The organism is Streptococcus sp. 'group B' (genome assembly GCF_002073795.1).
Classification (GTDB): Bacteria; Bacillota; Bacilli; order Lactobacillales; family Streptococcaceae; genus Streptococcus; species Streptococcus agalactiae.
The window spans coordinates 1,738,255-1,853,597 of record NZ_CP020432.1 but is presented as its reverse complement, the minus strand read 5'-3'; the positions used below and the strand labels follow the sequence as shown (position 1 = coordinate 1,853,597).

Below are 115,343 nucleotides of genomic sequence, written 5' to 3'. Positions count from 1 at the left end.
TATTATTTGATGAGCCTTTGGCTAATCTAGATCCACAATCGGGACAAGATATCATGGCATTGGTTGACCGTATTCATCAAGAGCAAGATGCGACCACTATTATTATTGAACATCGATTGGAAGATGTTCTTTATGAGCGAGTAGATCGTGTAGTTCTTTTTAGTGATGGACAAATTATTTATAATGGGGAGCCGGATCAACTTTTAAAAACTAATTTTTTATCTGAATATGGTATTCGAGAACCACTGTATATTTCTGCTCTCAAAAATTTAGGATATGACTTTGAAAAACAAAATACAATGACGTCTATTGATGACTTTGATTTCAGTGAACTATTGATACCTAAAATGCGAGCATTAGATTTAGATAAACATACAGATAAATTATTATCAGTACAGCATTTGTCGGTGTCATATGATTTAGAGAATAATACTTTAGATGATGTTTCGTTTGATTTATATAAAGGTCAGCGGTTAGCTATCGTTGGGAAAAATGGTGCAGGTAAATCTACTTTAGCTAAAGCGTTATGTCAATTTATCCCTAATAATGCTACTCTAATTTATAATAATGAAGATGTCAGTCAAGACTCTATAAAAGAAAGAGCAGAACGAATTGGCTATGTTTTGCAAAATCCCAATCAGATGATAAGTCAAGCGATGGTTTTTGATGAAGTTGCTCTGGGTCTCCGTTTAAGAGGTTTTAGTGATAATGATATAGAAAGTCGTGTCTACGATATATTAAAGGTTTGTGGGCTCTACCAATTTAGGAATTGGCCTATATCGGCTCTATCATTCGGTCAGAAAAAACGTGTTACGATTGCTTCGATACTGATTTTAAATCCAGAAGTTATTATTTTGGATGAACCAACAGCTGGTCAAGATATGAAGCATTATACTGAAATGATGTCTTTCCTTGATAAACTAAGTTGTGATGGACATACCATTGTTATGATTACACATGATATGCAGCTTATGTTAGAGTATACAGATCGTGCAATTGTAATCGACAATGGTCTGATTGTTGCAGATGATCATCCTATTAACATCCTTTCAAATACAGAGCTTTTGAAAAAGACTCATTTAAAGAAAACGAGTTTATTTGCTTTAGCAGACAGATTAGGGATATCTCCACAGAAACTAACACAATGGTACATTGATAATCAAGGAGGTAAGAATGGCTAAACAATTAATTGGTTATCAAGAGGGTTATGGCTTTCTATACAGGCTATCAGGTGCCAGTAAGTTACTATTTTTTATTTTAGTTTCTGTTGCTTGCATGACCACTTATGATACAAGATTTTTAATTGTTGTTTCATTGGGATCGCTAGTCTTATTTAGATTAGCAAAAATCAAATGGCAACAGGTGTCCTTTGTTATGACTTTAGTTGTTGTATTCGCTGTTTTAAATATTATAATGGTCTATCTTTTTGCTCCCCATTATGGTGATAAGATTTATGGTAGTTCTTCTTTATTGTTAAAAGGAATTGGCCCATATGATGTGACTAGCCAAGAGTTGTTTTACCTCTTTAATCTGATTTTAAAATACTTTTGTACAGTGCCTTTAGCTCTTTTGTTTTTGATGACAACTAATCCTAGTCAGTTCGCATCAAGTTTAAATCAATTAGGTTTATCATATAAAATAGCTTATGCTGTTAGTTTGACCCTTAGATATATACCTGATGTTCAAGAAGAATTTTATACAATACGTCGAGCACAAGAGGCAAGAGGAATAGAATTATCAAAAAAATCGAACTTAGTAGCACGCATTAAGGGGAATTTGCAGATTGTCACACCATTAATTTTTAGCTCTCTAGAACGTATTGATACAGTAGCAACTGCTATGGAACTTCGACGATTTGGTAAAAATAAAAGACGTACTTGGTACTCTAAGCAATCTTTGGAAAAAAGTGACATTGTCTTAATCATACTTGCTCTAGCTAGTTTGTTTGTAAGCCTTTATTTAATTCACCTTAATCATGGACGTTTCTATAACCCATGGCAATAAAAAACTGACTTTAATAGTCAGTTTTTTATTTTCTTTAGTTAAAGTATCCTAAATAGTCATAGCGTTGGAAGGCATCTGAGTTAGCGATAGCCACTAGAATAATACCTTCTTCAAGTGGAGTATTGATTGGAACTTCGGTATCGACAGGTTTGTTTTTTGCTTTTCTGATACCTATGAGGTTAAGATCAAACTTGTGACGGATATTTAATTGTTCGACAGTTTTCCCTACCCATGATTTGGGAATTTTAAATTCAATGACAGAAATATCAGATTCAATCTGGAAGACATCTGTAATTTTATTTCTCATGAGGTTTGCAGCAACATTTTGCCCAGATTCTCGCTCCGGAGAGATAACCAAATCAGCACCAATTTCATAAAGTACTTCTTCGTATACAAGGTTTCGAGCTTTAGCAATAACTTGTGGGACGCCTAACTTTTTACAGTGCATTACGGCCAATACTGAGCTCTCTAAACTGTTTCCTGTAGCAATAATAACAGTATCACAGTCACTGATCCCGATGTGTTTTAGGAAAGCTAAATCAGTAATGTCTCCGATAGCTGCTTTTGTAACAACTTCGGCGACAGCTTGTACATTTTCAGGATTGCTGTCAATAGCAATAACATCTTGTTCAAAGTTACTTAGTTCTTGTGCGAGTGTTTGTCCAAATATTCCTAGACCAAGTACACCAATAATTTTTGTTTTCATAAAAGACCTTTTCTAACCTAGAATAATTTCTGTTTCAGCATAGTGAATTTCCTTCTCTTTTTTCTGAAGAATTGATAGCAGTACGGTAATTGGACCGACTCGACCAATAAACATGAGGAACATAATTACAATTCGACCGCCCAGAGTTAATTGATTGGTAGTGTTCATTGTTACACCCACGGTTGCTAAGGCACTAGATGCCTCAAAGAAAAGAGAAAAAGGATCTATATGGGGATTGAGTTCCAGAAGAAGGAGATAGCCGCTAATAAGTATGATAAAAAAGAAAGTTAAAATCGATAGTGTTTGTTTAATAATACTGGAAGGAATTGTTCGATAATGAAAAGTCACTTGGCTTTGGCCACTCAGTTCGGCTTTAAATAGTAAGAGTAAAATGGCGATAACAGTGACTTTAAATCCTCCTGCCGTTCCACCAGGAGCTCCTCCAATTAACATTTGGATAATATAAACAAGGTTGGTTGCGAAATCAGTTTGGGTATAATCAATAGTTGAAAATCCAGCGGTACGCATCGTAACTGTTTGGAAAAAGCTGACCATTAGTTGTTTAGGTAGAGATAAATTAGCAATTGTTCTAAAATTTCCAAACTCTAACAACCAAGAAAGCAAAGTTCCTGTTAGTAAAATAATGGTTGTTGTTTTTAAAACCAGTTTAGAATGGTTGCTGAGGCGTTTTGGAAATGTCTTGATTAATTTTGGTCCCTTGTGAGATGTTTGTATAGTAGCTTCAATTAAATCTTTCCATACGGCAAATCCAAGTCCTCCTGAAATAATCAAGAAACAAACGATAATGTTAACCAAAGGATTTAGTTTAAATTGAGCTAAGCTCGTTGCCCCTAGATTATCAAAACCGGCATTACAAAAGGCTGAGACAGCTAAGAATATACTATTAAAGATACCATGACTCAAACCAAATCGAGGAATAAAATCTATGGCTAAAATGCTGGCTGCTAAAACTTCTAAAGTTAAAGTTACTTTAAAAATCATATAGAGATATTTTTTTAAATCTGTCGAACTGTTATAAGTTATCGCTGACTGCAAAAGGGTCTGATCATTTAACGACATTTTACGTCTTAGGGTATAGTAAGACAACGACATTAGTGTTACTAAACCAAGTCCCCCTGTTTGCATGAGTAAAATAGCTACAATCTGCCCCCAACCGTTATAAACCTTACTGATAGGAAAAACAGATAAACCAGTTACACATACCATTGAAACAGTCGTGAAAAGGTGATCAATGTAATGTGTTTTAGGGGCGTTAGCATATTGAAAAATTGGAAGTGAAAGTAAAATACTTCCCAATAGGATAACAGCGATAAAACTAATGCTGAGTTTACGTGCGACAGACATTGTCTTGTAATCAAAGAAATGTTTCATACTAGCTCCCAACTTTACAAAGGCTTCTTGTTTGGAGTACCAGCTTTACGAGGGTATTTATTAGGCGTTTCTTTTTTCTTGCTAACGATTGTGATATTTCGGTCATCACCATTAGGTAACTTATAATTTTTATTTACAGTTACTTGTGAAAATAGTGTTTTCAAAGCTTTTTCTGCAGAAATTAATTCCTCTTCAGCAGCTGCAGCTTTCAGTGCAATCAAGCGACCATTAACTTTAAGAAAAGGTATTGTCAATTCTGCTAGAACCTGCATTCTAGCTACTGCACGAGCTGTTACGATATCAAATTTAGCTCGAAATACTTTATCTTGACCAAAGTCCTCAGCGCGCCCATGGAAGAAGTGAACTCCTGAAAGTTCAAGTTCATTAGCTAATATGTTTAGAAAATTAATGCGTTTATTCAGTGAATCAATAATAGTAATATCAATTTCAGGATAAAGGATTTTCATAGGAATACTAGGAAAACCTGCACCAGCACCAATATCTAAAATGCTAAGAGGACTATTGTCAATATAACCTTGTAAAATCGGCGCAATAGAATCATAGAAGTGCTTTAAGTAAACCTCTTCCTTATCTGTAATAGCTGTTAGGTTAATTTTCTCATTCCATTCAACAAGAAGTCTAAAATAAGTTTCAAATTGTTTTTTCTGTTTGTCAGTAAGTGTAATACCATGCTCTATCAGAACTTGATAAAATGCTTGGGGTGTCATAGTAAACCTCAATTTCTATATCGTATAATGACTCTATTTTATCACAAATACTAATAATGGGAATAACAGGACTTTCCTAATCTAAAGAAAATTGCTATAATGGAAAAAATGTAAAGGAGCTACTACTATGGGAACTATGATTTTAATAGCAATTATTGCTTTGTTTGTTATTTGGTTGATTGTTGCTTATAACAGTTTAGTTAGAAGTCGCATGCATACTAAAGAATCATGGAGTCAAATAGACGTTCAATTGAAACGTCGTAACGATTTAATTCCAAACCTAATCGAAACTGTTAAAGGCTATGCTGCGTACGAAGGGAAAACACTTGAGAAGATTGCAGAACTGCGTGCTCAAGTTGCTAAAGCTAACACACCTGCTGAAGCAATGACAGCAAGTAATGAGCTAACAAGACAGCTTTCAAGTATTTTAGCGGTTGCTGAAAATTACCCAGATTTAAAAGCCAACAATAGCTTTGTTAAACTTCAAGAAGAACTAACTAATACGGAAAATAAAATTTCTTATTCACGTCAGTTATATAACACAACAACATCCAATTATAATGTGAAATTAGAAACTTTCCCAAGTAATATTGTTGGAAAACTATTTGGGTTCAAACCAAGCCAATTCTTAGAAACTCCTGAAGAAGAAAAAGAAGTGCCAAAAGTTTCCTTTGACTTTTAATTGAGAAGGGAGAGAGGCTTTTGCTGTATCAACAAATTGCAAGTAATAAGAGAAAAACAGTTGTCTTGTTAATTGTCTTCTTCTGTCTTTTAGCAGCTATTGGAGCAGCTGTAGGTTATTTGGTATTAGGCAGCTACCAATTTGGGCTTGTTCTAGCTCTAATTATTGGGGTTATCTATGCAGTAAGTATGATTTTTCAATCAACTAATGTTGTTATGTCAATGAACAATGCGCGTGAAGTTACAGAAGATGAGGCGCCAAATTATTTTCATATTGTTGAAGATATGGCAATGATAGCTCAGATACCTATGCCACGCGTTTTCATTGTTGAAGATGACTCCCTAAATGCCTTTGCCACAGGCTCTAAGCCAGAAAATGCTGCTGTTGCAGCAACGACAGGCCTATTAGCTGTTATGAACCGCGAAGAGCTAGAGGGTGTTATTGGACATGAGGTTAGTCATATTCGTAATTATGATATCCGTATTTCAACCATTGCAGTAGCTTTAGCGAGTGCTGTAACTCTAATATCAAGCATTGGTAGCCGTATGTTATTTTACGGCGGAGGTCGTAGGCGTGATGATGACAGAGAAGATGGTGGAAACATCTTGGTTTTGATTTTCTCTATTTTATCACTAATCCTTGCACCATTAGCCGCTAGTTTAGTTCAATTAGCTATTTCAAGACAGCGCGAATACTTAGCAGACGCTAGTTCTGTTGAGTTAACAAGAAATCCACAAGGAATGATCTCTGCTTTAGAAAAACTTGATCGTTCTGAACCTATGGGGCATCCAGTAGATGATGCTAGTGCGGCTCTCTATATCAATGACCCAACGAAAAAAGAAGGGTTAAAGTCTTTATTTTATACGCATCCACCAATTGCAGATCGTATTGAGCGTTTGCGTCATATGTAGTCGTTAACAAAACGTAGGGTAGCTATGCCTTGCGTTTTGTTTTTTTAAGACAAAGCCTGTAAAACTTGATATAATATGACATATACTATAAAGGGAGATGGCACGTGTTACTTACAGAAATCAAAAAATCACCAGAGGGGCTTTATTTTGATAAAAAAATAGATATCAAAGAGTCGCTTATGGAGCGTCATTCAGAGATAATGGATATTTCTGATATTCAAGTTTCAGGTCATGTGGTGTATGAAGATGGTCTCTATCTACTTGACTATAATATGGCTTACGATATTACATTACCGTCTAGTCGTTCTATGAAACCAGTTGTTTTATCTGAAAAGCAAACTATTAATGAAGTTTTTATTGAAGCTGAAAATGTTAGCACTAAAAAAGAGCTCGTTGATCAGGAGTTGGTCTTAATATTAGAGGAAGATGATATTAATTTAGAAGAAAGCGTTATCGATAATATCTTGTTAAATATACCTCTTCGTGTTCTGGCAGCTGATGAGGTTGGGGTAGAAGCGGATTTATCAGGTAAAAATTGGTCGTTAATGACTGAAAAGCAGTATGAAGAAAAACAAGCTAAAGAAAAAGAAAAATCTAATCCTTTCGCAGCCTTAGAAGGTATGTTTGATAGTGATTAGATAAAAATTATTAATAACATCAGTTGATATTTTAATTTTTTTTTAGTAGAATTGAAAAGTGACAGAGGACACTACTCAATAATAAAAATTAAGTCTCGCTATCGAACAATTGTTTGGGATGGCGATTTATTTATTTAAAGAAACGTTAGTAAAATGTGGGCTATCTTGTTTTTTATCTAGATATTCTAAAAAATAATTGATAGTGTTAAGTAAAGAATAAGAAGGTTGGTGTAGATGGGTAAAAAGATCTTAATAATCGAAGATGAGAAAAATTTAGCTCGCTTCGTCTCGTTAGAACTACTACATGAAGGATATGATGTTGTTGTTGAAACAAACGGTCGTGAAGGATTGGACACAGCATTAGAAAAAGATTTTGATTTGATTCTACTGGATTTAATGCTTCCAGAGATGGATGGTTTCGAAATCACACGTCGCCTGCAGGCTGAAAAAACAACCTATATCATGATGATGACAGCACGTGATTCTGTTATGGATATTGTAGCTGGTCTTGATCGTGGAGCAGATGATTATATTGTTAAGCCGTTTGCAATCGAAGAATTATTAGCACGTGTTAGAGCGATTTTCCGACGCCAAGAAATTGAAACGAAGACAAAAGAAAAAGGTGATAGTGGTAGTTTCCGTGATTTGTCATTAAATACTCATAATCGTTCAGCGATGCGTGGTGATGAGGAAATTTCACTAACAAAACGTGAATTTGATTTGTTGAATGTCTTGATGACAAATATGAATCGTGTTATGACACGAGAAGAGTTGCTAGAACATGTTTGGAAATACGATGTGGCAGCAGAGACAAACGTTGTTGATGTTTATATCCGTTACCTAAGAGGTAAAATTGATATCCCAGGCCGTGAATCATATATTCAAACTGTTCGCGGAATGGGCTATGTGATTCGTGAAAAATAAAAAAGATCAGTTTATAGGGGTAAAACAACCTCTGTCAAAAAAATTATCGCAATTAGTTTTTATCTTATTTTTTAGCCTATTTACAGTATTTTCTGTTTTAGTTTATACTTCGGCAACAAGATACGTCCTTCACAGGGAAAAAATTAATGTCGGTAGGTCATTAGAAAAAACTAGAGTTCGTTTGTCGCAAGCGAACTCTAGTTTGACATCCGATGATATTTTAGAGATCCTGTACAACCAGGTTTTTGCGGATGACATCTATCCTCATAAGCGTCAAAATGGAATTGTTAGAACGGGCGAGTCAATCGATAGTATTCTTTATGTTAATCAAGAAATGACCCTATACGATGTCAACAGGAAACCAGTTTTTTCTACACTGAGAACGGGTATGCCAACTATTGGTAAATCCATGGGAAAAGTTATCATCTCTAAAGTTGCAGATATGGAAGGTTTTGTTGGTACAAAAGCAATCTACTCTCAAAAAACAGGACAGTTGCTTGGATACGTTCAAATTTTCTATAATTTAGGTCGTTATTATAGTATGAGGCAAAACATCATTGTTTTCTTGATTATGATGGAAGTTTTAGGGACTGTTTTAGCCTTGGTCGTTATTAATAGTGCTACTAAGCGTATTGTTCGTCCGGTTAAAAATTTACACGACTTAATGCATCAGATATCTGAAAATCCTAGTAATTTAGAAATTAGAAGTAAGGTCCGTTCAGAAGACGAAATTGGAGAATTGTCTAGGATTTTTGATGGGATGTTGGATCAGTTGGAAGACTATACTCGTCGACAATCACAATTCATTAGTGATGTTAGTCATGAATTAAGAACGCCTGTCGCTGTTGTAAAGGGTCATATTGGTTTATTACAACGTTGGGGGAAAGATGATCCAGAAATTCTTGAAGAAAGTTTAGCAGCGGCATACCATGAGGCAGATCGTATGTCCTTAATGATTAATGACATGTTAAATATGATTCGCGTCCAAGGAAGCTTGGAACTTCATCAAGATGAAGTGACAGATTTATCAAGCTCTATATCAGTTGTTATTGAAAATTTCCGTATTTTGAGAGAAGATTTTCAATTTATTTTTGAAAATAATATTTCAGATATCGTTTGGGGAAAGATATATAAGATACATTTTGAGCAAGCTCTCATGATCTTAATTGATAACGCTATCAAGTACTCTCCTAGTTATAAAGAAGTCAGTGTTGTTTTATCAGTAGACAATGATTTTGCGACAGTAGTTGTAAAAGATAAAGGAGAAGGTATCTCAGATGAAGATATTGAGTTTATCTTTGATCGTTTTTATCGAACTGATAAATCACGTAACAGAGAAAGTACACAAGCTGGTTTAGGTATCGGGCTTTCAGTGTTTAAACAAATTATGGATGCTTACCATTTAAAGGTGGATATTAAAAGTGAACTAAATCAAGGGACTGAATTCATTGTTCGCATTCCTATAAAAAAATTTGAAGAAACTAAAGAAATATAAGAAAAATCCTTATGCTTAATGATAAAAGGCATAAGGATTATTTTGTGTTTTGATATGATGAGGTGATAAGAGAGGCGCTTCTTTTGTTATTACTGAATTTGTGTTAAAATAAGATGATTAAATGATATGATAGAATAGGGGTGTTGACATGCGTTGTCCAAAATGTGGCTATAATAAATCTAGTGTGGTTGATAGCCGACAAGCTGAAGAAGGTACGACTATCAGACGCCGGAGAGAGTGCGAAAAATGTGGCAACCGCTTTACAACATTTGAACGTTTGGAAGAATTGCCTCTTTTAGTCATAAAGAAAGATGGTACTCGCGAGCAATTTTCTCGAGATAAAATTTTGAATGGTATTATTCAGAGTGCTCAAAAACGCCCTGTTTCGAGCGAAGATATTGAAAATTGTATCTTACGTATCGAACGTAAAATTAGGAGTGAGTATGAAGATGAGGTTTCTAGTATCACTATCGGAAATTTAGTGATGGATGAACTCGCCGAATTAGATGAGATTACTTATGTGCGCTTTGCTAGTGTTTATAAATCTTTTAAAGATGTAGATGAAATTGAAGAACTACTTCAACAAATTACAAAGCGCGTACGGAGTAAAAAGAGTGGTAGCGTGTGATGAGTCCAATAGATGAGTTTACATATATTAAGCAAAATAAGATTGTTTATGATAGTAATAGTTTAATACAATTGTATTTCCCAATTATGGGAAGTGATGCCATGGCACTCTATGATTATTTTGTTCATTTTTTTGATGACGGAATACGACGTCATAAATTTTCAGAGGTTCTCAATCATCTGCAATACGGGATGCCAAGATTTCAAGATGCATTGGTAATGTTAACAGCTTTGGATTTGTTGACTGTTTACCAAGCCACAGGTACTTACCTTGTTAAGTTGAATCAAGCTATGTCAAATGAGTTATTTTTATCTAATCCCATCTATCGTCGTTTGTTAGAAAAACGTATAGGAGAGGTAGCAGTGGCAGAATTAGATATGAAAATACCTAAAAATGCTAGAGATATCTCTAAAAAATTTACAGATGTTTTCTCGGATTTAGGACAACCAAAACAAGAGGTAAACCGGAGTAAAAATGTTTTTGACTTGGAAAGTTTCAAACGTTTGATGATGCGAGATGGCTTACGTTTTAACAATGAAAAAGATGATGTCTTAGGTATTTATAGTGTATCAGAACTTTATCATTTAAATTGGTATGATACCTATCAATTAGCAAAACAAACAGCTATCAATGGAATGATTGCGCCTCAGCGAATGAAACTTCAACAAAATGAGGGGCAGCATATTAAAGATAATCAGAGTTTTACAAATAATGAAAAGGTCATACTAAGGGAATCTAAAAATGATAGTGCTCTAGTGTTCCTTGAAAAAATCAAGAGAAGCCGTAAGGCAGTGACAACAAGTGGTGAGAAGACTTTACTTGAGGATTTGGCAAAAATGAATTTCCTAGACGAAGTCATTAATGTTATGGTTTTATATACCTTGAATAAGACAAAATCTGCTAACTTAAATAAGGCCTATATCATGAAAGTTGCTAATGATTTTGCCTTTCAGAATGTTATGACGGCCGAAGATGCTGTGCTTAAAATTCGTGATTTTTCAGATCAAAAAGTAAGGACTAAAACAGAAACGAAGAAGAAACAATCGAATGTTCCTGAATGGAGTAATCCTGATTATAAAGATGAGGTTAGCCCAGAAAAAGAAATTGAATTAGAACAGTTTAAAACAGATGCCCTCAAGCGTTTAGAACGATTAGGAAAGGATGGTGAATCATGAAATCAGTGGGACAAGCATTAGAAAATCAAGGGAGAGTGCCTCGTAATACAAATGATGAGCTTATTCAAATGATTTTAGCAGATGCTCAGGTAGCGGAGTTCATTAAAACCCACCAACTTTCTCAGCGTGAAATAAATATCAGCATGTCTAAATTTAATCAATTTTTGATTGAGCGTCAGAAATTTAAAAATAAGGATAGTCAATATATTGCTAAAGGCTATGAGCCTATTTTGGTTATGAATGAAGGTTATGCAGATGTTTCTTATTTAGAAACACGAGAGTTAATTGAAGCACAAAAAAAACAAGCTATCAGTGATCGTATTAATTTAGTTAATCTACCCAAGTCCTATCGGAATATCAGAATGACTGACTTTGATATTAATAACGAGAGTCGAATGAAAGCTATGTCACAACTGCTTGATTTTGTAGAGACTTATCCTTCATATAATCACAAGGGGCTTTATTTATATGGAGATATGGGGGTTGGGAAATCCTATTTAATGGCAGCAATGGCGAGGGAATTATCAGAGAGAAAGGGTGTGTCAACGACTCTTCTTCATTTCCCTAGTTTTGCTATTGATGTCAAAAATGCTATTTCAAGCGGAACTGTAAAAGATGAAATTGATGCTGTGAAAAGTGTTCCGATTTTGATTTTAGATGATATTGGGGCTGAACAGGCAACGTCCTGGGTTCGTGACGAGATTTTACAAGTTATATTACAACATCGTATGCTAGAAGAGTTGCCCACTTTCTTTACGTCAAATTATAGTTTTAACGATTTGGAAAGAAAATGGGCTAATATAAAAGGAAGCGACGAAACTTGGCAAGCAAAACGAGTTATGGAGCGCGTACGGTATTTAGCGATAGAATTCCACTTAGAAGGACCGAATCGCCGTTAATAAAATAGAATGGAATTGGGAGTATTCCCAATAGTGAGAGGAGAATTATGGTATTACCTACAGTTGCTATTGTTGGTCGTCCGAATGTTGGAAAATCAACATTATTTAACAGAATTGCAGGAGAACGTATTTCCATTGTTGAGGACGTTGAAGGAGTCACTCGTGATCGTATCTATACAACGGGTGAGTGGCTAAATCGTAAGTTTTCATTAATTGATACTGGTGGGATTGATGATGTTGATGCACCGTTTATGGAGCAAATTAAGCACCAAGCAGACATTGCTATGACAGAGGCTGATGTTATTGTGTTTGTTGTGTCGGGTAAAGAAGGTGTGACTGATGCAGATGAGTATGTCTCACGTATTCTTTATAAGACCAATAAACCGGTTATTTTAGCTGTTAATAAGGTAGATAATCCTGAGATGCGCAATGATATTTACGATTTCTACTCTCTTGGTTTAGGGGATCCTTATCCCTTGTCATCAGTTCATGGTATTGGTACTGGTGATATATTGGATGCTATTGTGGAAAATCTTCCGGTAGAAGAGGAAAATGAAAATCCAGATATTATTCGTTTTAGTTTGATTGGACGTCCAAATGTTGGGAAATCTAGTTTAATTAATGCCATCCTTGGGGAAGACCGTGTTATTGCTAGCCCAGTTGCTGGTACTACGCGCGATGCTATTGATACTAATTTCGTTGATAGCCAGGGGCAAGAGTATACTATGATTGATACTGCTGGTATGCGTAAATCTGGTAAGGTATATGAAAACACAGAGAAATATTCTGTTATGCGTTCTATGCGCGCCATCGACCGCTCAGATGTTGTTCTTATGGTGATTAATGCAGAGGAAGGTATTCGTGAGTATGACAAGCGTATTGCAGGGTTTGCACATGAAACTGGTAAAGGTATTATTATTGTAGTTAATAAATGGGATACTATCGAAAAAGACAATCATACTGTCAGTCAGTGGGAAGCTGATATACGTGATAACTTCCAATTCTTGTCTTATGCGCCAATTATCTTTGTTTCTGCAGAGACAAAGCAACGTTTGCACAAGTTACCAGATATGATTAAACGTATTAGCGAAAGTCAAAACAAACGTATTCCGTCTGCTGTATTAAATGATGTGATTATGGATGCTATTGCTATTAATCCAACACCAACTGATAAAGGAAAACGACTTAAGATTTTCTACGCAACTCAAGTTGCTGTTAAACCACCAACTTTCGTTGTTTTTGTTAACGAAGAAGAATTGATGCACTTTTCATATCTTCGTTTCTTAGAAAATCAAATCCGTGAAGCATTTGTTTTTGAAGGAACACCAATTAATCTAATAGCACGTAAACGTAAATAACATCTTATTGTTGAAATTGAAATAGAAGGTTAGGACAGTTGTTTTAGCCTTTTTTATTTGTTACTGTATCAAAAAACAATCAATTTAGTATTTTTACAAGAAATTGGACTTGAATTTTGTTATAATTAAGGGATAAGATGAAGGTGGTAGCATAATGAGTAGAATGATTCCAGGACGTATTCGAAATCAAGGTATAGAACTCTACGAACAAGGTTTGGTGTCCTTGATTTCTCAAGAAGGTAATCTATTAAAAGCTAAAGTTGGGGATTGTCAGATTGAATATTCATTAGTAACAGAAGAAACAAAATGTTCTTGTGATTTTTTTGCAAGAAAAGGCTATTGTCAACATTTAGCTGCTCTGGAGCATTTCTTGAAAAACGATCCAGAAGGTAAAGCAATCTTATCTAAAGTTCAAGTTCAACAAGAAAGTCAACAAGAAACTAAGAAGAAAACCTCTTTTGGTAGTGTTTTTTTAGATAGTCTAATTATTAATGAAGATGATACTATAAAATATCAATTATCGGCTCAAGGAGAACAAAATCCTTATGCTAATGATATCTGGTGGACTTTAAAAATTAGACGACTGCCTGATGATAGAAGTTATGTTATTCGTGACATCAAAGCCTTTTTAAATACTGTTCGAAAAGAAGCTTATTATCAGATTGGAAAACAATACTTTGAAACTTTGTCTTTGATACAGTTTGATGAGACCAGTCAAGAATTGATAGAATTTTTATGGAGGCTCATTCCAAGTCATTCAAGCAAAATTGATCTAGAGTTTATTTTACCAAATCAAGGTCGTCACCTTAGTCTCACTCGTGGTTTTTTTGAAGAGGGTGTTACTTTGATGAATGCTTTAGAAAATTTTTCATTTGAAAGTGATTTTCATCAATTTAATCACCTCTACTTTAAGGAATTAGAAGGTGAGGATCATCTTTATCAATTTAAGGTTATTGTCCATAGGCAATCAATTGAATTAGAAATCAAAGAGAAAGACTTAAAACCACTATTTGCGAATTCTTATTTGTTTTATCGCGATACTTTCTACCATCTTAATTTGAAGCAAGAAAAGATGGTAACGGCTATTCGTAGTCTTCCCATTGAGGGAGATTTAGCAAAACATATCCATTTTGATTTAGATGATCAAGATAAGTTAGCAGCTCATTTACTGGATTTTAAGGAGATTGGACTAGTGGATGCTCCACGGAGCTTCTCTATTCATGATTTTAAGGTAAATTTTGAGTTCGATATTAATAGTCAAAATGAAATTTTATTGCAAATGGTATTTGATTATGGTAATGATTTAACTGTTCATAATCGTCAAGAACTAGAACAGTTAACATTTGCTAGTCACTTCAAACATGAAGAAAAAGTATTTAAACTCTTAGAAAAATATGGCTTTGCACCCCACTTTTCAACCAGCCATCCAGCATACAGTGCACAAGAATTATACGATTTTTATACCTATATGCTTCCACAATTTAAAAAAATGGGAACAGTGAGCTTATCCGCAAAATTGGAAAGTTATCGTCTCATAGAACGACCGCAAATTGATATTGAAGCTAAGGGAAGCCTGCTAGATATTTCTTTTGATTTCTCTGATTTACTGGAAAACGATGTTGATCAAGCTCTGGTAGCTTTGTTTGACAATAATCCTTATTTTGTGAATAAATCAGGGCAATTAGTTATTTTTGATGAAGAAACTAAGAAAGTAAGTGCAACTTTGCAAGGGTTGAGAGCTAGACGAGCAAAGAATGGGCATATTGAATTAGATAATATTGCAGCATTTCAATTATCAGAACTGTTTGCAAATCAAGATAATGTTAGCTTTTCACAACATTTTTACCAATTGATTGAAGATTTGAGACACCCAGAAAAGTTTAAAATACCTGGTCTATCTGTTTCAGCTTCCTTGCGCGATTATCAGCTTACAGGTGTCCGTTGGTTAAGTATGTTAGATCATTATGGCTTTGCAGGGATTTTAGCTGATGATATGGGGCTTGGAAAAACACTTCAAACGATTTCATTTTTAAGTACAAAACTAACTAGAGATTCTCGTGTGCTTATTTTATCACCATCAAGTTTAATTTATAATTGGCAAGATGAATTCCACAAATTTGCGCCAGACGTAGATGTAGCAGTTGCCTATGGTTCTAAGATTCGTAGAGATGAAATTATTGCTGAACGTCATCAAGTAATCATTACAAGTTATTCATCATTTAGGCAGGATTTTGAGACTTATTCTGAAGGAAATTATGATTATTTAATTTTGGATGAAGCACAGGTTATGAAAAATGCTCAAACTAAAATAGCCCATAGCTTGAGATCTTTTGAGGTCAAAAACTGTTTTGCATTATCGGGAACACCTATTGAGAATAAACTGTTAGAAATTTGGTCCATTTTCCAGATCATTTTACCTGGTTTATTACCTGGTAAGAAAGAGTTTTTGAAGTTGAACCCTAAACAAGTTGCTCGTTATATCAAACCATTTGTGATGAGACGTCGAAAAGAAGAAGTTCTCCCAGAATTACCGGATTTGATTGAAATGAACTATCCAAATGAAATGACAGACAGTCAAAAAGTTATCTATTTGGCGCAATTACGCCAAATTCAAGAAAGTATCCAACATTCTAGTGACGCTGACTTAAATCGTCGTAAAATTGAAATTTTATCTGGCATCACACGATTACGTCAAATTTGTGACACTCCACGTCTTTTTATGGATTATGATGGTGAAAGCGGTAAGTTAGAAAGCCTACGTCAACTTTTAACACAAATTAAGGAAAATGGACATCGTGCTCTGATTTTTTCTCAGTTCAGGGGTATGTTAGATATCGCAGAACGTGAGATGGTAGCTATGGGGCTTACAACTTATAAAATTACTGGTTCTACACCAGCAAATGAACGTCATGAAATGACCAGAGCATTTAATGCAGGATCAAAAGATGCTTTCTTGATTTCTTTAAAAGCTGGTGGCGTTGGTCTCAACCTTACAGGAGCTGATACCGTTGTTCTGATTGACTTGTGGTGGAATCCAGCTGTTGAAATGCAGGCGATTAGTCGCGCACATAGGTTGGGGCAAAAAGAGAATGTCGAGGTTTATCGCTTGATTACTAGAGGCACAATCGAAGAAAAAATTCTAGAAATGCAAGAAACTAAAAAACATTTGGTTACAACAGTTCTGGATGGAAATGAAACCCATGCTAGCATGAGCGTAGATGATATTCGAGAGATACTTGGAGTTTCTAAATAAATATGATGATGTGACTATAATATAAAAAAGAAAGTGGTCTCTCGCTTTCTTTTTTATATAAATGAATGAAAAATACCAATCTGATAAGCTTTACTTAGTTGAAAACTTTGAAAAAACAGAAAAATTAGTTTATAATAGGTCTGTTGTAGAAAGGAAGTGATAATGTGAATAGAGGCTCTAGACGATTTCCGTTGATAGCAGATGATGAACCAGTAATGTCTCCGCTTGTAAAGATGAATCTTTATGATAATGAAGATTTAATTAACAACATTCGAGGCTTTTATCAAGAAAAAACATATCAAAGCATGGTCAAAAGCAATTATGAACATGAAGAAATATCACATCCTAAGGTAATTGAAAATGATCCTGTACCACCGCAGAGTTTTGTAAAAAAAGCGACAGAGTTGAGCAAATCTCGACAAGAGGCAAAGAGGTCTGTTCGGGAGAAACGACAAGCTTACTATGCGAAACAGGAATTTAAGGCGCCATCAAAGGAAGCTTTTCAGCAACAATTGAAGGCAACAGTACCGAAAAAACAAACTCAGCGAAAGGTGACTGAACTAAGTCATCTTTCTGATCGTTTACAGCAGGAAAGCTATATATTAGCAGAAATTCCAATCATATTTCAAGAACCTGATAATACACCGAACCCAAAAACAAAGAAAAATAATTTTGATTTTTTGAAACGCAGTCAAGTTTACAATAAACAAGACAATCAGTTTCATAAAGAAAGAGCCAAGGCTCAAGAATTAAATCTGACACGTTTTAAAGACATTAATTAAGGAGAGACCATGTCAAAAACTTATCATTTTATTGGTATTAAAGGATCCGGAATGAGTGCCCTAGCACTGATGCTTCATCAAATGGGACATAACGTCCAAGGAAGTGACGTTGACAAATATTATTTTACCCAACGTGGTTTAGAGCAAGCAGGTGTAACTATATTACCTTTCTCACCGAATAATATCAGTGAGGATTTAGAGATTATTGCAGGAAATGCTTTTCGTCCAGATAACAATGAAGAGTTGGCTTATGTTATTGAAAAGGGCTATCATTTTAAACGATATCATGAATTTCTCGGAGATTTTATGCGTCAGTTCACTAGTCTAGGTGTAGCTGGGGCACATGGAAAAACCTCAACGACAGGTTTATTAGCTCATGTTTTAAAAAATATTACAGACACTTCTTTCCTAATTGGAGATGGTACAGGACGTGGTTCTGCTAATGCTAATTACTTTGTGTTTGAAGCTGATGAATACGAACGTCATTTTATGCCGTACCATCCAGAATACTCAATTATTACCAATATTGATTTTGACCATCCTGATTATTTTACAGGCCTAGAGGACGTATTCAATGCCTTTAATGACTATGCTAAGCAAGTTCAAAAAGGTTTATTCATTTATGGAGAAGATCCAAAACTTCATGAAATCACTTCTGAGGCACCAATATATTATTATGGTTTTGAAGATTCAAATGATTTTATAGCAAAAGACATCACTCGAACTGTTAATGGTTCTGACTTTAAGGTTTTCTATAACCAAGAAGAAATTGGTCAGTTTCATGTACCAGCATACGGTAAACATAATATCTTAAATGCAACTGCTGTTATTGCTAACCTTTACATAATGGGAATTGATATGGCATTAGTAGCTGAGCATTTGAAGACATTTTCAGGGGTAAAGCGTCGTTTTACTGAGAAGATTATTGACGATACTGTCATTATTGATGACTTTGCTCACCATCCTACTGAGATTATTGCGACATTAGATGCTGCTCGACAAAAATACCCGTCAAAAGAAATTGTAGCTATTTTCCAACCGCATACGTTCACTCGTACGATAGCTCTTTTAGACGAATTTGCCCATGCCTTGAGTCAAGCGGATAGCGTTTATCTCGCTCAAATATATGGTTCTGCTAGAGAAGTAGATAATGGTGAGGTGAAGGTAGAAGATTTAGCTGCTAAGATTGTCAAACACTCAGATTTAGTGACAGTCGAAAATGTCTCGCCTTTACTCAATCATGATAATGCTGTCTATGTCTTTATGGGTGCTGGAGACATTCAATTGTATGAGCGCTCTTTTGAAGAATTATTAGCTAACCTAACTAAAAATACACAATAAGTTGATGGTAAGGGCTGAGAGAAGTTTCTCAGTCCTCTATCTGACTTTATCAAGAGAATTTCATAAAGAAATTAAGGAGATGAGTATGATTATTAGAAATGGTTGCCTAGAGGATTTACAGCAAGTCATTAGTATTGAACAAATAAATTTTTCAGAAGCAGAGGCTGCGAGTAAAAAAGCAATGCAAGAACGTTTAACGATAATGACTGATACTTTTTTAGTTGCAGAGATTAATGGTCGTTTAGCAGGTTACATTGAAGGACCGGTTATTAAAGGTCGGTACTTAACGGACGATTTATTCCATAAAGTTTCTGAATTCCCTGTAAGGGTAGGTGGTTTCATAGGAATTACTAGTCTATCAATACATCCTGATTTTAAAGGTCAGGGGATTGGTACAGCATTATTAGCAGCGATGAAAGACCTGGTTGTTTCTCAAGAACGAGATGGTATAAGTTTAACTTGCCATGATGATTTAATTTCCTTCTATGAAATGAATGGATTTAAAGATGAGGGAGAATCTGACTCCCAACATGGTGGTTCGCTTTGGTATAATATGATTTGGAATAATCCAACACGATCAATTTGTTAAAAGTAGATAACATTGTCAAAGTTTTGTTGATTTTATAGACTATTTAAGATATAATTGCCTGTGATTATTATTAGGAGGAAATCTCTTTGACCGAATTTAATGACGATCAGCATTCTAACCATGATCAGAAAAGTTTTAAAGAACAAATTCTGGCAGAGTTAGAAGAAGCTAACCGTTTGAGAAAGTTGCGTGAAGAAGAACTCTATCAAAAAGAGCAAGAAGCCAAAGAAGCTGCTCGCAGAACAGCACAATTGATGGCAGATTATGAAGCGCAACGTTTGAAAGACGAACAAGAAGCTAGAGCAAAGGCGCTAGAGACTAAGCAACGCTTAGAAGAGCAAGAGAAGGCTCGGATTGAGGCGAAACTTCTGGCAGAAGCTGCTCGAGAAGAAGAAAGACGTCAGGCGGAACAAGCATTAGCTTCCCAAGAAGAACAAGTTATCAATCAAGGGATGGAACCTTCAAGAGAGCTTGATAGCGGCTCCAAATCTAGTGAATTTAGGACAACTGAAAATGTACCTGACATAGATTTAAAAGCAGATAAGACTGATGTTGCAACTGCTGTGCCTAATCAAGAAACGGAAGAAATCTTTCTTGTGAGAGCAACAGATATTCCTACAGAAGGTGAAAATGTAAAACTTGGTGAGACATCAGAGTTAGAGCCCGTAGCAAAGGAACCTATCCGAGTAGAGGATTTGTCAAAAGAAGAAGAGGGTATAGCTTTGTCAGCCAAGAACAAACATAACAAGCGTGAAAGACGTCAGAAAGCAGATAATGTGGCAAAACGAATTGCACGTATTCTGATATCAATTATCATACTTGTATTGCTCTTGACAGCATTTGTAGGTTATCGTTTTGTAGATAGTGCTATTAAACCTGTTGATTCCAATTCAAATAAATTTGTACAAGTTGAAATTCCGATAGGATCTGGGAATAAATTAATTGGTCAAATTTTAGAAAAAGCAGGAGTCATTAAGAGCGCCACAGTCTTTAATTACTATTCCAAGTTCAAAAACTATAGTAATTTTCAAAGTGGATACTACAATCTTAAAAAAAGTATGACTTTAGATCAGATTGCTGCTGAATTGGAAAAAGGCGGAACTGCAGAACCGACAAAACCAGCTTTAGGTAAGATATTAATTACCGAGGGTTACACTATTAAACAGATTGCTAAAGCTATTGAGTCTAATAAAATTGATACAAAGACTACAAGTACACCTTATAAAGCTGATGATTTCTTGAAACTTGTTCAAGATGAAACGTTTATTAAAAAAATGGTAGCTAAATATCCAAATTTACTAGGAAGTTTACCTGATAAATCAAAAGCTATTTATCAATTGGAAGGATATTTATTCCCAGCTACCTACAACTATTATAAAGATACAACCTTAGAAGGACTTGTTGAAGATATGATTTCAACAATGAATACTAAGATAGCACCTTACTATAACACTATTAAAGCGAAGAATATGTCTGTAAATGATGTTTTGACATTATCATCTCTTGTTGAAAAAGAGGGATCAACAGACGAAGATCGCCGTAAAATAGCAAGTGTCTTTTATAACCGATTATCAGCCGGTCAAGCTCTTCAAAGTAACATTGCAATTTTGTATGCTATGGGGAAATTAGGTGATAAAACAAGTTTAGCTGAAGATGCTCAAATTAATACTTCAATTAAATCACCATACAACATCTATACTAATACTGGTTTGATGCCTGGACCAGTTGATAGTCCAAGTATCTCAGCAATTGAAGCGACTATAAAACCTGCTTCAACAGATTACCTTTATTTTGTCGCTGATGTGAAGACCGGAAATGTATACTACGCTAAAGATTTTGAAACACACAAGGCTAACGTTGAAAAATATATCAATAGTCAAATTAACTAAGCTTATAAACATGGTGCGAGTCATCATGTTTATATCTTTGACTTGAAAAAATGAAAAGAAAAGAGAAATAAAATGGCAGAAAAAACTTACCCAATGACACAAGTGGAAAAAGATCAACTTGAAAAAGAACTTGAAGAGTTAAAATTAGTTCGTAGACCAGAAGTTGTAGAGCGTATCAAGATTGCTCGTTCTTATGGTGACTTATCAGAAAATAGCGAATATGATGCAGCAAAAGACGAACAAGCATTTGTTGAGGGTCAAATTCAAATTTTAGAAACAAAAATTCGTTATGCTGAAATTATTGATAGTGATGCAGTTGCTAAAGATGAGGTTGCAATTGGTAAAACTGTCCTTGTCCAAGAAGTTGGTACAAATGATAAAGATACTTACCATATCGTTGGTGCTGCTGGAGCTGACATTTTTTCAGGAAAAATTTCGAATGAAAGCCCAATTGCTCATGCTTTAATTGGTAAAAAAACAGGAGACTTAGCTACAATTGAATCACCTGCTGGTAGCTATCAAGTTGAAATCATTAGTGTTGAAAAAACAAATTAATAGTATAAATCATAGAATAATATCTAGAGTCTAGACGTTATTCTATTTTTTTTAAGTATTTTTTGTTATCTTATAATAAAAATACATTTTATGAGGTGTTTATATGGTTTTTAAAGATGCTACCGCTATGGTACAAGCGATAAAACAGCATAAGATTTCGTCGCAAGAATTAGTAGAGCAAGCAATCTACAAGATCGAGGAACAGAATGTAAGCGTTAATGCTGTTGTCAGCAAGCAATATAATGAGGCGCGTCAAGCAGCCAAATACGCAAATGAATCAAATGCTCCTTTTGCAGGAGTTCCTATTCTTCTGAAAGATTTGGGACAGAATCAAAAAGGACAACTCTCAACCTCAGGTTCACAATTATTTAAACACTATCATGCTAAACAAACGGACTATTTAGTGCAGTCCTTTGAAAAATTAGGGTTTATTATTTTAGGAAGAACAAATACCCCTGAATTTGGTTTTAAGAATATTAGTGATGGTCAACTTCACGGGAATGTTAATCTTCCATTTGACCATTCAAGAAATGCTGGAGGCTCTAGTGGTGGTGCAGCCGCAGCTGTTAGTTCAGGAATGGTTCCAATTGCAGGAGCTAGTGATGGAGGAGGGTCAATCAGAATTCCAGCAAGTTTTAATGGTTTGATTGGTTTAAAACCGAGTCGAGGACGTATACCAGTTGGACCTTCATCCTATAGAGGTTGGCAAGGGGCTTCTAGTCATTTTGCTTTAACAAAGTCAGTTAGAGATACAAAACGACTATTATATTATTTACAATCATATCAAGTAGAAAGCCCATTTCCCCTGAAAAAACTCAGCAAAGAGAGTCTTTTCGAGTTTAGCGTTAGTAAACCCCTAAAAATAGCAGTATTGATGGATTCTCCCTTAAAAACAAAGGTATCAAGTGAGGCTAAAGCAGCTATTAAAGAAGCCGCAGATTTTCTGTCTCAAAAAGGGAATCATTTAGAATTAGTAGAACAACCTTTAGATGGTATTCATTCTATGAAAACTTATTGTATGATGAATAGCGTTGAAACAGCAGCAATGTTTGATGACATCGAAAAGAGTTTAGGGCGTTCAATGGAATTTAGCGATATGGAATTAATGACCTGGGCTATGTATCAGAGTGGACAAAGGGTATTGGCTAAAGATTACAGTAAACTCTTAGATTCATGGGATCAATTTGCAGCTACCATGGCGAGGTTTCATGAAAATTATGATTTAATTTTAACAGCAGCAACTAATCAACCAGCTCCTTTTCATGGACAATTTGATTTAGACGAGACACTCCAGAAACAATTGAGGCATATGGGAGAATTCTCAGTAAGTGAACAACAGGATTTAATTTGGAAAATGTTTGAAGACTCAATGGCCTGGACACCTTTTACACATCAGCCAAACTTGACAGGGCAACCTTCTTTAGCCATACCAACTCATCTAACTAAAGAGGGGCTACCTTTAGGTGTACAATTGACAGCGGCTAAAGGGAGAGAAGATTTATTGCTTGCTGTTGCAGAGTTGTTTGAAAAAGAGAAGCAATTCAAAGGGCCTGTTTACCATTAATTTGAAAAGTAAACAATATTTTTGCGAAAACGGATACAATATGGTACTCTTAACAATGGTTGTATTATTATCGTAAATTTATGTATTAATTTTCATTAAATTTAATTTTCGATAGAGTACGCCAAACCATTTTAATATAATTTAATCTACAGGAGTACTTATGAAAAAGACAATTTTACTTGGTTTAGTCGGTTTATCTGCAATGACATTAGCAGCTTGCTCAAATGGTCAATCTAACAAAGAAACAACATGGGACAATATTAAAAAAGATGGTGTCCTTAAGGTTGCTACCCCTGCAACGCTTTATCCAACAAGTTATTATGATGACCATAAAAAATTGACTGGTTATGAGATTGATATGATGAAAGCGATTGCTAAAAAACTTAAGATAAAAGTTAAGTTTGTTGAAGTTGGAGTTGCTGAATCATTTACTTCTGTAGATAGTGGTAAGGTGGATGTTGCTGTCAATAACTTTGACACAACTCCCGAGCGTTTGAAAAAATACAATTTCTCTCAACCTTATAAATATTCTGTTGGAGGTATGATTGTACGTGCAGATGGTTCTTCAAAGATTACAGCAAAAGATTTATCTGACTGGAAAGGTAAAAAAGCTGGTGGTGGCGCTGGAACGCAATATATGAAAATTGCAAAACAGCAAGGTGCTGAACCTGTTATTTATGACAATGTAACTAATGACGTTTACCTTCGAGATGTATCAACTGGACGTACAGATTTCATTCCGAATGATTACTACACACAAGTCATTGCTGTAAAATATGTAACAAAACAATATCCAGATATCAAAGTAAAAATGGGTGATGTGAAGTATAATCCGACTGAGCAAGGTATTGTGATGAGTAAAAAAGATAAGAGCCTCAAAACAAAAATTGATGCAGCTATCAAGGATATGAAGAAAGACGGTTCTTTGAAAAAAATCTCTGAAAAATATTATGCTGGTCAAGATCTCACAAAAGAACCTGCTGGAACGGATAAAATTCCAGTAATTAAAGTTAAATAAAAAATTTCGAGAGGAGTAGATAAGTGATAAACTGGGATGCCATTTTTAATTTGGAACTAGCTGTTAAGGCTTTTCCAAGTGTTATTCAGGGGTTACCATATACCATTGGATTATCCTTGGTTGGCTTTATTTTAGGAGCTATCGTAGGATTCTTTGTAGCTCTAATGAAGATGTCTCATTTCCGCTTACTGAGGTATCTAGCTAATATTCATATTTCCTTAATGCGTGGGATTCCTTTAATGGTTCTACTCTTTCTTATCTACTTTGGTTTGCCTTTTATAGGGATACAGTTAGATGCTGTGACTGCTTCTATCGTAGGTTTTACCATGATGTCTAGTGCATATATATCAGAAATTATCAGAGCAGCTCTTTTAGCTGTTGATCATGGTCAGTGGGAAGCTGCTAGAGCTTTAGGGTTAAAAACACCGACGATTTATAGAGGCATTATTATTCCGCAAGCAACAAGAATTGCACTCCCTTCTTTAAGTAATGTTTTGCTAGATATGGTCAAGGGTTCCTCATTGACTGCGATGATTACGGTACCTGATATCTTTAATAATGCTAAAATAGTTGGGGGAACCTACTCCGACTATATGACCGCCTATATCTTAGTAGCCCTTATCTATTGGGTAATTTGTACGCTTTATGCAATTATTCAAGACTGGTGGGAAAAACGATTACTTTATTAATAAGGTAGTCTGTTAGCTAGATTACTTGCACTTTAAAAGCTAGATTTTTATCTGACTTTTAGGGTGCTTTTTATATGAAAAGTTAGGCAAAACTAAAAAGACTTAGCTATGTAGGACATAGAACTAAGTCTTTTTTACTTGAATTACATAATAATCTTTAACTGTTTAGGACAACACACCATTATTTAGTATGCTTGTTTTATCCCCGTCTTTTTTGTTTTCCGGCGTTACGATTTGTTTTTTTAGATGTAATAATTGCTTGATTAGATTCAGTGGCTTTAGTTGAATTTGTAACATCTTTTCGTGCGTTATTAGCTTTGTAGGCTTTAGGAGGATTTTTAGTATATTCTTCTTCTACTTTTCGGCGTAGTTTAGGCTTAAGTACATAAGTCGTAACTAGCTGCTGGATAATACTGAAAATACCACCAATAAACCAATAAAGCGCAACACTAGCAGGTAAACTAATAGACATGAATACCATCATTATTGGCATCAGATACATCATTGTTTTCATTTGCTGACGTTGTTCATCTGGAACACCTTGCATTGACAACCAAGATTGTACAAAATAAAGAATGGCGATAATGACAGTAAGTATCAGACTCTTTTGACCTAAGTTAAGTCCCAAGAAGGTTGCACTAGAGACTCCAGGAGTATAGCGTGCAGCAAAGAAAATAGCTGAGAAAAATGGCATCTGAATGAGTAATGGCAAGCAGCCAATACCGCCAAACATGCTAAGGCCATTCTCACGTTGAGCTGTCATTAATTCTGTCTGAGCTGCTAATTTTTCTTCTTGTGTTTTAGCATTGCGTAGTCGTTCATTAATAGGTTCAAATAAAGGCTTAAAGTACGCCATTTTTTCAGCTTGATAGCTAGCTTTCCAAGACTGATAAAGTCCAAGTGGTAAGATAACGACACGTACGATGACGGTTACAATAATGATAGCGACACCAAAACCAAGCCCTTGGTGTTGAGCGAAATAAGTAATGAGGTTGGCCATAGGCACTCCAAGAGTATTCCAGATAACTCCATAGGGTTTTCCAGCCTTATCAACGCTAACACATCCTGTCAATAATAATAACATAGACAAAGATAAGCTAGAGAATAAGATACGTTTCAATGTTTTTTTCAATGTTTTTAGTTCCTCTAATTTTTAATATACCTATCTATTTTACTTTTTTTTTAAGAATTAAACAATACTTCCGCAGAATGATTTTTAATTACTCATTTTAAAGTCATTAAAATCATCGAAGTTATCTAGTTTAATATCAACATAAGTTACTTTAGACCATTTTGAAGGTCCTTTTCGAATTTTCTGAATAAATTGTGTCATTTTATTTGAATCTGTGGATTGTGCTAAAATTTCAACAGTTCCATCATCGTTATTCCAAACGCGACCGTAAATATCACCTATTTCTAAAGCTAAGGAATAAGTTGCATAGCGAAATCCGACTCCTTGAACGCGCCCTGAGACAATTAAATGAACTTTTTTCATAACTTGACCTCTTTTCTGATATAATAGGTTTATGACTACTATTATAACTTCAAAATCAAATAATCTCATTAAAAAAACGAAAAAGTTGTTACAAAAAAAATATCGGAAATCTTCATATCTTATTGAAGGCTGGCATTTATTTGAGGAAGCTGAAAAATATGGTGCACAATTTTTAAATATTTTTGTGACAGAAACGGCAATAGATCGTTTGAGAAAACCCGAGAGAGCTATTGTTGTTACAGATGATGTTTTGAAAGAATTAACTGACTCACAGACTCCTCAAGGGATTGTAGCTGAGATTGCCTTTCAAGAGACAAGATGGACAGATATTAAAAAAGGACGTTTTCTTGTATTAGAAGATGTGCAGGATCCAGGAAACCTAGGAACAATGGTTCGAACTGCAGATGCAGCGAATTTTGATGCTGTTTTTTTATCTCAGAAATCTGCTGATTTGTATAACCAAAAAACACTTCGTTCTATGCAAGGCAGTCACTTTCATTTACCAGTATTTAGGGTAGAAATAGAGCAGTTTGTTAACTTTTGTAAAGCAGAAGGGATAACTATGATTGCGACAACTTTATCTGAACAATCGGTAAATTATAAGAATCTCCCTAAATATGATTATTTTGCTTTAATCATGGGAAATGAGGGACAGGGAATTTCCAAAACTATGACAGAAGAAGCAGATGTTTTAGCACATATTGAAATGCCTGGACAAGCAGAAAGTCTTAATGTAGCAGTAGCTGCGGGAGTAGTCATTTTCAGCTTAATTTAAGTTCATATGTTATAATATCCCCAGAGGGGTGATTATAATGAAAAAGTATCAAGACGATAAGGACTTCATGGATTTGGTCGGTCACCTTATTGACCATCCACGTTTCCAAAAACTCGAAGCTATTGTCCAACATCATCACTCAACTCGCTTAGAGCATTCTATAAATGTTAGTTATACAAGTTATAAAATTGCTAAGAAGTTTGGTTGGGATGCGAGTAGTACTGCTCGAGGTGGTTTACTACATGATTTCTTTTATTATGATTGGCGTGTAACGAAATTTAACAAGAGCCATGCCTGGGTTCATCCAAGGATAGCGGTTCGTAATGCGCGAAAATTAACTGATTTAAACGCTAGAGAAGAAGATATTATTTTGAAGCACATGTGGGGAGCGACTATTGCACCGCCACGTTATAAAGAAAGTTATATTGTGACTATGGTTGATAAGTATTGGGCAGTACGAGAGGCTTCTCGTCCACTCAAACGTATTTTTAAGAAACCTATCCGTTTTAGTCGCAAATTCTTAGGTAGTCATAATCATTAAAATTTAGAATAGGAAAATACATATGAATGATAACGTCATTTACACACAATCTGATTCAGGGCTGAATCAATTTTTTGCTAAGATTTACGGTCTTGTAGGGATAGGAGTAGGTTTGTCAGCTGCTGTTTCTGCGATTATGCTGTATATGTTTCCACAAAATATGATTGCCATCATGCAAAAAATGCCAGGGTTGTATTTTGGAGCAATCATCTTAGAATTGGTTTTAGTCTTTGTTGCTAGTGGAGCGGCGCGTCGAAACACACCAGCTGCATTACCATTATTTTTGATTTATTCAGCTTTGAATGGGTTTACTTTAAGTTTCATTATCGCAAGGTACACGCAAACTACAGTTCTTCAAGCTTTTATAACATCTGCGGCTGTTTTCTTTGCAATGGCTTTGATTGGAGCTAAGACTAAAAAAGATTTATCAGGTATGCGTAAAGCGTTAATGGCTGCTTTAATTGGGATTTTAATTGCAAGTCTTGTTAATTTATTTATCGGTAGTGGGGGTATGAGTTATATCATTAGTATCGTATGTGTCATCATCTTTTCTGGATTGATTGCTTACGATAACCAAATGATTAAATATGTCTACAATAGCCAAGGCGGCCAAGTCGCAGATGGTTGGGCAGTTTCGATGGCACTAAGCCTTTATCTTGATTTTATTAATCTATTCTTAAATATTCTTCGTCTTTTTGCACGAAATGATTGAGGCTAACTGGTTAGATATTCTAGCCAGTTTTTAATTGTGAAATAACACCAAAGAAGGAATTTGTTATATGAAGGCACAGGAGCGTCGAGAAAATATTTTAACGACTTTAAAAGGAACAAAAGAAGCTATATCGGCAAGCACATTAGCAAAGATTTTTAGTGTTAGTAGGCAGGTGATTGTTGGAGATATTGCCTTATTGCGTGCACAACAATGTGATATTATTTCTACCCCAAAAGGATACCTTATGTCCAGTGCTCTAAGTACTCATCAATTCACAGCTAGATTGGTTTGTCAGCATGGCATAGAACAGACAGAAGAAGAACTGGAAATTATTTTGCGGTATCAAGGAATCATTATGAATGTGGAGGTAGAGCACCCTATTTATGGGATGCTGACTGCTCCCTTAAACATTCAAAGCCAAAAAGACATTGATAATTTTACTGCTAAATTAAAAGTTTCCAATGCAGAATTGCTATCCTCTTTGACAGATGGTCTACATACACATATGATTTCTTGTCAAGATCAGTCAGTTTTTGACCAAATATGTGAGGCTCTAAAAAAAGCAGGAATTTTATACATAGACAAATAACCTTACAGGTGTCTTTACACCTGTAAGGTTATTTTGTATAATAGCTTCAAAGGAGATAAAAATGTCAAAAAAAACAACACAAATGGTTTCTTATACTTCTATTTTAGTAGCTTTTGCAATCATGATTCCTATAATCATGCCTGCTAAAATAATTATTGGGCCTGCTTCTTTCACCTTAGCAAGCCATGTACCTTTATTTTTAAGTATTTTTATATCTGTTCCAGTTGCAATATTGGTAGCTTTAGGGACAGGACTTGGATTTCTACTAGCTGGTTTTCCGATTGTAATCGTTCTTAGAGCTTTATCACATATCGGATTTGCATTAATTGCGGCTTTCTTGATTAAGTCAAAGCCCTCTTTATTGATGAGTAAATGGCAAACATTGTTATTTGCTGTAGCTATTAACATAATTCATGGTCTGCTCGAATTTATTACTGTTTATATAATCACAATGACTTCTAACAGTAGTTCAACTTATTTATGGTCACTATTTTCTTTGATAGGACTAGGCTCTTTGCTACATGGATTGGTAGATTTTTACATAGCTCTCTTCATTTGGAAATGGATGACACAAAAGTTGGGGAAAACACTTAGGATAAGATAAAGGACTCGACTATGTGCTTAACCATGCTCTAGTGAAAATTTAATAATGTATTGACGTGACAAGGACGATAGAGGCTTTGATTTTGTTTACATATATTTGTAAACTCTTTCTTTTTTTGCTATAATGAGTCATGTAAATAAATGAGGAGAATGAATAGATGTCAACAACTATTTGGATTTTATTAATTATCGTCGCTTTGTTTGGTGGTCTCGTGGGAGGCATTTTTATTGCTCGTAAACAAATTGAAAAAGAGATTGGAGAGCACCCTCGTTTAACACCGGATGCTATTCGTGAAATGATGAGTCAAATGGGACAAAAACCTAGTGAAGCTAAAGTTCAACAAACATACCGTAATATTGTAAAACACGCAAAAACAGCTATCAAAACTAAAAAATAAGAGTGTTTTAGCATTGAAGCGTTTAGTGATGAAATAGTGAGTGATAGTCCATCAGATTTCTAGACAAGATTTGGGCAAACTTGGTCAAGTGTAGATTTGACTGATTGGTTATTGTATAGAGAGGCTAGGACTGTTGTCCAGCCTCTTTTAGTCACTAATATTGGAGGAATAAAAATGGATAGTAGGCCTATTGGCTTTCTAGATTCTGGTGTAGGTGGTTTAACGGTTGTTAAGGAAATGTTCCGTCAACTTCCAGAAGAGGAAGTAATCTTCATTGGAGATCAGGCTAGAGCTCCGTATGGTCCTAGACCTGCTCAACAGATTAGAGAGTTTACCTGGCAGATGGTTAACTTCTTATTGACTAAAAATGTTAAGATGATTGTTATAGCTTGTAATACAGCAACTGCAGTTGCCTGGCAAGAAATTAAAGAAAAACTAGACATCCCTGTTTTAGGCGTTATTTTACCAGGAGCTAGCGCAGCTATCAAATCAACTAATTTAGGGAAAGTTGGTATTATAGGTACTCCCATGACTGTTAAATCAGATGCTTATCGTCAAAAAATTCAAGCTTTGTCTCCAAATACTGCTGTGGTATCCCTTGCTTGTCCGAAATTTGTTCCAATTGTGGAATCAAATCAGATGTCTTCTAGTTTAGCCAAAAAGGTGGTTTATGAAACGTTGTCCCCATTAGTTGGTAAATTAGATACTTTAATTTTAGGTTGCACGCATTATCCCCTATTACGTCCCATCATTCAAAATGTTATGGGGGCTGAGGTTAAATTAATTGATAGTGGCGCAGAAACCGTTCGTGATATTTCTGTTTTATTGAACTATTTTGAGATAAACCATAATTGGCAAAATAAACACGGTGGTCATCACTTTTACACAACCGCCAGCCCAAAAGGTTTTAAAGAAATTGCAGAACAATGGCTTAGTCAAGAAATAAATGTGGAGCGTATCGTATTATGACAAAAACAATTTTTGAAAGTAAAACTGAAGGCAATTGGTTTTTAGGTAGTTTCCAAGCTTTTAATTATTTTACTTGTTTTGGTAATGATGAATCTTACGAAGCTATCCAAGATGTTTTTCATCGTCTATTATCAACTTTGAAAGTTGAAGGTCTACAGCTTCACGTTGTGCAGATGACTTCGGATTTTCAATTATTAGCATTCCTCGTTGATATGATTAATCAAGAGTATTCAAGGCATATCAAAGTGACTCAACATAAAGGGGCCATCTTAGTTAGTGAAGATGATCAGTTGTTCTTAGTTCACTTACCTAAAGAGGGCACTTCTTTAGAAAAATTCTTTGATTTAAAGAATGATAATAATTTTGGGGATACCATATTAATTGCGACTCACAATGAAGGAAAAACGAAGGAATTTAGAGAATTATTTGGGAAATTAGGACTCAAAGTTGAAAATTTAAATGATTACCCAGATTTACCAGAAGTTGAAGAGACTGGTATGACCTTTGAAGAAAATGCTCGACTTAAAGCAGAGACTATTTCAAAATTAACTGGAAAAATGGTAATTTCAGATGATTCCGGATTAAAAGTAGATGCTTTAGGTGGTTTGCCAGGGGTATGGTCTGCTCGTTTTTCAGGTCCTGACGCGACAGATGCTCGTAATAATGCCAAATTATTGCATGAATTAGCCATGGTATTTGACAAAGAAAGACGTTCAGCACAGTTTCATACAACCTTAGTCGTGTCAGCTCCAAATAAAGAAAGTTTGGTAGTTGAAGCAGAGTGGCCAGGTTATATTGGTACGGAACCTAAGGGGGAAAATGGCTTTGGTTATGATCCGCTCTTTATTGTCGGAGAAGGTAGTAGGACAGCAGCTGAATTGAGCGCACAAGAAAAAAATAATCTATCACATCGTGGGCAAGCTGTCCGTAAATTGATGGAGGTATTTCCAAAATGGCAATTAGAAAATTAGTTGTAATGAGTGATTCTCACGGAGATCGTGACATTGTAAAAGATATAAAGAATCATTATTTGGGAAAAGTGGATGCTATTTTTCACAATGGGGATTCCGAACTTCCTAGCTCAGATCCTATATGGGAAGGCATTCATGTGGTCACAGGAAATTGTGATTATGATTCAGGTTATCCGGAAGTTTTGGTTACAAAAATAGATAATGCTGTTATTGTTCAAACCCATGGTCATCTCCATCAGATTAATTTTACCTGGGATAAATTGGATTTATTAGCTCAGCAAGAAGACGCGGATATTTGTTTATATGGTCATCTTCATCGTGCAGATGCTTGGAAAAATGGTAAAACTATTTTTATCAATCCAGGTAGTGTTTTGCAGCCAAGAGGACCAATAAATGAGAAGCTTTACGCTGTTGTAACTATAACAGATAGTAAGGTTTTGGTAGAGTATTATACTCGCCAACACCAACCCTATCCTAACTTGACAAAGGAATTTTCAAGATGATTGCTAAAGAATTTGAGTCGTTTTTGCTAAATCATTTGGACCACTATCTAATTCCAGCTGAAGACGTTGCTATTTTTGTGGATACACACAATGCAGACCACGTTATGTTACTATTAGCAAGTAATGGTTTTTCACGTGTACCAGTTATCACTAAAGAGAAAAAATATGTAGGTACTATTAGTATCTCAGACATTATGGGCTACCAATCTAAAGGTCAATTAACAGATTGGGAGATGGCACAGACTGATATTGTTGAGATGGTTAATACAAAAATCGAGCCGATTAATGAGGCAGCTACTCTGACAGCAATTATGCATAAGATTGTAGATTATCCATTTTTACCTGTTATCAGTGATCAAAATGATTTTAGAGGCATTATAACCCGTAAATCGATTTTAAAAGCTATTAATAGCCTCCTACATGATTTTACAGACGAATATACTATCACTCCTAAAAACAATGATAAATGATATTAATAATTTTATTGAGAGTAAGAAATTATCTCTCAATTCGCGTAAGTCCTATCACTATGATTTAAAGCAATTTTATAAAATAATTGGTGGACATGTAAATTCTGAAAAACTGGCATTGTATCAACAGTCTCTAAGTGAATTTAAGTTAACAGCTCGTAAGCGAAAGTTATCTGCAGTCAATCAATTTCTTTTCTTTTTATATAATAGAGGAACGCTGAAGGAATTTTACAGACTACAAGAGACTGAAAAAATCACTTTGGCTCAGACAAAGTCTCAAATAATGGATTTATCAAATTTCTATCAAGATACTGATTATCCGAGTGGTCGTTTGATTGCTTTGTTGATTTTATCTTTAGGTTTAACTCCGGCTGAAATTGCTAATTTGAAGAAGGCTGATTTTGATACAACTTTTAATATCTTAAGTATTGAAAAATCGCAGATGAAGCGTATTTTAAAACTTCCAGAAGACTTGCTTCCTTTTCTTTTGGAATCTTTAGAGGAAGATGGTGACTTAGTCTTTGAGCATAACGGTAAGCCTTATTCTAGACAATGGTTTTTTAATCAATTAACAGATTTCTTAAATGAGAAGAATGAGCAACAACTAACTGCACAACTTCTGCGAGAACAATTTATTCTAAAGCAAAAAGAAAATGGCAAAACGATGACGGAGCTCAGTCGCCTTCTAGGCTTAAAAACTCCTATCACTTTAGAGAGATATTATAGATAATGGATATTAAGTTAAAAGATTTCGAGGGGCCCCTAGACTTACTCTTGCACCTCGTATCTAAATATGAGGTTGATATATACGATGTACCGATTGTGGAAGTTATTGAGCAGTACCTTGCTTATATAGCAACATTACAGGCGATGCGTCTAGAAGTAGCTGGTGAGTATATGCTTATGGCAAGTCAGCTGATGTTGATAAAAAGCCGTAACTTATTACCTAAAGTAGTGGAGTCAAATCCTATTGAAGATGATCCAGAAATGGAATTGTTGAGCCAATTAGAGGAATATAGACGTTTTAAAGTGCTAAGTGAAGAGTTAGCTAATCAGCATCAGGAACGCGCCAAATATTTTTCAAAACCAAAACAAGAAGTTATCTTTGAAGATGCAATTCTTCTACACGATAAATCGGTGATGGATCTTTTTTTGACTTTTTCTCAAATGATGTCCCAAAAACAAAAAGAATTGTCAAATAGTCAAACGGTAATTGAGAAAGAAGACTACCGTATTGAAGATATGATGATCGTTATTGAAAGACATTTTAATCTTAAAAAGAAAACGACATTACAAGAAGTGTTTGCGGATTGCCAAACAAAATCTGAAATGATAACTTTATTTTTGGCAATGTTAGAGTTGATAAAATTACATCAAATCACAGTAGAACAAGACAGTAATTTTAGTCAAGTTATCTTAAGAAAGGAAGAGAAATGACTTATTTAGGCTCAATAGAAGCTCTTCTTTTTGTTGCAGGTGAAGATGGACTGAGTTTGCGTCAAATGGCAGAATTATTGTCTTTGACACCATCAGCATTAATACAGCAACTAGAAAAGTTGGCTAAACGATATGAAGAAGATGACGATTCTAGTCTATTATTGCTTGAGACAGCACAAACTTATAAATTGGTAACAAAGGATAGTTATATGACTTTGTTGAGAGATTATGCGAAGGCTCCGATTAATCAGAGTCTATCTCGGGCAAGTTTGGAAGTTCTATCTATTATTGCTTATAAACAACCTATTACTAGGATTGAAATTGATGATATTCGTGGCGTGAATTCCAGTGGAGCTATAACGAGACTGATAGCTTTTGGTTTAATTAAAGAGGCTGGAAAGAAAGAAGTGTTGGGACGTCCTAACCTTTATGAGACAACTAATTATTTCTTAGATTATATGGGAATTAATCAGTTAGATGACTTAATTGACGCCTCTTCAATTGAATTAGTTGACGAAGAAGTATCGTTATTTTCAATGGATTCAATTAATACAGAAGATAAGGAAAACAATGAGAATTAATAAATATATTGCGCATGCAGGGATTGCAAGTCGTAGAAAAGCTGAGGAATTAATCAAGCAAGGAATGGTCACGATTAATGGTCAAGTGGTTAATGAATTGGCGACCCAAGTAAAGGCTGGTGATCTGGTTGAAATTGAAGGAAGTCCAATTTACAACGAAGAGAAGGTATATTATCTCTTAAATAAACCACGTGGTGTTATTTCAAGTGTCTCAGATGATAAAGGACGTAAGACAGTTATTGACTTGTTGCCACAAGTCAAAGAACGGATATATCCTGTTGGTCGCTTGGATTGGGATACAACTGGACTTTTAATTTTGACTAATGATGGTGATTTTACTGATAAAATGATTCATCCTCGTAATGAAATTGATAAAGTTTATTTAGCACGTGTTAAAGGAATAGCTACTAAAGAAAACCTTCGACCATTAACGCGTGGCGTTGTTATCGATGGTAAGAAAACAAAACCTGCTCGCTATACTATCATAAAAGTGGATCATGAAAAAAATCGTTCAGTAGTTGAATTAACTATTCATGAAGGTCGTAATCATCAAGTTAAGAAAATGTTTGAACAAGTTGGGTTATTAGTGGACAAGCTATCTCGTACACAATTCGGTACCTTAGATTTAACGGGTCTCCGTCCTGGGGAAGCACGACGATTAAATAAAAAAGAAATTAGTCAGTTGCATAATGCGGCTATTAATAAATCTTAATGCTTAAATCTTTTTTGATTTTCTTAGTTCGCTTTTACCAAAAAAATATTTCTCCAGCTTTCCCAGCTAGCTGTCGTTATCGTCCAACTTGCTCTACGTATATGATAGAAGCTATTCAAAAACATGGTCTAAAAGGTGTGTTGATGGGGATTGCACGTATTTTGCGATGTCATCCCTTAGCCCACGGAGGAAATGATCCTGTCCCTGATCATTTTAGCTTAAGACGTAATAAAACGGATATATCAGATTGATATATCCGTTTTATTATTTGTAATTATAGTTTTGACCATGTTTTAGGAATAAACATCAATAAAACAGGGTATATTTCTAAACGTCCTGCTATCATAGCAAATGAAAGAAGGAGTTTTGAGAATGGACTAAAGAATGAGAAAGTTTCATTGCTACCTAAGAGTGGGCCTATGTTGTTAAAACATGAGGCTGCAGCACTGATAACAACCAAAAAATCATTAGTATCAAGCGTTAAAACAAGAACGAGTGCCATGAAGATAGCTAAATAGATAGTTAGATATTTTAAAACACCATGTTGTGTATTTTTATCTAGAACGCTTTTATTAATGTGTAGTGACATGACTCTATTAGGATAGAGTGTAGACAATACTTGGTTACGTGCAATCTTTGCTAGGATTAAGCTACGCATGACTTTAAAGCCCCCAGCTGTAGAGCCAGCAGAACCACCGATAAACATCAAGAATAGCAAAATAACCTGTGAAAACAAAGGCCAACGAGTGATATCAGTCACGCCAAAACCAGTTGTCGTAATAATAGCTGATACTTCAAAGAAAATATGTTCGAGGCCTTGTCGAAAATTATCATACATACCGATGACGTTTAGAGCAATCATGAAAGTTGCTATTGCCACGATGCGGAGATAGGTTTTTAGTTCCTCATCACCAAAGAATGCTTTAATTTTTCGGAGTAAAAGAAGATAGTAAAGATTAAAGTTAACCCCGAAGATAAGCATACCAATAGAAACTAAGTTAGTTATCAGAGGACTATTATAATGAGCAATGCTATCATTGTAAACTGCAAAACCACCTGTACCTGCAGTTCCCATCGCTATGATAATACTATCAAAGAAAGGCATACCTGCAAAATATAATATTACTGCAAATACTGCAAACATAAGAAGATATAACAAATACAAAATTTGTGCAGTTTTTTTAAGTTTCGAGACAACTTTACCAAATACAGGTCCAGGAACTTCAGCTCTCATAACCTCTAAATGGCTATTTTTAGAATTTTCCATGATGGCAAGGGCAAATACTAAAACCCCCATTCCACCGATAAGATGGGTAAAGCTACGCCAAAATAAGAGCGCGGGTGATAAGACACTGACGTCATCAAGAATAGTTGCTCCTGTTGTCGTAAAACCAGAAGATACTTCAAAGAAAGCATCGATAATATTAGGGATTTGCCCTGAAATAACAAATGGAAGGGCGCCAAAGAAGGACCAAAGTATCCAGCAGAGTGCAACAATTAACATGCCTTCTTTAGTGTAGATATGATAATTTTTAGGTTTAAAGAGAGAACCCAGTAATCCAAGGATGATTAAAATAATCATGGTAATGACTATACTCATCATGACACTTTGCGGTTCACGGTAAATAAGTCCAACAGTTAGAGGAATCGCTAGAAGAGCAGCTTCAATTAGCAAAAGTTTTGAGAGAAGGAAACGAATCATACTTTTATTCATATTCCTACCTCGCTAACATATCACTAGTTCTAGTAATATTTTTTAATAAGGTGATAACAACGATACGATCACCCACTGTTAAAACATCCTCACCAGTTGGGAAAATCGTTTTATTATTGCGAATAATCGCTGCAATTAAAATATTTTGCTTTAATTTTAAAGATGCAAGGCTACGATTTGCTAATTTGCTAGTTTCTTTTATTTCAAATTGTAAGGTTTCAATGCGATCGTTAGCAATATGATGCATAGCTTCTAGGTTGGAATCCTGAGCATTTACACGCCCGCGTACAAAGTGCATCACATGGTCTACGGCAATACGCTTGGGTGTGATAATGCTTGATAGTTGTTTATCGTCAATGATTTCTAGTAGGCTAGTTCGATTAACTTTGGTAATGTTTTTAGGGATACCGATACTTTCTAAGAACATTGAGGTAATGATATTTTCTTCATCAACACCAGTCAAAGTAGCAACTGCGTCAAAATTTGTAACGCTTTCTTCTAACAAAATATTTTTAGCAGTACCATCCCCATGAACGACAGGAACATTGGGAAATTCTTGACTAAAATATTCAGCTTGCTCTTGGTTGAGTTCAACTAGTTTGACGTGTGTATTGGTATTTTTAAGGATATTGAGTAGGTAGTAGGCGATGCGTCCTGCACCGATAACCATCAAGTTTTTGACAACTTTATTTTTAACGTAATTATGGAAAAGTATCATTTCAATACGATTTCCAGTTACAAAGATTTTATCTTTGACTTGGATAGTTGCATCGCCATCAGGAATAATCAATTTGCCATCGCGTTCAATTGCGCAAATAACAATATTACCAAATTTTTTACGAATTTGACTCATTGAAGTATGACAGAGTTTATTTCCTTCTAAAATTTTAAATTCCATTAACATCACACGCCCGTTGGCGAAGTGTTCAACTGAAGTTGCATTTGGAAATTCTATGGTATTAGCGATATATTGTGCTGCTAACAATTCAGGGTTGACAACTGAAGAAAAGCCAAGAAAGTTTTTATCTTTGAAGTAAGGATTAGAATACTCAGGATTACGCATGCGAACAACAGTCTCTTTTGCCCCCATTTTTTTGGCAAGAACTGCTGAAATCATATTAACTTCATCTCGATCAGTGATAGCGATAAAAATATCACAATTTTTGACTTCGGCTTGTTCTAAAATTTTATAGTTTGCTCCATTCCCAACAATTCCCATAATATCATGCTGTTTAGTGACACGTTTAAGGACGTTTTCTTTTTTCTCAATTAAAACAACATCGTGCTTTTCAGCAACAAGTGAGCGACAAAGTGCGGTTCCGACTTTACCTCCGCCGACAACAATTATTCTCATTTTTACCTCCAATAATAAACTCTATGATACCTTTTTTTTAGTAAAAATGCACGAGAATTATGGTTAAAAAACGTTTTCATCTTTCTGATAAGAGTAATATGATTCTCTTATCAGAATCTGGTGAAAAATAACACAGATAAACTTGTGACAAGCCCTAAATTAGGTTATAATTAACCTTTAAGCGTACAGTAGAAATGGAGATATTATGGAGAATCATAATTCTATTAAACAGACCTATGGATTAATGACTACAATTGCTATGATTGTAGGTGTAGTGATTGGTTCAGGCATTTATTTTAAAGTTGATGACATCCTTAAATTTACTGGTGGAGATGTCTTTTTAGGCATGGTAATTTTAGTACTAGGTTCTTTTTCGATTGTTTTTGGAAGTTTGTCAATTTCTGAGCTAGCTATTAGAACGAGTGAAAGTGGTGGTATTTTTTCTTACTACGAAAAATATGTTAGCCCAGCTTTAGCAGCAACTTTAGGCTTGTTTGCGTCTTTTTTGTATCTTCCAACTTTAACAGCAATCGTTTCATGGGTAGCTGCATTTTATACTTTAGGTGAATCATCAAGTTTGGAATCACAGATTATTTTAGCTGCTGTTTATATTTTAGCGCTTAGTCTCATGAATATCTTTGCTAAGCGTATTGCAGGGGGATTCCAATCTTTAACGACCTTTGTAAAAATGATTCCTTTAGTTCTAATTGCTTTAATTGGTGCTTTTTGGTCTGATAAAGCTCCACAACTTCCACAACATTTAACAGCTATTCAACCGTCAAATGTTGGATGGAGTTGGGTGTCAGGTCTGGTACCATTGTATTTTGCATATGATGGTTGGACAATTTTTGTTAATATTGCACCAGAAGTCAAGAATCCCAAGAAGAATTTACCACTTGCCTTTGTCATTGGTCCAGCGCTTATCTTATTATCATATTTGGCATTTTTCTATGGTTTGACACAAATTTTAGGTGCTAGCTTTATTATGACAACCGGTAATGATGCTATTAATTATGCAGCTAATATTATTTTCGGTCCTAGTGTTGGGCGTTTATTATCTTTCATTGTTATTCTATCTGTATTAGGTGTTGCCAATGGACTTTTACTTGGGACGATGCGTCTACCTCAAGCTTTTGCGGAACGCGGATGGATCAAAAGTGAGAGGATGGCTAACATAAATTTGAAGTATCAAATGTCATTGCCAGCTAGTTTGACGGTGACGGCTGTAGCTATTTTTTGGCTTTTTGTTCATTTTATGGTTACAAAATTTAACTTATTGCCGGGTAGTGATATTAGTGAAATTGCTGTGGTGTTTAATAATACCAGTTTAATCATTCTTTATGTTTTAGTACTCAGCCTTTATCTCAAAAAAGATATTAAAAATAAATTTACCGGCTTAGTTTCACCGATTCTAGCAATTTTAGGCGGTTTGATCCTCCTTATCGGGAGTTTGTTAAGTAATTTCTTTACGGTTTTAATTTTCCAATGTTTTTGCTTATTATTCTGTTTGATTTGTCATTATATCTATCAAAAAAATAACCCAAAAACTCATGAATAGGTTGACTTTGTAGACTGAAGTGCTATAATAGTGTCAACGATTTGTTAGTTTAAATCAAACCTGTTATGATTTAAGTTAACAAACCACCATAAACCACATTGTTTGCTGAGATTGACTCCGAGCAGTGTGGTTTTTTTGCGAGTCAGAATGAGTTCTAGAAAGTGATGATGAGATGAATATTGAAACACTAACGCAGAAAAATCATCGTTCCGATAGCGGACGAAATCATATTGTTTTATTTGAACCACAGATTCCAGCAAATACTGGTAATATTGCTAGAACTTGTGCGGCAACAAATGCTCCTTTGCACATCATACGACCGATGGGATTTCCTATTGATGATAAAAAAATGAAACGAGCGGGACTGGATTACTGGGATAAGCTAGATGTTAGTTTCTATGATGGTTTGGAAGAATTTATGTTGTCATGTCGAGGGAAAGTTCACCTAATTAGCAAATTTGCTGACAAGGTTTACTCAGATGAAAATTACAATGATGATCAAGACCATTATTTTATGTTTGGTCGTGAAGATAAAGGATTGCCAGAAACTTTTATGCGCGAGCATGCCGAAAAGGCCTTACGAATTCCCATGAACGATGAGCATGTGCGTAGCTTGAATGTTTCAAACACTGTTTGTATGATTGTTTATGAAGCCCTTAGGCAGCAAAGCTTTCCTAATTTAGAATTAAGCCATACTTATGAAAATGATAAATTAAAATAATAAAGAAAGTGATCGTTTAAAATGGTCACTTTTATCTTTAGAATGTTAATTAGTATATAGTATCAAAAACAAATGGTAAAATAGTCACCAAGGCGACAAGGGATATTTTTAGCTGTAGAATAGTCAGGAGTAATTATGATTACATATGATTTCACAAGTTTACCAGAACGTTTTTCAAGTAATGCCATAAAATGGAAGGCGGTTCAAAAAGATCAAGAAATCCTTCCCCTTTGGATTGCGGATATGGATTTTCCTATCTTTCCAGAAATGTCGGAGGCTATTGAAGATTTTTCACACCAAATGGTTTTTGGCTATGATAGTCCTAAAGACAGTTTATACCAAGCTATCTCTAATTGGGAAGTGCAAGAACATGGTTATCAATTTGATAAAAAATCATTATTATTAATTGATGGGGTTGTACCAGCGATTTCAGTTGCTATACAAGCCTTCACAAAGGAGGGAGATGCTGTTCTAATTAATACCCCAGTCTATCCGCCCTTTGCTAGAACTATAAAATACAATAATCGTCATTTAGTTTCAAATAGTTTACTTAATAATAATCAGTATTTTGAGATTGACTTTAAACAATTAGAAAAAGATATCATTGAAAATAATGTAAAGCTTTATATTTTTTGTAGTCCACACAATCCCGGTGGGCGTGTCTGGACAAAAGGAGAAATTCAAAAAATAGGAGATATCTGTAAACGATATAATGTTATCCTCGTTTCTGACGAAATACATCAAGATTTGGTATTATTTGATAATGTACACCATAGCTTTAATACTGTTGATTCTAGTTTTAAAGAATTGAGTGTTATTTTATCTAGTGCAACTAAAACGTTTAATATTGCAGGGACTAAAAATAGTTTTGCAATAATTGAAAATGAAAAGTTACGCTCGGATTTTAAGAAGAGGCAAATAGCTAACAATCAACAAGAAATTTCTTCATTGGGGTTATTAGCTACAGAAGTTGCCTTTACAAAAGGGAAACAATGGTTAAAGGCCCTAAAAATGGAGTTAGAAGGATCAATAGAATACCTTTATGAGCAATTAACGCAAAAAACTCATATCAAAGTGATGAAACCAGAGGGAACTTATCTTGTTTGGTTAGATTTTTCTGCTTATAATTTAACGCATTTAGAAATTCAAGAAAAACTTCGATATGATGCCAAATTAATATTAAATGATGGTTTAACTTTTGGAAAAGAAGGGAAAAAACATGCTAGAATCAATGTCGCAGCTCCTAGGTCTGTTATTGAGGAGGCAGTTTTGCGATTAGTGACAAACTTTAGAAAAAATGACTAGACTATAAAAAAAGTCGCATGGAAAGGGTTTTTATGTTATAATACTTTGAATGTAAACAAGCATTAGAATGTTTTTAATGCTCAAAATTAAATAGAAAGCGGTCATTATAATGGGAAAATTTCAAGTCATTTCACATCCACTTATTCAACATAAACTGTCAATCTTACGTCGCACTACAACATCTACTAAAGATTTTCGTGAGTTAGTTGATGAGATTGCGATGTTAATGGGCTATGAAGTGTCTCGTGATTTGCCTTTAGAAGATGTTGAAATCCAAACACCAGTAGCGACAACTGTACAAAAACAATTAGCTGGGAAAAAGTTAGCAATTGTTCCAATTTTACGTGCAGGTATTGGTATGGTTGATGGTTTCTTAAGCCTTGTGCCAGCTGCTAAAGTTGGTCATATCGGTATGTATCGTGATGAAGAGACTTTCCAACCAGTCGAATATTTAGTTAAGTTACCTGAAGATATTGATCAACGTCAGATTTTTGTAGTTGATCCAATGCTTGCTACAGGTGGGTCTGCTATTTTAGCAGTAGATTCTCTAAAAAAACGTGGCGCAGCTAGTATCAAATTCGTTTGTTTAGTAGCAGCTCCAGAAGGAGTGGCAGCACTTCAAGAAGCACATCCAGATGTAGATATTTATACCGCTGCTTTGGATGAAAAACTCAATGAACATGGCTACATTGTTCCTGGACTCGGAGATGCTGGGGATCGCTTATTTGGTACAAAATAAGATTTGAGATGAATAAGGCTTTTCTGAAGAACTCAGAAAGCCTTTTCTTAAAAAAGTTATTATTTGACCTTTGTTGACCAAATGATTATAATAGTGACAGTGATAAAAAGAAATGGAGAAAGATATGATTCCAGTAGTTATTGAACAAACAAGTCGTGGTGAACGTTCTTATGATATTTACTCACGTCTTTTAAAAGATCGTATTATTATGTTGACAGGCCAAGTTGAGGATAATATGGCCAATAGTATCATTGCACAGTTATTGTTTCTCGATGCACAAGATAATACAAAGGATATTTACCTTTATGTCAATACACCAGGTGGTTCAGTATCGGCTGGACTTGCTATTGTGGACACCATGAACTTCATTAAATCGGACGTACAGACGATTGTTATGGGGATGGCTGCTTCGATGGGAACCATTATTGCTTCAAGTGGTGCTAAAGGAAAACGTTTTATGTTACCGAATGCAGAATATATGATCCACCAACCAATGGGCGGAACAGGCGGAGGTACACAGCAATCTGATATGGCTATCGCTGCTGAGCATCTTTTAAAAACGCGTCATACTTTAGAAAAAATCTTAGCTGATAATTCTGGTCAATCTATTGAAAAAGTCCATGATGATGCAGAGCGTGATCGTTGGATGAGTGCTCAAGAAACACTTGATTATGGCTTTATTGATGCTATTATGGAAAATAATAATTTACAATAATAGATTTAAAAGAGTTGAGTTTACCAACTCTTTTTTTATTTGTTGGAATTATGTTATAATCTTAGTAATTACAGATATGACGCAGAAAGGAAAAAATTATTGAATAAACAAGAGCGTTTAGGAATGAGCGTTTATCTTTACTATAATCGTGACGCTCGTAAATTATATAAATACGGAGATGTTCATTATCATTCTCGTAGATTAAGATATCTAGTCATTTATGTTAATAAAGAGGATATTGTTAGCGTTAGTAAAGAGATAAAACATTTAAAATTTGTTAAGGATGTTCGGTTATCAGCAATTGATGATATTGATCAGGATTTTGTTGGAAACTTATATCGTTAAGATATTTACTAGTAGTTATTAGAAAGAAGGAGTTCAGATGTCCTTCTTTTTTATTTAGTTTCTATAATTTTCAAAAAAACAATTTAAAAACTATTGACAATATTCTGATAATTCTGTATTATTTTAGTTACCATTTTCAAAAAAGGAGAAAAATATGGAAAAGAGACTTAGTTTAGGAGCGCTTGTTTTAGCTAGTACAGTTCTTTTAGCAGCATGTGGAAATGTCGGAGGAGGAGCATCTTCGACAGGAACAAAAATAGGGAAAGATATTAAGGTAGGGTATAACTGGGAATTATCAGGAAACGTTTCTTCATATGGAAATTCAATGAAGAATGGAGCTGACTTAGCAGTAAAAGAAATTAATGCTGCTGGAGGGGTTGGCGGCAAGAAGTTAAAAGTCCTATCACAGGATAATAAATCAGAAAATGCAGAGGCAGCAACGGTTGCCACAAACTTGGTTACCAAAGGAGCTAATGTCATTATCGGACCAGCAACATCGGGTGCAGCTGCATCTTCAACTCCAAAAGTAAATGCAGCAGCAGTTCCAATGATTGCACCTGCTGCGACACAAGACAATTTAGTCTATGGTTCTGATGGAAAAACCTTAAATCAGTATTTCTTCCGAGCTACTTTTGTCGATAATTATCAAGGAAAGCTATTGTCTCAGTATGCTACAGACAACCTTAAAGCTAAAAAAGTTGTTCTATTTTATGATAATTCATCAGATTACTCAAAGGGGGTAGCAAAATCATTTAAGGAAAGTTATAGTGGAAAAATTGTTGATAGTATGACATTCTCCGCTGGTGATACTGATTTCCAAGCGTCATTGACTAAGTTGAAAGGGAAAGAATATGATGCTATTGTGATGCCAGGTTACTATACCGAGACAGGATTAATAGTTAAGCAAGCGCGTGATTTAGGTATCTCTAAACCGGTTCTTGGGCCTGATGGTTTTGATAGTCCGAAATTTGTGCAATCGGCAACACCTGTAGGAGCTTCAAACGTTTATTATTTGACAGGTTTCACTACACAAGGATCAACCAAAGCTAAAGCTTTCCATGATCATTACGTTAAGGCATATGGTGAAGAACCATCCATGTTCTCGGCTTTATCATACGACGCTGTGTATATGGCAGCTAAATCTGCTAAAGGAGCTAAAACTTCAATTGATATTAAAAAAGCTTTAGCTAAGCTGAAAGATTTTAAAGGTGTGACAGGGAAAATGTCTATTGATAAAAATCACAATGTTGTTAAATCAGCTTACGTTGTCAAATTAGAGGATGGAAAAACAAGTAGCGTTAACATTATTTCAGCAAAATAAGTATTCTCTAGAAAAATGGGAGTTTAATTTTCAGCTCCCCTTTTTTAAAAAGTAATTTTTCAGAATAATTCGACAATAATATATAATAGAAAGTATGGTTATAATATGCTTCAACAGCTCGTTAATGGACTTATCTTAGGATCCATATATGCTTTACTTGCCTTAGGATATACTATGGTATATGGCATTATTAAGCTGATTAATTTTGCTCATGGGGACATCTATATGATGGGCGCTTTCATGGGCTATTATTTGATTAATCATCTTCATCTTAATTTTTTCCTAGCTTTATTAATTGCAATGCTGGGGTCTGCTTTCCTAGGTGTTGTAATTGAATATTTAGCTTATCGTCCACTGAGAAAATCAACTAGAATTGCCGCGTTAATTACAGCTATTGGTGTTTCTTTTCTTTTGGAGTACGGGATGGTATACCTTGTTGGAGCGGATACTAGGGCATTTCCGCAAGCCATTCATACTGTTAAATATAATTTAGGACCGATAACTATAACCAATGTTCAGCTCATCATTTTAGGTATTGCGCTATTACTAATGCTTACTTTACAGTTCATCGTTCAAAAAACTAAAATGGGGAAAGCTATGAGAGCTTTATCAGTGGATAGCGATGCCGCACAATTGATGGGAATTAATGTTAACCGTACCATTAGTTTTACATTTGCGCTGGGGTCTGCTTTAGCTGGAGCAGGTGGAGTACTGATTGGGCTTTATTATAATTCTGTTCAACCTCTTATGGGGGTAACTCCAGGGTTGAAAGCATTTGTTGCAGCTGTCTTAGGTGGTATTGGTATCATTCCGGGAGCGGCTATCGGTGGTTTTGTTATTGGCATTTTAGAAACTTTAGCGACTGCACTTGGTGTGTCAGATTTTCGAGATGGTATCGTTTATGCTATTTTAATTCTCATTTTCTTGATCCGTCCAGCAGGAATTCTTGGAAAAAATATTAAGGAGAAGGTCTAGGCATGAAAGAAAATATGAAATCAATTTTATCTTGGTTAGCTATAGTAGTGTTAGGTTATCTCTTGATTAGCGTGCTAATATCTATGGGTATATTTAACCTCTATCATATTCAAATTATTGAAACAATTGGGATTAATGTTATTTTAGCAGTTGGTTTAAACCTAATTGTAGGTTGTTCGGGACAGTTTTCACTAGGACATGCAGGTTTCATGGCTATTGGCGCTTATGCAGTTGCTATTATCGGCGTTAAAATGCCAACTTATGTAGGTTTTTTGATAGCTATACTTGTTGGAACTCTTGTTGCAGGAGGTATTGCCTTAGGTGTAGGAATTCCTACTTTGAGACTAAAAGGTGATTATTTAGCTATAGCTACTTTAGGTGTTGCTGAGATTATCCGTATTTTGTTGGTTAATGGAGGTGATATTACGAATGGTGCTGCGGGTATCATGGGGATTCCGCCTTTTACAACCTGGTCTTTAGTTTATGGGGTGGCAGTTGTGAGCCTTATCCTTGCAATGAATTTTTTGCGTAGTCCCTTAGGGCGTAATACAATTGCTATACGAGAAGATGAAATTGCAGCAGAGTCTATGGGTGTGGATACAACAAAAGTGAAAGTAATTGTTTTTGTTTTTGGAGCTATTTTAGCTTCTATCGCTGGTAGTTTACAGGCTGGCTACGTTGGAACTGTTATGCCAAAAGACTTTTCATTTATGATGTCTGTCAATGTTTTAATTATTGTTGTTTTAGGTGGTTTAGGTTCAATGACAGGGACAGTTTTAGCAGCAATTTTATTAGGATTATTGAATATGTTACTACAAGACTACGCTTCTGTTCGAATGATTATCTATGCTTTAGCCCTGATTTTAATTATGATTTTTAGACCTAGCGGTTTATTAGGAACGAAAGAGTTAACTCTATCTCATCTATTTCGTAAGACGAGTAAGGGAGGCAATTAGATGGCACTTCTTGAAGTAAAAAATTTAAGTAAACATTTCGGTGGCCTAACTGCTGTAGGTGATGTTTCGATGAAATTACATAAAGGTGAATTAATTGGCTTAATCGGCCCCAACGGTGCGGGTAAGACAACGCTTTTTAATCTCTTAACAGGAGTATACCTTCCTAGTAAAGGGACAATATCACTTGATGGTAAGATATTAAATGGGAGGAAACCAGCTAAAATAGCTTCTTTAGGTTTAGGTAGAACTTTTCAAAATATCCGACTTTTTAAAAATATGACTGTTTTAGACAATGTACTAGTAGGACTCAGTAATCATCACTTATCACATCCTATTGCTAGTTTTTTACGATTACCCAAATACTATCATAGTGAAAAAGCCTTAAGGAAAAAGGCACTGGAGCTATTAGAGATTTTTGGTTTGAAAGCATATCAAGATGCTCTTGCTAAGAACCTCCCTTATGGAAAACAACGGCGTTTAGAAATTGTTCGTGCTTTAGCAACAGAACCAAAAATATTGTTTTTGGATGAGCCCGCGGCAGGAATGAATCCTCAAGAAACTGCAGAATTGACGCAGTTAATTAGTCAAATAAAGAGTGATTTTGATATTACTATTATGCTGATTGAACATGATATGAACTTGGTTATGCAAGTAACAGAGAGAATTTATGTATTGGAATATGGTCGTCTGATTGCTCACGGGACACCTGAAGAAATTAAAAATAATAAACGTGTTATAGAAGCATACTTGGGGGGGGAGCTATAATGACCATGTTGAAAGTAGAAAATCTATCTATTCACTATGGTGTTATTCAAGCGGTGAATGATGTCTCGTTTGAAGTTAACCAAGGTGAGGTTGTAACCTTAATTGGAGCCAATGGTGCAGGAAAGACATCAATTTTGAGGACAATTTCTGGTTTAGTAAGACCAAGTCAGGGTTCTATTTCTTTTATGGGGAAACCTATACATAAGTTAGCAGCTAGAAAAATTGTTGGCAATGGTTTAGCTCAGGTTCCAGAAGGGCGCCACGTTTTCTCAAGTTTGTCTGTTATGGAAAATTTAGAAATGGGAGCCTTTCTTCAAAAGGATCGTGAACAAAATCAAAAAATGTTAAAAAAAGTGTTTGATCGTTTTCCTCGCTTAGAAGAACGTAAAAACCAAGATGCAGCAACCTTATCAGGTGGTGAGCAGCAAATGCTCGCTATGGGGCGTGCATTGATGAGTCGTCCTAAATTATTACTTTTAGATGAACAGTCAATGGGCCTAGCTCCAATTTTTATTCAAGAAATTTTTAATATCATTGAAGACATCAAAAAACAAGGGACTACAGTTCTTTTAGTTGAACAAAATGCAAATAAAGCTCTGACGATTGCTGATAAAGCATATGTTCTAGAGACTGGGAAGGTTGTTTTATCAGGGACAGGTAAGGAATTACTAGTTTCAGATCAAGTTCGTAAAGCTTACTTAGGTGGATAATATTTAGAGGAGTCAGGTATGCCAGTGAAAGATTTTATGACAAAAAAATTAGTTTATGTCTCTCCAGATACTACAGTTGCAGAAGCTGCTGATTTATTGAGAGAACACCACTTAAGGCGTTTGCCAGTTGTTGAAAATGATCAGCTAGTGGGGTTAGTGACAGAAGGGACAATGGCAGAAGCACAACCTTCTAAAGCAACCAGTCTTTCTATATATGAGATGAACTATCTTCTTAATAAGACAAAAATTCGAGATATTATGATTAAAGATATTGTGACTGTTTCACAGTATGCTAGCCTTGAGGACGCTATTTATTTGATGATGTCTCGAAAGATCGGTGTTTTACCAGTAGTTGATAATGGACAACTTTATGGGATTGTCACGGATAGGGATGTTTTTAAAGCCTTCCTTGAAATTGCGGGGTATGGTCAAGAAGGTTATCGCTTGGTTATATTAGCTGATGAGGGGATAGGGGTACTATCAAAAGTCCTAAATCGTCTTTCTAGTGCAAATTTAAGTGTTAAACGTTTAGTCATTATTGAACGAAAAGCAGGTAAGAAAGCGGTCGAGATACAACTAGAAGGATACGCTGACAAGGATGTTTTAAAACAAGAACTAGTATTTGATGATGTTATTGTGGAAACTTTAGAAAAGACCATGAAAAAACCACTTTCTTAAAAATATCAGCTAAATTCTCAAAGTAAGTTCCACCTCTAGTAGAAATGGAATTTAGTCTGATAAAAACCAATAAAAACCAACGAAAATCCGTCTCAGACTAAGTTCCGTTGGTTTTTATAATACTTGATTTCATAGGTTTTCAGAGTTAAAAATCGCAAAAAAAGGGTACAAGAAAACATCCTCATCTGAAAGCGTTTCAGATTAAGTTCCGCTATGGTTGAAGTTAGTGTGAGACGTTTAGGTTGTATCAGTTAGTTGATTAGGTTAGATTTTGTCTTTTAATAGTTTGGGAGATTGGCAGACGTCTTCCGCAGTAATTTCCTCAATACCGAGTATACTTGCGATGTCTTTTCCGTAAGTAAAAGAGAATAGCTCATAAGCCGTTTTACCATTTAGAGCCTGTCTCTTAACGCTGTTGATATGAGATAGTGCCAGATTAATGTCCTCTTGAGTCAAGTTGTCGAAGGAAGTCCCCTTAGGTAGTATGTCTCTCACGAGGGTATGATTCTTCTCGATTCTTGCTTTCTGGTCAGACCGATTAGGGTCACAAAAGAAGAGTTGAGACTGTCCACAAACATCTATCTCAATATCATCCACTCTAGCGAATTTCCCACCATTATCCGTTAGGATAACAGGAAAGAGTTCGAAGAAGTCTCTCTTGTTATCATAGAGTGTCCTCTTAATGACCTGTATGTGTTTAGCAGTTTCGATAGCTGTCTTAGAATCCATCAGTTTGGCAAAGATGAAGTTACAGAAGGCGACATTGAAGGTGAGAAGGACCTTTCCACCAATCCGTCCAATAACCGTGTCCATTTCAAGCCAGGAGTTCAGCTCTGATTGGTTCATGTGTTCTATAAAATCCTCGTACCGTCGCCCTTCTTTAATCGCTTTTGGAATAGGAGGGAGTGTGCTCTTTCGCCTTTTTTTGAACTTCACAGCTCTGGGTAGGTCGATTGGTGTGATGGATAGGTAGCCTTTCTTGATGTGTCGATAAACGGTTGAAGAACTCACTTCTAGATCGTTGGTTTTGAGGATATGATAGATACGTTGGCCCTTCTTGACCCCATTAGAAAGCACTCTATCTATTTTCCAGAAGGTCTCTTTGTTCAAAGGGATTCCTTCTCTAGATTCAACTAAAAGTTTTTCATAGTTTCTTTGAGCTTGCTTAGCAAGATAGAAGGTCTTCTTGTAACCACAGTTGATCCTTCTCTTTGGACACCCATTACAAACATAGGGAGCTTTTCTTAGTAGCGGACAGTCTAGGCAGTCTTTGGTTGATTCTCTTAGTTGCTTATTTCGTTTGACTTCTTTTGCGATAGTAGTAGGGTGTTTCAGTAGATTAAGCCCGATGGCTTTAAAGGTTTCTCCTCTATCCAAACCAGATTGGATGTCATTACGGTCTGAGAGAGTTAGGTGTTTGTGTTTTGTCATGATGGATAAACTCATTTCTAACCCAAACGTCTCAGACTTAATTCCACCATAAAAATCCTTTTCACACTAACTTCCGGTTTTGGAGGGCAGACGGAACTTACTTTGAGAAATTACTCTTAAAAATATCAGACATGCACAATCAAGTTGTGGGTGTCTTTTTTTGATAAATTTTGATAGAATAGTAGTAATTATAAATAAAGGATGTACCATGAAAAAAGGACTAATGATTTCTTTTGAGGGCCCAGATGGTGCGGGTAAAACAACCGTTTTAGAAGCTGTTTTACCCTTGCTCAGAGAAAAATTATCACAAGATATTCTCACCACCAGAGAGCCTGGTGGCGTAACTATTTCAGAAGAAATTCGTCATATTATTTTAGATGTTAAACACACGCAAATGGATAAAAAAACAGAGCTATTGCTTTACATGGCTGCTCGACGCCAACATCTAGTGGAAAAGGTACTCCCAGCTCTAGAAGAAGGGAAAATAGTCCTAATGGATCGTTTTATTGATAGTTCTGTTGCCTATCAGGGATCAGGAAGAGGATTAGATAAGTCACATATAAAATGGCTTAATGACTATGCGACTGATAGTCATAAACCTGATTTAACTTTATATTTTGATGTTCCTTCTGAAGTAGGTTTAGAGCGTATTCAAAAAAGTGTTCAAAGGGAGGTAAATCGTCTAGATCTCGAGCAATTAGATATGCATCAACGCGTCCGTCAAGGTTACCTTGAATTGGCGGATTCGGAGCCAAACCGCATTGTGACGATTGATGCCTCCCAACAGCTAGATGAAGTAATAGCTGAGACATTCTCTATTATTTTAGATCGTATCAACCAATGAATCAGGAAGTACAAAGGTCATGGATTTAAAGCGAACACAACCCAAATTGCTAGAAAAGTTTAATACTATTTTACAGTCAGATAGGATGAGTCATGCCTATCTTTTTTCGGGAAATTTTGCAAGTCTAGATATGGCACTTTATTTAGCACAAAGTCAGTTCTGTGAAAAGCGCCAGAGTGGTTTACCATGTCAAGAGTGTAGAGCCTGTCGTTTAATCGCTAATGGGGAATTTTCAGATGTTAAAATCATAGAACCACAGGGGCAACTTATTAAGATAGAGACTATAAAAGAGCTGACTAAAGATTTTTCAAGATCAGGTTTCGAAGGGAAATCACAGGTCTTTATCATCAAATATTGCGAAAAAATGCATGTCAATGCAGCCAACAGTCTTTTGAAATTTATTGAAGAACCTCAAAGTTCATCTTATGTCATCTTATTGACTAATGATGAAAACAATGTTTTGCCAACAATTAAGAGTAGAACGCAAATTTTTCGTTTTCCAAAACAATTGGACATGTTGGTTCATCAAGCTGAACAAGCAGGATTGCTAAAATCACAAGCTAGCTTATTAGCTCAAGTAGCAGACGATCCTAAACATTTAGAAATATTGTTGACTAACAAAAAGTTATTAGATTACTTGAATTTAAGTCAACAGTTTGTGACGACTTTGGCAAAAGATAGGCAAACTGCTTATTTAGAAGTATCTCGCTTGACATCGCAAGTTGTAGATAAAAATGATCAGGCATTTGTTTTTCAATGGCTGACAATAATGCTGGCTAAAGAAGGCCAACTTTATGATTTAGAAAATACTTATAGAGCTCAGCAAATGTGGAAGAGTAATGTTAGTTTTCAAAATAGTTTAGAGTATATGGTGCTTTCTTAGAAAATAATACGCGCAGAGAGGAAGAGTGAATGGATAAAAAAGACTTGTTTGATGCCTTTGATGATTTTTCACAAAATTTATTAGTTGGGTTGTCTGAAATTGAGACTATGAAAAAACAAATCCAAAAATTATTGGAGGAGAATACTGTTCTACGCATTGAAAATGGTAAACTTCGTGAGCGTCTGAGCGTTATTGAAGCAGAAACAGAAACTGCAGTTAAAAATTCTAAACAAGGAAGAGAATTACTCGAAGGCATTTACAATGATGGCTTTCACATTTGTAATACTTTCTATGGTCAACGTCGTGAAAATGACGAAGAATGTGCTTTTTGTATTGAATTATTATATAGAGATTGATGGAAATGCAAGTTCAAAAAAGTTTTAAATCAAATATACATTACGGAACACTCTATCTAGTCCCAACTCCAATTGGTAATCTAGATGATATGACTTTTCGTGCCATTAGGATTTTAAGAGAAGTTGATTTTATTTGTGCAGAGGATACACGAAATACGGGACTTTTACTCAAGCACTTTGATATTACTACTAAACAAATTAGTTTTCACGAACACAATGCTTACGATAAAATCTCTGGGTTAATTGATTTGTTAAAAGAAGGGAAATCTTTAGCCCAAGTATCTGATGCAGGAATGCCCTCTATTTCTGACCCAGGACATGACCTTGTCAAGGCTGCTATTGAAGGGGATATCCCAGTTGTATCTATACCAGGAGCTAGCGCTGGTATTACTGCTCTCATCGCTTCAGGTTTAGCTCCACAACCTCATATTTTTTATGGCTTCTTACCACGTAAGAAAGGTCAACAAATAACTTTCTTTGAAACAAAGCAAGATTACCCTGAAACACAAATCTTTTATGAGTCACCGTTTCGAGTCTCTGATACGCTAAAACACATGAAAGAGATTTACGGAGATCGCCAAGTTGTTTTAGTACGCGAATTGACGAAACTCTATGAAGAGTATCAAAGAGGAACCATTAGTCAACTTTTAGAGCATATTGAAAAGGTCCCTCTCAAAGGTGAATGCTTAATTATTGTTGATGGTAAGAGAGATACCGAGCGAGTGAAAGACAGTAGCCAACAAGATCCACTAGTATTAGTAAAAGAATATATCGCTAATGGTGATAAAACTAATCAAGCGATAAAAAAAGTAGCAAAAGAATTTAATCTCAATAGACAAGAACTCTATGCTAGTTTCCATGATTTATAAGTAATAATATAAAAAGGTTGCCAAAGAAAAATTTGGCAACCTTTTATAATCTCCGATTTAGCTATTGGAATAAAGAAGTAAGATACTTCCAATTTCCTTAAAATTTTTAATTTCAGCTCTTTTGAATACCATTGCAAATTGGATTTTATTTCTGAGAGTAGGTTATAAAAGATGGTATGCTCTTATTCCGGTTCTTTCAGGTTTTACAAAACATGAGAGAACTTAGTAGTAAATATACTAAAGAAACTTATAGCCCTGTTTCGAATTTTTTATTGAGTTATTCTAGTACCATGGGCTTGTTTAACCCCAGTTTCTTGGCAAATATATTGATAGTTTTCAGCAGTCACACCGCCGCCAACCATAATTTCAATACGATTATTAGCATATTCAACTAATGCTTTGATATGTTTGATATTTTCTATAATTGGTTCGCCATTAGATGAACCATGTAGGAGAATCCTTGTAAAGCCTAAAGCAACTAATTGATCTATTGATTTTTTTTGGTCAGATTTCGGGATAACATCAAATGCCATATGAAAAACAAGTGGCAAACCTTGGGTAGCAGGTAGAAGTTGTTCAATGGCTTCAGTATCAATATGATTATTTGAAGTTAATATTCCCAAAACAAGAGCATCTGATTCTAACTCAACAGCACGTAGGATATCCTCTTCCATAATACGTAATTCTAAATCATTGTATACAAAATTTCCTCCACGGGGACGAATCATAACAGCGACACTAATACCTTTTTCATGTAAATATTGATTAGCTTCTTTGATAACACCGTAGCTAGGAGTAGTGCCTCCGACAGCAAGGTTATCACAAAGCTCGACACGTGAAATAATAGCTTTATCTAATCTGGTTAAGTCTGTTAAATTCTCTGCACAAAATTCCCTCAAAATCATAAATTACTCCTTTAAACTTGATTGTTCGCCTTTACCATTATATCACGAATAAAAAGCAAAATTAATCAAAAAAATCTTTACAATATTCAAAATACTGTGCTATAATCTTACACAATTATATGGAGGTGTTATATGATAATTTATAATTTTTCTGCAGGTCCTGCAGTCTTACCAAAACCAGTGCTTGTAAAAGCCCAATCTGAACTCCTTAATTATCAAGGGTCTAGTATGAGTGTTTTGGAGGTATCGCACCGCTCCAAAGAGTTTGATGATATTATCAAAGGTGCTGAGCGTTACTTAAGAGATTTGATGGGAATTCCGGATAATTATAAAGTAATCTTTTTACAAGGTGGTGCATCCTTACAGTTTAGTATGATTCCCTTGAATATTACCAGAGGGCGTAAAGCTTACTATCATGTTGCTGGTTCGTGGGGGAAAAAAGCTTATACAGAGGCTGTAAAACTATCAAAAACAATTCCTTTTGAACCAATTCTATTAGCTTCATCAGAAGAATCAGTTTATGATTATATTCCAGAGTTTGATGAAAAAGAGATTGATCCTAAAGCTGCCTATGTTCATGTGACAACAAATAATACCATTGAAGGAACATCGCTTTATGATATTCCTAAAACTAATGGAGTGCCTGTTATTGCGGATATGTCTTCTAATATATTAGCTGTAAAATATAAAGTAGAAGATTTTGCAATGATTTATGCAGGAGCTCAAAAAAATATTGGACCTGCTGGTGTAACGGTAGTTATTATCCGTGAAGATATGATTAATGAGGAACCAACTTTATCATCAATGTTGGATTATAAGGTTCAGTCAGATGCTGGTTCTCTTTATAATACGCCGCCTGCTTACAGTATTTACATTGCTAAATTAGTCTTTGAATGGGTGAAAAGTCTAGGTGGTGTTGATGCTATGGAAAAAGCTAACCGTGAAAAATCAGGACTTCTCTATGATTATATTGATTCCTCAGAATTTTATAGTAATCCTGTCAGAGATAAAAAGAGTCGTTCTCTATGTAACATTCCTTTCATAACTATTAATAAAGATTTAGATGAAAAATTTGTAAAGGAAGCGACAGAACGTGGATTTAAAAATATTAAAGGACATCGTTCGGTAGGTGGTATGAGAGCTAGCCTTTATAATGCCTTTCCTAAACAAGGTGTCATCGAATTAATTGATTTTATGAAAACATTTGAAGCAGAAAATACATAGTAAATGTTATCACGAAAGAAAATTAAACCGTTATTATAGTCTATAATATATAAAAGTGGGTAATATAATGCAAATCAGATTAGCTTTTCCAAATGAAATTGACCAAATTATGCTTCTTATTGAGGAAGCGCGTGCCGAAATTGCTAAAACAGGAAGTGATCAATGGCAAAAAGAAGATGGATACCCTAATCGTAACGATATTATTGATGATATCTTGAACGGTTATGCTTGGGTTGGTATTGAAGATGGGATGCTAGCGACTTATGCGGCTGTCATTGATGGTCATGAAGAGGTTTATGATGCTATTTATGAGGGAAAATGGCTCCATGATAACCATCGCTATCTTACATTTCATCGTATTGCGATCTCAAATCAATTTCGTGGTAGAGGACTAGCACAGACATTCCTTCAAGGGTTAATTGAAGGTCATAAAGGACCTGATTTTCGTTGCGATACTCATGAAAAAAATGTCACTATGCAGCATATTCTAAATAAATTAGGCTATCAATATTGTGGTAAAGTACCTCTAGATGGGGTACGATTGGCTTATCAGAAGATAAAAGAAAAGGGAGAAACGAGCATCTATCGTGAGATTGATGAAAGAAATCCCATGTAAGAAAAAAAGAAAGGGGTTATTTTGGTCAATGATGACTAAAGAGATAACCTTAGTGTCAAAACATTTAATAATATTAATCAAATTGGTTTACAAGAGTTAGGGAATCGTTTCCAGATTGATGGGGATATGTCAGAAAATCCTGATGCCTATATTATTCGTAGTCAAAATTTGCATAATCAGGATTTCCCAAGTAACTTCAAAGCTATTGCTAGGGCGGGTGCAGGAACAAATAATATTCCTATTGAAGAGGCAAGTGCACAGGGAATAGTCGTGTTTAATACCCCAGGTGCAAATGCTAATGCTGTAAAAGAAGCGGTCATTGCTGCCTTATTACTTTCAGCTCGTGATTATTTAGGAGCTAACCGATGGGTTAATACTCTAACTGGAACAGATATTCCCAAACAAATTGAAGCAGGAAAGAAAGCTTTTGCTGGTAATGAAATTGCAGGAAAAAAATTGGGAGTTATCGGCCTTGGTGCCATTGGAGCTAGAATTGCGAATGTGCTAGACGCTTAGGAATGACAGTTCTTGGTTATGATCCCTATATTTCAATTGAAACAGCTTGGAATATTTCAAGCCATGTTCAAAGGGTTAAAGAGATTAAGGATATTTTTGAAACTTGTGACTATATCACAATTCATGTTCCCTTAACAAATGAAACTAAGCATACTTTTGATGCGGAAGCTTTTTCAATCATGAAAAAAGGAACTACGATTATCAACTTTGCTCGTGCAGAATTAGTTAATAACCAAGAGCTATTTGAAGCGATAGAAACTGGTGTTGTCAAGCGCTATATTACTGATTTTGGAGACAAAGAATTATTAAACCAAAAAGGAATTACAGTCTTTCCTCATGTAGGCGGATCAACAGATGAGGCAGAGCTAAATTGTGCTATTATGGCAAGTCAAACCATTCGTTGTTTTATGGAGACAGGAGAAATCACTAATTCAGTTAATTTCCCCAATGTACATCAAATTCAAACCGCACCATTTCGTATTACTTTAATTAACAAGAATGTTCCTAACATTATGGCTAAAATTTCAACTGCTGTATCAGTGTTAGGTATAAATATTGATAACATTATTAACCGTTCAAAGGGTGACTACGCCTACACACTAATAGATTTAGATGAAACGGATAATAACAAGATTTCTACTTTAATTGAAGAATTTGAAGGTGATGAGAATATCGTCCGTGTACGTTTAATTGCAAAACAACAATAAAGAACTAAAAAGTCATGAATTGCTTTTCATGGCTTTTTAAGTTATGCTTATCATATGTTATATCAAGAATTCTATCAGTCCCCTCTTGGAGAAATTCGCCTTCTAGCAGACAATCTAGGTTTATCAGGGCTTTATTTTGTTGGGCAAAAATATGATATGCTAGCAGTCAACCAAGAGGAAATTGTTAATATGTCAAATTCCTATACTTTACTTGGTAAGAAGTGGTTAGATGCTTATTTTTCACAGCAAAATTTACCTAGTATTCCATTATCATTGAGAGGGACAGCATTTCAGACGAGAGTATGGCAGGAATTACAGAAAATCCCTTTTGGAGATACCAAAACTTATGGAGAATTAGCGAAAGAGCTAAATTGTCAATCTGCACAGGCTGTTGGAGGAGCAATAGGTAAAAATCCTATTTCTCTAATTATACCTTGTCACCGTGTTTTAGGAAGATATGGTCAATTAACTGGTTATGCTGGTGGCTTAGAAAGAAAATCTTGGTTATTAGAATACGAAAAGGAAAAATAATATGTATACGTTTTATGAATACCCCAAATGTACCACTTGTCGTTCAGCAAAAAAAGAGTTAACTGAACTCGGCTTGACTTTTGAAGCGATTGATATAAAAAGCAATCCTCCCAAAGCTTCGTTATTAAAAGAATTGTTAGAGAATTCGCCTTATGACCTTAAAAAGTTTTTCAATACTTCAGGAAATTCTTACAGAGAATTAGGCTTAAAAGATAAATTTGATGATTTAACTCTTGACCAAGCTTTGGACTTATTGGCATCGGATGGAATGCTTATTAAGCGTCCATTGCTAGTTAAAGATAATAAAATTCTTCAGATTGGCTACCGTACTAAGTATAAAGACCTCAACTTAGTATAAAAAGATGATTGAGTTATAACTCAATCATCTTTTTTTGGTTTATAGTTCAATCTCCAAAATAATTGGTGTATGATCTTGACGATCACCAGAATGAATCATTTCTGACTTGGTAATTTTATCTGCGACACGGTTACTTGTTAGCCAATAATCAATTCTCCACCCTGTATTGTTGATTTTGGATGTACGACTTCGTTGTGCCCACCAGCTATAAACATTTGGAACATCGCCATGAAGGTAACGAAAAGTATCTGTAAAACCTTTGGCTAGTAGATTTGTAAAGCCTTGGCGCTCTTCAGCTGTGAATCCAGCAGAACGACGATTACTGCTAGGATTAGCTAGGTCTATTTCCTTGTGGGCTACGTTATAGTCACCTGTTGCTAGAACAGGTTTTTGACTATCCAATGTTGCTAAATACTCAGCATATTTAATATCCCATATTTGACGGTCAGCTAAGCGCTTTAGGCCATCACCTGCATTTGGAGTATAGACCTGTGTGATATAGCAGTTTTCCAATTCGAGAGTAATAATGCGACCTTCATTATCCATTGTAGTAGGAGCATCGATTTCAGGGAAGCTAACAATAGGATTTAACCCTTTACGATATAAGAACATTGTACCAGCATAGCCCTTACGAGCAGGTTCGACTGATGATCGCCAAACCAAATCATATTCTGGGAAGTAAGTTTCAAGTACTTCCAAATGTTTTTTAGTAGGTCCTTTGGCAGACAGTTTAGTTTCTTGAATCGCAATGATGTCGGCATCTTCAGCAACTAAAGTATCAATAACTTGGCGTGACATTAAAGCACGTGTTGATTCACTTGTTAATGCCGCATTGAGGGAATCAATATTCCATGAAATGAGTTTCATAATAATATCCTTTTTTATTTAGTTTAATTCGCAATATATTATATCAAAATACCAGAGGCGTTGCTATTCTACAGCTTTAGTGAGGTTTTGGTAATTTACCTTTCTCATTTTTAAGAATTTTTTCTGCGACATATTGGATAACTTCAGGATTATCAGGCAAGTCAGAATGTGTAGCATTATTACCAGTTACTGTTAGTTGGGTATAGTGTTTAGCGGTTTCTTGGAAAATATATTTACCAGTCTCCACACTAGCAAATGGAACAATTTTATCACCATCATATGAATTAGTTCCTGCCAAATTGTATACCATGAGACTTGATGGAATATTTCCTTTATTACTGATTAAATCTTTAAGCATTTGAGTATGATTTGAGGTGTTACTTTCTTCAAAGTTAAAAGGTGTTCCCATTGTTAACAATGATTTCATATCAAATTCATCAGAGTCGTAATAATCTTCTAGGAAAATAGTCCATGATAAGCCACCATTTGAATGACCGATAGCGTTAAAACGTTTAAATTTATATTTCTTCTGAAGATCATTCATAGCAATCTGTAGCCATTTTGTTTGTTTTTTGATGTTACTATAACCATCTTCATTATTTTCAAATCCAATGACAATGTAGGGTTTGTGGTCATTGCCGCTAATTTGTCCATTGTAGATAATGCTATTGTCTTTTTTGACAGTTAACTTTAAAACGCTATGTTTTTCTCCCATTTGGTTGAGCTGTGCTAACATGCTGTTAAATCGTTCTTGAGTAGCACTGGATCCTGGAATTAAAATAGTAGGAGTCATTCGAGAGTTATAGAGTTTTATTTTGTGAGCTGTTACTTTATTGATATAGGACTTACCTAAGATAGTCATTCCTATAAGGATAATAATGAAAAGTACAGGAGGAAGCCATCTAAGTAATTTTTTCATATTGCTCCTCCTTAGCGAAAGCGATTTTGACAAACGGACGATAAATAAAGAAGCCAACAACTAGAATAATTGCAGTGACTGGAAGGTAACGCCAATCCCCATTTGAAGCAAGAAAGCCAAATAGTAGACTAGGTGTACCACTTGGGACAGTATAAACTGCAGGGTCGACAAATTTTAGGTAGAGCATAAGAGCTCCAAAAGCCTCTGCAAAGATAGTTGTTAATACCATCGGAATGAATAATATTGGTTGTAAAATGACAGGTAGACCTACTAAAAATGGTAAATTTTGATCAAAAATAAGAGGAGTTAAGGTCAGTAATGTCAATTTATAGTAATTCTTCGATTGTAGTTTTCTACTTTCATATAAAACTGCTAAAAATAAGGATAATAGGATTCCAATACCGCCAAACATAGCAAAGCTATTTTTAACAGTATAAAAGGTATACAGATAAGGGATTTTATCTGTATGTTGGCTCAAGGCAGCATTTAAATTTTCGCTAACTACTGAAAAATAGGAGTAAGGACGAAATAAAATATCTGGTACAAAAAGACCTGATAAGGTTAGAAAAATAGCTAAGATAGACCAAAGCATAATAGGAATTAATTGATGTGGCCCATCACCCAGCCATTGAGAAAAGTGATTTTGTATAAGGTATTCTAAATCAATATTAGGATAACTATATAAGATATGTGACAAAATAGAAGAGATTAATAGTAGTATAGCTAACATACTATACTGGAAAATATGATGTCGATTTTGAAGCAGTCGAGTTAAAAAGATAAAAAGATACGAAATCAAAGCCAGCATAAGCCAAATGGGTTGGCTAGGATAGTGATAATCTGTACCTGGAACAACTGAAGTTAGAAGCAACCAAACAGTGGCAAAGCCAAGTAAACTTGCAGAAAAACTTTCTTTAGTTTGGTTAGATAAGCCTCTCCATACTAAACTAGCCACAAAATAACTAGCCATAAAGTAGATTAGTAAATGAGATAAATCATAAAGAGTATTGGAAACCGTATATAACCACTCGTTTTTATAAATACTGGACTTTGTTGTTTGAGCTAAAAAAGAATCATCTGATATAACGAGTTTTTGAAGGATTTCAATCCAAGAAAAAATGAGAGCAAAAGGAAAGATATCTTTAAAACTTTTATAAATTAGATAACGGCAATGATGACATTTATAAATAGTGCTGTGCATAATCTGTACTGACCTCCTAATAGGTTGTATTTATTGTAACAAATGTTAAGAATGGTGCAAGTTTTTTGGTAGTAAAATTAAAAGTAACTAATTAAACTTCAAATTAAGGGTAAATGACTTATGAGATTTTCTTTATCCTTTCATAAAGTGAGATTGCTTCAATGCTGAGGCTATGATATACTAAAACTACATTTATCATTGCTTAATAATTTATTTAGAACTGTTAGGCTAGCTAGTGCTAATATTAATACTATTTTAAACCAATCTATTAGAAAAAAAGTGCTGAGCAAGATTGCCCAGTCTTATTTTTGTTTGCCATAAAGTTAGAGGAAAATATGTCTAAAAAGTCTCACCGTCAATATCAAATATATGAAGGGCTCAGGTGTGCGGTTGCACTCTGTTTTATTTCAGGTTATATCAATGCTTTTACTTATGTAACACAAGGAAAACGTTTTGCAGGTGTACAAACAGGGAATTTGTTATCTTTTGCTATTCATCTTAGTAATAAGCATTATAGTCAAGCGCTTGCTTTTTTGCTACCTATAATGGTTTTCATGTTAGGTCAATCGTTTACTTATTTCATGAATCGTTGGGCGAATAAACATCAACTGCACTGGTACCTATTATCTAGTTTTGCGTTGACACAGGTTGCTATAGTAACAATTATATTGACTCCTTTCTTACCATCGTCGTTTACTGTGGCAGGACTAGCCTTCTTTGCTTCAATACAAGTAGATACCTTTAAATCGCTCAGAGGAGCACCTTATGCTAATATGATGATGACTGGTAATATCAAGAATGCTGCTTATTTATTAACAAAGGGACTTTACGAAAAAAATTCTGATATTTTCTTAATTGCTAGAAATACGATTATTATTATTGGAGGATTTATCTTTGGTGTTGTTTGCTCGACTTATTTTTCAAGTAAACTGGGCGAATGGAGCTTATCATTAATATTAATTCCTCTTTTATATGTCAACTTGCTGTTAGGCCATGAATTTTATAACCTACAAGTAGAAAGGCACTCCTAATGTATGGCGTTTTATGTTGAAGAGCCATACTAAAGCTGATTGTTACAATAATGATTTGAAATATCATCTCTATATATTTTATAGGATAATTATGTATGGGTTTAGAATATACTTATTACCTAACCAAAGATAAAAGTGAGTAGATTTCTACTCACTTTTATGATCTTAATTTTCGAGCTAATAAAGTCGCAAACTGTAATTTTAAGCGATTACCGTTTTCATCCACCCTGTGCAATTCACCTAAATTTTCATTATATTTGATGATTTCCCAGTCATTGTAATAAGATTTCAATTGTCCTTCTTTGAAGGTAAAAGGGAATGGAAGCGGGCAAGGATTTTCAGCGGTATCCATAGCAGAAACGATAAGATTGTATCCTCCAATCTGAGTATGTGATTGCATTTGTAAAATAATATCAGAAATGCAGTCGGGATTTAAAAACATAAATACCACAGTTGATAAAATAAAATCATAGTGCCCTTCAATAGCAGCAGTATTAATATCATACCTTTTTATATTGTAAGGAAGCTCTTCTTCTAATGCCATATTTTCTAAAGCTACAAGGCTCTGTCCGTTTGAATCGACAGAAGTCACTTGATGTCCCAGCAGCGATAAATAAAGTGAGTTTCGCCCTTGACCACACCCAAGGTCTAATATATTACTCTTCTCAGATAAGAGAGGTGCACTGGCGATAACCTCAGAATGTGTGCGCGTGAGACCATATTTTTTATGGAAGTAATCTTCTTTTTGGCAGTAAAAAGTTAGATAGCAACTTAAGTCTGGACTATTCGGCGAAACTTTATGCCAGACTTGTGGATCAACAAAAGGAATATCACTACTAGCATCAAAAATATGCCGCGAGATTTCCTCTCCATCAGGAGATAACTGGTAAAATACTAAAGAACCACTTAGAATGGTTAGTTTTGCCCAGGTGCCTTCCTTAGTATTATGCTTTTCTAAAAATGCCTTTGGAATAGACTGTGCAGTCCAAACCGGCATAGTTTTGTAGGGGAGAAGTGTTTTTGTATTAACCATATATTAACTCTCTATTTTTAATACCTTTATTATAGCAAAAGTAGATATATTATTCAGAGATATATCCAGTTGAAAAAGATTTTATGTTATAATGTATCATGATAAAAAACACCTCTCATTAGGGTGGCTTATAGGAGAAATCATGACAGAAAAAAAATCATTTTACATTACTACCCCAATTTATTACCCATCAGGTAAATTGCACATCGGTTCTGCCTATACAACGATAGCATGTGATGTTTTGGCACGTTACAAACGCATGATGGGCTTTGATGTTCAGTATTTGACTGGTCTTGATGAGCATGGTCAGAAAATTCAACAAAAGGCTGAAGAAGCAGGCATTACACCACAGGAATATGTTGATGGCATGGCTGAAAGTGTCAAAACATTATGGGAACTTTTAGATATTTCCTATGACAAATTCATCCGTACAACAGATACTTACCATGAAGAAGCGGTTGCTAAAATTTTTGAACAATTGTTGGCACAAGGGGACATCTATCTTGATGAGTATACCGGATGGTATTCTGTTTCAGATGAAGAATTTTTTACTGAAAGCCAATTAGCAGAAGTTTATCGTGACGAAAACGGTAATATGATTGGTGGTGTTGCGCCATCTGGTCATGAAGTTGAAAAAGTTTCTGAAGAATCTTATTTCTTCCGCATGAGCAAATATGCAGATCGTTTAAAAGCGTACTACGCTGAGCATCCAGAATTTATTCAGCCAGATGGTCGTATGAATGAAATGCTTAAAAACTTTATAGAACCAGGTTTAGAAGATTTAGCAGTGTCTCGTACAACTTACACATGGGGAGTTCAGGTACCATCAAATCCAAAACATGTTATTTATGTCTGGATTGATGCTTTGATGAACTATATTTCTGCTCTTGGTTATGGTTGGTCTGACGATCTCAGTCAATATCATAAATTTTGGCCAGCAGACATTCATATGATTGGTAAAGATATTCTTCGTTTCCACTCTATTTATTGGCCTATCATGTTGATGGCGCTGGATTTGCCATTACCAAAACGTCTAGTTGCTCATGGTTGGTTTGTGATGCAAGATGGTAAAATGTCTAAATCAAAAGGGAATGTCGTTTATCCAGAAATGTTAGTAGAGCGTTTTGGTCTTGATCCACTCCGTTATTATCTCATGCGTTCATTGCCTGTTGGTTCAGACGGAACTTTTACGCCAGAAGATTATGTTGGACGTATTAACTATGAACTTGCTAATGATTTAGGAAACCTTCTCAACCGCACTATTGCTATGGTTAACAAGTATTTCGATGGAGAAGTACCAAGGTTTGCTGTTGCAACTGACTTTGATGCCGATTTAGCTTCTGTTGCGACAGATAGTATTGAAAACTATCATAAACAAATGGAAGCGGTGGATTTCCCACGTGCCCTTGAAGCTGTATGGAATCTTATTTCACGAACTAACAAATATATTGATGAAACAGCACCGTGGGTACTTGCAAAAGACGAAACAGATCGTGATAAGTTAGCAGCTGTAATGAGTCATTTAGTTGCTAGTCTACGTGTTGTTGCTCACCTCATTCAACCGTTCATGATGGAAACTTCCGATGCCATTATGGAACAACTTGGTTTAGGGGCAACATTCGATCTTGAAAAATTGACTTTTGCTGATCTACCAGAAGGTGTTCGAGTTGTTGCAAAAGGTTCACCAATTTTCCCAAGGTTGGATATGGAAGACGAAATTACTTATATCAAAGAACAAATGAATGCTGGAAAAGCACCAGTGGAAAAGGAGTGGGTTCCTGAAGAAGTTGAATTGACATCAAGCAAAGGTCAAATCAAGTTTGAGGATTTTGACGCTGTTGAAATCCGCGTTGCAGAAGTAATTGAAGTTGAGAAAGTGGAAGGTTCTGATAAACTTCTTCGTTTCCGTCTAGATGCTGGTGATGAGGGCCATCGTCAAATCTTATCAGGGATTGCAAAATTTTACCCAAATGAACAAGAGTTAGTAGGGAAAAAACTCCAAATTGTTGCTAACCTCAAACCACGTAAAATGATGAAAAAATATGTCAGTCAAGGCATGATTCTCTCAGCAGAACATGATGGTAAATTGACAGTGTTGACGGTCGATTCAGCAGTGGCAAATGGATCAATTATTGGTTAATCGAAAAGAGCATTATGCTCTTTTTTTGTTTTCAAGAAAAAAGTGACTGAATAGTTGGAAAATTATGAAAATGACCTAGAATTTATTTTTATTTTTGATATAATAAAAGACATCGATTCTAAGCATTTAGATAGAATTTGATAAGGAGAATTTATGGAAAGGGTGTAAATAGATTATTTACACTAATGGTTGCTTATGGTAAAAAAAGGCTTTTTAACGGGATTACTCTTATTTGGTATCTTCTTTGGTGCAGGGAACCTCATTTTTCCACCAGCATTAGGTGTAGCATCTGGACAAGATTTCTGGCCAGCGATTTTAGGATTTTGTTTGTCAGGAGTTGGATTAGCTATTATTACCCTCCTACTAGGCACACTAACTAATGGTGGTTATAAGACAGAGATGTCGGAAAAATTTAGTCCGTGGTTTTCTTTAACATTTTTAGTTATACTCTACCTAACTATTGGTCCACTTTTTGCTATTCCTAGAACAGCAACGGTTTCTTTTGAAATTGGGGTTGCTCCAATTGTAGGGCATAGTCCGATTGCTCTTTTGTGTTTTACAGCCTGTTTTTTTGCTGCAGCTTATTATCTCGCTATTAGACCAAATGGTATATTAGATAGTGTTGGAAAAATCTTAACGCCTGTTTTTGCCTTTTTAATTCTCTCTTTGGTTGTTGTTGGAGCTATTGCTTATGGAAACTTGGAGAGTGCTAAGGCGAGTGCTGACTATGCAGGAAAAGCGTTTGGAAGTGGTGTCTTAGCAGGCTATAATACACTTGATGCACTTGCAGCAGTTGCTTTTTGTCTAGTAGCAACAGAAACGCTTAAAAAGTTTGGTTTTAAAACTAAAAAAGAATATTTATCAACCATTTGGATTGTTGGAATTGTTACTAGTTTAGCATTTAGTATTTTATATATTGGCTTAGGTTTTTTAGGGAATAAGTTTCCTGTCCCAGCTGATATTTTAGCTGACCCAAATGTTAATAAAGGAGCTTATGTATTATCACAAGCATCTTATAAATTATTTGGAAATTTTGGTCGTTATTTCTTGAGTATTATGGTAACATTGACATGCTTTACAACAACAGTTGGGCTTATTGTGTCAGTATCTGAATTTTTTGATAAGAACTTTCGTTTTGGGAATTATAAATTATTTGCTACTGTTTTTACTTTGATTGGCTTTTTAATTGCTAATCTTGGTTTAAATGCTGTAATTACTTTTTCAGTTCCTGTGCTAACTTTATTGTATCCGATTGTTATTGTTATTGTCTTAATTATTTTGATTAATAAGTGGTTGCCGCTTTCAAAAAAGGGAATGTCTTTGACAATTGGTCTTGTCACTTTAGTGTCGTTTGTTGAGGTTCTAGCGGGACAATGGCAAGAAAAAACATTAACTCAGTTAGTTGGATTCCTCCCCTTTCATACTATTTCAATGGGGTGGCTAGTTCCAATGTTGATTGGTATAGTATTTTCTTTGGTGCTGTCAGATAAACAAAAAGGCCAAGCATTTGATTTAGAGAAATTTGAAGGATAGCACTATTTCAATTTTATAGATATGTCAAAAAGGTTAAAACTTAGTTTTAGCCTTTTTTATATCAGATTTTTTTAAATGATATATAGATTGCAGTAAGGTGTGATTAAACTAAGATATAAACACTTTTTAAAAATTATTTTATAACAGCTGTGGATTGAAAATATACATTTTTTTCTAGGTTTAAATGAGCGTAACAATCATATTTATAGTATAAAAATAAAGTTTAAAATGCCTTCGTATAAAAAATATACATTATATATTTTCCTGTTGACAAGGTGTATAATTTCTGATATATTTATTTTTGCTTAATTTATTGTTAATATTTATATATAAATTAATATTTAATTAAACAGAGGTGAGTGATGAACGAAGTTCTTAGACAGGAAAAAAATATTTAATATCACTTGAAGATTACTATCTTTTATCTAAGAAATTTTCCCAAGTAATGACGCTCGATTCGCATAGTTCAGACGACGGCTATACTATCCGTTCGCTATACTTTGATTCTTTAGAAGATGTTGATTGGCAAGAAAAGGAAGATGGTGTTGAGATACGAAGAAAGATTCGTTTGCGCAATTATGGTAGTCAAAGCAATTTTGCGAAATTAGAAATGAAACAAAAACAAGGTGCTAATCAAAAAAAGCGCTCTCTAAAATTAAGCAAGACAGATGCTCAAGCGCTGATTAATGGTAACAATAGTGTTTTATTAAATTATCCGGATACATTTGCTGCGGAGTGTTATTCAAGGATAACAACGCAACTTTATCAACCTAAAACGGTTATTGAGTACCAAAGAAAAGCTTTTGTTGCTAAGGAAAACAATATCCGAATCACCTTTGACCACCATATAATAGGTACAGAGGCTAGTTATGATATTTTCTCAGAGGATTTAAATCAAAATTATTTATTAGATCCTTATCTTGTTATTTTAGAAGTTAAATATAATGGATTTTTATTGTCTTATATTAAAGAACTCTTAGATTCGGTAGATAGAAGTGAACTTTCAGCGAGTAAGTATTGTTTAGGAAGAGCTGTTAGTAAACATTATCGTTTTTAGTGAAAAAGTATATACGTTAATTATTATTAAATGTGAGAGGATAACAAAAAATGAAAGACCTATTACGAAATAGTCTAGAGCAAAGTGGAAATTTAAGTTTTCAAGATATGATTTTACATATTCTTGTAGCAGCTTTATTGAGTGTAGTTATTTATGTTTCCTATGCTTATACGCATAGTGGAACTGCCTATAGTAAAAAGTTTAATGTTTCATTAATGACATTGACGGTCTTGACTGCAACAGTAATGACCGTTATTGGTAATAATGTAGCCTTGTCATTGGGTATGGTCGGTGCCTTGTCAGTTGTTCGTTTTAGGACAGCCATAAAAGATTCAAGAGATACAGTTTATATTTTTTGGACCATAGTTGTTGGTATCTGTTGTGGTGTCGGTGACTATGTGGTAGCTGCATTAGGAAGTAGCGTTATCTTTATCTTATTATGGGTTATGGGACGTGTTAAAAACGAGAATCGTATGTTATTGATTGTGAAGTGCGATAGAACACTAGAAGTTGATTTAGAAGGAATTTTCTTCCAATATTTTGACGGAAAAGCTGTTCAGCGTGTTAAAAATTCAACAACTAATACTATTGAAATGATTTTCGAAATCTCTAGAAAAGATTACGATAAGCAACTCCATGTAGATAATCAGTTAACTGAAAAAGTGTACCAATTGGGAAATATTGATTATTTCAACATTGTTAGCCAAAGCGACGAAATCAATGGGTAGACTTATGAGAGGGAAGGTTATTTACGGCACAACCCTTATAGGTCTTTTTCTATTCTTATTTTTCTATTTTTGGATTCCTAAGCATCACATCGAGAGAATACATCATCATCGTATAAAGCAGGTAGATGCGAAGAGTGATTTAACAGGATTTAAAACCCATTTGCCCATTATCAGCATTGATACAAAGCAACAAGTTATTCCTCTTGTTACAAAAGAAGGCGGAAAATATGTCAAAGCTAGGGATAATATTAATGTTGATATCGAATTACGGGATTCTCCAAGTAGATCACATCATTTATCAGAAAAGCCGAGAATTAGGACAAAAGGGTTAATATCATATAGAGGAAATTCCTCTCGTTACTTTGATAAGAAGTCATTGAAAGTTAAGTTTGTTACTAATAAGTTAAAGGAAAAGAAGCATCGATTAGCAGGAATGCCTAAAGAATCGGAGTGGGTATTGCATGGTCCCTTTCTAGACAGAACATTATTAAGAAATTATCTGAGTTATAATATTGCTGGTGAGATTATGTCCTATGCCCCAAACGTTCGCTACTGTGAGTTATTTGTCAATGGTGAGTATCAGGGAGTATATCTAGCAGTTGAGAATATCGAACAAGGTGAGCAACGAGTTCCCATTGAAAAAAGTGATAAAAAGTTGCATAAAACACCTTATATCGTTGCTTGGGATCGTGAACATAAGGCAAAGCAAAAGTTAGATAACTATGTACATTATACACACCAGTCTGGTATCTCAGCTCTTGATGTGAAATATCCAGGTAAACAAAGATTGACATCAAAACAATTAGAGTTTATTAATAAGGACATCAATCATATTGAAAAAGTCCTTTATTCTTATGATTTTTCACAATATCCTAAATATATTGATAGAGAATCATTTGCAAATTATTTTGTCATCAATGAATTTTTTAGAAATGTGGATGCGGGTAAATTTTCAACCTATCTATATAAAGATCTTCGTGATAGAGCAAAACTAGTAGTTTGGGATTTTAATAATGCTTTTGATAATCAAATTGAAGGACGTGTTGATGAGGCAGATTTTACCTTGACGGATGCACCGTGGTTCAATATGCTCATTAAGGACAAAGCATTTATAGACCTGGTTGTTCATCGCTATAAAGAATTACGAAAGGGAGTTCTAGCGACAGAATATTTATCTAATTACATAGACGAGACAAGGCATTTTTTAGATCCAGCTATTGATCGAAATTATAAAAAATGGGGCTATGTCTTTGATTTAAAGAATACTGATCCAAGGAATTATTTGATTCCTACTGAACGCAATGTGACAAGTTATCACAAATCAGTAGAACAATTAAAAGATTTTATCAAAAAGCGTGGCAGATGGATGGATAGAAATATTGAGACCTTGTATCAATATAGTGCACCATCGAAAAATACTAATACTTTACTGGAGTAGAACATTATGAAAAAATATCTAAGTATTGTAGCCCTTTTAACTATTTTGTTTAGCTCTATTTATTATTTGTATTACTTTGATGGTAGTTTGTATTTACCAAAGGGCTTATTAAAAGAAAATACAAGAACTAACTTTGTTGTTAAAGGTGATACTGTACTTCACAAGCCCACCAATAAACCTTTTGTTGTTAAAGGAGTAGACGTTGAGTCTTCCTTAGCGGGTTATCATCACAACGATTTTCCTATTACTCAAAAAACGTATCGTGAATGGTTCCATTTAATTTCCAACATGGGGGCAAATACTGTAAGAGTCAAGGTACCGATGAATGTTGCATTTTACGATGCCTTATATCACCACAACAAAGAATCAAAGAGGCCACTGTATTTGTTGCAAGGAATACGTATAGATTCTTATCGCAATAATGCTTCTATAACAGCTTTTAATGATAATTATAGGGGGTATTTAAAACGAGAAGCAAAAGGCGTTGTGGATATTCTCCATGGGCGTAAGCAAGTATGGAATACTGATTTTGGTAGCCGTCATTATCATTATGATCTTAGTCCTTGGGTACTTGGTTATGTCGTAGGGGATGATTGGAATAGTGGTACTGTCGCTTATACTAATCATCAAGAGAAAAAAACGCAATATAAAGGACGTTATTTTAAAACTTCTGTGGCAGCTAATCCATTTGAGGTCATGCTAGCTCAAGTAATGGATGAATTGACACATTATGAGACAGCTAAATATGGTTGGCAACATTTGATTAGTTTTTCAAACTCACCAACAACAGACCCTTTTCATTATCGAAAACCATTTGAGGCACAGGCTCCTAAATACGTACAACTAAATGTAGAAAATATTCAAGCTAATTCAAATGTTAAAGCAGGTATGTTTGCAGCATATAAAGCTATTGATTTCCATCCTCGATACAAGGATTATCTATTATTTGATAAAGAGAATATCAGTAAAGAAGATAGACAAAAGATTAAAGAACTTTCTTTGTCACAGGGATACGTTAAACTGCTAAATGCTTATCACAAAATCCCTGTTCTAGTCACGGGTTATGGCTATTCGACAGCGAGAGGTATTGCCCAAAAAGAAATTGATAAACGTCCTCTGCCGATTAATGAAAAAGAACAAGGTCAGCGTTTACTAGAAGATTATGAATCTTTTATATCATCCGGTAGTTTTGGAGCGACTATCAATGCATGGCAAGACGATTGGAATGCAAGGGCGTGGAATACATCTTTCGCCACAAATAAACATAGTCAATTCCTATGGGGGGATGCACAAGTATTTAATCAAGGTTATGGTTTATTAGGCTTTAAAAACGCAAAACATCATTATCAAGTTGATGGTAAAAGAGGCAAAGGAGAGTGGAAACATCCTCTGATGACTAGTGCAACAGGAGATGACTTATATGCTAGCAGTGATGAAAGCTATCTCTACCTTGCGATTAAAACAAAACCTGAAAAACTAAAAGAAAAACGATTATTACCAATAGATATTACACCAAAATCTGGTAGTAGAAAAATGAATGGTAGTAAGGTCACATTTTCTAAATCTAGTGACTTTGTATTGTCTATTGATCCAAATGGCAAGTCTGAATTATTTGTCCAAGAGCGCTATAATGCCTTAAAAGCGAACTATCTTCGACAGCTTAACGGTAAAGATTTTTATGCTTTCCCACCAAAGAAGAACAGTAGTAATTTTGAGCAGATAAATATGGTATTGAGAAATACAAAGATTGTTGAAGACATGGAAAAAGTAAAAGCAACAGAGAGGTTCTTACCAACTCATCCTACTGGTCTTCTCAAAACAGGAACAACTGATAGGCACCAAAAAACATTTGATTCACAAACAGATATTTCGTTTGGAAAGGACTTTATAGAGGTCAGAATTCCGTGGCAGTTGTTGAATTTTTCTGATCCATCATCTCAAAAAATTCACGATGATTACTTTAAACATTATGGTGTGAAGGAGTTAGAAATTGAGAGCATTGCTTTAGGATTAGGTGCTAATAGCAAAGAAAACACACTGATAAAGATGGCAGATTATCGTTTGAAAAATTGGGAGAGACCCGATACCAAAACCTTTTTAAAAGACTCCTATTATAGTATTAAGAAAGAATGGTCTAAAGAAAGAGAGAGAACATATGGTACATAATATTTTATATTTTTACATTTTGATTTGCTTAGCAATTATTGTTTTTAACATTCACTATATCTTAAGACAACGATTAGATAAGCTTAGTTGGCTTCGTATTCGGAAAAAGGATATAAATATCAAATAAAGGGGATTTTCTATGGCATTATTTTTTACCTTCCTAAAGGTATCTCAAGTCATTTTCTTAGTATTATTGATTGCCTATGCCAGCTTTTTAGTGATTTCATTAGTCATTGGAGGTGTTCATCTCTATGAAAAAAATGAGCGCAAAAAAAGTTTAACTAGAAATAAAGAAAAAATTCCAATTTCAATTATTGTACCAGCCTATAATGAATCAACAACCATTGTGAGTTCGATTGATTCGTTATTGCACCTTGATTATGAAGCGTATGAAATTATCGTTGTGGATGACGGTTCCAGTGACAATACTTCAGATGTTCTCAAGGAAGAGTTTGCATTAATGAAAATCTCGAATACGATTGATTCAATTATTGCTACTCAAACTTGTAAAGATGTCTTTCAGAGACAGGTTGGTAAGGTTAAACTGACACTCATTGTTAAAGAAAATGGTGGCAAAGGGGATGCCTTAAATATGGGGATCAATGCTGCTAATTACGATTATTTTCTATGTCTAGATGCAGATTCTATGTTGCAGGTAGATTCTTTGAGTCAAATTAGCAAATCCATACAGGTAGATCCGACGGTTATAGCAGTGGGAGGGCTTGTCCAAGTTGCCCAAGGTGTTAAGATTGAGCAGGGGAAAGTAGCATCTTATCGTTTGCCTTGGAGAATTATTCCTTGTGCACAAGCACTTGAGTATGATTCATCATTTTTAGGAGCTCGAATCTTTTTAGACTATTTAAGAGCTAATTTAATTATTTCGGGGGCTTTCGGTCTTTTTAAGAAAGACCTTGTTAAAGCGGTGGGAGGATATGACACCCAGACTCTAGGAGAAGATATGGAGTTGGTGATGAAATTACATTTCTTCTGTCGTAATAATAATATTCCTTATCGTATTTGTTATGAAACAGATGCTGTTTGTTGGAGTCAAGCACCAACGAATTTAGGGGATTTACGTAAACAGAGACGCCGATGGTATCTTGGCTTGTACTAATGTTTAAAAAAATATAAAAGTATTTTTGCCAATTATCGCTTTGGAGCTGTAGGATCAATTTCTTATATTTACTATATTTTATTTGAATTACTGACCCCTTTTATAGAATGTTTTGGTATTGTCATTATATTTTTGTCCTTATTATTTAATCAATTAAACATCCCATTCTTTATATCATTGGTGAGCCTTTATATCTTTTACTGTGTTTTAATTACATTAAGCTCTTTCTTACACCGTATTTATTCTCAGCAACTAGTAATAGGAATTTTAGATATTGTTAAAGTATTTTATATTGCTGTTTTTAGGTATCTTATCCTACATCCTGTATTAACTTTTGTTAAGGTTGCAAGTGTTATTGGCTATAAAAATAAAAAAATGGTTTGGGGGCATATTACGAGAGAGAAACAAATGAAGGATTTTGAAACAAGTGTTACTTAGAAGTTATAGCGATTCATATATATAAAATAATCACTAAAAGAGCGTAATTATCTACGCTCTTTTAGTGATTATCAATAATTGGCCTAATCTGAGGTTAATGTTTAAAACCATCTAAAATTTTAGAAATATAATGATAAATGAGAACCAGAACTGTTCAAAATAAAAATTAATATCACGAAAATGGTATAATTGGAGTAGTTATCAGGCAGTTAATAATAATTTTTGAAAGGATTTTAGTTATGGCTTGCATAATCAGGAGAGCAAGATTAGGAGATGAAGTCAATTTAGCTTATATTCAAACGGAGAGCTGGAAAGCTGCTTTGGGTAAGATACTACCTGAGGATATCATTCAAAAAACTACGGAAATAGAACCTGCCATAACAATGTATCAACAGCTACTACACAAGGAGGTTGGTAAGGGGTATATATTGGAAGTAGATAGCAATCCTCATTGTATGGCTTGGTGGGATAAAAGTAGAGAAGATGGTATGCTTGATTATGCAGAACTCATTTGTATACATAGTCTTAAAGAAGGTTGGGGAAAAGGTTATGGGTCTCAAATGATGAATCATGTACTATCAGAGATACAACAAGCAGGTTATAATAAAGTGATACTTTGGGTATTTACAGAAAATACACGCGCAAGGAAATTTTACGATAGGTTTGGTTTTTCTTTTAAGGGTAAATCAAAAACTTATTTTGAAAAGGAAGAAATGTGTTATGAGAAGATTTTGCACTAGCGAGATAAAGCATCCGATAATACAATAGTATAAACATCCTATTTTGAAAAACAATTTCCTTTAAGGGGAACAAATTTGTAAAAGAAAATTGTTATAGGTATAATGAAGATTATGAAGGTAAAATTTTTTGAGTGAAAAACAGTGTATCAATTTTAGGTTCTCTAGTCTACAAATAGTTATGCTAACTCTATGGAAGAATGGAGAAAATTACGAATGATTTTGAAAAAGTTATAGCTGTGCTAAATCGACTAAGTATTTCTTATGAATTAGTGGAAAATGGACCTGTTTTGTTGACGGAGCAAGCAGATAACTTTATTGTGGGAATTGAAGGAGTAAGAACAAAAATAATGTTCTTGACCAACAAGAAAAAGACGAAATATTATTTACTAATAATGGATGACCAGAAACTATTTTATCCTATGAAAACAATAGTAGCCTTTAGATGAACTAAAAGGCGAAGAAACTTTAAATTATGATTTTAAATAAGCAATAAACCTTGATATATCAATGGTTAAAGACAATAAAGGAGAACAATATGACATTTGAAGAAATTTTACCAGGTTTAAAAGCAAAGAAAAAATATGTACGTACAGGTTGGGGGGACGCTGAAAATTATGTTCAGTTATTTGATACCCTTGAAGTTAATGGGAAAGTACTACAGGCTACACCTTATTTTCTTATTAATGTTACTGGTGAAGGTGAAGGTTTTTCCATGTGGGCACCAACACCATGTGATGTTTTAGCAGAGGATTGGATCGAGGTCAATGACTAAAGTTGTTTTAGTGACGGGCTGTGCTAGTGGAATTGGTTATGCACAGGCTCAATATTTTTTGAAACAAGGGTATCAAGTATATGGTGTGGATAAGTCGGATAAACCGAACTTAAATGGTAATTTTAACTTTATAAAGTTGGATTTATCCTCTGATTTATCCCCACTATTCACAATGGTACCGACTGTTGATATTTTGTGTAATACTGCAGGTATTCTAGATGCCTACAAGCCACTTCTAGAAGTAAGTGATGAAGAACTGGAACACCTATTTGATATTAATTTTTTCGTGACTGTTAGGCTAACACGTCATTATCTTAGACGTATGGTGGAAAAGAAGTCAGGTATTATTATCAATATGTGCTCAATAGCAAGTTTTATAGCGGGTGGCGGTGGAGCTGCATATACTAGTTCTAAACATGCCCTTGCGGGATTCACACGTCAATTGGCTTTGGATTACGCAAAAGATTGTATTCAAATTTTTGGTATAGCGCCAGGTGCTGTACAAACTGCTATGACTGCTAGTGATTTTGAACCTGGTGGATTAGCAGAATGGGTAGCTAGTGAGACGCCAATTGGTCGTTGGACTAAACCAAGTGAAGTTGCTGAATTAACTGGATTTCTTGCTTCAGGAAAAGCGAGATCAATGCAAGGTGAAATTGTCAAAATTGATGGTGGCTGGAGTTTGAAATGAGAAAATAGATTGAATTTGGTTGTGGTAATACTTGGTTATTACGTACGGAATTTGAAGCATCTGATGGTACTGAGCGGGAAGTTAAAGGAATATCAGGTGATATTTTAATAAAATCTGTTTATTTACGTGTTTGGATTGGTCAAACTGTTTATATTTTAGATGTTAAAGAAGGATTTAAAAGACAAAGAAAAATGAGTAACGCAGTTAAGTTTGTTGTGGGAATTGCTTCGGAGGTAATATGAAGGCACAAGAATTATGGAATAAGTTTAAATCTTTGAATCCTTCAATCGGTGATGAGATAGACGCATGGCAATTTGGAGCAGAACCAGATCTTCTGGCAAAGTTAGTTGTAGATGGGACAAAAACTGCAACGGCCTCTGCCTATGATTTATATGAATTAGATGAGGAAGGGTTACCACAAGTTGGTTCATATGATATTATTTTGGATAGCAATGATGAAGCTATCTGTATTATTGAAATAACTAAAGTTGATATTGTCCCTTTTAAAGATGTCTCTGCAGACCATGCTTTTAAAGAAGGAGAAGGAGATAAAACTTTAGAATGGTGGAGAAAAGCTCACATTGATTTCTTTAAACCTTATTTTGAGGAGTTTGGTTTAATGTTTAGTGAGGACTCTAGGATAGTTTTAGAGGAATTCCAAGTGGTTTACCCAAAGGAGATTAACGAATGAAATTAGCGGTTTTGGGGACAGGTATGATTGTTAAGGAAGTTTTGCCTGTCTTGCAGAAAATTGAAGGTATTGATCTAGTTGCTATCTTATCAACAGTTAGAAGTTTGGAGACAGCTAAAGATCTAGCTAAGGAATATAACATGTCTCTAGCTACGAGTGAATATAAGGCTGTCTTGGACAATGAGGAGATTGACACAGTCTATATTGGACTGCCGAATCACTTGCATTTTGACTATGCTAAGGAGGCACTCTTGGCAGGAAAACATGTCATTTGTGAGAAGCCATTTACATTAGAAGCAAGTCAATTAGAAGAACTTGTATCTATTGCCAATACTAGGCAACTAATATTACTCGAAGCAATTACAAATCAATATTTACCTAATTTTGACCTTGTAAAAGAACATTTAAGCAACCTTGGAGATATTAAAATTGTAGAATGTAATTATTCCCAATATTCATCGCGTTATGATGCCTTTAAACGTGGGGAAATAGCACCAGCTTTCAATCCTGAAATGGGTGGAGGTGCGTTGAGAGACCTTAATATTTATAATTTACATTTAGTAATTGGACTTTTTGGAGAACCTATAACAGCACAGTATTTACCAAATATAGAGCGTGGTATTGATACTTCAGGAGTTCTAGTCCTAGACTATGGGCACTTTAAAACAGTCTGTATTGGAGCAAAAGATTGTAGTGCAGAAGTAAAATCTACTATTCAAGGTGATAAGGGGTCTATAGCGATTTTAGGGCCAACTAATACTATGCCTAAAATTTCATTAACTATGAATGGACAAGAAAGTCATGTTTATCAATTAAATGGTGATAGGCACCGCATGCACGATGAATTTGTTATTTTTGAAGGTATTATTAGCAATTTAGATTTTAAGCGTGCTGCTCAAGCTTTAGAACATAGTAGAACGGTGATGAAAGTTCTAGATATGGTAACGAAATAAGTAAATGACTCTTTTGAGTCATTTTTTACTTATTTTAAATACTGTATGTTATACTAATTAGTAATAAAACCGAAAGTGAGATAATAAAATGATTTCATCAATTGGACAGGTAATGCTCTACGTTAGCAATGTTGAAGCATCAGCAGATTTTTGGAAAAACAAGGTGGGTTTTGAGCGTGTTGAAAAATAGACACAAGGAGATTATGTAACCTATATAGTTGCACCGAAGTTGGATAGTGAAGTTAGCTTCGTCTTACATGACAAAGCAATTATAGCTCAAATGAGTCCTGAGCTAGATTTAGCAACTCCCTCTATTTTATTTGAAACTACTGATATTGACAGTACATATCAAGAATTAACAGCAAATGAGGTTATGACAAATCCTATTGTTGATATGGGGAGTATGAGAGTTTTTAATTTTTCCGATAATGACAATAATTACTTTGCAATCCGTGAAGTAAAATAAAAAGGAGAACTTATGGTTAAAGCACTAGAAACATACATCGTAACAAATGGAAATGGGCGACAAGCGGTTGATTTTTATAAAGATGTCTTTCAAGCGGATTTAGTGAATATGATGACATGGGAAGAGATGGACCCCAACTGTCTTGAAGACCGCAAGGATTTAATCATTAATGCTCAGCTTATTTTTGATGGCATTCGTCTTCAAATCTCGGATGAAAATCCAGATTTCGTGTATCAAGCTGGTAAAAATGTTACAGCCGCTATTATTGTGGGTAGCGTAGAGGAGGCGCGTGAAATTTATGAAAAATTAAAGAAGAGTGCACAAGAAGTTCAGTTAGAGTTACAAGAAACTTTCTGGAATCCTGCTTACGCAAACTTAGTAGACCAATTTGGTGTGATGTGGCAAATTTCAACAGAGTTAAACTAATCGTTTTTACCATCTGAGCATTGCAATGATAGATTTATAAAAATACTGATTGCAAACAGAGAAGAAAAAATTAACGGATTTCATGTATTGAATAGCTACCAAAAGGTAGCTATTTTATTCCTAATTGAAGTAAGCTATTTTAGCTAAAGTCTATTGTAATAGGGATTTAAAGGGGTATTAGTGATAAGTTGAAGGCATTATGATATAATAGGTTGAATTATATTCAGAGATAGAGGAATTAATATGTCAAATTATGCCATTATTTTAGCTGCGGGTAAGGGAACTCGCATGAAATCTGATTTACCAAAAGTTATGCATAAAGTATCTGGTATTACCATGCTTGAGCATGTTTTCCGTAGTGTGCAAGCTATTGAGCCAAGTAAAATTGTTACTGTTATTGGACATAAGGCGGAGCTTGTACGTGATGTTTTAGGTGACAAATCAGAGTTTGTAATGCAAACAGAACAGCTAGGAACTGGCCATGCTGTAATGATGGCGGAAGAAGAATTAGCGACATCAAAAGGACATACACTAGTTATTGCAGGTGATACACCCCTGATTACTGGAGAAAGTTTAAAAAACTTAATTGATTTTCATGTCAATCATAAAAACGTTGCAACAATCTTAACAGCCGATGCTGCAAATCCATTTGGATATGGTCGTATTATCCGTAATTCAGATGATGAAGTTACTAAAATTGTAGAACAAAAGGATGCTAATGACTTTGAGCAGCAGGTTAAAGAGATTAATACTGGAACTTATGTTTTTGATAATCAAAGTCTATTTGAAGCACTTAAAGACATTAATACAAATAACGCTCAAGGAGAGTATTATCTAACTGATGTTATTGGAATTTTCAAAGAAGCGGGTAAAAAGGTAGGTGCCTATAAACTTCGTGACTTTGACGAAAGTCTAGGAGTTAATGATCGTGTAGCACTTGCAACTGCTGAAAAAGTGATGCGTCACCGAATTGCACGTCAACATATGGTTAATGGGGTCACAGTGGTTAATCCTGATTCCGCTTATATTGATATTGATGTTGAGATTGGAGAAGAATCTGTAATTGAGCCTAATGTGACTTTAAAAGGACAGACGAAGATTGGTAAAGGTACTTTATTAACCAATGGTAGTTATTTAGTAGATGCTCAAGTCGGAAATGATGTTACCATCACTAATTCGATGGTTGAAGAATCCATTATTTCTGATGGAGTAACCGTAGGCCCTTATGCGCATATTAGACCAGGAACAAGTCTTGCAAAAGGTGTTCATATTGGTAATTTCGTTGAAGTAAAGGGTTCTCAAATAGGTGAGAATACGAAGGCAGGTCATTTAACTTATATCGGCAATGCAGAGGTAGGTTGTGATGTTAACTTTGGCGCAGGGACGATTACTGTCAATTATGATGGACAAAATAAATTTAAAACAGAAATCGGAAGTAATGTCTTTATCGGAAGTAATTCTACTCTGATTGCACCACTTGAAATTGGTGATAATGCTTTAACAGCAGCTGGATCTACCATCACAGATAATGTTCCAATTGATAGCATAGCTATTGGAAGAGGACGTCAAGTCAATAAAGAAGGATATGCCAATAAAAAACCACATCATCCTTCACAAAAGTAACACTTATTTGGGAGGTTCTTATGGATTTTGAAGAAAAAACAATTAATCGTCAAACTGTTTTTGATGGACAAATTATCAAAGTAGCTGTTGATGATGTAGAGTTGCCAAATGGATTGGGACAATCCAAACGTGAACTTGTTTTTCATGGAGGAGCTGTTGCTACTTTGGCGGTAACTCCTGAGCATAAAATTGTTTTAGTGAAACAGTATCGTAAGGCTATTGAAGGTATTTCTTACGAAATTCCAGCAGGGAAACTTGAGACGGGTGAGTCAGGTTCTAAGGAAGAAGCTGCCCTTCGGGAATTAGAAGAAGAGACTGGCTACACAGGGAATCTTGAAATTCTTTATAGTTTCTACACTGCTATTGGTTTTTGTAATGAGAAAATCGTCCTCTATCTAGCTACTGATTTACAAAAAGTTGAAAATCCTAGGCCACAAGATGATGATGAGGTCCTTGAGCTTCTAGAGTTAAGTTATGAGGATTGTATGCAAATGGTAGAAAAAGGCATGATTCAAGATGCGAAAACGATCATTGCTTTACAATATTACGGTTTAAAAATGGGAGGTCATTCTTAATGGGAAAACCATTGTTAACAGATGATATGATTGAACGTTCAAATCGAGGTGAAAAAGTTTCAGGTCAAACAATCTTAGATCAAGAAACTAAAATTATTTCTACAGAAGATGGCATGGAGCAACTAACTGACGAGAACGGTAAACATATCTACAAGAGTCGCCGGATTGAGAATGCAAAACGAAATGAATTTCAACGTAAGTTGAATTTAGTTTTATTCATTTTGCTTATTTTGTTGGCTCTCTTGTTTTATGCAATTTTTAAATTATAAGGAAATATCATGAAAATTGGAATTATTGCAGCCATGGAGGAAGAGTTAAAACTCCTTGTGGAAAATCTTGAGGATAAATCTCAAGAGACAGTATTATCAAATGTATATTACAGTGGACGTTATGGTGAACATGAGCTTGTTTTAGTACAGTCTGGTGTTGGGAAAGTCATGTCAGCGATGAGTGTTGCTATTTTAGTAGAAAGCTTTAAAGTTGATGCTATTATTAATACAGGATCAGCTGGTGCAGTAGCAACAGGATTGAATGTAGGAGACGTCGTTGTCGCAGATACATTAGTTTATCACGATGTAGATTTAACCGCCTTTGGTTATGACTATGGACAAATGTCAATGCAGCCACTTTATTTTCATTCGGATAAGACTTTTGTTTCCACTTTTGAAGCAGTTTTATCTAAAGAAGAAATGACTAGTAAAGTTGGTTTAATTGCAACTGGGGATAGTTTTATTGCTGGCCAGGAAAAGATTGATGTTATTAAGGGGCATTTTCCACAGGTTTTAGCTGTCGAGATGGAAGGTGCAGCAATTGCCCAAGCTGCTCAAGCTACAGGAAAGCCCTTTGTGGTGGTACGTGCTATGAGTGATACTGCAGCTCATGATGCCAATATCACATTTGATGAATTTATCATTGAAGCTGGTAAACGCTCTGCCCAAGTATTAATGGCATTTTTGAAAGCATTATAAAAAAGCCCGTGTATCTAATGAATACACGGACTTTTTTATTTATGTAGCAGATACATATATTTGACTTGCGATACGCTCAGGGATTGTTAGATTTTCATCGTTATAGGTGATGTGATAAGTTTTTGCATAAGGGTCAATTTGTGTCAATTCAATGGTATCGTTGATATGCAAACGGTGTTGTTCTAGGTATTTCAGTAGCTGAAAATCATCATGAACACGACTGATAACATATGTGCCAAGCTGACTAATTTGGTCCAATGTCATTTGGTTAATTTCTACTAAAAACTCTCCCTTTTTAGGAATAGTCCCACCGTGTGGACAAAATTGTGGAAAGTCTAACAACTTTTCTAATTGATCAACAAAAGTTGTTGATACAGTATGTTCTAAAACTTCCGCTTCTTCATGAATATCATCAGCAGTATAGTGCAAATGGTTAACTAAAAATACCTCTACTAGACGATGTTTACGGTAAAGGTCAGAAACAACTAATAAACCTTGTTTGGTAAGATAATATCCTAAATCTTTATCTTTAACAATCAGTTGTTCACTTATCATTTTTTTAATCATTTCTGACACGGCAGGAGCCGAGACTTGCATCATTTCAGCGATTTTCTTATTGGAAATTTTGTTGTTTTTTTCACCTAATTCATGAATGCATTTTAGGTAATCTTCTTTATTTGGAGTCATATTCAGTCTTTCTTATACTTCTTAAAATCTATTTTTCTAAGACCATTATATCAAAAAATACTGAAAAAGTATTTGACAAATACTTTATAATAGGTTATGCTAATATCAAAATTAAGTTAACTTAATTTAATACATAACTTATATTAATTTTAAAAGGAGCATTTTGATGAAAAAGTGGTTAGTTATTGTATCATGTTTTGTAGCATTTTTAGGCTTAGGTGCCTGTGCTAACAAGCAGGATCAAGCCAAAAACGAAAAATTAAAAGTAGTTGTAACCAACTCTATTTTGGCAGATATAACAAAAAATATAGCCGGTAACAAAATCGACTTACATAGTATTGTACCTGTTGGTAAAGATCCTCATGAATATGAGCCATTACCAGCAGACGTTGAAAAAACAACTCAAGCAGACCTTGTTTTTTACAACGGAATTAATCTTGAAACAGGCGGTAATGCTTGGTTTACAAAATTAATAAAGAACGCTAAGAAGAAAGAAAACAAAGATTACTTTGCGGTTAGCGATGGAGTTGATGTTATTTATCTAAATGGTCAAAGCGGAAAAGGTAAAGAAGACCCACATGCTTGGTTGAACCTTGAAAATGGTATTATTTACTCAAAAAATATTGCTAAGCAATTAATTGCTAAAGATCCAAAAAACAAAGCTACTTATGAGAAAAACAGAGATGCTTATGTAGCTAAATTAGAAAAATTGGATAAAGAAGCAAAATCTAAATTTAATGCCATTCCAGCTAATAAAAAATTAATTGTTACTAGTGAAGGTTGCTTTAAATATTTCTCAAAAGCTTATGGAGTTCCATCAGCATACATTTGGGAAATTAACACTGAAGAAGAAGGTACACCAGATCAAATTACTAGCTTAGTTAAGAAATTAAAACAAGTAAGACCTTCAGCTTTATTCGTTGAATCAAGTGTTGACAAGCGTCCTATGAAATCTGTTTCAAGAGAATCAGGTATCCCAATTTACGCAGAAATCTTCACAGACTCAATTGCTAAAAAAGGTCAAAAGGGTGACAGCTACTACGCTATGATGAAATGGAATCTTGATAAGATTGCAGAAGGTTTAGCAAAATAAGAGTGAGAATCGACATTGAAATCATAATGAAATCAATGATGTAGTATTCTCGCTTAAGGCTGAGTTGTAACAATGTCGAAATCCTAATCTAAAAACTGACTTAGCTTTAATAAATACAGAGAAGTGGAGTCTGGTTTTATAACCAGCTCCATTCTACTTTTGGAGGAAAAATGATTATTAGTAAACACTTAAGCGTAAGTTATGATAATAATTTAGTGCTAGAAGATATTAATTTACGCTTAGAAGGCTCCGGAATCATTGGTATTTTAGGGCCTAATGGGGCGGGGAAATCTACGCTTATGAAAGCTCTTCTTGGTTTGGTTGATTCTACTGGAGAATCAGGGATTGGGGGAGATTTGCTACCTTTAATGGGGAGAGTAGCATATGTTGAACAAAAAACTAATATTGATTACCAATTCCCTATAACTGTTGGAGAATGCGTTTCTTTAGGATTATATAAGGAACGAGGCCTCTTCAAGCGACTATCAAAAACTGACTGGGAAAAAGTATCCCGAGTGATTGATCAAGTTGGTTTGAGAGGGTTTGAAAATAGACCAATTAATGCCTTATCAGGTGGACAATTTCAACGTATGCTTATGGCAAGATGTCTCGTTCAAGAAGCGGATTACATTTTTTTAGATGAGCCGTTTGTAGGGATTGATTCCATTAGTGAACAAATCATAGTTAATTTACTAAAAAAATTAAGTAAGGCCGGAAAATTAATTTTAGTCGTCCATCACGATTTGAGTAAAGTTGATCATTATTTTGATCAAGTAATTATTTTGAACCGTCATCTAATTGCTTGTGGACCAATAGATCAGGCATTTACCCGTGAGAATTTAAGTGCTGCTTACGGTGATGCTATTTTGTTAGGACAAGGAGACTAGAATGTTTACGAAATTTTTTGAAGGCTTATTGACTTATCATTTTTTGCAAAATGCTTTTATAACTGCAATTGTGATTGGTATTGTAGCGGGTGCAGTAGGCTGTTTTATTATCTTGCGCTCAATGTCTTTGATGGGTGATGCTATTTCTCACGCTGTTCTACCAGGTGTTGCTATATCTTTTATTTTAGGGATTAACTTTTTTATAGGTGCTATTGTCTTTGGTTTGTTGTCTTCGATTATCATTACTTATATTAAAGAAAATAGTGTCATAAAAGGAGATACTGCTATTGGAATTACTTTTTCGTCCTTTTTAGCCTTAGGTATCATTTTAATTGGACTTGCTAATAGTACAACTGACCTCTTTCATATTCTTTTTGGGAATATTTTGGCAGTACAAGATAGTGATAAATATATGACTATTATTGTGGGATTAATTGTACTGACTCTGATTACTATCTTCTTTAAAGAATTATTATTGACTTCTTTTGATCCTGTTTTAGCAAAATCAATGGGAATGAGAGTTTCTTTTTATCATTATTTATTGATGATTTTGTTAACATTAGTTGCAGTAACAGCTATGCAGAGTGTGGGAACAATATTGATCGTAGCACTTTTAATTACACCAGCTGCAACAGCATATCTTTATGTTAAAAGTCTCAGAACAATGTTGTTTTTATCATCTGCATTAGGAGCAGTAGCATCTGTTCTGGGGTTATATATCGGTTATACATTTAATATTGCCGCAGGATCAAGTATTGTTTTAACATCTACTTTTATGTTTTTACTTGCTTTCCTATTTTCTCCTAAACAAAGTTTGTTTAAAAAGAAACAATAGTGTTGTTAAAAAATGAGACTAGAAAATGTTCTAGTCTCATTTTTGATAGAATTATTTAAATTTGTAGTCTTTAATAACTTTGATACTTGTAATAGTAATTTTTTCTTTTGGTTGATCTGATTTTGTAACTTCTACCGAAGCAATTTTATCCACAGTTTCCATGCCAGAGATTACTTGTCCAAAGACGGTATAACCACCATCTAAACTTGGATTTCCTCCCTCTGAATAGGCTTTAATAATCACCTTAGGAACTTTTTTATCTGACAGTTGTTTGGAATGATCTTGCTGGCTTTGATTGATAAAGAATTGGCTGCCATTAGTATCAGCTCCAGCATTTGCCATTGCTAAACTTCCCCTGATATTGTAGAGGTAAGGGGATATTTCATTAACAAAACCATTTCCAGAATCTTTCTTTTTATCTTTGCTATTCCATATAGATTTTCCACCGGTCCCGTCTCCATTAGGGTCACCAGATTGTATCATAAAATCTTTGATAACTCTGTGGAAACTTAACCCATTATAGTATCCTTCTTTTGCATGTGTTAGAAAATTTTCAACAGCTAAAGGAGCATATTTTGGAAATAACTTGATATTTATATCACCTTTAGAGGTTTTTATAAGCACTTGTGCCTCGTTTTTGGCAACAGCCTTGTCCAATTGAGGAAAAGCTTTTTTATCAGCTTTTAAGGCTTGCTTAGTTTTTTTGTTTAGTTGTTCAGTAGCTTCCTTTGAAGAGTTTTCAGCTAGTTTTTGGTCAACATAACGGTCTCCTTTTAGAGAACGCTCAATTGACTCGCAACCACTTAAAGTTAATATACTGACACAGGCTAAACCAAGATAAATAATTTTTTTCATACATACTCCTTGATTAAGTTATTAAGATGATTATATTTTATCATAAATTTTTAAATAATTTATAAAAGTAAATAGTAAACCTATTGGGGGACTTGTTGAAATTATGATAGAATAGTATAGCATGAGTTGATAGAGAAAGTGAGGAACAAGTATTTCACTTGAAATATGGTATTTATGGCAAATAAGAAAAAAACAAAAGGAAAGAAAACCAGAAGACCTACTAAGGCAGAAATAGAGCGTCAAAGAGCTATTCAAAGGATGATTACTGCTCTTGTTTTAACAATTATTCTCTTCTTTGGTATTATCAGATTAGGTATTTTTGGTATTACAGTCTATAACGTCATCCGTTTTATGGTAGGTAGCTTGGCTTACTTATTTATTGCGGCAACTTTAATCTACCTTTATTTCTTTAAATGGTTGCGAAAGAAAGATAGCTTAGTAGCAGGTTTTTTGATAGCTTCTTTAGGATTATTGATTGAGTGGCATGCTTACCTTTTCTCAATGCCTATTTTGAAAGATAAAGAAATTTTGCGTTCAACTGCTCGATTAATTGTGTCTGATTTAATGCAATTTAAAATCACTGTTTTTGCCGGTGGAGGTATGTTGGGTGCTTTGATTTACAAGCCAATTGCTTTTCTCTTTTCTAATATTGGTGCCTATATGATTGGTGTTCTCTTCATCATTTTGGGTCTCTTTTTAATGAGTTCTCTGGAAGTTTATGACATCGTCGAATTTATTAGAGCTTTTAAAAATAAAGTGGCAGAGAAGCACGAGCAAAATAAAAAGGAGCGTTTTGCTAAGCGAGAGATGAAAAAAGCAATCGCTGAACAAGAGCGCATAGAGCGTCAAAAAGCTGAAGAAGAAGCTTATTTAGCTTCGGTTAATGTAGACCCTGAAACGGGTGAGATTCTAGAGGATCAAGCTGAGGACAATTTGGATGATGCGCTACCACCTGAGGTAAGTGAAACATCAACTCCGGTATTTGAGCCAGAGATCCTTGCTTATGAGACATCGCCTCAAAATGATCCTTTACCAGTAGAGCCGACAATTTATTTAGAAGACTATGATTCGCCGATTCCTAATATGAGAGAAAATGATGAGGAAATGGTTTATGATTTAGATGATGATGTAGATGATAGTGATATAGAAAATGTCGACTTTACACCTAAAACGACACTGGTTTATAAATTACCAACGATAGATTTATTTGCACCAGATAAGCCTAAAAATCAATCCAAAGAAAAGGATTTAGTCCGAAAGAATATCAGAGTTTTAGAAGAAACATTTAGAAGTTTTGGTATCGATGTAAAAGTAGAACGTGCTGAAATTGGACCATCAGTTACTAAATATGAAATTAAACCAGCAGTTGGAGTTCGTGTGAATCGTATTTCAAATCTATCTGACGACCTAGCTCTTGCTCTTGCAGCAAAAGATGTGCGTATAGAAGCACCAATTCCTGGAAAATCATTAATAGGTATTGAAGTTCCTAACTCAGAAATTGCAACGGTTTCTTTCCGCGAACTTTGGGAACAATCTGATGCCAATCCTGAAAACCTTTTAGAAGTACCACTAGGAAAAGCTGTTAACGGCAATGCTCGCAGTTTTAACTTAGCTAGAATGCCGCATCTTTTGGTAGCTGGTTCAACTGGTTCAGGTAAATCTGTGGCAGTTAATGGAATTATTTCAAGTATTTTGATGAAGGCACGTCCAGATCAAGTTAAGTTTATGATGATTGATCCCAAAATGGTTGAATTATCTGTTTATAATGATATTCCACATTTATTAATCCCTGTTGTAACCAATCCGCGTAAAGCAAGTAAGGCACTCCAAAAAGTTGTTGATGAAATGGAAAATCGATACGAGTTATTTAGCAAAATTGGTGTGCGTAATATAGCAGGTTATAATACAAAGGTTGAAGAGTTTAATGCTTCCTCTGAGCAAAAACAAATACCTTTGCCTTTAATCGTTGTCATTGTAGATGAATTGGCTGACTTGATGATGGTTGCTAGTAAAGAAGTTGAAGATGCTATTATTCGTTTGGGGCAAAAAGCACGTGCTGCAGGTATCCATATGATTCTTGCAACTCAACGTCCATCCGTAGATGTTATTTCTGGTTTGATTAAAGCAAATGTTCCGTCGCGTATTGCATTTGCTGTTTCAAGTGGTACTGATAGCCGTACGATCCTTGATGAAAATGGTGCTGAAAAGCTCTTGGGACGGGGTGACATGCTCTTTAAGCCTATTGATGAGAATCATCCAGTACGACTACAAGGTTCCTTTATTTCAGATGATGATGTTGAAAGGATCGTTGGTTTTATCAAAGACCAAGCCGAGGCTGACTATGATGATGCCTTTGATCCTGGAGAAGTATCTGAAACAGATAACGGCTCTGGTGGTGGCGGCGGAGTACCTGAAAGTGATCCTCTTTTTGAAGAAGCCAAGGGACTCGTTTTAGAGACGCAAAAAGCAAGTGCCTCAATGATTCAACGCCGATTGTCTGTTGGTTTCAATAGAGCAACAAGACTAATGGAAGAATTAGAAGCAGCGGGGGTTATTGGTCCAGCAGAAGGAACCAAGCCACGAAAAGTTTTAATGACTCCAACTCCGAGTGAATAAGAAAAAACTAATCTGACAAGAAATTGTCGGATTAGTTTTTTATGTTATAATGAAGCAAATAGATGAAGAAGAAGGTTACGAATGCATATTGAGACTGTTATTGATTTCAAAGAATTAGGAAAAAGATATCGTTTTAAAAATCCTACAAAAGAATTAATAGCTGATACTTTAGAACAAGTCTTAGAAGTGATAAAAGAAGTTGATTATTATCAATCTCAAAATTATTATGTTGTTGGTTATTTATCTTATGAAGCATCTGCTGCTTTTGATTCACATTTTAAAGTTTCTCAACAGAAGTTGGCTGGAGAACATCTAGCTTATTTTACAGTACATAAAGATTGTGAGAACGAAGCTTTTCCTTTAAGTTATGAAAATGTTAGATTAGCAGATAATTGGACTGCTAATGTTTCTGAGCAAGAATATCAAGAGGCAATTGCTAATATTAAAGGACAAATTAGACAAGGAAATACTTATCAAGTAAATTATACACTAGAGCTTAGCCAACAATTATGCTCGGATCCCTTTAGTGTTTATGAACGCCTAATGGTAGAACAAGGAGCAGGATATAATGCTTATATTGCCTACGACGATAAAAGGATTTTATCTGTAAGCCCGGAATTGTTCTTTAAGAAGAAGGATGAAGTCTTAACAACTAGACCAATGAAGGGAACAAGCGCTAGAAAGCCTACTTATCAAGAAGATGTGGCGGAGCGAGATTGGTTGGCAAATGATCCTAAAAATCGTTCTGAAAATATGATGATTGTTGATTTATTAAGAAACGATATGGGCCGTATCTGTGATGTTGGAACAGTTAAGGTAAAAAAACTATGTCAAGTGGAGCAGTATGCAACTGTGTGGCAAATGACATCAACTATTGAAGGAGTTTTATCGCCAGAAGTGACACTTATGTCTATTTTTCAAGCTCTATATCCTTGTGGATCTATCACTGGAGCTCCTAAGATATCAACAATGGCTATTATTAATGAGTTGGAAAAACGGCCAAGAGGTATTTATTGTGGGACGATAGGACTTTGCATGCCAGACGGACAAGCTATTTTTAACGTTCCTATTCGCACAGTACAAATGAAAGGTCAACAAGCCTATTACGGCGTTGGTGGAGGTATTACGTGGGAGAGCCAGACAGATTCTGAATATGAAGAAACCCGTCAAAAATCAGCTGTTTTAACACGTGTCAATCCAAAATTTCAATTAATAACTACAGGAAGAGTGACTGAAAATAAACTTCTTTTCTCTCAACAACATGTCGAGAGATTAGTTGAATCAGCGTCTTATTTTGCTTATTCTTTTGATAAAAGTAAATTCGAAAGGGAACTGAAAAAATACCTTCATCAGCTAGATGAGAAGGATTACCGCTTGAAAATAATGCTTGATAAAACTGGTAAGGTAACGTTTGAGGTAAAACAACTAGTGAATTTATCAAAAAAGTTTTTAACGGCAGAGGTGGTCGTACAAGACTACCCTATTAAATTATCCCCGTTTACTTATTTTAAAACTTCTTATCGCCCACATATTATTGAAGGTCAGAATGAAAAGATATTTGTATCTCCTGAGGGGTTGCTATTGGAAACAAGTATTGGGAATATTGTTTTAGAAAAAAATGGAAGGTTTTTAACCCCAGATTTATCAGAAGGAGGGTTGAATGGGATTTATCGTCGTCATCTCCTTAAAAACCAAAAAGTAATTGAAGCACCACTAACTTTAAAAGATTTAGAATCAGCCGATGCTATATACGCCTGTAATGCTGTTAGAGGGCTTTATCCTCTAAACCTAAAGTAAAAAGAGTTGGAAATTTTGTACTGACCCCCAAAAGTTGGACAATTTATTTTAAGTGAAGGATTTAGTTCTGTATTGCACAGGACTAAGTCCTTTTAGTTTTGCTTTGATTCGCTTGTTGTTGTAGTAAAAAATGTAATCTGTGATAGCTTGCTCAAGGTCATCAAGTGATTTGTAAGACTTCTCCAAGCCATAGAACATCTCAGATTTTAGAATCCCAAAGAAAGATTCCATCATACCGTTGTCAGGACTGTTCCCCTTCCGTGACATAGAAGGACGAATGCCTTTGTCCTCCAGAAATTGATGGTAGGACTTGTGCTGGTACTGCCAGCCTTGGTCGCTGTGGAGAATGGTTTCGCTGTATGAAGCCGCAGGAAAAGCCCTCTCAAGCATGGTTTGAACCTGTTTCAAGTCAGGAGACCGAGACAGGGTAAAATCAATTATCTCACTGTTATAGCCATCAAGAACAGGCGATAGATAAAGTTTCCCTTCAGGTAAAGCAAACTCCGTCACATCGGTATAGCACTTCTCATAGGGCTTCGACCCCTCAAACTGGCGTTGAATCAGGTTATCAGCCTTCTTACCAACCTCACCTTTGTAAGAGGCATACTTGCGCTTACGACGAATACGAGCAGTCAAGCCCATACTTTTCATCAAGCCTTGCACCCTTTTGTGGTTGATGACAAAGCCACGATTTCGCAGTTCTAAATAAATCCGACGATAGCCATAGTTTCCTCTATGTTCATCATAAATGGATTGAATGTCAGATTTGATTGCTTTGTCTTTATTTGGTTTATTCAGTTTCTTTAGTTGATAATAGTAAGTTGCACGAGCTATCTTAGTTATCTCAAGTAAGAGGTCTAGTCGGAATCCTCCTGTGACCATTTCTCTAATTGTTTCTGCCGTTCGCTCTGTAAGGCTTCGTCCCTCAAGCGCAAATCCCTCAACTTTTTTAGAAAGGCATTCTCCGTTCTCAAGCGCTCATTTTCTTCCTGAAGTCGCTCGAGCTCTGTCATTTCTTCCCAAGTTTTCTTACGCTTACGTCCCATTTTACTCGGTCTCCCTCTTGTTTTCTCAACAATAGTATAACCATTTTTCTTAAATTGGGAAAGCCAATTTGTGAGTATAGAACAATTAGAGAGAGCATAATCAAGAGAAACAGAGAGTTGAGAACAACCATGAATCAAGACTTTATCTATCATTTCCTGCTTTAATTCAGGTGGATAATACTCATTTCTACCTTTTTCGACGATTTCTACACCATACCGATCCATGAGTTTTATCATGTATTTAAGATTCGAGATACGAACATCATATCGTTGACTAATCTGAGACCAGGACATCCCGATCTTTCTTAACTCGTATATTTCTAGTTTATCTTCATAACTTAATTTCATCAGAAAAGCACCCCAATCGTTAGATTTTTTGTCTAACTTTTGGGGTGCAGTTCAATTTATCCAACTCTTTTTATTGTACTTTGATAAAGATGATAACCAATAATCCTAGGTAAAAAAGGAAAGTTAGAATAAAGCCAGATCTCCAAAATAATTTTAAAAAACGTTTATAAGAAAAAAGAGTCTTTGTTCGTAGAAGCTTTATTGTAATTCCGATTGCCAGTAATGAAATGAGAATCAGATAGTAAGGTAAAAGATTTTGTTTTAACAGACTAGATGATATTAATGGAATTAAAAAAACAAAAATAGGAAAAGCAACATCTGGAAACATAATGTTAAATTTTTTAAGTTTAAATATTTTGACAAGAACCTGTGAAAATATAGGGATTAAAACAAGAAATAAAGAAGCAATAATTTTGTATATCATAGGTCTATTTTATACCGATTTTGGTAAGAAGTAAACTGATTTTCAATAGAATTAGCGAAACTACTTGGTTAAAAAAGCTTTATAAAGTAGGAGAGCAATTCCAGATAATTCAACATCTTTTTTATAAATCATAATGTACTCTGAAAATAACTTATTCTTATGAAAATGGTAGACATTGCACTCTTTATCCAAATAGCGATGAATGAGAGTTTGTGGAACAAATGTTGCTCCCATCCCTGACAAAGATAGGCTAGCTGCTGTAGGAACGGTACTAGTTGTAATCATCTGATTTAATGACATGTGATGAAGCTCATAGAATTGTGCAATTGTTTTGCCAATTCCGTACTCTAATGGTGTTAGGATAAGAGGTTCATTGTCTAGAACTGAAATAGGATATTCAAAAGGAATAATCTGTCCACGTTTTTCAGCGTTGTAGAGTTGGCTGGTGGTAGGTATCATTAAAAACAATTCGTCGCGGTAAATAGTGGTTGATGCAATTCCATCTTTATAAAGGATAGGAGCCATCCCAACAGCTAGGTCAATATCACCACTCGCTACCAATTGTTCAGAAATATTTTGATTGTTTTCGAGTAATTTGACAGAAATTTCTGGGTGCTCCAAGTTAAATTTGGGAAGTACATTTGCCAGAATAGAACTTGCTAAGCCAGAGTTAATCCCAAGTGTGATTTCTCCTTTTTTATCAGAACGGATGAGATATAGTTCTTTGGCCATTTGACGCTCAATCATATCAATTTCTTTTAGGTAGAATAGATATCTCTGTCCAGCATAAGTTAAAAAGGTTTGGTGTCCTTGGCTCTGGATGAGTTTTATTTCTAACTCATTTTCTAATTGCTTGATCACTTTGCTTAGGTAAGGTTGAGAAATAAAAAGGTGTGCAGCGGCTTTAGTGATGTTTGAGTATAGCTCGATACTCTCTAGATACATTAATTTTTGTTGATTTTTCAAGACTTTATAACCAGTTTGATATCCTTAGATTAATAATAAGTTATGATACGTTATGGCTATAAGTTTACTATCATTTTGAGCTAAAATCAATCTATTTAATTTAGTAGTATAACATGATATATTCATAACTATTTAGTTATAGAAATATCTAAAAAAATTTATTTGTAAAAAATTATTTTCAAAAGTAGACTATATAAGAGCAGATTGTTAGAATAATAGCCTTATTTTAACTGTTCATATTTTAAGGAGGAAAGCAAATGGCCAATGCATCTTTGCGACATCAATTATTTGAAAAACTTGACCAAAAATGTGATCAAATGGTTGCTATTCGTCGCTATTTACATGAAAATCCCGAATTATCATTTAAAGAGACAAAAACAGCAGCTTATATTTCAGATTTTTATAAAGGTAAGGACTGTCATGTTCAGACACAATTTGGTGGTATGAATGGCGTCGTAGTTGATATCTATGGTGATAAAGCGACAGATAAGCCCATCAAACACATTGCTTTGAGAGCCGACTTTGATGCTCTTCCAATTCAGGAAGAGACAGGGCTTTCTTTTGCTTCAAAAACAGCGGGCGTCATGCATGCTTGTGGACATGATGCCCATACAGCTTATTTATTGATTTTGGCTGAGAGCTTGATTGAATTAAAATCAGAATTTTCAGGTCATATCCGTATCTTACATCAACCGGCTGAAGAGGTGCCACCAGGCGGAGCAAAAGCAATGATTGAAGCAGGATGTTTAGATGGCATTGATGCTGTCCTTGGTATCCATGTTATGTCAACGATGGAAGAGGGAACGGTACAATATCACGCAGGTCCCATTCAAACAGGGCGTGCCACTTTTAAAGTTATTTTGCAAGGTAAGGGTGGACATGGTTCCATGCCACATCGTGCAAATGATACAATTGTTGCAGCTTCTAGTTTTGTTATGGCAGCGCAAACGATTGTCAGTCGTCGAGTTAATCCATTTGACACAGCAGTAGTTACTATCGGATCTTTTGATGGTAAAGGTTCTGCTAATGTGATCAAAGATAGTGTAACCTTAGAAGGTGATGTGCGCGTGATGTCTGAAGAGACACGAGGTGTTGTTGAGGAGGAATTTAAGCGTATTCTAGATGGAATAGCACAAACTTATGGTGTTAGTTATCAGTTAGACTATCAGAATGATTATCCTGTTTTAGTTAATAACAGTGAAGTGACACAGAAAGTTGCAAATAGTTTAAAATCTGTTGCTATAAAAGAAATTTTAGATGTCATTGATTGCGACCCTCAAACGCCGTCTGAAGATTTTGCCTATTATGCTCAAACAATCCCAGCTTGCTTCTTCTATGTTGGAGCACATGAAGAGGGGCAACCATATTACCCACATCATCATCCAAAATTCCAAATTGCAGAATCATCATTGATGGTATCTGCTAAATCAATGGCAACAGCAGCGCTTGCTATGCTTGTAGAAGGAGAATAGATAACATATGTTAACGACAAAGGAAAATTTCAAAGGAAATAACAAATTATTGGTGGGAATTGTACTCGCTGTACTATCATTTTGGTTATTTGCACAGTCTATTTTAAACATGGGACCAGATGTTCAGTCATCATTAGGTATTTCATCTGGTGCAATGGATATTGGTGTCTCAAGTACGGCATTGTTTTCAGGTTTATTTATTGTTGTAACTGGTGGTTTAGCAGATAAACTTGGTCGAGTTAAATTTACTTTTATTGGTCTTTGCTTAAATATTATTGGTTCTCTACTAATTGTTTTAGCTAATGGAGCAGTGCTATTTATTATGGGACGTATTTTTCAAGGATTGGCAGCAGCTTTTATTATGCCATCAACAATGGCCTTGGTTAAAACGTACTATGATGGTAAAGATAGACAACGTGCAGTTAGTTTCTGGTCAATCGGATCGTGGGGTGGCTCAGGTCTATGTTCTTATTTTGGTGGAGCGGTGGCAAGTACTCTAGGTTGGCGTTATGTCTTTATCTTTTCAATCATCGCATCAGTAGTTAGTTTTCTATTAATTTTAGGAACCCCAGAAAGTAAAAATGTTGGACAAAAAACTCACTTTGATTACCTTGGTTTAATTATTTTTATTATTTCAATGTTATCGTTAAATATTGGGATATCTATGGCTCAGGAACATGGATTGATGAACGTTATTCCATTGAGTCTTTTTACAGTGATGCTTATTGGATTTGTTCTGTTTTATTATGTTGAAACACGTAAATCTAATAGTTTTATTGACTTTCATCTGTTTGAAAATCGATTTTACTTAGGTGCGACAATATCAAATTTCTTACTGAATGCAGTTGCAGGAACTCTGATTGTTATTAATACTTACATGCAACAAGGTCGCCAGCTAACACCAAAGGTTGCAGGTGAAATGTCTTTAGGCTATTTGGTTTGTGTACTAATTGCTATCCGAGTTGGTGAGAAAATTTTACAACGTTTTGGTGCCCGTAAGCCAATGCTTTTGGGAGCTATGAGTACATTTGTTGGGATATTTTTAATGACTTTGGTCAATATTCAAGGACCTTTGTATCTTGTGTTAGTCTTTGTTGGTTATGCTTTATTTGGAACAGGCTTGGGGATCTATGCGACACCATCAACAGATACAGCTATTTCTAGTATTCCTAATGAAAAAGTAGGTTCTGCATCTGGAATTTACAAAATGGCAAGTTCACTAGGTGGTGCAATTGGTGTAGCAACTTCAATTGCGATTTATCATGCTTTTTCTGGTAATGCAGATTTTCACAAAGCAGCTTTGTGTGGATTAATTTTAAACCTAGTTTTTTGTAGTCTATCGATCTTATCAATTCTTTTTGTTATCCCTAAGAAAATTGAGGATAAATAAATAACAATACTTGAGATTCAAAATCTCAAGTATTGTTGTAATAATGTAAAAGGAATTGGGAAAGAAATTTAAAATATGCTAAATTCTCAAAGTAAGTTCCACCTCTAGTAGAAATGGAATTTAGTCTGATAAAAACCAATAAAAACCAACGAAAATCCGTCTCAGACTAAGTTCCGTTGGTTTTTATAATACTTGATTTCATAGGTTTTCAGAGTTAAAAATCGCAAAAAAAGGGTACAAGAAAACATCCTCATCTGAAAGCGTTTCAGATTAAGTTCCGCTATGGTTGAAGTTAGTGTGAGACGTTTAGGTTGTATCAGTTAGTTGATTAGGTTAGATTTTGTCTTTTAATAGTTTGGGAGATTGGCAGACGTCTTCCGCAGTAATTTCCTCAATACCGAGTATACTTGCGATGTCTTTTCCGTAAGTAAAAGAGAATAGCTCATAAGCCGTTTTACCATTTAGAGCCTGTCTCTTAACGCTGTTGATATGAGATAGTGCCAGATTAATGTCCTCTTGAGTCAAGTTGTCGAAGGAAGTCCCCTTAGGTAGTATGTCTCTCACGAGGGTATGATTCTTCTCGATTCTTGCTTTCTGGTCAGACCGATTAGGGTCACAAAAGAAGAGTTGAGACTGTCCACAAACATCTATCTCAATATCATCCACTCTAGCGAATTTCCCACCATTATCCGTTAGGATAACAGGAAAGAGTTCGAAGAAGTCTCTCTTGTTATCATAGAGTGTCCTCTTAATGACCTGTATGTGTTTAGCAGTTTCGATAGCTGTCTTAGAATCCATCAGTTTGGCAAAGATGAAGTTACAGAAGGCGACATTGAAGGTGAGAAGGACCTTTCCACCAATCCGTCCAATAACCGTGTCCATTTCAAGCCAGGAGTTCAGCTCTGATTGGTTCATGTGTTCTATAAAATCCTCGTACCGTCGCCCTTCTTTAATCGCTTTTGGAATAGGAGGGAGTGTGCTCTTTCGCCTTTTTTTGAACTTCACAGCTCTGGGTAGGTCGATTGGTGTGATGGATAGGTAGCCTTTCTTGATGTGTCGATAAACGGTTGAAGAACTCACTTCTAGATCGTTGGTTTTGAGGATATGATAGATACGTTGGCCCTTCTTGACCCCATTAGAAAGCACTCTATCTATTTTCCAGAAGGTCTCTTTGTTCAAAGGGATTCCTTCTCTAGATTCAACTAAAAGTTTTTCATAGTTTCTTTGAGCTTGCTTAGCAAGATAGAAGGTCTTCTTGTAACCACAGTTGATCCTTCTCTTTGGACACCCATTACAAACATAGGGAGCTTTTCTTAGTAGCGGACAGTCTAGGCAGTCTTTGGTTGATTCTCTTAGTTGCTTATTTCGTTTGACTTCTTTTGCGATAGTAGTAGGGTGTTTCAGTAGATTAAGCCCGATGGCTTTAAAGGTTTCTCCTCTATCCAAACCAGATTGGATGTCATTACGGTCTGAGAGAGTTAGGTGTTTGTGTTTTGTCATGATGGATAAACTCATTTCTAACCCAAACGTCTCAGACTTAATTCCACCATAAAAATCCTTTTCACACTAACTTCCGGTTTTGGAGGGCAGACGGAACTTACTTTGAGAAATTACTAAATTTAAAATATAATGAAATTAATGGCTTAAAACTATTGCTTTTATTTATGATTATAGTATAATGGTAAGGTATGTTATAAACATGCCTGTGGGAGGTAAAAATTTCTAATTACCGCCAAAACCACAACAGGAGGATTTTTAAAAATGGCTAAAAAAGTTGAAAAACTTGTAAAACTTCAAATTCCTGCTGGTAAAGCAACTCCAGCTCCACCAGTTGGACCAGCACTTGGTCAAGCAGGAATCAACATCATGGGATTCACTAAAGAGTTTAACGCTCGTACAGCTGATCAAGCTGGTATGATTATTCCAGTTGTTATCTCAGTATATGAAGACAAATCATTTGATTTCATCACTAAAACACCACCAGCTGCTGTTCTTTTGAAAAAAGCTGCAGGTGTTGAAAAAGGATCAGGTGAACCTAACAAAACTAAAGTTGCAACAATTACTCGTGCGCAAGTACAAGAAATTGCTGAAACTAAAATGCCAGATTTAAACGCTGCAAACCTTGAGTCTGCAATGCGTATGATCGAAGGTACTGCTCGTTCTATGGGATTCACTGTTACTGACTAATCAGAAACACCCACATAACCCGCAAGACTTCATCGTAGTTTGATGAGTGACGTGGGAGATTTTAAATCAAATCGATTGACCACATTACAAGGAGAATTTTAAAATGGCTAAAAAAAGTAAAAACTTACGTGCTGCTCTTGAGAAAATTGACAGCACTAAAGCATACAGCGTAGAAGAAGCTGTAGCTCTTGCAAAAGAAACTAACTTTGCTAAATTTGATGCAACTGTTGAAGTTTCTTATAACCTTAACATTGACGTTAAAAAAGCTGACCAACAAATCCGTGGTGCTATGGTTTTACCAGCAGGTACTGGTAAAACTTCACGTGTTCTTGTTTTTGCTCGTGGTGCTAAAGCTGAAGAAGCTAAAGCAGCAGGTGCAGACTTTGTCGGTGAAGATGACTTAGTTGCTAAAATCCAAGGTGGATGGCTTGACTTTGATGTTGTTATCGCAACACCAGATATGATGGCACTTGTTGGACGTCTTGGACGTGTCCTTGGACCTCGTAACTTGATGCCAAACCCTAAAACTGGTACAGTAACTATGGACGTTGCTAAAGCAGTTGAAGAGTCTAAAGGTGGTAAAATTACTTACCGTGCTGATAAAGCAGGTAACGTCCAAGCCCTTATTGGTAAAGTTTCATTTGATGATGCTAAATTAGTTGATAACTTCAAAGCATTTAATGATGTTATTGTTAAAGCTAAACCAGCTACTGCAAAAGGAACTTACATCACAAACCTTTCAATTACAACAACACAAGGTGTTGGTATCAAAGTTGATCCTAACTCACTTTAATCAATAAAAAACTAGGAATTCCTTCCTAGTTTTATTTATTCTATATACTTAACTAGTTAAGTATATATTTTAATAATCAAAGGATATTATATGTGTTTCTTTTGAAAAATAGCTTTTTATCTGTATTAACCTTCTTAAAGACTAATGAATGTGCGATGTGTTTTAAGTAACAGATGAGAATAAGGAAAAATGAAATTGGCGATATGGTATGTGACTATTATGATTATTCTTTAGCAATAATCTATTAAAATGAGTTCGCAGGGAATAAGTAAATTTTGTATCGTTGTAGATTTTTTATTTTAAGATTCTTGACAAGACATTACTAAAATGATTTAATTAAGTTTGCTTAAAAAAATAATTAACTAAACTTAAAAGAAAGTTGGTAAAAATGAGACGTAACATATTATTGAGCATTACTTGTTTATTGATGGTGACTCTGACTGCATGCCATTCACAGGATAGCAAAAGTCATAAACTAAACAGTGATAAACTCACGCTTGCTTGGGGAGAAGACTTTGGTGATGTTAATCCGCATCGCTATAACCCTGATCAGTTTGTTATCCAGGATATGGTTTATGAGGGGTTGGTACGATATGGTGACAATGGGAAAATTGAACCAGCTTTAGCGAAAAGCTGGAGCATTAGTCAAGATGGAAAAACCTACACTTTTAAATTGAGAAATGCTAAATATTCTGATGGCAGTAACTTTAATGCTGCGAATGTCAAACGTAATTTTGATAGTATTTTTTCGAAGTCTAATAGAGGTAATCATAATTGGTTTAATTTAACGAATCAATTGGAAAATTATCGTGCCTTGAATCAAAGTACTTTTGAAATTAAACTGAAACAAGCTTATAGTGCTACTTTATATGATCTCTCTATGATTCGACCAATTCGCTTTTTATCTGATAGCGCTTTCCCTAAAGGTGATGATACAACTAAGAAGAATGTAAAAAAACCAATTGGAACGGGTCAATGGGTTGTGAAAAGTAAAAAGCAAAATGAATATATTACCTTCAAACGTAATGAGAATTACTGGGGAAAGAAACCAAAATTAAAAGAAGTAACCGTAAAAGTTATACCCGATGCTCAGACGCGTGCTTTAGCATTCGAATCAGGTGACGTTGATTTGATCTATGGGAATGGCATTATTGGTTTAGACACTTTTGCCCAATATACGAAGGACAAGAAATATGTCACAGCTATTTCTCAACCTATGTCAACAAGACTTTTGTTGCTAAATGCTAAGGAAAGTATTTTCCAAGATAAAAAAGTTCGTCAGGCAATGAATCATGCTATTGACAAGGTTTCTATTGCTAAGAACACCTTTAGAGGAACAGAAAAGCCAGCAGACACTATTTTTTCAAAATCAACATCTCACTCAGATGCTAAGTTAAATCCTTATAGCTATAATGTTGATAAAGCAAATCAGCTATTGGATCAAGCTGGTTGGAAGATGGGAAAAGATAAGGTTCGTGAAAAAGATGGTAAAGCTCTAACCTTACGTCTTCCTTATATCGCCACTAAGGCAACTGATAAAGACCTGGTAACTTATTTCCAAGGAGAATGGCGTAAAATCGGTATTAATGTTTCTCTTATTGCTATGGAAGAAGATGATTATTGGGCTAATGCTAAAAAGGGTAATTTTGATATGATGTTAACCTATTCTTGGGGAGCACCATGGGACCCTCATGCTTGGATGTCGGCATTAACTGCCAAGGCAGATCATGGACATCCAGAAAATATAGCTTTAGAAAATCTAGCAACTAAAACTGAAATGGATAGACTTATTAAGTCAGCTCTAGTAGATCCTAAGGAAGAAAATGTTGATAGAGACTATAAGAAGGTTCTTGAATTATTGCATGATGAGGCTGTATATATCCCATTAACTTATCAATCGGTGATTTCTGTTTATAGGAAAGGTGATTTTAAAACCATGCGTTTTGCGCCAGAAGAAAATTCATTCCCATTACGCTATATAGAAAAAAACAATGTATCTAAGTAGTTCGATCATCAAAAAAATATTGTCAGCTTTTTTGGCATTGTTTTTCATATCACTTCTAACATTTATTCTTATCAAACTATCAACAGTTAATCCAGCAGAAAATTACCTTCGTTTATCAAAAATAAGTGTTAGTCCAGAAGCGCTAAAAGAAGCAGAGCACTATTTAGGTTTAGATAAGCCATTATGGAAGCAGTACTGGCTGTGGTTCCAAAAAGCATTAACAGGAGATTTTGGATATTCTTATGTGCTCAGGTTGCCAGTATTAGATTTGGTTTTACAACGGTTTTTGGCTACTTTATTTTTAGGCACGAGTGCCTTCTTGCTAATTGTTACCATTTCTACCCCGTTAGGTGTGTGGGCTGGCTTACATGAATCTGCTCGGAGTGATCACTTGATTCGATTTTTGAGTTTTTCTAGTGTGTCTATGCCAAATTTTTGGGTTGCTTACTTGTTGATGCTGCTATTTTCGGCAAAATTAAATCTTCTGCCTGTTTCAGGAGGTAACGATTTACAAAGTTTAATTTTGCCAAGTATTACCTTAAGTTTTTCTACCGTAGGTCAATACATAGCCCTTATTCGAAAAGCTATTAGTCAAGAAAATAGAAGTTTAAATGTGGAAAATGCCCGATTAAGAGGAGTAAAAGAACGTTATATTGTCACACATCACCTCCTTAGAAATGCCTTACCTGCGATAATGACAGCACTTAGCTTGACTTGGGTTTACTTATTAACAGGATCAATTATTGTTGAAGAAATTTTTTCATGGAATGGAATAGGACGTTTATTTGTGACCAGTCTAAGAACTTCAGATCTTCCAGTAATACAAGCTTGTATGCTAATTTTTGGAACCTTATTTTTAGCTAATAATTTTATGACACAGTGTTTTATGAATTGGGTTGATCCTCGGTTACGAAAGTCAAGGGAGAAATAATATCAAAAAGAATTTATTTTTCGAGTAGCTTACTGGTATTGTTAGTGATTAGTGCCATTTTTGCCCCTATTCTATCTAGCTTTGATCCACAATACGTAGATTTATCACAAAAATTATTGGCTCCCAATAATGTTCATTTGTTAGGGACTGACCAATTGGGTAGAGATGTATTATCTCGCTTGCTTTATGGTGCTAGATATTCACTGTTTTTAGCTATTATTATTAGCTTATTGGAATTAACGATTGGTATGTTTGTGGGTCTTATTGTTGGTTGGTATCAAGGAAAGTTAGAAAACCTCTTTTTATGGATAGCTAATATTATTTTAGCTTTTCCGAGCTTTTTGCTCTCTCTTGCAACCGTGGGGATCTTAGGTCATGGTCTAGGGAATTTAATTTTTGCAATTGTCTTTGTGGAATGGGTTTACTATGCTAAATTAATGACCAATTTAGTTAAGAGTGCAAAAAAAGAGCCTTATGTGATAAATGCGCAAATTATGGGACTTTCAGTCTGGCATATTTTAAGAAAACATATTTTTCCTTTTGTGTATCAGCCAATCCTCGTTATGGTCCTTATGAATATAGGAAATATTATTTTAATGATTTCTGGCTTTTCTTTCTTAGGGATTGGTGTGCAACCTAATGTCACAGAATGGGGAATGATGTTGCACGATGCTAGAGGATATTTTAGGACAGCTACTTGGATGATGTTATCTCCTGGAATTGCGATTTTTTTAACAGTATTTTCCTTTAATACTTTAGGCGATGCCATAGATAAAAAAGATTGGAAACGACAATGGAACAGTTAGAAATAAGAAAATTGTCATTACAGATAGGAGAGGTCCCTGTACTAAGAGATTTTAGTTGTAAAATAGATATGGGAGAATCGCTAACTATTATTGGTGAGAGTGGTTCAGGGAAAACCCTCTTGGCAAAATTATTGGTTGGTCACATTCCACAAGGTATGACAGTTAGAGGAAACATATTTTTTAAGGGAGTTGATTTAGGTAAACTAACTGTAAAGCAGTGGCAGAAATTAAGGGGACGAGATATTGCCTATTTAGTGCAAAATCCCATGTCTATGTTTAATCCTTTTCAAAAAATTGAAGCGCATATTTTGGAAACAATCCTTAGTCATGAGAAATGTTCAAAGAGAGTAGCCTTATCTAAAGCGTTAGAATGGATGAAACGTTTAAATTTAGATGATGCGATATCCCTGTTAAAAAAATACCCTTTTGAGCTTAGTGGAGGAATGCTACAAAGAATTATGTTAGCCACTATATTATCTCTTGATCCTCAGGTAATCATATTAGATGAGCCGACCTCAGCGGTTGATTGTCATAATTGTTCTACTATATCAGCTATTTTGCAGGAATTGCAAAATAATGGAAAAACCTTGATTACTGTAACGCATGATTATCAGTTAGCTAGAGACCTGGGGGGACAATTATTAGTTATAAGTGAGGGAGAAGTTGTTGAACAGGGACAAACCCAAGCTATTTTAAGCAATCCTCAACATAACTATACGAAAGCACTGACAGTGCAAATGGAGTATGAAGGAGATATTCTTAATGTTGGTTTGTAATCATGTCGGAAAAACATTTGGACGACAAGAGGTTTTAAAGGACTGTCATTTTCATCTTAAAAGAGGAGAAATAATTGGTATAATGGGTAAAAGTGGCAGTGGTAAAAGTAGCCTTGCCCGACTCATTATAGGACTAGATAGTCCTACTTGTGGTTCGATATATTTTCAAGGAAAAATTTACACACCTAAAGATGGTAAGGCGCAGATTATCCTTGTTTTTCAAGATGCGCTTAGTTCGGTCAATCCATATTTTAGTATTGAGGAAATTTTGAATGAAGCTTTTTATGGAAAAAAAAACAACTTTTGAATTATGTCAAATATTAGAAGCGGTGGGTTTAGATGGAACTTATCTAAAATATAAAGCTAGACAACTTAGTGGTGGTCAGCTACAGAGAGTTTGTATCGCTAGAGCTTTACTCTTAAAGCCTAAAATTATTATTTTTGATGAATCCTTAAGTGGATTAGACCCAGTAACTCAAATTAAAATGCTACGTTTATTACAAAAAATAAAACGCCGTTATGAATTAAGTTTTATAATGATTTCTCATGACCCTAAAATTTGTCAAGCTATCTGTAACCGGGTCTTTCTGATAAAAAATGGTTATTTAGTAGAAGATAATGAATTCTTGAAGAGAGCGTGTTCTACTAACTGTTTGACCAATCTCTGAATTATTATGTTTTTCTTATTTTAGGAGTTGATAAAGAAATCAACTTACTAGTGTCATTGCTCTATTAAAATTTTGCCTTTTATGGTAAAATAATAAAGACAAAATAAGGAGAACATAGTAGTGGAACCTAAATATCAACGTATATTAATTAAGTTATCTGGTGAAGCATTGGCGGGAGATAAGGGTGTCGGTATTGACATTCCTACCGTTCAATCTATTGCAAAAGAAATTGCCGAAGTACACAATTCAGGTGTTCAAATAGCACTTGTCATTGGTGGAGGTAATCTTTGGCGTGGAGAACCTGCAGCAGAAGCAGGGATGGATCGTGTTCAAGCTGATTATACAGGGATGTTAGGGACAGTAATGAATGCTCTTGTAATGGCTGATAGCCTTCAACAATATGGGGTAGATACTAGAGTTCAAACAGCTATTCCAATGCAAACTGTTGCTGAGCCTTACGTACGTGGTCGTGCTTTACGTCATCTAGAGAAGAATCGTATTGTTGTCTTTGGAGCGGGTATTGGTTCGCCTTATTTCTCAACTGATACAACAGCAGCGCTTCGTGCTGCTGAGATTGAGGCAGAAGCAATTTTAATGGCTAAAAATGGAGTAGATGGTGTTTATAATGCTGATCCAAAGAAAGATGCCAATGCTGTCAAATTTGATGAATTAACTCACGTTGAAGTAATAAAACGAGGGTTAAAAATCATGGATGCAACCGCATCAACTATTTCAATGGATAATGATATTGACCTTGTTGTTTTCAATATGAATGAGACTGGTAATATTAAGCGTGTTGTTCTTGGAGAACAAATCGGAACAACTGTTTCAAACAAAGCATCTGAATAGGAGTGTATAAAAAATATGACTAAGGAAATCGTTACAAAAGCTCAAGAGCGTTTTGAGCAATCACACCAAAGTTTATCAAGAGAATTTGCAGGGATTCGTGCAGGACGTGCTAATGCTAGCTTGCTTGATCGTATTCAAGTTGAGTATTATGGAGCGCCAACCCCACTTAACCAATTAGCTTCTATTACTGTACCTGAAGCTCGTGTTCTTTTAATTTCACCATTTGATAAATCATCAATCAAAGATATTGAGCGTGCTATTAACGAATCAGATTTAGGTATTAATCCTGCAAATGATGGTTCAGTTATTCGTCTTGTTATTCCAGCTTTGACAGAAGAAACACGTCGTGATTTAGCTAAAGAAGTGAAAAAAGTCGGAGAAAATGCTAAGATTGCTATCCGTAATATTCGCCGTGATGCTATGGATGAAGCTAAGAAGCAAGAAAAGAATAAAGAAATTACAGAAGATGACTTGAAATCTCTTGAAAAAGATATTCAAAAGGCTACTGATGATGCTGTAAAACATATTGATGAGATGACTGCTAATAAAGAAAAAGAATTGTTGGAAGTTTAATAGTAACGTTTGCTATCTTTATTATGATTGGCAAGTAATAAAATGATTATGGAGGTAACTGATAGAATCAAAACCAGATGGATTTGGTTTGTCGGTTACCTTTTTAAAAGGAGAAAAATGAATACATTATTAGCGACAGTCATAACAGGCTTAGTAACTGATGAAAACAAAGATTTTTACTTTATCCAAAAAGATGGCTTTACCTTTGCATTATCAAAGTCAGAAGGAGAGCATCACATTGGTGAAATGGTTAAAGGATTCGCCTATACAGATATGCAACAAAAAGCACGTCTTACAACTAAAGAAACATTTGCGACTCGAGATCATTATGGTTGGGGGACAGTTACTGAGGTACGTAAAGACTTGGGAGTATTTCTTGATACTGGTCTTCCAGATAAGCAAGTGGTTGTTTCTTTGGATGTTCTTCCTGAATTGAAAGAACTTTGGCCTAAAAAAGGTGATCGCCTCTACGTTTGCTTAGATGTTGATAAAAAAGATCGTCTCTGGGCTCTCCCTGCAGATCCTGAAGTGTTTCAACGAATGGCAACCCCTGCATATAACAATATGCAAAATCAAAATTGGCCAGCAATCGTTTATCGCTTAAAATTGTCAGGAACTTTTGTTTATCTACCAGAAAATAATATGCTCGGCTTTATTCACCCTAGTGAACGTTACAGTGAACCTCGTTTAGGGCAAGTGCTGGATGCACGAGTTATTGGCTTCAGAGAAGTTGATAGAACCTTAAATTTATCATTAAAGCCTCGTTCTTTTGAAATGTTAGAAAATGACGCACAAATGATTTTAACGTATTTAGAAAGTAACGGAGGATTCATGACTTTAAATGATAAATCTTCTCCAGAGGAAATTAAAGCTACTTTTGGAATTTCCAAAGGTCAGTTTAAAAAAGCACTTGGAGGACTCATGAAAGCTAAAAAGATCAAACAAGATCAGCTAGGTACAGAATTATTATAAACTTTTGAACTTTTAAAGTTTTCTCACGAGGTCGTTTTAGTTATAGCTAGAATTAATGGCTAATTATAGAAAAAAGCTGAGAGGAAATTTTGGCTTTTTTTGTTATAATGTATCTATTAAAAAGAATGGAGAACGATATGGAACGTGCGATTTTTGCTGGAGGTTGTTTTTGGTGTATGGTACAACCATTTGAAGAATTAGATGGTATTGAATCTGTTTTATCTGGATACACTGGAGGACATGTTGAGAATCCAACTTATAAAGAAGTTTGTAGTAAAACTACTGGACATACAGAAGCTGTTGAAATTATTTTTAATCCTGAAAAAATCTCTTATGCAGATTTAGTTGAGTTATATTGGGCACAAACAGATCCAACAGACGCTTTTGGTCAGTTTGAAGATCGTGGGGATAATTATCGTCCTGTCATCTTTTATGAGAATGAAGAGCAACGTCAGATTGCTCAAAAATCAAAAGATAAGCTACAAGCTTCGGGTAGATTTGATAGACCAATTGTAACCAGCATTGAGCCTGCTGATACTTTTTACCCAGCAGAAGACTATCATCAAGCATTCTATCGGACTAACCCTGCTCGTTACGCCTTGAGTAGTGCCAGAAGACATGCATTTCTAGAGGAGAACTGGCATTGAGAAAATCATTTTACAGTTGGTTGATGACACAAAGAAATCCAAAATCAAATGAACCAGTAGCAATCCTAGCAGATTACGCTTTTGATGAAACCACTTTTCCAAAACATAGTTCGGATTTTGAAACAGTTAGTCGCTATTTAGAAGATGAGGCCAGTTTTTCCTTTAATTTAACAGATTTTGATGATATTTGGGAAGATTATCTCAATCATTAACAATAATATAGAGATTGTATTTTCAATCTCTTTTTTAGGTTATAGAAATTGGACACATTGTCTAAGACTGTCTGAAAAGCAGGTTTTTTAATGGCAATCGTTTTCACAAAGGAGTAGAATATAGTCATCTAAAATATAGCCCTAGGGAGGTTGTTTATGAGATATACAAATGGAAATTTTGAAGCCTTTGCAAGACCTCGAAAACCTGAAGGTGTGGATAAAAAATCCGCTTATATTGTTGGTTCTGGTTTAGCAGGATTAGCTGCCGCTGTCTTTTTAATACGTGACGGTCAAATGGATGGTCAACGTATTCATATTTTTGAAGAACTACCTCTTTCTGGAGGATCACTTGACGGTGTCAAACGACCTGATATCGGTTTTGTAACGCGTGGTGGTCGTGAAATGGAAAATCACTTCGAATGTATGTGGGATATGTACCGTTCCATCCCCTCTCTCGAAGTTCCAGATGCTTCTTATCTAGATGAATTTTATTGGCTTGACAAGGATGATCCCAATTCATCTAACTGTCGCCTCATTCATAAACAGGGGAATCGCTTAGAATCTGATGGTGATTTTACACTCGGAACACATTCCAAAGAGTTAGTTAAGCTAGTCATGGAGACTGAAGAGTCTTTAGGTGCTAAGACGATTGAAGAAGTTTTTTCAAAAGAATTTTTTGAAAGTAATTTTTGGACTTATTGGGCTACTATGTTTGCCTTTGAGAAATGGCATTCAGCGATTGAAATGCGTCGATATGCTATGCGCTTTATCCATCATATTGGTGGTCTGCCTGATTTCACTTCATTAAAATTTAATAAATATAATCAATATGATTCTATGGTGAAACCAATCATCAGTTATTTAGAGTCTCATAATGTAGATGTTCAATTTGATAGCAAGGTAACTAATATCTCCGTAGACTTTAAGAACGGTCAGAAGCTTGCAAAAGCCATTCATCTCACAGTTGGTGGTGAAGCAAAAACAATTGATCTTACTCCAAATGATTTTGTTTTTGTAACGAATGGTTCTATCACTGAAAGTACGAACTATGGTAGTCATGATACTGTAGCTAAACCTAATACCGATTTGGGAGGTTCTTGGAATCTTTGGGAAAACTTAGCTGCTCAATCTGATGAATTTGGACATCCTAAAGTCTTCTACAAAGATATTCCAAAAGAGTCATGGTTTGTTTCTGCTACTGCAACAATAAAAGATCCAGCTATTGAACCTTATATAGAGCGTTTAACACATCGTGACCTCCATGATGGTAAAGTAAATACCGGAGGCATTGTTACAGTTACAGATTCTAATTGGATGATGAGTTTTGCTATCCATCGCCAACCGCATTTCAAAGAGCAAAAGGAAAATGAAACAATTGTTTGGATTTATGGACTCTATTCAAATGTGGAAGGTAATTATATTAAAAAACCAATTGAAGAATGTACTGGTCGAGAAATCACAGAAGAGTGGTTATATCACTTAGGTGTTCCTGAAATGAAGATTCATGATTTATCTGATAAACAATATGTAAGTACAGTTCCTGTTTATATGCCTTACATTACTAGTTATTTCATGCCTCGAGTTAAAGGTGACCGACCAGATGTTATCCCACAAGGATCTGTTAACCTAGCCTTCATTGGTAATTTTGCAGAATCTCCATCCAGAGATACAGTATTTACAACGGAATATTCTATTAGAACTGCTATGGAAGCTGTTTATACTTTCTTAAATATTGAACGTGGTGTTCCAGAAGTCTTTAATTCAGCATTTGATATTCGTGTCTTGTTGCAATCTTTATACTATCTCAATGATAAGAAATCTGTTGAAGATATGGATTTACCAATACCTGCCTTAATGCGTAAAGTAGGCATGAAAAAAATTAGAGGAACTTATTTAGAAGAATTACTTCGAGAAGCTCATCTTTTATAATGTAAAATAAAATCGAGAAAACTTGTTTTTCTCGATTTTTTAGTTTTACAACGACTAAAATCACCAAAGAAAATGAAATTTTGTTATAATGTAGTCACTTACTGTACGAAAAGGAAGAATAATTTGCAAGAATACTCTATCGAAATTACTTTACAACATCCAGATGATATGATGTCACTCTTTGGCAGCAATGAGCGCCATTTAAAATTAATCGAAGAAAATTTAGATGTTATCATTCATGCTAGAACTGAACGTGTTCAGGTATTAGGTGACTCTGAAGAAGCAGTAGAAACCGCTCGGTTAACCATTGAAGCATTATTAGTGCTTGTTAACCGCGGGATGACTGTGAATACTTCAGATGTTGTAACAGCCTTATCCATGGCACAAAATGGTTCAATTGATAAATTCGTTGCCCTTTATGAGGAAGAAATTATTAAGGATAGCTATGGTAAGCCTATCCGTGTTAAGACTTTAGGGCAAAAAATATACGTTGATAGCGTTAAAAATCATGATGTTGTTTTTGGTATTGGGCCTGCTGGAACGGGAAAAACTTTTTTAGCAGTCACTCTAGCAGTAACGGCACTAAAGCGTGGTCAAGTTAAACGAATAATCTTAACGAGACCAGCGGTTGAAGCTGGTGAAAGCCTTGGTTTCTTGCCTGGAGATCTCAAAGAGAAAGTTGATCCTTATTTGAGACCAGTTTATGATGCCCTATATCAAATTTTAGGTAAAGAGCAAACAAGTCGCTTAATGGAGCGTGAAATCATCGAAATTGCTCCATTGGCTTACATGCGTGGTCGTACTTTAGATGATGCATTTGTCATATTAGATGAAGCGCAAAACACCACTATAATGCAAATGAAAATGTTCCTAACACGTCTTGGCTTCAATTCTAAAATGATTGTAAATGGCGATGTTAGCCAAATTGACTTACCAAAGAATGTTAAATCTGGTTTGATTGATGCTGTTGAGAAATTACGAAATATCAAAAAGATTGACTTTATTCATTTATCAGCAAAGGATGTTGTAAGACACCCTGTCGTTGCTGAAATAATAAATGCTTATTCAGATTCAGAAAGTAGTCACAAGCTACAATCTGATAAGGACTGATGTTTGCCACTAGGAGACGTTGTTAGAGAGTGTGTCAATATGTAAAAAACGCCTAATGCTTTAGGCGTTTTTATGATGGTGTACTTCAACTTAACCTATAAAGTGTTGAAAATTTTCTTTAAGCATGACGTCGAGATGCATTATTATATCGTTTAATGTTTCTTTAACAGTGTGTTCGTTGGAGTTGTGATGACATAGTTTAATGATATTTTCTTCGAAATGTTTAGGAAGCAATGTAGCATTCTTCTTAGCATAGGAAATCATTCTTTTTTCGCCAGGATGTGTCAACTTATTAAGTGCAAAAATAATATCAAAGTAGGAATCTAAGAAAGCAGTAGTTCTATGGTGAGTACTAACAAAGTCTTGGCGTTTAAGGGCTTTTATAATTTGTTTATCGTAAGAGGGAAGCTTGCCAGTTAATAAGTTACGATTTTGAATGATAATTTGTTTTTGTAACTGACTGGGATAAGAAACTTCGAATCTCTCTTTGAGTGATTGTAATTGATTTTCAGGATCATAGAGTATTTGGCAATTGATGAGGTTATGCCAAAAACAAGTAGTGTATCCAATTCGAGAATTGTGGTGTTCAACGACATCTTCTAAGTCTGATAAAAAGTTATCTATGTTACGATAGAGAATATCAATATCAGTTCCGTCGTTTAAAGTACCATTATCTTCAAGCTCCCAGTAATGATTGTTAAGTTCAATGTAATGACAGTGCTTGTTAAGGATACGTTTACGACTAGTGATATCAGGAGTTGCTGCACAATAAACATACAAATCATAATCGGAAGATTGGTCAAAACTGTCACCAGAGCGTGAGCCTCCGAGTGCTATAGCAACAACATTTGGAAGTTTAGAGAAATCTTGCCAGAGTTTTGTGAAATGGTCCATAAATGCTCTCCTAAAAATGTAAAATATTGATGTGTCTCCATTCTACAGGGCTATCTCTTTTTAGTCAATAATTAATAGTAAGTTAATAAAAGAGGTAACGGTTCTAATATTCAAGAAGTGTATATGAGTGATTTGAAAAGGAGATATTTTATGCTACAATACGTACATATTAGTTTAAACAAGGTGATAGAATGAAACAAGATTATATTTCCTACATTAGGTCAAAAGTTGGACATGAGACTATCTTTTTAACATATTCTGGTGGTATTTTGACAGATGGTAAGGGACGTGTCTTACTCCAATTAAGAGCTGATAAGAATTCTTGGGGAATTATTGGTGGATGTATGGAGTTAGGTGAGTCATCAGTAGATACATTGAAAAGAGAATTTTTCGAAGAAACTGGATTGAGAGTGGAACCAATCAGACTGTTAAATGTTTATACTAACTTTCAAGACTCTTATCCCAATGGCGATAAAGCACAAACCGTCGGTTTTATTTATGAAGTAAGCTGTCCAAAACCAGTTAATATAGAAGGTTTTCATAATGAGGAAACATTGCAATTGGACTATTTTTCTAAAGAAGACGTCAAAAATATTACGATCGTAAATGAACAACACCAATTAATTTTAGATGAATATTTTTCACAAACATTCCAAATGGGGCGTTAAAAGGATGGGAAATACTAGGTGTGACTTTAAAGAACTTCTAACTTTTATTGATATGTTGTTAGGCATTCTTGTAGAAACAAATGTTAAGAAAATAAGGAGTTCTCATTTGTATATTTTATAATTATTAAAAAGAAAAACAGTAGCTTGCAATAATTTAGTGACTGTTTTTTTAGAAAGCATAAGAAGTACAGAAAAAGAAAATTATGGAATATTGGATGGTGGGGATATGCTTTACTTACGGTATTGGAATGATATACTTAAAGAAATCCAGTTTTAGAAATCCAAATTTCTAAGTAAAATAGCATAAAGGAGAGTAGATGAATGAAGATAACATTACACGGCGTTGCTGAAACGTTATTAATCACCTTATATATTAGGGCTAAAGATGCGATGGCTAAACATCCGATACTTAATGATCAAAAATCCTTAGCAATTGTTGAACAGATAGAATATGATTTGGATAAATTCGATAATTCAGAAGCTTCTTTTTATGCAACATTAGCTAGAATTCGCGTTATGGATAGAGAAATCAAAAAATTTATTAGAGAAAATCCAAATAGTCAAATCCTTTCAATTGGTTGTGGACTTGATACAAGGTTTGAAAGAGTCGATAATGGACAAATTAGGTGGTATAACCTTGATTTGCCAGAGGTTATGGAGATAAGAAAATTATTTTTTGAAGAGCATGAAAGAGTTACTAATATAGCAAAATCAGCCCTAGATGAAACTTGGACACGGGAGGTAAATCCCCAAAATGCCCCTTTTCTAATCGTGTCAGAAGGTGTTTTAATGTTTCTAAAAGAAGATGACGTAGAGACTTTTCTTCATATCCTGACAAATTCATTTAGCCAATTTATGGCACAATTTGATTTGTGTCATAAGGAAATGATTAATAAAGGAAAGCAACATGATACAGTAAAGTATATGGATACAGAATTTCAGTTTGGTATCACAGATGGTCATGAGATTGTGGATTTAGACCCTAAATTAAAGCAAATAAATCTGATTAACTTTACAGATGAGATGAGCAAATTTGAGTTAGGCACACTTCGCTCTTTACTTCCAACAATTCGTAAATTTAATAATTGTTTAGGTGTGTACGAATATAAAGCATCTGAGAAAAAGTAACAAAAATCTATTTATATAAAGAGACATTCTAAATGTAAATTTGTCATAATCGTTATAGCATTTGTAGCTTTGTTTATTTAGGAATTAGTTTTACGTAAGTTAGGCGCTCTAAAGTTTGTATTTTGAAGTAAATACTAATTCATAAGTCAGAATTTTATTGAAATGGATTATAAGTGTGTAATAGTGATTATTAGCTTTCTCTCCCTTTTTTAATACTCTTATGGTATAATGATGTGAAAGAATAGCTTGAAGGAAGGAAGAGAACGCACTTTTATTTTGAGAACTAGTTTTAGATAAAAGTGAAAAACTTAGGAAAGTAGATGTGTCGATTATTTAGAATTATGCATTACACTTTATCTTTTCTAAACGTTTTGGGTCGTTCTTACTATATAAGATGTACGTTGAAATGATTGATGAAACTGGACAAGTATCAGAAGATATCAAAAAGCAAACTCTTGATTTGTTAGAGTTTGCAGCACAAAAAACAGGTAAAGAGAATAAAGAAATGGCTGTAACGTTTGTCACTAATGAACGTAGCCATGAATTGAATTTAGAGTATCGAGATACCGATCGTCCGACTGATGTTATCAGTTTAGAATATAAGCCTGAGGTTGATATTTCTTTTGATGAAGAAGATCTGGCTGAAAATCCTGAACTTGCTGAGATGCTAGAAGATTTTGATTCTTATATTGGTGAACTTTTTATTTCTATTGATAAAGCTAAAGAACAAGCAGAAGAGTACGGTCACTCTTATGAACGTGAAATGGGTTTTTTAGCTGTACATGGTTTTTTGCATATTAACGGTTATGATCATTATACACCCGAAGAAGAAAAAGAGATGTTCAGCTTACAGGAAGAAATTTTAACTGCTTATGGACTTAAACGACAATAATCAAAAAAAATGGAAAAATCGCACCTTAACATCAAGCATGGAATTTGCTGTTACAGGGATTTTTACAGCTTTTAAAGAAGAAAGAAATATGCGTAAGCATTTGGTTTCTGCCATTTTAGTAATACTTGCTGGTCTTACTTTTCAAGTATCTATGGTGGAGTGGTTATTTCTTTTATTGAGTATTTTTTTGGTAATTACTTTTGAAATTATCAATTCAGCTATTGAAAATGTAGTTGATTTGGCAA

General features: G+C 35.0%; 118 protein-coding genes and 4 pseudogenes (2 of these 122 only partly in view). 102 read left to right on the top strand and 20 right to left on the bottom strand.

What is annotated here, in order from left to right; translation table 11 throughout:
* Window positions 1–1,181, top strand: the 3' portion of a protein-coding gene (locus tag A6J68_RS09700; protein WP_000651251.1) for an ABC transporter ATP-binding protein. The gene continues 496 nt to the left of window position 1, outside the view; 1,181 of the gene's 1,677 nt are visible here — the last part of the coding sequence; its start codon lies beyond the left edge, outside the window; its stop codon occupies window positions 1,179–1,181.
* Window positions 1,174–2,004, top strand: a complete 831-nt coding sequence (locus tag A6J68_RS09695) for an energy-coupling factor transporter transmembrane component T family protein (protein ID WP_001118813.1) — start codon at window positions 1,174–1,176, stop codon at window positions 2,002–2,004. The genes A6J68_RS09700 and A6J68_RS09695 overlap by 8 nt, the downstream gene beginning before the upstream one ends.
* Before the next feature lie 34 nt (window positions 2,005–2,038).
* Here the strand turns inward: A6J68_RS09695 and A6J68_RS09690 are convergent, their stop codons facing one another.
* From A6J68_RS09690 to rsmG, 3 genes are read right to left on the bottom strand one after another with little or no spacing between them, the layout of a single operon-like run.
* A complete protein-coding gene (locus tag A6J68_RS09690) occupies window positions 2,039–2,710 on the bottom strand; it encodes a potassium channel family protein (RefSeq protein ID WP_000850145.1) in 672 nt (223 codons plus the stop codon).
* Window positions 2,711–2,722: 12 nt separating this feature from the next.
* Window positions 2,723–4,102, bottom strand: a complete 1,380-nt coding sequence (locus A6J68_RS09685; protein ID WP_000680115.1) for a TrkH family potassium uptake protein — start codon at window positions 4,100–4,102, stop codon at window positions 2,723–2,725.
* A 14-nt stretch (window positions 4,103–4,116) separates the two neighbouring features.
* The gene (gene rsmG / locus A6J68_RS09680) at window positions 4,117–4,830 is read right to left on the bottom strand and encodes a 16S rRNA (guanine(527)-N(7))-methyltransferase RsmG (RefSeq protein ID WP_000188792.1); all 714 of its coding nucleotides are present in this window, start codon (window positions 4,828–4,830) and stop codon (window positions 4,117–4,119) included.
* Between the two features lie 127 nt (window positions 4,831–4,957).
* On the opposite strand from rsmG, the gene A6J68_RS09675 reads away from it, so the two are divergent.
* From A6J68_RS09675 to A6J68_RS09585, 18 genes are all read left to right on the top strand, one after another.
* Window positions 4,958–5,512: a LemA family protein gene (locus tag A6J68_RS09675; protein ID WP_000537055.1), complete on the top strand. Its 555-nt coding sequence runs from the start codon at window positions 4,958–4,960 to the stop codon at window positions 5,510–5,512.
* 20 nt (window positions 5,513–5,532) lie between these two features.
* Complete coding sequence (gene htpX, locus A6J68_RS09670) at window positions 5,533–6,423, top strand: zinc metalloprotease HtpX (RefSeq protein WP_000966817.1); 891 nt, start codon at window positions 5,533–5,535, stop codon at window positions 6,421–6,423.
* Window positions 6,424–6,527: 104 nt separating this feature from the next.
* Window positions 6,528–7,061 carry a YceD family protein gene (locus A6J68_RS09665; RefSeq protein ID WP_000927545.1) on the top strand — a complete coding sequence of 178 codons (534 nt, stop codon included), beginning with the start codon at window positions 6,528–6,530 and terminating at the stop codon, window positions 7,059–7,061.
* Between the two features lie 234 nt (window positions 7,062–7,295).
* A complete protein-coding gene (locus tag A6J68_RS09660) occupies window positions 7,296–7,985 on the top strand; it encodes a response regulator transcription factor (protein ID WP_000516681.1) in 690 nt (229 codons plus the stop codon).
* Window positions 7,975–9,480: a HAMP domain-containing histidine kinase gene (locus tag A6J68_RS09655; protein ID WP_000791116.1), complete on the top strand. Its 1,506-nt coding sequence runs from the start codon at window positions 7,975–7,977 to the stop codon at window positions 9,478–9,480. Before A6J68_RS09660 ends, A6J68_RS09655 begins: the two co-directional genes overlap by 11 nt.
* Before the next feature lie 148 nt (window positions 9,481–9,628).
* Complete coding sequence (nrdR, locus tag A6J68_RS09650) at window positions 9,629–10,108, top strand: transcriptional regulator NrdR (RefSeq protein ID WP_001203682.1); 480 nt, start codon at window positions 9,629–9,631, stop codon at window positions 10,106–10,108.
* Window positions 10,108–11,283, top strand: a complete 1,176-nt coding sequence (locus A6J68_RS09645) for a DnaD domain protein (RefSeq protein WP_000074511.1) — start codon at window positions 10,108–10,110, stop codon at window positions 11,281–11,283. Before nrdR ends, A6J68_RS09645 begins: the two co-directional genes overlap by 1 nt.
* Complete coding sequence (gene dnaI, locus A6J68_RS09640; RefSeq protein WP_000843626.1) at window positions 11,280–12,182, top strand: primosomal protein DnaI; 903 nt, start codon at window positions 11,280–11,282, stop codon at window positions 12,180–12,182. The genes A6J68_RS09645 and dnaI overlap by 4 nt, the downstream gene beginning before the upstream one ends.
* Before the next feature lie 47 nt (window positions 12,183–12,229).
* Window positions 12,230–13,540, top strand: coding sequence for a ribosome biogenesis GTPase Der (der, locus tag A6J68_RS09635; RefSeq protein ID WP_000244022.1), 1,311 nt, complete (start codon window positions 12,230–12,232; stop codon window positions 13,538–13,540).
* 154 nt (window positions 13,541–13,694) lie between these two features.
* The gene (locus tag A6J68_RS09630; protein ID WP_000089135.1) at window positions 13,695–16,793 is read left to right on the top strand and encodes a DEAD/DEAH box helicase; all 3,099 of its coding nucleotides are present in this window, start codon (window positions 13,695–13,697) and stop codon (window positions 16,791–16,793) included.
* Between the two features lie 164 nt (window positions 16,794–16,957).
* Window positions 16,958–17,575 carry a hypothetical protein gene (locus A6J68_RS09620; protein WP_001079337.1) on the top strand — a complete coding sequence of 206 codons (618 nt, stop codon included), beginning with the start codon at window positions 16,958–16,960 and terminating at the stop codon, window positions 17,573–17,575.
* A gap of 9 nt (window positions 17,576–17,584) precedes the next feature.
* Window positions 17,585–18,916, top strand: coding sequence for a UDP-N-acetylmuramate--L-alanine ligase (gene murC, locus A6J68_RS09615; protein ID WP_000048107.1), 1,332 nt, complete (start codon window positions 17,585–17,587; stop codon window positions 18,914–18,916).
* An 85-nt stretch (window positions 18,917–19,001) separates the two neighbouring features.
* The gene (locus A6J68_RS09610; RefSeq protein WP_000586872.1) at window positions 19,002–19,505 is read left to right on the top strand and encodes a GNAT family N-acetyltransferase; all 504 of its coding nucleotides are present in this window, start codon (window positions 19,002–19,004) and stop codon (window positions 19,503–19,505) included.
* Between the two features lie 86 nt (window positions 19,506–19,591).
* The gene (mltG, locus tag A6J68_RS09605; protein WP_000134316.1) at window positions 19,592–21,394 is read left to right on the top strand and encodes an endolytic transglycosylase MltG; all 1,803 of its coding nucleotides are present in this window, start codon (window positions 19,592–19,594) and stop codon (window positions 21,392–21,394) included.
* 72 nt (window positions 21,395–21,466) lie between these two features.
* Entirely contained in the window at window positions 21,467–21,949 is a 483-nt protein-coding gene (gene greA / locus A6J68_RS09600; protein WP_000818772.1) for a transcription elongation factor GreA, read from the top strand.
* Window positions 21,950–22,052: 103 nt separating this feature from the next.
* A complete protein-coding gene (locus A6J68_RS09595) occupies window positions 22,053–23,513 on the top strand; it encodes an amidase (RefSeq protein ID WP_000231326.1) in 1,461 nt (486 codons plus the stop codon).
* 160 nt (window positions 23,514–23,673) lie between these two features.
* The gene (locus A6J68_RS09590; RefSeq protein WP_000751023.1) at window positions 23,674–24,531 is read left to right on the top strand and encodes a transporter substrate-binding domain-containing protein; all 858 of its coding nucleotides are present in this window, start codon (window positions 23,674–23,676) and stop codon (window positions 24,529–24,531) included.
* A gap of 23 nt (window positions 24,532–24,554) precedes the next feature.
* Window positions 24,555–25,220, top strand: a complete 666-nt coding sequence (locus tag A6J68_RS09585; protein WP_000611497.1) for an amino acid ABC transporter permease — start codon at window positions 24,555–24,557, stop codon at window positions 25,218–25,220.
* Window positions 25,221–25,419: 199 nt separating this feature from the next.
* Here the strand turns inward: A6J68_RS09585 and yidC are convergent, their stop codons facing one another.
* Window positions 25,420–26,352 carry a membrane protein insertase YidC gene (gene yidC / locus A6J68_RS09580; RefSeq protein WP_000751929.1) on the bottom strand — a complete coding sequence of 311 codons (933 nt, stop codon included), beginning with the start codon at window positions 26,350–26,352 and terminating at the stop codon, window positions 25,420–25,422.
* An 84-nt stretch (window positions 26,353–26,436) separates the two neighbouring features.
* Window positions 26,437–26,715: an acylphosphatase gene (locus tag A6J68_RS09575; protein ID WP_000755490.1), complete on the bottom strand. Its 279-nt coding sequence runs from the start codon at window positions 26,713–26,715 to the stop codon at window positions 26,437–26,439.
* Between the two features lie 31 nt (window positions 26,716–26,746).
* Here A6J68_RS09575 and A6J68_RS09570 point away from each other — a divergent pair, with 31 nt between their 5' ends.
* The 15 genes from A6J68_RS09570 to yidD all read left to right on the top strand — a co-directional run bounded on the left by A6J68_RS09570 (window position 26,747) and on the right by yidD (window position 36,227).
* Window positions 26,747–27,490, top strand: a complete 744-nt coding sequence (locus A6J68_RS09570) for a TrmH family RNA methyltransferase (protein WP_000207505.1) — start codon at window positions 26,747–26,749, stop codon at window positions 27,488–27,490.
* Between the two features lie 37 nt (window positions 27,491–27,527).
* Window positions 27,528–28,031 carry an HD domain-containing protein gene (locus A6J68_RS09565; RefSeq protein ID WP_000760496.1) on the top strand — a complete coding sequence of 168 codons (504 nt, stop codon included), beginning with the start codon at window positions 27,528–27,530 and terminating at the stop codon, window positions 28,029–28,031.
* A gap of 22 nt (window positions 28,032–28,053) precedes the next feature.
* Window positions 28,054–28,743, top strand: a complete 690-nt coding sequence (locus A6J68_RS09560) for a Bax inhibitor-1/YccA family protein (protein WP_000999457.1) — start codon at window positions 28,054–28,056, stop codon at window positions 28,741–28,743.
* 67 nt (window positions 28,744–28,810) lie between these two features.
* A complete protein-coding gene (locus tag A6J68_RS09555) occupies window positions 28,811–29,332 on the top strand; it encodes a transcription repressor NadR (RefSeq protein WP_000647216.1) in 522 nt (173 codons plus the stop codon).
* Window positions 29,333–29,393: 61 nt separating this feature from the next.
* A complete protein-coding gene (locus tag A6J68_RS09550) occupies window positions 29,394–29,936 on the top strand; it encodes a hypothetical protein (RefSeq protein WP_000039538.1) in 543 nt (180 codons plus the stop codon).
* Between the two features lie 157 nt (window positions 29,937–30,093).
* Complete coding sequence (locus A6J68_RS09545) at window positions 30,094–30,333, top strand: YneF family protein (protein ID WP_000108275.1); 240 nt, start codon at window positions 30,094–30,096, stop codon at window positions 30,331–30,333.
* Between the two features lie 174 nt (window positions 30,334–30,507).
* Window positions 30,508–31,302, top strand: coding sequence for a glutamate racemase (gene racE, locus A6J68_RS09540; RefSeq protein ID WP_000378349.1), 795 nt, complete (start codon window positions 30,508–30,510; stop codon window positions 31,300–31,302).
* On the top strand, window positions 31,299–32,273 hold the full coding sequence (locus A6J68_RS09535; RefSeq protein ID WP_000167813.1) for a nucleoside-triphosphate diphosphatase: 975 nt from the start codon (window positions 31,299–31,301) through the stop codon (window positions 32,271–32,273). The genes racE and A6J68_RS09535 overlap by 4 nt, the downstream gene beginning before the upstream one ends.
* Window positions 32,255–32,776 (top strand): metallophosphoesterase, encoded by a 522-nt coding sequence (locus A6J68_RS09530; protein WP_001007721.1) that lies wholly within the window; start codon window positions 32,255–32,257, stop codon window positions 32,774–32,776. Before A6J68_RS09535 ends, A6J68_RS09530 begins: the two co-directional genes overlap by 19 nt.
* Complete coding sequence (gene cbpB, locus A6J68_RS09525; protein ID WP_000560703.1) at window positions 32,773–33,246, top strand: cyclic-di-AMP-binding protein CbpB; 474 nt, start codon at window positions 32,773–32,775, stop codon at window positions 33,244–33,246. The genes A6J68_RS09530 and cbpB overlap by 4 nt, the downstream gene beginning before the upstream one ends.
* Complete coding sequence (gene xerD, locus A6J68_RS09520; protein ID WP_000606411.1) at window positions 33,236–33,976, top strand: site-specific tyrosine recombinase XerD; 741 nt, start codon at window positions 33,236–33,238, stop codon at window positions 33,974–33,976. Before cbpB ends, xerD begins: the two co-directional genes overlap by 11 nt.
* A complete protein-coding gene (locus A6J68_RS09515; RefSeq protein ID WP_000351869.1) occupies window positions 33,976–34,683 on the top strand; it encodes a segregation/condensation protein A in 708 nt (235 codons plus the stop codon). The genes xerD and A6J68_RS09515 overlap by 1 nt, the downstream gene beginning before the upstream one ends.
* Complete coding sequence (gene scpB / locus A6J68_RS09510) at window positions 34,680–35,264, top strand: SMC-Scp complex subunit ScpB (RefSeq protein ID WP_000221690.1); 585 nt, start codon at window positions 34,680–34,682, stop codon at window positions 35,262–35,264. Before A6J68_RS09515 ends, scpB begins: the two co-directional genes overlap by 4 nt.
* On the top strand, window positions 35,254–35,976 hold the full coding sequence (locus A6J68_RS09505) for a pseudouridine synthase (RefSeq protein ID WP_001222207.1): 723 nt from the start codon (window positions 35,254–35,256) through the stop codon (window positions 35,974–35,976). Before scpB ends, A6J68_RS09505 begins: the two co-directional genes overlap by 11 nt.
* Window positions 35,976–36,227 (top strand): membrane protein insertion efficiency factor YidD, encoded by a 252-nt coding sequence (yidD, locus tag A6J68_RS09500; RefSeq protein ID WP_000920196.1) that lies wholly within the window; start codon window positions 35,976–35,978, stop codon window positions 36,225–36,227. The genes A6J68_RS09505 and yidD overlap by 1 nt, the downstream gene beginning before the upstream one ends.
* 23 nt (window positions 36,228–36,250) lie before the next feature.
* Here the strand turns inward: yidD and A6J68_RS09495 are convergent, their stop codons facing one another.
* Both A6J68_RS09495 and trkA read right to left on the bottom strand, forming a co-directional pair.
* A complete protein-coding gene (locus A6J68_RS09495) occupies window positions 36,251–37,690 on the bottom strand; it encodes a TrkH family potassium uptake protein (protein ID WP_001043409.1) in 1,440 nt (479 codons plus the stop codon).
* Window positions 37,691–37,694: 4 nt separating this feature from the next.
* Window positions 37,695–39,044: a Trk system potassium transporter TrkA gene (trkA, locus tag A6J68_RS09490; protein ID WP_001220335.1), complete on the bottom strand. Its 1,350-nt coding sequence runs from the start codon at window positions 39,042–39,044 to the stop codon at window positions 37,695–37,697.
* A 205-nt stretch (window positions 39,045–39,249) separates the two neighbouring features.
* Between trkA and A6J68_RS09485 the strand changes: the two genes are divergently transcribed.
* From A6J68_RS09485 to A6J68_RS09430, 12 genes are all read left to right on the top strand, one after another.
* The gene (locus A6J68_RS09485; protein WP_000427463.1) at window positions 39,250–40,602 is read left to right on the top strand and encodes an APC family permease; all 1,353 of its coding nucleotides are present in this window, start codon (window positions 39,250–39,252) and stop codon (window positions 40,600–40,602) included.
* A 172-nt stretch (window positions 40,603–40,774) separates the two neighbouring features.
* The gene (locus A6J68_RS09480) at window positions 40,775–41,323 is read left to right on the top strand and encodes a tRNA (cytidine(34)-2'-O)-methyltransferase (RefSeq protein ID WP_001019793.1); all 549 of its coding nucleotides are present in this window, start codon (window positions 40,775–40,777) and stop codon (window positions 41,321–41,323) included.
* Window positions 41,324–41,458: 135 nt separating this feature from the next.
* Window positions 41,459–42,628: a MalY/PatB family protein gene (locus A6J68_RS09475; protein WP_000634083.1), complete on the top strand. Its 1,170-nt coding sequence runs from the start codon at window positions 41,459–41,461 to the stop codon at window positions 42,626–42,628.
* Window positions 42,629–42,737: 109 nt separating this feature from the next.
* Complete coding sequence (gene upp, locus A6J68_RS09470) at window positions 42,738–43,367, top strand: uracil phosphoribosyltransferase (protein WP_000514490.1); 630 nt, start codon at window positions 42,738–42,740, stop codon at window positions 43,365–43,367.
* Between the two features lie 124 nt (window positions 43,368–43,491).
* Window positions 43,492–44,082, top strand: a complete 591-nt coding sequence (locus A6J68_RS09465; protein WP_000613483.1) for an ATP-dependent Clp protease proteolytic subunit — start codon at window positions 43,492–43,494, stop codon at window positions 44,080–44,082.
* Between the two features lie 99 nt (window positions 44,083–44,181).
* Window positions 44,182–44,427: a DUF2129 domain-containing protein gene (locus A6J68_RS09460; RefSeq protein WP_001041186.1), complete on the top strand. Its 246-nt coding sequence runs from the start codon at window positions 44,182–44,184 to the stop codon at window positions 44,425–44,427.
* A 154-nt stretch (window positions 44,428–44,581) separates the two neighbouring features.
* The gene (locus A6J68_RS09455) at window positions 44,582–45,748 is read left to right on the top strand and encodes an ABC transporter substrate-binding protein (protein ID WP_000415515.1); all 1,167 of its coding nucleotides are present in this window, start codon (window positions 44,582–44,584) and stop codon (window positions 45,746–45,748) included.
* 105 nt (window positions 45,749–45,853) lie between these two features.
* Entirely contained in the window at window positions 45,854–46,723 is an 870-nt protein-coding gene (locus A6J68_RS09450; protein WP_000941400.1) for a branched-chain amino acid ABC transporter permease, read from the top strand.
* A 2-nt stretch (window positions 46,724–46,725) separates the two neighbouring features.
* A complete protein-coding gene (locus A6J68_RS09445; protein ID WP_000662328.1) occupies window positions 46,726–47,679 on the top strand; it encodes a branched-chain amino acid ABC transporter permease in 954 nt (317 codons plus the stop codon).
* Window positions 47,680–48,444 carry an ABC transporter ATP-binding protein gene (locus A6J68_RS09440; protein WP_001185985.1) on the top strand — a complete coding sequence of 255 codons (765 nt, stop codon included), beginning with the start codon at window positions 47,680–47,682 and terminating at the stop codon, window positions 48,442–48,444.
* Window positions 48,444–49,154, top strand: coding sequence for an ABC transporter ATP-binding protein (locus A6J68_RS09435; RefSeq protein ID WP_000178147.1), 711 nt, complete (start codon window positions 48,444–48,446; stop codon window positions 49,152–49,154). The genes A6J68_RS09440 and A6J68_RS09435 overlap by 1 nt, the downstream gene beginning before the upstream one ends.
* An 18-nt stretch (window positions 49,155–49,172) precedes the next feature.
* Window positions 49,173–49,832 carry a CBS domain-containing protein gene (locus A6J68_RS09430; RefSeq protein ID WP_001144245.1) on the top strand — a complete coding sequence of 220 codons (660 nt, stop codon included), beginning with the start codon at window positions 49,173–49,175 and terminating at the stop codon, window positions 49,830–49,832.
* A gap of 264 nt (window positions 49,833–50,096) precedes the next feature.
* On the opposite strand, the gene A6J68_RS09425 is transcribed toward A6J68_RS09430, so the two are convergent.
* Window positions 50,097–51,263: an IS30-like element ISSag9 family transposase gene (locus A6J68_RS09425; protein ID WP_065733474.1), complete on the bottom strand. Its 1,167-nt coding sequence runs from the start codon at window positions 51,261–51,263 to the stop codon at window positions 50,097–50,099.
* Window positions 51,264–51,471: 208 nt separating this feature from the next.
* On the opposite strand from A6J68_RS09425, the gene tmk reads away from it, so the two are divergent.
* From tmk to rsmI, 4 genes are read left to right on the top strand one after another with little or no spacing between them, the layout of a single operon-like run.
* Entirely contained in the window at window positions 51,472–52,107 is a 636-nt protein-coding gene (tmk, locus tag A6J68_RS09420; protein ID WP_000715592.1) for a dTMP kinase, read from the top strand.
* A gap of 19 nt (window positions 52,108–52,126) precedes the next feature.
* Window positions 52,127–52,990 (top strand): DNA polymerase III subunit delta', encoded by an 864-nt coding sequence (locus A6J68_RS09415; RefSeq protein WP_000364562.1) that lies wholly within the window; start codon window positions 52,127–52,129, stop codon window positions 52,988–52,990.
* Between the two features lie 29 nt (window positions 52,991–53,019).
* Window positions 53,020–53,346, top strand: coding sequence for a DNA replication initiation control protein YabA (gene yabA / locus A6J68_RS09410; protein WP_000358198.1), 327 nt, complete (start codon window positions 53,020–53,022; stop codon window positions 53,344–53,346).
* A complete protein-coding gene (gene rsmI, locus A6J68_RS09405) occupies window positions 53,346–54,215 on the top strand; it encodes a 16S rRNA (cytidine(1402)-2'-O)-methyltransferase (RefSeq protein ID WP_000425856.1) in 870 nt (289 codons plus the stop codon). The genes yabA and rsmI overlap by 1 nt, the downstream gene beginning before the upstream one ends.
* Window positions 54,216–54,484: 269 nt before the next feature.
* On the opposite strand, the gene A6J68_RS09390 is transcribed toward rsmI, so the two are convergent.
* The gene (locus A6J68_RS09390; protein WP_000603277.1) at window positions 54,485–55,120 is read right to left on the bottom strand and encodes a copper homeostasis protein CutC; all 636 of its coding nucleotides are present in this window, start codon (window positions 55,118–55,120) and stop codon (window positions 54,485–54,487) included.
* 132 nt (window positions 55,121–55,252) lie between these two features.
* Between A6J68_RS09390 and serC the strand changes: the two genes are divergently transcribed.
* From serC to A6J68_RS09365, 5 genes and pseudogenes are all read left to right on the top strand, one after another.
* Complete coding sequence (serC, locus tag A6J68_RS09385; RefSeq protein WP_000587955.1) at window positions 55,253–56,344, top strand: 3-phosphoserine/phosphohydroxythreonine transaminase; 1,092 nt, start codon at window positions 55,253–55,255, stop codon at window positions 56,342–56,344.
* Between the two features lie 67 nt (window positions 56,345–56,411).
* Window positions 56,412–56,960, top strand: coding sequence for an acetyltransferase (locus A6J68_RS09380; RefSeq protein WP_001167085.1), 549 nt, complete (start codon window positions 56,412–56,414; stop codon window positions 56,958–56,960).
* A 72-nt stretch (window positions 56,961–57,032) separates the two neighbouring features.
* Window positions 57,033–58,183, top strand: a pseudogene (locus tag A6J68_RS09375) (3-phosphoglycerate dehydrogenase family protein).
* Window positions 58,184–58,237: 54 nt separating this feature from the next.
* The gene (locus tag A6J68_RS09370) at window positions 58,238–58,714 is read left to right on the top strand and encodes a methylated-DNA--[protein]-cysteine S-methyltransferase (RefSeq protein ID WP_000966772.1); all 477 of its coding nucleotides are present in this window, start codon (window positions 58,238–58,240) and stop codon (window positions 58,712–58,714) included.
* A 1-nt stretch (window position 58,715) separates the two neighbouring features.
* A complete protein-coding gene (locus A6J68_RS09365; RefSeq protein ID WP_000287943.1) occupies window positions 58,716–59,072 on the top strand; it encodes an arsenate reductase family protein in 357 nt (118 codons plus the stop codon).
* A gap of 39 nt (window positions 59,073–59,111) precedes the next feature.
* Here the strand turns inward: A6J68_RS09365 and A6J68_RS09360 are convergent, their stop codons facing one another.
* The 3 genes from A6J68_RS09360 to A6J68_RS09350 form a co-directional block, all read right to left on the bottom strand.
* Window positions 59,112–59,939 (bottom strand): exodeoxyribonuclease III, encoded by an 828-nt coding sequence (locus tag A6J68_RS09360; protein ID WP_000767484.1) that lies wholly within the window; start codon window positions 59,937–59,939, stop codon window positions 59,112–59,114.
* A gap of 76 nt (window positions 59,940–60,015) precedes the next feature.
* Window positions 60,016–60,858, bottom strand: coding sequence for an alpha/beta hydrolase (locus A6J68_RS09355; protein WP_000735436.1), 843 nt, complete (start codon window positions 60,856–60,858; stop codon window positions 60,016–60,018).
* Window positions 60,842–62,059, bottom strand: coding sequence for a PTS sugar transporter subunit IIC (locus A6J68_RS09350; protein ID WP_000556343.1), 1,218 nt, complete (start codon window positions 62,057–62,059; stop codon window positions 60,842–60,844). Before A6J68_RS09350 ends, A6J68_RS09355 begins: the two co-directional genes overlap by 17 nt.
* Before the next feature lie 335 nt (window positions 62,060–62,394).
* Here A6J68_RS09350 and A6J68_RS09340 point away from each other — a divergent pair, with 335 nt between their 5' ends.
* Entirely contained in the window at window positions 62,395–63,090 is a 696-nt protein-coding gene (locus A6J68_RS09340; RefSeq protein WP_000039372.1) for a YoaK family protein, read from the top strand.
* Window positions 63,091–63,247: 157 nt separating this feature from the next.
* Here A6J68_RS09340 and tehB read toward each other — a convergent pair whose 3' ends face one another.
* On the bottom strand, window positions 63,248–64,123 hold the full coding sequence (gene tehB, locus A6J68_RS09335) for an SAM-dependent methyltransferase TehB (protein WP_000248364.1): 876 nt from the start codon (window positions 64,121–64,123) through the stop codon (window positions 63,248–63,250).
* 142 nt (window positions 64,124–64,265) lie between these two features.
* Here tehB and metG point away from each other — a divergent pair, with 142 nt between their 5' ends.
* From metG to A6J68_RS09225, 20 genes and pseudogenes are all read left to right on the top strand, one after another.
* Window positions 64,266–66,263: a methionine--tRNA ligase gene (gene metG, locus A6J68_RS09330; protein WP_000136751.1), complete on the top strand. Its 1,998-nt coding sequence runs from the start codon at window positions 64,266–64,268 to the stop codon at window positions 66,261–66,263.
* 195 nt (window positions 66,264–66,458) lie between these two features.
* Window positions 66,459–67,796, top strand: a complete 1,338-nt coding sequence (gene brnQ, locus A6J68_RS09325; RefSeq protein ID WP_000239244.1) for a branched-chain amino acid transport system II carrier protein — start codon at window positions 66,459–66,461, stop codon at window positions 67,794–67,796.
* 445 nt (window positions 67,797–68,241) lie between these two features.
* Entirely contained in the window at window positions 68,242–68,853 is a 612-nt protein-coding gene (locus A6J68_RS09320; protein WP_000171288.1) for a polyphosphate polymerase domain-containing protein, read from the top strand.
* 50 nt (window positions 68,854–68,903) lie between these two features.
* Window positions 68,904–69,581 carry a DUF4956 domain-containing protein gene (locus A6J68_RS09315; RefSeq protein WP_000654037.1) on the top strand — a complete coding sequence of 226 codons (678 nt, stop codon included), beginning with the start codon at window positions 68,904–68,906 and terminating at the stop codon, window positions 69,579–69,581.
* Window positions 69,574–71,019 carry a CotH kinase family protein gene (locus A6J68_RS09310; protein ID WP_000533131.1) on the top strand — a complete coding sequence of 482 codons (1,446 nt, stop codon included), beginning with the start codon at window positions 69,574–69,576 and terminating at the stop codon, window positions 71,017–71,019. Before A6J68_RS09315 ends, A6J68_RS09310 begins: the two co-directional genes overlap by 8 nt.
* A 6-nt stretch (window positions 71,020–71,025) precedes the next feature.
* Complete coding sequence (locus tag A6J68_RS09305) at window positions 71,026–73,185, top strand: hypothetical protein (protein WP_000760436.1); 2,160 nt, start codon at window positions 71,026–71,028, stop codon at window positions 73,183–73,185.
* Window positions 73,186–73,324: 139 nt separating this feature from the next.
* A pseudogene (locus A6J68_RS09300) lies at window positions 73,325–74,737 on the top strand (glycosyltransferase family 2 protein).
* Between the two features lie 239 nt (window positions 74,738–74,976).
* Window positions 74,977–75,477, top strand: a complete 501-nt coding sequence (locus tag A6J68_RS09290) for a GNAT family N-acetyltransferase (protein WP_000752178.1) — start codon at window positions 74,977–74,979, stop codon at window positions 75,475–75,477.
* Between the two features lie 197 nt (window positions 75,478–75,674).
* Window positions 75,675–75,923, top strand: coding sequence for an aminoacyl-tRNA synthetase (locus A6J68_RS09285; protein WP_001873753.1), 249 nt, complete (start codon window positions 75,675–75,677; stop codon window positions 75,921–75,923).
* Window positions 75,924–76,012: 89 nt separating this feature from the next.
* Entirely contained in the window at window positions 76,013–76,249 is a 237-nt protein-coding gene (locus tag A6J68_RS09280) for a DUF2829 domain-containing protein (RefSeq protein WP_000141908.1), read from the top strand.
* On the top strand, window positions 76,242–76,940 hold the full coding sequence (locus tag A6J68_RS09275; RefSeq protein WP_000170241.1) for a 3-oxoacyl-ACP reductase: 699 nt from the start codon (window positions 76,242–76,244) through the stop codon (window positions 76,938–76,940). The genes A6J68_RS09280 and A6J68_RS09275 overlap by 8 nt, the downstream gene beginning before the upstream one ends.
* 8 nt (window positions 76,941–76,948) lie before the next feature.
* A complete protein-coding gene (locus A6J68_RS09270; RefSeq protein ID WP_079739338.1) occupies window positions 76,949–77,182 on the top strand; it encodes a DUF3977 family protein in 234 nt (77 codons plus the stop codon).
* Complete coding sequence (locus tag A6J68_RS09265; RefSeq protein WP_000647214.1) at window positions 77,179–77,631, top strand: ASCH domain-containing protein; 453 nt, start codon at window positions 77,179–77,181, stop codon at window positions 77,629–77,631. Before A6J68_RS09270 ends, A6J68_RS09265 begins: the two co-directional genes overlap by 4 nt.
* A complete protein-coding gene (locus tag A6J68_RS09260; RefSeq protein ID WP_000762189.1) occupies window positions 77,628–78,584 on the top strand; it encodes a Gfo/Idh/MocA family protein in 957 nt (318 codons plus the stop codon). Before A6J68_RS09265 ends, A6J68_RS09260 begins: the two co-directional genes overlap by 4 nt.
* Window positions 78,585–78,672: 88 nt before the next feature.
* Window positions 78,673–79,050: pseudogene (locus A6J68_RS09255) on the top strand (VOC family protein).
* A 12-nt stretch (window positions 79,051–79,062) separates the two neighbouring features.
* Window positions 79,063–79,476: a VOC family protein gene (locus A6J68_RS09250; protein WP_000237568.1), complete on the top strand. Its 414-nt coding sequence runs from the start codon at window positions 79,063–79,065 to the stop codon at window positions 79,474–79,476.
* 243 nt (window positions 79,477–79,719) lie between these two features.
* Window positions 79,720–81,099 carry a bifunctional UDP-N-acetylglucosamine diphosphorylase/glucosamine-1-phosphate N-acetyltransferase GlmU gene (gene glmU / locus A6J68_RS09240; RefSeq protein ID WP_000073770.1) on the top strand — a complete coding sequence of 460 codons (1,380 nt, stop codon included), beginning with the start codon at window positions 79,720–79,722 and terminating at the stop codon, window positions 81,097–81,099.
* Window positions 81,100–81,119: 20 nt separating this feature from the next.
* A complete protein-coding gene (locus A6J68_RS09235; protein WP_000344991.1) occupies window positions 81,120–81,674 on the top strand; it encodes an NUDIX domain-containing protein in 555 nt (184 codons plus the stop codon).
* Window positions 81,674–81,943 (top strand): cell wall synthase accessory phosphoprotein MacP, encoded by a 270-nt coding sequence (macP, locus tag A6J68_RS09230; protein WP_000517852.1) that lies wholly within the window; start codon window positions 81,674–81,676, stop codon window positions 81,941–81,943. The genes A6J68_RS09235 and macP overlap by 1 nt, the downstream gene beginning before the upstream one ends.
* A gap of 9 nt (window positions 81,944–81,952) precedes the next feature.
* Window positions 81,953–82,642 (top strand): 5'-methylthioadenosine/adenosylhomocysteine nucleosidase, encoded by a 690-nt coding sequence (locus A6J68_RS09225; RefSeq protein ID WP_000689759.1) that lies wholly within the window; start codon window positions 81,953–81,955, stop codon window positions 82,640–82,642.
* Between the two features lie 39 nt (window positions 82,643–82,681).
* On the opposite strand, the gene A6J68_RS09220 is transcribed toward A6J68_RS09225, so the two are convergent.
* Complete coding sequence (locus A6J68_RS09220; RefSeq protein WP_000188490.1) at window positions 82,682–83,329, bottom strand: metal-dependent transcriptional regulator; 648 nt, start codon at window positions 83,327–83,329, stop codon at window positions 82,682–82,684.
* Between the two features lie 166 nt (window positions 83,330–83,495).
* On the opposite strand from A6J68_RS09220, the gene A6J68_RS09215 reads away from it, so the two are divergent.
* The 3 genes from A6J68_RS09215 to A6J68_RS09205 all read left to right on the top strand — a co-directional run bounded on the left by A6J68_RS09215 (window position 83,496) and on the right by A6J68_RS09205 (window position 86,144).
* A complete protein-coding gene (locus A6J68_RS09215; protein WP_000759089.1) occupies window positions 83,496–84,422 on the top strand; it encodes a metal ABC transporter substrate-binding protein in 927 nt (308 codons plus the stop codon).
* 170 nt (window positions 84,423–84,592) lie between these two features.
* Window positions 84,593–85,309, top strand: a complete 717-nt coding sequence (locus tag A6J68_RS09210) for a metal ABC transporter ATP-binding protein (protein ID WP_000587174.1) — start codon at window positions 84,593–84,595, stop codon at window positions 85,307–85,309.
* Window position 85,310: 1 nt separating this feature from the next.
* Window positions 85,311–86,144, top strand: coding sequence for a metal ABC transporter permease (locus tag A6J68_RS09205; RefSeq protein ID WP_000494347.1), 834 nt, complete (start codon window positions 85,311–85,313; stop codon window positions 86,142–86,144).
* A gap of 51 nt (window positions 86,145–86,195) precedes the next feature.
* Here A6J68_RS09205 and A6J68_RS09200 read toward each other — a convergent pair whose 3' ends face one another.
* Complete coding sequence (locus A6J68_RS09200) at window positions 86,196–86,999, bottom strand: peptidylprolyl isomerase (RefSeq protein ID WP_000721136.1); 804 nt, start codon at window positions 86,997–86,999, stop codon at window positions 86,196–86,198.
* A gap of 165 nt (window positions 87,000–87,164) precedes the next feature.
* Here A6J68_RS09200 and A6J68_RS09195 point away from each other — a divergent pair, with 165 nt between their 5' ends.
* Both A6J68_RS09195 and pabB read left to right on the top strand, forming a co-directional pair.
* Window positions 87,165–89,615: a DNA translocase FtsK gene (locus tag A6J68_RS09195; RefSeq protein ID WP_000231576.1), complete on the top strand. Its 2,451-nt coding sequence runs from the start codon at window positions 87,165–87,167 to the stop codon at window positions 89,613–89,615.
* A gap of 81 nt (window positions 89,616–89,696) precedes the next feature.
* Window positions 89,697–91,412: an aminodeoxychorismate synthase component I gene (gene pabB / locus A6J68_RS09190; protein ID WP_000546859.1), complete on the top strand. Its 1,716-nt coding sequence runs from the start codon at window positions 89,697–89,699 to the stop codon at window positions 91,410–91,412.
* Between the two features lie 48 nt (window positions 91,413–91,460).
* On the opposite strand, the gene A6J68_RS09185 is transcribed toward pabB, so the two are convergent.
* The 3 genes from A6J68_RS09185 to A6J68_RS09170 all read right to left on the bottom strand — a co-directional run bounded on the left by A6J68_RS09185 (window position 91,461) and on the right by A6J68_RS09170 (window position 94,196).
* Window positions 91,461–92,806 (bottom strand): IS3-like element IS861 family transposase gene (locus tag A6J68_RS09185; protein WP_165727796.1). Its coding sequence is split into 2 segments (ribosomal slippage): window positions 91,461–92,350 and window positions 92,350–92,806, totalling 1,347 coding nucleotides; the frame shifts between segments, so codons are not numbered across the junction.
* A 70-nt stretch (window positions 92,807–92,876) separates the two neighbouring features.
* Window positions 92,877–93,230, bottom strand: a complete 354-nt coding sequence (locus tag A6J68_RS09175) for a DUF3397 domain-containing protein (RefSeq protein ID WP_000639447.1) — start codon at window positions 93,228–93,230, stop codon at window positions 92,877–92,879.
* A gap of 60 nt (window positions 93,231–93,290) precedes the next feature.
* The gene (locus tag A6J68_RS09170) at window positions 93,291–94,196 is read right to left on the bottom strand and encodes a LysR family transcriptional regulator (RefSeq protein ID WP_000795892.1); all 906 of its coding nucleotides are present in this window, start codon (window positions 94,194–94,196) and stop codon (window positions 93,291–93,293) included.
* A gap of 257 nt (window positions 94,197–94,453) precedes the next feature.
* Here A6J68_RS09170 and A6J68_RS09165 point away from each other — a divergent pair, with 257 nt between their 5' ends.
* Both A6J68_RS09165 and A6J68_RS09160 read left to right on the top strand, forming a co-directional pair.
* A complete protein-coding gene (locus tag A6J68_RS09165; protein ID WP_001262295.1) occupies window positions 94,454–95,668 on the top strand; it encodes a M20 family metallopeptidase in 1,215 nt (404 codons plus the stop codon).
* Between the two features lie 7 nt (window positions 95,669–95,675).
* The gene (locus tag A6J68_RS09160; protein WP_000958259.1) at window positions 95,676–97,058 is read left to right on the top strand and encodes an MFS transporter; all 1,383 of its coding nucleotides are present in this window, start codon (window positions 95,676–95,678) and stop codon (window positions 97,056–97,058) included.
* A 333-nt stretch (window positions 97,059–97,391) separates the two neighbouring features.
* Here A6J68_RS09160 and A6J68_RS09155 read toward each other — a convergent pair whose 3' ends face one another.
* Window positions 97,392–98,558, bottom strand: a complete 1,167-nt coding sequence (locus A6J68_RS09155) for an IS30-like element ISSag9 family transposase (protein WP_065733474.1) — start codon at window positions 98,556–98,558, stop codon at window positions 97,392–97,394.
* Between the two features lie 261 nt (window positions 98,559–98,819).
* Between A6J68_RS09155 and rplK the strand changes: the two genes are divergently transcribed.
* The 14 genes and pseudogenes from rplK to A6J68_RS09085 all read left to right on the top strand — a co-directional run bounded on the left by rplK (window position 98,820) and on the right by A6J68_RS09085 (window position 111,516).
* Window positions 98,820–99,245 carry a 50S ribosomal protein L11 gene (rplK, locus tag A6J68_RS09150; protein ID WP_001085802.1) on the top strand — a complete coding sequence of 142 codons (426 nt, stop codon included), beginning with the start codon at window positions 98,820–98,822 and terminating at the stop codon, window positions 99,243–99,245.
* Between the two features lie 103 nt (window positions 99,246–99,348).
* On the top strand, window positions 99,349–100,038 hold the full coding sequence (gene rplA / locus A6J68_RS09145; protein ID WP_001085664.1) for a 50S ribosomal protein L1: 690 nt from the start codon (window positions 99,349–99,351) through the stop codon (window positions 100,036–100,038).
* Between the two features lie 388 nt (window positions 100,039–100,426).
* Complete coding sequence (nikA, locus tag A6J68_RS09140) at window positions 100,427–102,043, top strand: nickel ABC transporter substrate-binding protein (RefSeq protein WP_001873857.1); 1,617 nt, start codon at window positions 100,427–100,429, stop codon at window positions 102,041–102,043.
* A complete protein-coding gene (locus tag A6J68_RS09135; RefSeq protein WP_000281507.1) occupies window positions 102,030–102,974 on the top strand; it encodes an ABC transporter permease in 945 nt (314 codons plus the stop codon). The genes nikA and A6J68_RS09135 overlap by 14 nt, the downstream gene beginning before the upstream one ends.
* Window positions 102,974–103,780 (top strand): ABC transporter permease, encoded by an 807-nt coding sequence (locus A6J68_RS09130; protein ID WP_000044261.1) that lies wholly within the window; start codon window positions 102,974–102,976, stop codon window positions 103,778–103,780. Before A6J68_RS09135 ends, A6J68_RS09130 begins: the two co-directional genes overlap by 1 nt.
* Complete coding sequence (locus A6J68_RS09125) at window positions 103,768–104,556, top strand: ABC transporter ATP-binding protein (RefSeq protein ID WP_000436149.1); 789 nt, start codon at window positions 103,768–103,770, stop codon at window positions 104,554–104,556. Before A6J68_RS09130 ends, A6J68_RS09125 begins: the two co-directional genes overlap by 13 nt.
* A pseudogene (locus A6J68_RS09120) lies at window positions 104,543–105,224 on the top strand (ABC transporter ATP-binding protein). Before A6J68_RS09125 ends, A6J68_RS09120 begins: the two are co-directional and overlap by 14 nt.
* A 120-nt stretch (window positions 105,225–105,344) precedes the next feature.
* A complete protein-coding gene (gene pyrH, locus A6J68_RS09115; protein WP_000433491.1) occupies window positions 105,345–106,073 on the top strand; it encodes a UMP kinase in 729 nt (242 codons plus the stop codon).
* Between the two features lie 15 nt (window positions 106,074–106,088).
* A complete protein-coding gene (frr, locus tag A6J68_RS09110) occupies window positions 106,089–106,646 on the top strand; it encodes a ribosome recycling factor (RefSeq protein ID WP_000159519.1) in 558 nt (185 codons plus the stop codon).
* A 117-nt stretch (window positions 106,647–106,763) separates the two neighbouring features.
* Entirely contained in the window at window positions 106,764–107,618 is an 855-nt protein-coding gene (gene cvfB, locus A6J68_RS09105) for an RNA-binding virulence regulatory protein CvfB (protein WP_001094275.1), read from the top strand.
* Between the two features lie 137 nt (window positions 107,619–107,755).
* A complete protein-coding gene (msrA, locus tag A6J68_RS09100) occupies window positions 107,756–108,265 on the top strand; it encodes a peptide-methionine (S)-S-oxide reductase MsrA (RefSeq protein ID WP_000438899.1) in 510 nt (169 codons plus the stop codon).
* Window positions 108,262–108,477, top strand: a complete 216-nt coding sequence (locus tag A6J68_RS09095; protein WP_001232073.1) for a YozE family protein — start codon at window positions 108,262–108,264, stop codon at window positions 108,475–108,477. Before msrA ends, A6J68_RS09095 begins: the two co-directional genes overlap by 4 nt.
* Window positions 108,478–108,633: 156 nt before the next feature.
* Window positions 108,634–110,406, top strand: coding sequence for an oleate hydratase (locus A6J68_RS09090; RefSeq protein WP_001270884.1), 1,773 nt, complete (start codon window positions 108,634–108,636; stop codon window positions 110,404–110,406).
* Window positions 110,407–110,529: 123 nt separating this feature from the next.
* Window positions 110,530–111,516, top strand: coding sequence for a PhoH family protein (locus tag A6J68_RS09085; protein ID WP_001158916.1), 987 nt, complete (start codon window positions 110,530–110,532; stop codon window positions 111,514–111,516).
* A 90-nt stretch (window positions 111,517–111,606) separates the two neighbouring features.
* Here A6J68_RS09085 and A6J68_RS09080 read toward each other — a convergent pair whose 3' ends face one another.
* Window positions 111,607–112,410, bottom strand: coding sequence for a DUF4037 domain-containing protein (locus A6J68_RS09080; RefSeq protein ID WP_000349559.1), 804 nt, complete (start codon window positions 112,408–112,410; stop codon window positions 111,607–111,609).
* Between the two features lie 191 nt (window positions 112,411–112,601).
* On the opposite strand from A6J68_RS09080, the gene A6J68_RS09075 reads away from it, so the two are divergent.
* The 4 genes from A6J68_RS09075 to dagK form a co-directional block, all read left to right on the top strand.
* Window positions 112,602–113,078, top strand: a complete 477-nt coding sequence (locus tag A6J68_RS09075) for an NUDIX hydrolase (RefSeq protein WP_000806807.1) — start codon at window positions 112,602–112,604, stop codon at window positions 113,076–113,078.
* Window positions 113,079–113,399: 321 nt separating this feature from the next.
* A complete protein-coding gene (locus A6J68_RS09060) occupies window positions 113,400–114,206 on the top strand; it encodes a class I SAM-dependent methyltransferase (RefSeq protein ID WP_000705143.1) in 807 nt (268 codons plus the stop codon).
* Between the two features lie 394 nt (window positions 114,207–114,600).
* On the top strand, window positions 114,601–115,098 hold the full coding sequence (gene ybeY, locus A6J68_RS09055; RefSeq protein WP_001867191.1) for an rRNA maturation RNase YbeY: 498 nt from the start codon (window positions 114,601–114,603) through the stop codon (window positions 115,096–115,098).
* Window positions 115,079–115,343, top strand: partial view of a diacylglycerol kinase gene (gene dagK / locus A6J68_RS09050; RefSeq protein WP_000365222.1) — the 5' portion only. Its footprint extends 134 nt past the window's final position; the window shows 265 of its 399 coding nt (coding positions 1–265); it begins with the start codon at window positions 115,079–115,081; its stop codon lies beyond the right edge, outside the window. Before ybeY ends, dagK begins: the two co-directional genes overlap by 20 nt.

Coding starts and splice junctions, on each gene's coding strand:
- A6J68_RS09695 (WP_001118813.1), top strand. CDS start 1,174: ATGGCTAAACAATTAATTGGTTATCAAGAGGGTTATGGCTTTCTATAC.
- A6J68_RS09690 (WP_000850145.1), bottom strand. CDS start 2,710: ATGAAAACAAAAATTATTGGTGTACTTGGTCTAGGAATATTTGGACAA.
- A6J68_RS09685 (WP_000680115.1), bottom strand. CDS start 4,102: ATGAAACATTTCTTTGATTACAAGACAATGTCTGTCGCACGTAAACTC.
- rsmG (WP_000188792.1), bottom strand. CDS start 4,830: ATGACACCCCAAGCATTTTATCAAGTTCTGATAGAGCATGGTATTACA.
- A6J68_RS09675 (WP_000537055.1), top strand. CDS start 4,958: ATGGGAACTATGATTTTAATAGCAATTATTGCTTTGTTTGTTATTTGG.
- A6J68_RS09660 (WP_000516681.1), top strand. CDS start 7,296: ATGGGTAAAAAGATCTTAATAATCGAAGATGAGAAAAATTTAGCTCGC.
- nrdR (WP_001203682.1), top strand. CDS start 9,629: ATGCGTTGTCCAAAATGTGGCTATAATAAATCTAGTGTGGTTGATAGC.
- A6J68_RS09645 (WP_000074511.1), top strand. CDS start 10,108: ATGAGTCCAATAGATGAGTTTACATATATTAAGCAAAATAAGATTGTT.
- dnaI (WP_000843626.1), top strand. CDS start 11,280: ATGAAATCAGTGGGACAAGCATTAGAAAATCAAGGGAGAGTGCCTCGT.
- der (WP_000244022.1), top strand. CDS start 12,230: ATGGTATTACCTACAGTTGCTATTGTTGGTCGTCCGAATGTTGGAAAA.
- A6J68_RS09630 (WP_000089135.1), top strand. CDS start 13,695: ATGAGTAGAATGATTCCAGGACGTATTCGAAATCAAGGTATAGAACTC.
- murC (WP_000048107.1), top strand. CDS start 17,585: ATGTCAAAAACTTATCATTTTATTGGTATTAAAGGATCCGGAATGAGT.
- A6J68_RS09610 (WP_000586872.1), top strand. CDS start 19,002: ATGATTATTAGAAATGGTTGCCTAGAGGATTTACAGCAAGTCATTAGT.
- greA (WP_000818772.1), top strand. CDS start 21,467: ATGGCAGAAAAAACTTACCCAATGACACAAGTGGAAAAAGATCAACTT.
- A6J68_RS09595 (WP_000231326.1), top strand. CDS start 22,053: ATGGTTTTTAAAGATGCTACCGCTATGGTACAAGCGATAAAACAGCAT.
- A6J68_RS09590 (WP_000751023.1), top strand. CDS start 23,674: ATGAAAAAGACAATTTTACTTGGTTTAGTCGGTTTATCTGCAATGACA.
- A6J68_RS09575 (WP_000755490.1), bottom strand. CDS start 26,715: ATGAAAAAAGTTCATTTAATTGTCTCAGGGCGCGTTCAAGGAGTCGGA.
- A6J68_RS09570 (WP_000207505.1), top strand. CDS start 26,747: ATGACTACTATTATAACTTCAAAATCAAATAATCTCATTAAAAAAACG.
- A6J68_RS09565 (WP_000760496.1), top strand. CDS start 27,528: ATGAAAAAGTATCAAGACGATAAGGACTTCATGGATTTGGTCGGTCAC.
- A6J68_RS09560 (WP_000999457.1), top strand. CDS start 28,054: ATGAATGATAACGTCATTTACACACAATCTGATTCAGGGCTGAATCAA.
- A6J68_RS09555 (WP_000647216.1), top strand. CDS start 28,811: ATGAAGGCACAGGAGCGTCGAGAAAATATTTTAACGACTTTAAAAGGA.
- A6J68_RS09550 (WP_000039538.1), top strand. CDS start 29,394: ATGTCAAAAAAAACAACACAAATGGTTTCTTATACTTCTATTTTAGTA.
- A6J68_RS09545 (WP_000108275.1), top strand. CDS start 30,094: ATGTCAACAACTATTTGGATTTTATTAATTATCGTCGCTTTGTTTGGT.
- racE (WP_000378349.1), top strand. CDS start 30,508: ATGGATAGTAGGCCTATTGGCTTTCTAGATTCTGGTGTAGGTGGTTTA.
- A6J68_RS09535 (WP_000167813.1), top strand. CDS start 31,299: ATGACAAAAACAATTTTTGAAAGTAAAACTGAAGGCAATTGGTTTTTA.
- A6J68_RS09530 (WP_001007721.1), top strand. CDS start 32,255: ATGGCAATTAGAAAATTAGTTGTAATGAGTGATTCTCACGGAGATCGT.
- cbpB (WP_000560703.1), top strand. CDS start 32,773: ATGATTGCTAAAGAATTTGAGTCGTTTTTGCTAAATCATTTGGACCAC.
- xerD (WP_000606411.1), top strand. CDS start 33,236: ATGATAAATGATATTAATAATTTTATTGAGAGTAAGAAATTATCTCTC.
- A6J68_RS09515 (WP_000351869.1), top strand. CDS start 33,976: ATGGATATTAAGTTAAAAGATTTCGAGGGGCCCCTAGACTTACTCTTG.
- scpB (WP_000221690.1), top strand. CDS start 34,680: ATGACTTATTTAGGCTCAATAGAAGCTCTTCTTTTTGTTGCAGGTGAA.
- A6J68_RS09505 (WP_001222207.1), top strand. CDS start 35,254: ATGAGAATTAATAAATATATTGCGCATGCAGGGATTGCAAGTCGTAGA.
- yidD (WP_000920196.1), top strand. CDS start 35,976: ATGCTTAAATCTTTTTTGATTTTCTTAGTTCGCTTTTACCAAAAAAAT.
- A6J68_RS09495 (WP_001043409.1), bottom strand. CDS start 37,690: ATGAATAAAAGTATGATTCGTTTCCTTCTCTCAAAACTTTTGCTAATT.
- trkA (WP_001220335.1), bottom strand. CDS start 39,044: ATGAGAATAATTGTTGTCGGCGGAGGTAAAGTCGGAACCGCACTTTGT.
- A6J68_RS09485 (WP_000427463.1), top strand. CDS start 39,250: ATGGAGAATCATAATTCTATTAAACAGACCTATGGATTAATGACTACA.
- A6J68_RS09480 (WP_001019793.1), top strand. CDS start 40,775: ATGAATATTGAAACACTAACGCAGAAAAATCATCGTTCCGATAGCGGA.
- A6J68_RS09475 (WP_000634083.1), top strand. CDS start 41,459: ATGATTACATATGATTTCACAAGTTTACCAGAACGTTTTTCAAGTAAT.
- upp (WP_000514490.1), top strand. CDS start 42,738: ATGGGAAAATTTCAAGTCATTTCACATCCACTTATTCAACATAAACTG.
- A6J68_RS09465 (WP_000613483.1), top strand. CDS start 43,492: ATGATTCCAGTAGTTATTGAACAAACAAGTCGTGGTGAACGTTCTTAT.
- A6J68_RS09455 (WP_000415515.1), top strand. CDS start 44,582: ATGGAAAAGAGACTTAGTTTAGGAGCGCTTGTTTTAGCTAGTACAGTT.
- A6J68_RS09450 (WP_000941400.1), top strand. CDS start 45,854: ATGCTTCAACAGCTCGTTAATGGACTTATCTTAGGATCCATATATGCT.
- A6J68_RS09445 (WP_000662328.1), top strand. CDS start 46,726: ATGAAAGAAAATATGAAATCAATTTTATCTTGGTTAGCTATAGTAGTG.
- A6J68_RS09440 (WP_001185985.1), top strand. CDS start 47,680: ATGGCACTTCTTGAAGTAAAAAATTTAAGTAAACATTTCGGTGGCCTA.
- A6J68_RS09435 (WP_000178147.1), top strand. CDS start 48,444: ATGACCATGTTGAAAGTAGAAAATCTATCTATTCACTATGGTGTTATT.
- A6J68_RS09430 (WP_001144245.1), top strand. CDS start 49,173: ATGCCAGTGAAAGATTTTATGACAAAAAAATTAGTTTATGTCTCTCCA.
- A6J68_RS09425 (WP_065733474.1), bottom strand. CDS start 51,263: ATGACAAAACACAAACACCTAACTCTCTCAGACCGTAATGACATCCAA.
- tmk (WP_000715592.1), top strand. CDS start 51,472: ATGAAAAAAGGACTAATGATTTCTTTTGAGGGCCCAGATGGTGCGGGT.
- A6J68_RS09415 (WP_000364562.1), top strand. CDS start 52,127: ATGGATTTAAAGCGAACACAACCCAAATTGCTAGAAAAGTTTAATACT.
- yabA (WP_000358198.1), top strand. CDS start 53,020: ATGGATAAAAAAGACTTGTTTGATGCCTTTGATGATTTTTCACAAAAT.
- rsmI (WP_000425856.1), top strand. CDS start 53,346: ATGGAAATGCAAGTTCAAAAAAGTTTTAAATCAAATATACATTACGGA.
- A6J68_RS09390 (WP_000603277.1), bottom strand. CDS start 55,120: ATGATTTTGAGGGAATTTTGTGCAGAGAATTTAACAGACTTAACCAGA.
- serC (WP_000587955.1), top strand. CDS start 55,253: ATGATAATTTATAATTTTTCTGCAGGTCCTGCAGTCTTACCAAAACCA.
- A6J68_RS09380 (WP_001167085.1), top strand. CDS start 56,412: ATGCAAATCAGATTAGCTTTTCCAAATGAAATTGACCAAATTATGCTT.
- A6J68_RS09370 (WP_000966772.1), top strand. CDS start 58,238: ATGTTATATCAAGAATTCTATCAGTCCCCTCTTGGAGAAATTCGCCTT.
- A6J68_RS09365 (WP_000287943.1), top strand. CDS start 58,716: ATGTATACGTTTTATGAATACCCCAAATGTACCACTTGTCGTTCAGCA.
- A6J68_RS09360 (WP_000767484.1), bottom strand. CDS start 59,939: ATGAAACTCATTTCATGGAATATTGATTCCCTCAATGCGGCATTAACA.
- A6J68_RS09355 (WP_000735436.1), bottom strand. CDS start 60,858: ATGAAAAAATTACTTAGATGGCTTCCTCCTGTACTTTTCATTATTATC.
- A6J68_RS09350 (WP_000556343.1), bottom strand. CDS start 62,059: ATGCACAGCACTATTTATAAATGTCATCATTGCCGTTATCTAATTTAT.
- A6J68_RS09340 (WP_000039372.1), top strand. CDS start 62,395: ATGTCTAAAAAGTCTCACCGTCAATATCAAATATATGAAGGGCTCAGG.
- tehB (WP_000248364.1), bottom strand. CDS start 64,123: ATGGTTAATACAAAAACACTTCTCCCCTACAAAACTATGCCGGTTTGG.
- metG (WP_000136751.1), top strand. CDS start 64,266: ATGACAGAAAAAAAATCATTTTACATTACTACCCCAATTTATTACCCA.
- brnQ (WP_000239244.1), top strand. CDS start 66,459: ATGGTAAAAAAAGGCTTTTTAACGGGATTACTCTTATTTGGTATCTTC.
- A6J68_RS09320 (WP_000171288.1), top strand. CDS start 68,242: ATGACGCTCGATTCGCATAGTTCAGACGACGGCTATACTATCCGTTCG.
- A6J68_RS09315 (WP_000654037.1), top strand. CDS start 68,904: ATGAAAGACCTATTACGAAATAGTCTAGAGCAAAGTGGAAATTTAAGT.
- A6J68_RS09310 (WP_000533131.1), top strand. CDS start 69,574: ATGGGTAGACTTATGAGAGGGAAGGTTATTTACGGCACAACCCTTATA.
- A6J68_RS09305 (WP_000760436.1), top strand. CDS start 71,026: ATGAAAAAATATCTAAGTATTGTAGCCCTTTTAACTATTTTGTTTAGC.
- A6J68_RS09290 (WP_000752178.1), top strand. CDS start 74,977: ATGGCTTGCATAATCAGGAGAGCAAGATTAGGAGATGAAGTCAATTTA.
- A6J68_RS09285 (WP_001873753.1), top strand. CDS start 75,675: ATGGAGAAAATTACGAATGATTTTGAAAAAGTTATAGCTGTGCTAAAT.
- A6J68_RS09280 (WP_000141908.1), top strand. CDS start 76,013: ATGACATTTGAAGAAATTTTACCAGGTTTAAAAGCAAAGAAAAAATAT.
- A6J68_RS09275 (WP_000170241.1), top strand. CDS start 76,242: ATGACTAAAGTTGTTTTAGTGACGGGCTGTGCTAGTGGAATTGGTTAT.
- A6J68_RS09265 (WP_000647214.1), top strand. CDS start 77,179: ATGAAGGCACAAGAATTATGGAATAAGTTTAAATCTTTGAATCCTTCA.
- A6J68_RS09260 (WP_000762189.1), top strand. CDS start 77,628: ATGAAATTAGCGGTTTTGGGGACAGGTATGATTGTTAAGGAAGTTTTG.
- A6J68_RS09250 (WP_000237568.1), top strand. CDS start 79,063: ATGGTTAAAGCACTAGAAACATACATCGTAACAAATGGAAATGGGCGA.
- glmU (WP_000073770.1), top strand. CDS start 79,720: ATGTCAAATTATGCCATTATTTTAGCTGCGGGTAAGGGAACTCGCATG.
- A6J68_RS09235 (WP_000344991.1), top strand. CDS start 81,120: ATGGATTTTGAAGAAAAAACAATTAATCGTCAAACTGTTTTTGATGGA.
- macP (WP_000517852.1), top strand. CDS start 81,674: ATGGGAAAACCATTGTTAACAGATGATATGATTGAACGTTCAAATCGA.
- A6J68_RS09225 (WP_000689759.1), top strand. CDS start 81,953: ATGAAAATTGGAATTATTGCAGCCATGGAGGAAGAGTTAAAACTCCTT.
- A6J68_RS09220 (WP_000188490.1), bottom strand. CDS start 83,329: ATGACTCCAAATAAAGAAGATTACCTAAAATGCATTCATGAATTAGGT.
- A6J68_RS09215 (WP_000759089.1), top strand. CDS start 83,496: ATGAAAAAGTGGTTAGTTATTGTATCATGTTTTGTAGCATTTTTAGGC.
- A6J68_RS09210 (WP_000587174.1), top strand. CDS start 84,593: ATGATTATTAGTAAACACTTAAGCGTAAGTTATGATAATAATTTAGTG.
- A6J68_RS09205 (WP_000494347.1), top strand. CDS start 85,311: ATGTTTACGAAATTTTTTGAAGGCTTATTGACTTATCATTTTTTGCAA.
- A6J68_RS09200 (WP_000721136.1), bottom strand. CDS start 86,999: ATGAAAAAAATTATTTATCTTGGTTTAGCCTGTGTCAGTATATTAACT.
- A6J68_RS09195 (WP_000231576.1), top strand. CDS start 87,165: ATGGTATTTATGGCAAATAAGAAAAAAACAAAAGGAAAGAAAACCAGA.
- pabB (WP_000546859.1), top strand. CDS start 89,697: ATGCATATTGAGACTGTTATTGATTTCAAAGAATTAGGAAAAAGATAT.
- A6J68_RS09175 (WP_000639447.1), bottom strand. CDS start 93,230: ATGATATACAAAATTATTGCTTCTTTATTTCTTGTTTTAATCCCTATA.
- A6J68_RS09165 (WP_001262295.1), top strand. CDS start 94,454: ATGGCCAATGCATCTTTGCGACATCAATTATTTGAAAAACTTGACCAA.
- A6J68_RS09160 (WP_000958259.1), top strand. CDS start 95,676: ATGTTAACGACAAAGGAAAATTTCAAAGGAAATAACAAATTATTGGTG.
- A6J68_RS09155 (WP_065733474.1), bottom strand. CDS start 98,558: ATGACAAAACACAAACACCTAACTCTCTCAGACCGTAATGACATCCAA.
- rplK (WP_001085802.1), top strand. CDS start 98,820: ATGGCTAAAAAAGTTGAAAAACTTGTAAAACTTCAAATTCCTGCTGGT.
- rplA (WP_001085664.1), top strand. CDS start 99,349: ATGGCTAAAAAAAGTAAAAACTTACGTGCTGCTCTTGAGAAAATTGAC.
- nikA (WP_001873857.1), top strand. CDS start 100,427: ATGAGACGTAACATATTATTGAGCATTACTTGTTTATTGATGGTGACT.
- A6J68_RS09135 (WP_000281507.1), top strand. CDS start 102,030: ATGTATCTAAGTAGTTCGATCATCAAAAAAATATTGTCAGCTTTTTTG.
- A6J68_RS09125 (WP_000436149.1), top strand. CDS start 103,768: ATGGAACAGTTAGAAATAAGAAAATTGTCATTACAGATAGGAGAGGTC.
- frr (WP_000159519.1), top strand. CDS start 106,089: ATGACTAAGGAAATCGTTACAAAAGCTCAAGAGCGTTTTGAGCAATCA.
- cvfB (WP_001094275.1), top strand. CDS start 106,764: ATGAATACATTATTAGCGACAGTCATAACAGGCTTAGTAACTGATGAA.
- msrA (WP_000438899.1), top strand. CDS start 107,756: ATGGAACGTGCGATTTTTGCTGGAGGTTGTTTTTGGTGTATGGTACAA.
- A6J68_RS09090 (WP_001270884.1), top strand. CDS start 108,634: ATGAGATATACAAATGGAAATTTTGAAGCCTTTGCAAGACCTCGAAAA.
- A6J68_RS09080 (WP_000349559.1), bottom strand. CDS start 112,410: ATGGACCATTTCACAAAACTCTGGCAAGATTTCTCTAAACTTCCAAAT.
- A6J68_RS09075 (WP_000806807.1), top strand. CDS start 112,602: ATGAAACAAGATTATATTTCCTACATTAGGTCAAAAGTTGGACATGAG.
- A6J68_RS09060 (WP_000705143.1), top strand. CDS start 113,400: ATGAAGATAACATTACACGGCGTTGCTGAAACGTTATTAATCACCTTA.
- ybeY (WP_001867191.1), top strand. CDS start 114,601: ATGTACGTTGAAATGATTGATGAAACTGGACAAGTATCAGAAGATATC.